Source organism: Bacteroides sp. AF25-38AC (genome assembly GCF_003602995.1).
Lineage (GTDB): Bacteria > Bacteroidota > Bacteroidia > Bacteroidales > Bacteroidaceae > Bacteroides > Bacteroides uniformis.
Genome location: NZ_QTMD01000015.1, coordinates 1 through 112412 on the forward strand (window position 1 = coordinate 1; position 112412 = coordinate 112412).

At 48.2% G+C, this 112412-nt stretch carries 127 protein-coding genes and 5 tRNA genes (1 of these 132 running past the window's edge); 18 read left to right on the forward strand and 114 right to left on the reverse strand.

All coding sequences use genetic code 11. The features are described 5' to 3' along the window. Positions 1 to 16: 16 nt before the first annotated feature. The 17 genes from DWY55_RS11530 to DWY55_RS11605 all read right to left on the reverse strand — a co-directional run bounded on the left by DWY55_RS11530 (position 17) and on the right by DWY55_RS11605 (position 19711). Positions 17 to 319, reverse strand: a complete 303-nt coding sequence (locus DWY55_RS11530; RefSeq protein ID WP_243633656.1) for a hypothetical protein — start codon at positions 317 to 319, stop codon at positions 17 to 19. Positions 320 to 548: 229 nt separating this feature from the next. Next, on the reverse strand, positions 549 to 5888 hold the full coding sequence (locus DWY55_RS11535) for a leucine-rich repeat domain-containing protein (RefSeq protein WP_243633657.1): 5340 nt from the start codon (positions 5886 to 5888) through the stop codon (positions 549 to 551). 3 nt (positions 5889 to 5891) lie between these two features. Beyond that, positions 5892 to 6113, reverse strand: coding sequence for a hypothetical protein (locus tag DWY55_RS11540; RefSeq protein WP_117681728.1), 222 nt, complete (start codon positions 6111 to 6113; stop codon positions 5892 to 5894). 1 nt (position 6114) lies between these two features. Then, positions 6115 to 6390 (reverse strand): hypothetical protein, encoded by a 276-nt coding sequence (locus DWY55_RS11545; protein ID WP_009036970.1) that lies wholly within the window; start codon positions 6388 to 6390, stop codon positions 6115 to 6117. Between the two features lie 35 nt (positions 6391 to 6425). Further along, complete coding sequence (locus DWY55_RS11550) at positions 6426 to 8918, reverse strand: hypothetical protein (RefSeq protein ID WP_243633658.1); 2493 nt, start codon at positions 8916 to 8918, stop codon at positions 6426 to 6428. A 1-nt stretch (position 8919) separates the two neighbouring features. Then, positions 8920 to 11187 carry a hypothetical protein gene (locus DWY55_RS11555; protein WP_120178092.1) on the reverse strand — a complete coding sequence of 756 codons (2268 nt, stop codon included), beginning with the start codon at positions 11185 to 11187 and terminating at the stop codon, positions 8920 to 8922. Between the two features lie 11 nt (positions 11188 to 11198). Continuing rightward, positions 11199 to 11678, reverse strand: coding sequence for a hypothetical protein (locus DWY55_RS11560; RefSeq protein ID WP_181986322.1), 480 nt, complete (start codon positions 11676 to 11678; stop codon positions 11199 to 11201). Positions 11679 to 11680: 2 nt separating this feature from the next. Beyond that, positions 11681 to 15088, reverse strand: a complete 3408-nt coding sequence (locus tag DWY55_RS11565; RefSeq protein ID WP_117878990.1) for a hypothetical protein — start codon at positions 15086 to 15088, stop codon at positions 11681 to 11683. Then, a complete protein-coding gene (locus tag DWY55_RS11570) occupies positions 15088 to 15300 on the reverse strand; it encodes a hypothetical protein (RefSeq protein ID WP_181986321.1) in 213 nt (70 codons plus the stop codon). The genes DWY55_RS11565 and DWY55_RS11570 overlap by 1 nt, the downstream gene beginning before the upstream one ends. A gap of 47 nt (positions 15301 to 15347) precedes the next feature. Beyond that, positions 15348 to 15824, reverse strand: coding sequence for a hypothetical protein (locus tag DWY55_RS11575; RefSeq protein WP_117878989.1), 477 nt, complete (start codon positions 15822 to 15824; stop codon positions 15348 to 15350). A gap of 1 nt (position 15825) precedes the next feature. After that, positions 15826 to 16323: a hypothetical protein gene (locus DWY55_RS11580; protein ID WP_117878988.1), complete on the reverse strand. Its 498-nt coding sequence runs from the start codon at positions 16321 to 16323 to the stop codon at positions 15826 to 15828. Between the two features lie 12 nt (positions 16324 to 16335). Then, on the reverse strand, positions 16336 to 16641 hold the full coding sequence (locus DWY55_RS11585) for a hypothetical protein (protein WP_243633659.1): 306 nt from the start codon (positions 16639 to 16641) through the stop codon (positions 16336 to 16338). Then, positions 16610 to 17092 (reverse strand): hypothetical protein, encoded by a 483-nt coding sequence (locus DWY55_RS11590; RefSeq protein ID WP_181986320.1) that lies wholly within the window; start codon positions 17090 to 17092, stop codon positions 16610 to 16612. Before DWY55_RS11590 ends, DWY55_RS11585 begins: the two co-directional genes overlap by 32 nt. Before the next feature lie 19 nt (positions 17093 to 17111). Then, the gene (locus DWY55_RS11595; RefSeq protein ID WP_117878987.1) at positions 17112 to 17507 is read right to left on the reverse strand and encodes a structural protein P5; all 396 of its coding nucleotides are present in this window, start codon (positions 17505 to 17507) and stop codon (positions 17112 to 17114) included. Further along, the gene (locus tag DWY55_RS11600) at positions 17507 to 18463 is read right to left on the reverse strand and encodes a hypothetical protein (RefSeq protein WP_117878986.1); all 957 of its coding nucleotides are present in this window, start codon (positions 18461 to 18463) and stop codon (positions 17507 to 17509) included. Before DWY55_RS11600 ends, DWY55_RS11595 begins: the two co-directional genes overlap by 1 nt. Before the next feature lie 48 nt (positions 18464 to 18511). Then, positions 18512 to 18643: a hypothetical protein gene (locus DWY55_RS22510; RefSeq protein WP_259301031.1), complete on the reverse strand. Its 132-nt coding sequence runs from the start codon at positions 18641 to 18643 to the stop codon at positions 18512 to 18514. A gap of 33 nt (positions 18644 to 18676) precedes the next feature. Continuing rightward, entirely contained in the window at positions 18677 to 19711 is a 1035-nt protein-coding gene (locus DWY55_RS11605) for a head maturation protease, ClpP-related (RefSeq protein ID WP_117878985.1), read from the reverse strand. A 220-nt stretch (positions 19712 to 19931) separates the two neighbouring features. On the opposite strand from DWY55_RS11605, the gene DWY55_RS11610 reads away from it, so the two are divergent. The 7 genes from DWY55_RS11610 to DWY55_RS11640 all read left to right on the forward strand — a co-directional run bounded on the left by DWY55_RS11610 (position 19932) and on the right by DWY55_RS11640 (position 26105). Continuing rightward, positions 19932 to 20375 (forward strand): helix-turn-helix domain-containing protein, encoded by a 444-nt coding sequence (locus DWY55_RS11610; protein ID WP_117878984.1) that lies wholly within the window; start codon positions 19932 to 19934, stop codon positions 20373 to 20375. A gap of 2 nt (positions 20376 to 20377) precedes the next feature. Beyond that, complete coding sequence (locus DWY55_RS11615; RefSeq protein WP_117878983.1) at positions 20378 to 21904, forward strand: hypothetical protein; 1527 nt, start codon at positions 20378 to 20380, stop codon at positions 21902 to 21904. A gap of 35 nt (positions 21905 to 21939) precedes the next feature. Then, entirely contained in the window at positions 21940 to 22365 is a 426-nt protein-coding gene (locus DWY55_RS11620) for a DUF1320 domain-containing protein (protein WP_117878982.1), read from the forward strand. Then, the gene (locus tag DWY55_RS11625; RefSeq protein WP_117878981.1) at positions 22362 to 23720 is read left to right on the forward strand and encodes a DUF935 family protein; all 1359 of its coding nucleotides are present in this window, start codon (positions 22362 to 22364) and stop codon (positions 23718 to 23720) included. The genes DWY55_RS11620 and DWY55_RS11625 overlap by 4 nt, the downstream gene beginning before the upstream one ends. Before the next feature lie 122 nt (positions 23721 to 23842). Further along, positions 23843 to 24949, forward strand: coding sequence for a phage minor head protein (locus DWY55_RS11630; RefSeq protein WP_117878980.1), 1107 nt, complete (start codon positions 23843 to 23845; stop codon positions 24947 to 24949). A gap of 87 nt (positions 24950 to 25036) precedes the next feature. Then, the gene (locus DWY55_RS11635; protein ID WP_117878978.1) at positions 25037 to 25609 is read left to right on the forward strand and encodes a hypothetical protein; all 573 of its coding nucleotides are present in this window, start codon (positions 25037 to 25039) and stop codon (positions 25607 to 25609) included. Between the two features lie 37 nt (positions 25610 to 25646). Further along, positions 25647 to 26105 carry a hypothetical protein gene (locus DWY55_RS11640; protein WP_117878976.1) on the forward strand — a complete coding sequence of 153 codons (459 nt, stop codon included), beginning with the start codon at positions 25647 to 25649 and terminating at the stop codon, positions 26103 to 26105. Here the strand turns inward: DWY55_RS11640 and DWY55_RS11645 are convergent. Beyond that, positions 26087 to 26326 (reverse strand): hypothetical protein, encoded by a 240-nt coding sequence (locus DWY55_RS11645; protein ID WP_117878974.1) that lies wholly within the window; start codon positions 26324 to 26326, stop codon positions 26087 to 26089. The two genes, DWY55_RS11640 and DWY55_RS11645, sit on opposite strands and share 19 nt — an antisense overlap. Positions 26327 to 26565: 239 nt before the next feature. On the opposite strand from DWY55_RS11645, the gene DWY55_RS11650 reads away from it, so the two are divergent. Further along, entirely contained in the window at positions 26566 to 27045 is a 480-nt protein-coding gene (locus DWY55_RS11650; RefSeq protein WP_117878972.1) for an HU family DNA-binding protein, read from the forward strand. Positions 27046 to 27193: 148 nt separating this feature from the next. Next, a complete protein-coding gene (locus tag DWY55_RS11655) occupies positions 27194 to 27403 on the forward strand; it encodes a DUF4248 domain-containing protein (protein WP_117878970.1) in 210 nt (69 codons plus the stop codon). 96 nt (positions 27404 to 27499) lie between these two features. Here the strand turns inward: DWY55_RS11655 and DWY55_RS11660 are convergent, their stop codons facing one another. From DWY55_RS11660 to DWY55_RS11745, 18 genes are all read right to left on the reverse strand, one after another. Next, positions 27500 to 27937 (reverse strand): DUF2335 domain-containing protein, encoded by a 438-nt coding sequence (locus DWY55_RS11660; RefSeq protein WP_057089687.1) that lies wholly within the window; start codon positions 27935 to 27937, stop codon positions 27500 to 27502. Between the two features lie 2 nt (positions 27938 to 27939). Then, positions 27940 to 28167: a hypothetical protein gene (locus DWY55_RS11665; RefSeq protein WP_240058005.1), complete on the reverse strand. Its 228-nt coding sequence runs from the start codon at positions 28165 to 28167 to the stop codon at positions 27940 to 27942. A gap of 234 nt (positions 28168 to 28401) precedes the next feature. Next, positions 28402 to 29208, reverse strand: a complete 807-nt coding sequence (locus DWY55_RS11670; RefSeq protein ID WP_117878968.1) for a DNA adenine methylase — start codon at positions 29206 to 29208, stop codon at positions 28402 to 28404. A gap of 19 nt (positions 29209 to 29227) precedes the next feature. Beyond that, positions 29228 to 29659 (reverse strand): hypothetical protein, encoded by a 432-nt coding sequence (locus DWY55_RS11675; RefSeq protein ID WP_117878966.1) that lies wholly within the window; start codon positions 29657 to 29659, stop codon positions 29228 to 29230. Positions 29660 to 30194: 535 nt separating this feature from the next. Next, positions 30195 to 30416: a hypothetical protein gene (locus tag DWY55_RS11680; RefSeq protein WP_117878964.1), complete on the reverse strand. Its 222-nt coding sequence runs from the start codon at positions 30414 to 30416 to the stop codon at positions 30195 to 30197. Positions 30417 to 30429: 13 nt separating this feature from the next. Then, a complete protein-coding gene (locus DWY55_RS11685; protein WP_240058003.1) occupies positions 30430 to 30729 on the reverse strand; it encodes a hypothetical protein in 300 nt (99 codons plus the stop codon). Beyond that, positions 30707 to 30934, reverse strand: coding sequence for a hypothetical protein (locus tag DWY55_RS11690; RefSeq protein WP_057089682.1), 228 nt, complete (start codon positions 30932 to 30934; stop codon positions 30707 to 30709). The genes DWY55_RS11685 and DWY55_RS11690 overlap by 23 nt, the downstream gene beginning before the upstream one ends. Further along, a complete protein-coding gene (locus DWY55_RS11695) occupies positions 30918 to 31442 on the reverse strand; it encodes a host-nuclease inhibitor Gam family protein (protein ID WP_117878962.1) in 525 nt (174 codons plus the stop codon). Before DWY55_RS11695 ends, DWY55_RS11690 begins: the two co-directional genes overlap by 17 nt. Positions 31443 to 31472: 30 nt before the next feature. Next, positions 31473 to 31757, reverse strand: a complete 285-nt coding sequence (locus DWY55_RS11700; RefSeq protein WP_133303484.1) for a hypothetical protein — start codon at positions 31755 to 31757, stop codon at positions 31473 to 31475. Positions 31758 to 31788: 31 nt separating this feature from the next. Beyond that, the gene (locus tag DWY55_RS11705; RefSeq protein WP_057089679.1) at positions 31789 to 32388 is read right to left on the reverse strand and encodes a helix-turn-helix domain-containing protein; all 600 of its coding nucleotides are present in this window, start codon (positions 32386 to 32388) and stop codon (positions 31789 to 31791) included. Positions 32389 to 32392: 4 nt separating this feature from the next. Beyond that, positions 32393 to 32860, reverse strand: a complete 468-nt coding sequence (locus DWY55_RS11710) for a hypothetical protein (protein WP_117878958.1) — start codon at positions 32858 to 32860, stop codon at positions 32393 to 32395. A 6-nt stretch (positions 32861 to 32866) separates the two neighbouring features. Further along, entirely contained in the window at positions 32867 to 33505 is a 639-nt protein-coding gene (locus tag DWY55_RS11715) for a hypothetical protein (RefSeq protein WP_117878956.1), read from the reverse strand. Next, on the reverse strand, positions 33505 to 34395 hold the full coding sequence (locus DWY55_RS11720) for an AAA family ATPase (protein ID WP_009037002.1): 891 nt from the start codon (positions 34393 to 34395) through the stop codon (positions 33505 to 33507). The genes DWY55_RS11715 and DWY55_RS11720 overlap by 1 nt, the downstream gene beginning before the upstream one ends. 35 nt (positions 34396 to 34430) lie before the next feature. After that, a complete protein-coding gene (locus DWY55_RS11725; protein WP_117878995.1) occupies positions 34431 to 36488 on the reverse strand; it encodes a hypothetical protein in 2058 nt (685 codons plus the stop codon). Positions 36489 to 36598: 110 nt separating this feature from the next. Further along, positions 36599 to 36754, reverse strand: coding sequence for a hypothetical protein (locus DWY55_RS11730; protein WP_229135108.1), 156 nt, complete (start codon positions 36752 to 36754; stop codon positions 36599 to 36601). Positions 36755 to 36807: 53 nt separating this feature from the next. After that, complete coding sequence (locus tag DWY55_RS11735; RefSeq protein WP_009037005.1) at positions 36808 to 36993, reverse strand: hypothetical protein; 186 nt, start codon at positions 36991 to 36993, stop codon at positions 36808 to 36810. Between the two features lie 21 nt (positions 36994 to 37014). Continuing rightward, the gene (locus DWY55_RS11740) at positions 37015 to 37371 is read right to left on the reverse strand and encodes a hypothetical protein (protein WP_117878954.1); all 357 of its coding nucleotides are present in this window, start codon (positions 37369 to 37371) and stop codon (positions 37015 to 37017) included. 10 nt (positions 37372 to 37381) lie between these two features. Then, positions 37382 to 37600, reverse strand: a complete 219-nt coding sequence (locus tag DWY55_RS11745) for a hypothetical protein (RefSeq protein ID WP_009037008.1) — start codon at positions 37598 to 37600, stop codon at positions 37382 to 37384. A 132-nt stretch (positions 37601 to 37732) separates the two neighbouring features. Here DWY55_RS11745 and DWY55_RS11750 point away from each other — a divergent pair, with 132 nt between their 5' ends. Continuing rightward, positions 37733 to 38542, forward strand: a complete 810-nt coding sequence (locus DWY55_RS11750) for a helix-turn-helix transcriptional regulator (protein WP_117878950.1) — start codon at positions 37733 to 37735, stop codon at positions 38540 to 38542. A gap of 34 nt (positions 38543 to 38576) precedes the next feature. Here the strand turns inward: DWY55_RS11750 and DWY55_RS11755 are convergent, their stop codons facing one another. Both DWY55_RS11755 and DWY55_RS11760 read right to left on the reverse strand, forming a co-directional pair. Next, positions 38577 to 38867 (reverse strand): hypothetical protein, encoded by a 291-nt coding sequence (locus DWY55_RS11755; RefSeq protein WP_133303485.1) that lies wholly within the window; start codon positions 38865 to 38867, stop codon positions 38577 to 38579. A 93-nt stretch (positions 38868 to 38960) separates the two neighbouring features. After that, positions 38961 to 39053 (reverse strand) — tRNA-OTHER (locus tag DWY55_RS11760). A 475-nt stretch (positions 39054 to 39528) separates the two neighbouring features. On the opposite strand from DWY55_RS11760, the gene DWY55_RS11765 reads away from it, so the two are divergent. Further along, a complete protein-coding gene (locus tag DWY55_RS11765; protein ID WP_117878946.1) occupies positions 39529 to 39738 on the forward strand; it encodes a hypothetical protein in 210 nt (69 codons plus the stop codon). Between the two features lie 232 nt (positions 39739 to 39970). Here DWY55_RS11765 and DWY55_RS11770 read toward each other — a convergent pair whose 3' ends face one another. The 5 genes from DWY55_RS11770 to DWY55_RS11795 all read right to left on the reverse strand — a co-directional run bounded on the left by DWY55_RS11770 (position 39971) and on the right by DWY55_RS11795 (position 47216). Next, positions 39971 to 40306: a hypothetical protein gene (locus DWY55_RS11770; protein ID WP_243633660.1), complete on the reverse strand. Its 336-nt coding sequence runs from the start codon at positions 40304 to 40306 to the stop codon at positions 39971 to 39973. Positions 40307 to 40550: 244 nt separating this feature from the next. Then, on the reverse strand, positions 40551 to 41270 hold the full coding sequence (locus tag DWY55_RS11780; RefSeq protein WP_008661817.1) for an SGNH/GDSL hydrolase family protein: 720 nt from the start codon (positions 41268 to 41270) through the stop codon (positions 40551 to 40553). Positions 41271 to 41456: 186 nt separating this feature from the next. After that, positions 41457 to 42857, reverse strand: coding sequence for a TolC family protein (locus tag DWY55_RS11785; RefSeq protein WP_117878944.1), 1401 nt, complete (start codon positions 42855 to 42857; stop codon positions 41457 to 41459). Positions 42858 to 42888: 31 nt separating this feature from the next. Further along, the gene (locus DWY55_RS11790; protein WP_005825618.1) at positions 42889 to 46080 is read right to left on the reverse strand and encodes an efflux RND transporter permease subunit; all 3192 of its coding nucleotides are present in this window, start codon (positions 46078 to 46080) and stop codon (positions 42889 to 42891) included. A 20-nt stretch (positions 46081 to 46100) separates the two neighbouring features. Continuing rightward, positions 46101 to 47216, reverse strand: a complete 1116-nt coding sequence (locus DWY55_RS11795; RefSeq protein ID WP_005825620.1) for an efflux RND transporter periplasmic adaptor subunit — start codon at positions 47214 to 47216, stop codon at positions 46101 to 46103. 190 nt (positions 47217 to 47406) lie between these two features. On the opposite strand from DWY55_RS11795, the gene DWY55_RS11805 reads away from it, so the two are divergent. Next, positions 47407 to 48243 (forward strand): helix-turn-helix domain-containing protein, encoded by an 837-nt coding sequence (locus DWY55_RS11805; protein WP_009037288.1) that lies wholly within the window; start codon positions 47407 to 47409, stop codon positions 48241 to 48243. A 90-nt stretch (positions 48244 to 48333) separates the two neighbouring features. Next, complete coding sequence (locus tag DWY55_RS11810) at positions 48334 to 50001, forward strand: beta-N-acetylhexosaminidase (RefSeq protein ID WP_117878942.1); 1668 nt, start codon at positions 48334 to 48336, stop codon at positions 49999 to 50001. On the opposite strand, the gene DWY55_RS11815 is transcribed toward DWY55_RS11810, so the two are convergent. The 15 genes from DWY55_RS11815 to DWY55_RS11880 all read right to left on the reverse strand — a co-directional run bounded on the left by DWY55_RS11815 (position 50002) and on the right by DWY55_RS11880 (position 68091). After that, positions 50002 to 51510: an MBOAT family O-acyltransferase gene (locus tag DWY55_RS11815; RefSeq protein WP_057098260.1), complete on the reverse strand. Its 1509-nt coding sequence runs from the start codon at positions 51508 to 51510 to the stop codon at positions 50002 to 50004. Next, positions 51497 to 52453 (reverse strand): SGNH/GDSL hydrolase family protein, encoded by a 957-nt coding sequence (locus DWY55_RS11820; RefSeq protein ID WP_057256345.1) that lies wholly within the window; start codon positions 52451 to 52453, stop codon positions 51497 to 51499. Before DWY55_RS11820 ends, DWY55_RS11815 begins: the two co-directional genes overlap by 14 nt. After that, positions 52416 to 53795, reverse strand: coding sequence for an SGNH/GDSL hydrolase family protein (locus tag DWY55_RS11825; protein ID WP_057256344.1), 1380 nt, complete (start codon positions 53793 to 53795; stop codon positions 52416 to 52418). The genes DWY55_RS11820 and DWY55_RS11825 overlap by 38 nt, the downstream gene beginning before the upstream one ends. Before the next feature lie 123 nt (positions 53796 to 53918). Next, the gene (locus tag DWY55_RS11830; protein WP_005825638.1) at positions 53919 to 54212 is read right to left on the reverse strand and encodes a PG0541 family transporter-associated protein; all 294 of its coding nucleotides are present in this window, start codon (positions 54210 to 54212) and stop codon (positions 53919 to 53921) included. A gap of 51 nt (positions 54213 to 54263) precedes the next feature. After that, positions 54264 to 57434, reverse strand: a complete 3171-nt coding sequence (locus tag DWY55_RS11835; protein ID WP_120178094.1) for an efflux RND transporter permease subunit — start codon at positions 57432 to 57434, stop codon at positions 54264 to 54266. A 94-nt stretch (positions 57435 to 57528) separates the two neighbouring features. Continuing rightward, a complete protein-coding gene (locus DWY55_RS11840; RefSeq protein WP_120178095.1) occupies positions 57529 to 58545 on the reverse strand; it encodes an efflux RND transporter periplasmic adaptor subunit in 1017 nt (338 codons plus the stop codon). 37 nt (positions 58546 to 58582) lie between these two features. Further along, on the reverse strand, positions 58583 to 59941 hold the full coding sequence (locus DWY55_RS11845; protein WP_118233165.1) for a TolC family protein: 1359 nt from the start codon (positions 59939 to 59941) through the stop codon (positions 58583 to 58585). Between the two features lie 27 nt (positions 59942 to 59968). Next, positions 59969 to 60631: a TetR/AcrR family transcriptional regulator gene (locus DWY55_RS11850; protein ID WP_008661836.1), complete on the reverse strand. Its 663-nt coding sequence runs from the start codon at positions 60629 to 60631 to the stop codon at positions 59969 to 59971. 155 nt (positions 60632 to 60786) lie between these two features. Continuing rightward, on the reverse strand, positions 60787 to 62283 hold the full coding sequence (hutH, locus tag DWY55_RS11855) for a histidine ammonia-lyase (protein WP_005825651.1): 1497 nt from the start codon (positions 62281 to 62283) through the stop codon (positions 60787 to 60789). After that, complete coding sequence (locus DWY55_RS11860) at positions 62280 to 62909, reverse strand: cyclodeaminase/cyclohydrolase family protein (protein WP_035450369.1); 630 nt, start codon at positions 62907 to 62909, stop codon at positions 62280 to 62282. The genes hutH and DWY55_RS11860 overlap by 4 nt, the downstream gene beginning before the upstream one ends. 48 nt (positions 62910 to 62957) lie before the next feature. Next, a complete protein-coding gene (gene hutI / locus DWY55_RS11865; RefSeq protein WP_057256341.1) occupies positions 62958 to 64211 on the reverse strand; it encodes an imidazolonepropionase in 1254 nt (417 codons plus the stop codon). A gap of 63 nt (positions 64212 to 64274) precedes the next feature. Next, complete coding sequence (ftcD, locus tag DWY55_RS11870; RefSeq protein ID WP_035450371.1) at positions 64275 to 65165, reverse strand: glutamate formimidoyltransferase; 891 nt, start codon at positions 65163 to 65165, stop codon at positions 64275 to 64277. 146 nt (positions 65166 to 65311) lie between these two features. After that, positions 65312 to 67294 (reverse strand): urocanate hydratase, encoded by a 1983-nt coding sequence (locus tag DWY55_RS11875; protein ID WP_035450372.1) that lies wholly within the window; start codon positions 67292 to 67294, stop codon positions 65312 to 65314. A 137-nt stretch (positions 67295 to 67431) separates the two neighbouring features. Next, positions 67432 to 67572 carry a hypothetical protein gene (locus tag DWY55_RS22620; RefSeq protein WP_229094625.1) on the reverse strand — a complete coding sequence of 47 codons (141 nt, stop codon included), beginning with the start codon at positions 67570 to 67572 and terminating at the stop codon, positions 67432 to 67434. Between the two features lie 42 nt (positions 67573 to 67614). Continuing rightward, positions 67615 to 68091, reverse strand: coding sequence for a lipocalin family protein (locus DWY55_RS11880; RefSeq protein ID WP_008661846.1), 477 nt, complete (start codon positions 68089 to 68091; stop codon positions 67615 to 67617). 432 nt (positions 68092 to 68523) lie between these two features. On the opposite strand from DWY55_RS11880, the gene DWY55_RS11890 reads away from it, so the two are divergent. After that, positions 68524 to 68802, forward strand: coding sequence for a LysO family transporter (locus DWY55_RS11890; RefSeq protein ID WP_005825664.1), 279 nt, complete (start codon positions 68524 to 68526; stop codon positions 68800 to 68802). Further along, positions 68799 to 69419: a lysine exporter LysO family protein gene (locus DWY55_RS11895; RefSeq protein ID WP_005825665.1), complete on the forward strand. Its 621-nt coding sequence runs from the start codon at positions 68799 to 68801 to the stop codon at positions 69417 to 69419. Before DWY55_RS11890 ends, DWY55_RS11895 begins: the two co-directional genes overlap by 4 nt. A 227-nt stretch (positions 69420 to 69646) precedes the next feature. Here DWY55_RS11895 and DWY55_RS11900 read toward each other — a convergent pair whose 3' ends face one another. Together DWY55_RS11900 and DWY55_RS11905 are read right to left on the reverse strand one after the other, a co-directional pair. Beyond that, positions 69647 to 70099, reverse strand: a complete 453-nt coding sequence (locus DWY55_RS11900; protein ID WP_022400671.1) for a DUF6078 family protein — start codon at positions 70097 to 70099, stop codon at positions 69647 to 69649. Between the two features lie 11 nt (positions 70100 to 70110). Then, positions 70111 to 70755 (reverse strand): DUF6563 family protein, encoded by a 645-nt coding sequence (locus tag DWY55_RS11905; protein WP_034532588.1) that lies wholly within the window; start codon positions 70753 to 70755, stop codon positions 70111 to 70113. Between the two features lie 126 nt (positions 70756 to 70881). Here DWY55_RS11905 and DWY55_RS11910 point away from each other — a divergent pair, with 126 nt between their 5' ends. Further along, complete coding sequence (locus DWY55_RS11910) at positions 70882 to 72780, forward strand: MutS family DNA mismatch repair protein (protein ID WP_117588578.1); 1899 nt, start codon at positions 70882 to 70884, stop codon at positions 72778 to 72780. A 40-nt stretch (positions 72781 to 72820) separates the two neighbouring features. On the opposite strand, the gene DWY55_RS11915 is transcribed toward DWY55_RS11910, so the two are convergent. The 52 genes from DWY55_RS11915 to rpsU form a co-directional block, all read right to left on the reverse strand. Next, on the reverse strand, positions 72821 to 73360 hold the full coding sequence (locus DWY55_RS11915; protein ID WP_005833536.1) for a hypothetical protein: 540 nt from the start codon (positions 73358 to 73360) through the stop codon (positions 72821 to 72823). Between the two features lie 109 nt (positions 73361 to 73469). Beyond that, on the reverse strand, positions 73470 to 73883 hold the full coding sequence (locus DWY55_RS11920) for a hypothetical protein (protein ID WP_005825677.1): 414 nt from the start codon (positions 73881 to 73883) through the stop codon (positions 73470 to 73472). A gap of 141 nt (positions 73884 to 74024) precedes the next feature. Next, on the reverse strand, positions 74025 to 74528 hold the full coding sequence (gene rplQ, locus DWY55_RS11925) for a 50S ribosomal protein L17 (protein WP_005825680.1): 504 nt from the start codon (positions 74526 to 74528) through the stop codon (positions 74025 to 74027). Positions 74529 to 74531: 3 nt separating this feature from the next. Beyond that, on the reverse strand, positions 74532 to 75524 hold the full coding sequence (locus DWY55_RS11930; RefSeq protein ID WP_005825683.1) for a DNA-directed RNA polymerase subunit alpha: 993 nt from the start codon (positions 75522 to 75524) through the stop codon (positions 74532 to 74534). 11 nt (positions 75525 to 75535) lie between these two features. Beyond that, complete coding sequence (gene rpsD, locus DWY55_RS11935) at positions 75536 to 76141, reverse strand: 30S ribosomal protein S4 (RefSeq protein WP_005825685.1); 606 nt, start codon at positions 76139 to 76141, stop codon at positions 75536 to 75538. A gap of 117 nt (positions 76142 to 76258) precedes the next feature. Beyond that, positions 76259 to 76648 (reverse strand): 30S ribosomal protein S11, encoded by a 390-nt coding sequence (gene rpsK / locus DWY55_RS11940; protein ID WP_002558049.1) that lies wholly within the window; start codon positions 76646 to 76648, stop codon positions 76259 to 76261. A gap of 11 nt (positions 76649 to 76659) precedes the next feature. Beyond that, a complete protein-coding gene (gene rpsM / locus DWY55_RS11945; RefSeq protein ID WP_004291218.1) occupies positions 76660 to 77040 on the reverse strand; it encodes a 30S ribosomal protein S13 in 381 nt (126 codons plus the stop codon). A gap of 34 nt (positions 77041 to 77074) precedes the next feature. After that, complete coding sequence (gene ykgO, locus DWY55_RS11950; RefSeq protein ID WP_002558051.1) at positions 77075 to 77191, reverse strand: type B 50S ribosomal protein L36; 117 nt, start codon at positions 77189 to 77191, stop codon at positions 77075 to 77077. Between the two features lie 9 nt (positions 77192 to 77200). Beyond that, positions 77201 to 77419 (reverse strand): translation initiation factor IF-1, encoded by a 219-nt coding sequence (gene infA / locus DWY55_RS11955; RefSeq protein WP_002558052.1) that lies wholly within the window; start codon positions 77417 to 77419, stop codon positions 77201 to 77203. Positions 77420 to 77428: 9 nt separating this feature from the next. Then, positions 77429 to 78229 (reverse strand): type I methionyl aminopeptidase, encoded by an 801-nt coding sequence (gene map, locus DWY55_RS11960; protein WP_005825687.1) that lies wholly within the window; start codon positions 78227 to 78229, stop codon positions 77429 to 77431. 13 nt (positions 78230 to 78242) lie between these two features. Further along, entirely contained in the window at positions 78243 to 79586 is a 1344-nt protein-coding gene (gene secY, locus DWY55_RS11965; RefSeq protein WP_005825690.1) for a preprotein translocase subunit SecY, read from the reverse strand. A 4-nt stretch (positions 79587 to 79590) separates the two neighbouring features. Next, the gene (gene rplO / locus DWY55_RS11970) at positions 79591 to 80037 is read right to left on the reverse strand and encodes a 50S ribosomal protein L15 (RefSeq protein ID WP_005825692.1); all 447 of its coding nucleotides are present in this window, start codon (positions 80035 to 80037) and stop codon (positions 79591 to 79593) included. 30 nt (positions 80038 to 80067) lie between these two features. Further along, positions 80068 to 80244 (reverse strand): 50S ribosomal protein L30, encoded by a 177-nt coding sequence (gene rpmD / locus DWY55_RS11975; RefSeq protein WP_004291222.1) that lies wholly within the window; start codon positions 80242 to 80244, stop codon positions 80068 to 80070. Positions 80245 to 80255: 11 nt separating this feature from the next. Next, a complete protein-coding gene (rpsE, locus tag DWY55_RS11980) occupies positions 80256 to 80774 on the reverse strand; it encodes a 30S ribosomal protein S5 (protein WP_005825693.1) in 519 nt (172 codons plus the stop codon). A 5-nt stretch (positions 80775 to 80779) separates the two neighbouring features. Beyond that, positions 80780 to 81124: a 50S ribosomal protein L18 gene (gene rplR, locus DWY55_RS11985; RefSeq protein ID WP_005656518.1), complete on the reverse strand. Its 345-nt coding sequence runs from the start codon at positions 81122 to 81124 to the stop codon at positions 80780 to 80782. 20 nt (positions 81125 to 81144) lie between these two features. Next, the gene (gene rplF / locus DWY55_RS11990; protein WP_005825696.1) at positions 81145 to 81714 is read right to left on the reverse strand and encodes a 50S ribosomal protein L6; all 570 of its coding nucleotides are present in this window, start codon (positions 81712 to 81714) and stop codon (positions 81145 to 81147) included. A gap of 15 nt (positions 81715 to 81729) precedes the next feature. Then, positions 81730 to 82125, reverse strand: coding sequence for a 30S ribosomal protein S8 (rpsH, locus tag DWY55_RS11995; RefSeq protein WP_004291226.1), 396 nt, complete (start codon positions 82123 to 82125; stop codon positions 81730 to 81732). 55 nt (positions 82126 to 82180) lie between these two features. Further along, positions 82181 to 82480, reverse strand: a complete 300-nt coding sequence (gene rpsN, locus DWY55_RS12000; RefSeq protein ID WP_005825697.1) for a 30S ribosomal protein S14 — start codon at positions 82478 to 82480, stop codon at positions 82181 to 82183. 4 nt (positions 82481 to 82484) lie between these two features. Further along, positions 82485 to 83042 (reverse strand): 50S ribosomal protein L5, encoded by a 558-nt coding sequence (gene rplE, locus DWY55_RS12005; protein WP_005825698.1) that lies wholly within the window; start codon positions 83040 to 83042, stop codon positions 82485 to 82487. After that, entirely contained in the window at positions 83042 to 83362 is a 321-nt protein-coding gene (gene rplX / locus DWY55_RS12010) for a 50S ribosomal protein L24 (protein WP_005825699.1), read from the reverse strand. Before rplX ends, rplE begins: the two co-directional genes overlap by 1 nt. 20 nt (positions 83363 to 83382) lie before the next feature. Then, the gene (rplN, locus tag DWY55_RS12015) at positions 83383 to 83748 is read right to left on the reverse strand and encodes a 50S ribosomal protein L14 (RefSeq protein WP_005825700.1); all 366 of its coding nucleotides are present in this window, start codon (positions 83746 to 83748) and stop codon (positions 83383 to 83385) included. A gap of 2 nt (positions 83749 to 83750) precedes the next feature. Next, positions 83751 to 84020, reverse strand: coding sequence for a 30S ribosomal protein S17 (gene rpsQ, locus DWY55_RS12020; RefSeq protein WP_005825701.1), 270 nt, complete (start codon positions 84018 to 84020; stop codon positions 83751 to 83753). Beyond that, complete coding sequence (gene rpmC / locus DWY55_RS12025) at positions 84017 to 84214, reverse strand: 50S ribosomal protein L29 (RefSeq protein WP_005825702.1); 198 nt, start codon at positions 84212 to 84214, stop codon at positions 84017 to 84019. The genes rpsQ and rpmC overlap by 4 nt, the downstream gene beginning before the upstream one ends. A 5-nt stretch (positions 84215 to 84219) precedes the next feature. Next, positions 84220 to 84654, reverse strand: coding sequence for a 50S ribosomal protein L16 (gene rplP / locus DWY55_RS12030; RefSeq protein ID WP_004291234.1), 435 nt, complete (start codon positions 84652 to 84654; stop codon positions 84220 to 84222). Positions 84655 to 84675: 21 nt separating this feature from the next. Next, on the reverse strand, positions 84676 to 85407 hold the full coding sequence (gene rpsC, locus DWY55_RS12035) for a 30S ribosomal protein S3 (protein ID WP_004291235.1): 732 nt from the start codon (positions 85405 to 85407) through the stop codon (positions 84676 to 84678). 5 nt (positions 85408 to 85412) lie between these two features. Further along, entirely contained in the window at positions 85413 to 85823 is a 411-nt protein-coding gene (gene rplV / locus DWY55_RS12040) for a 50S ribosomal protein L22 (protein WP_004291236.1), read from the reverse strand. Positions 85824 to 85859: 36 nt separating this feature from the next. Beyond that, entirely contained in the window at positions 85860 to 86129 is a 270-nt protein-coding gene (gene rpsS / locus DWY55_RS12045) for a 30S ribosomal protein S19 (protein ID WP_002558070.1), read from the reverse strand. Positions 86130 to 86149: 20 nt separating this feature from the next. Then, positions 86150 to 86974 carry a 50S ribosomal protein L2 gene (gene rplB, locus DWY55_RS12050; RefSeq protein WP_005825705.1) on the reverse strand — a complete coding sequence of 275 codons (825 nt, stop codon included), beginning with the start codon at positions 86972 to 86974 and terminating at the stop codon, positions 86150 to 86152. 5 nt (positions 86975 to 86979) lie between these two features. After that, positions 86980 to 87273, reverse strand: coding sequence for a 50S ribosomal protein L23 (gene rplW / locus DWY55_RS12055; protein WP_005825706.1), 294 nt, complete (start codon positions 87271 to 87273; stop codon positions 86980 to 86982). Positions 87274 to 87289: 16 nt separating this feature from the next. Next, positions 87290 to 87916 (reverse strand): 50S ribosomal protein L4, encoded by a 627-nt coding sequence (rplD, locus tag DWY55_RS12060; protein WP_005825707.1) that lies wholly within the window; start codon positions 87914 to 87916, stop codon positions 87290 to 87292. Next, entirely contained in the window at positions 87916 to 88533 is a 618-nt protein-coding gene (rplC, locus tag DWY55_RS12065) for a 50S ribosomal protein L3 (protein WP_005825708.1), read from the reverse strand. The genes rplD and rplC overlap by 1 nt, the downstream gene beginning before the upstream one ends. 19 nt (positions 88534 to 88552) lie before the next feature. Beyond that, positions 88553 to 88858, reverse strand: a complete 306-nt coding sequence (rpsJ, locus tag DWY55_RS12070) for a 30S ribosomal protein S10 (RefSeq protein WP_004291244.1) — start codon at positions 88856 to 88858, stop codon at positions 88553 to 88555. An 87-nt stretch (positions 88859 to 88945) separates the two neighbouring features. Continuing rightward, on the reverse strand, positions 88946 to 91063 hold the full coding sequence (gene fusA, locus DWY55_RS12075) for an elongation factor G (RefSeq protein ID WP_005825709.1): 2118 nt from the start codon (positions 91061 to 91063) through the stop codon (positions 88946 to 88948). Positions 91064 to 91121: 58 nt separating this feature from the next. Next, positions 91122 to 91598, reverse strand: a complete 477-nt coding sequence (rpsG, locus tag DWY55_RS12080; protein ID WP_005825710.1) for a 30S ribosomal protein S7 — start codon at positions 91596 to 91598, stop codon at positions 91122 to 91124. A 155-nt stretch (positions 91599 to 91753) separates the two neighbouring features. Next, positions 91754 to 92155, reverse strand: a complete 402-nt coding sequence (gene rpsL, locus DWY55_RS12085; RefSeq protein ID WP_005825712.1) for a 30S ribosomal protein S12 — start codon at positions 92153 to 92155, stop codon at positions 91754 to 91756. A 117-nt stretch (positions 92156 to 92272) separates the two neighbouring features. Then, a complete protein-coding gene (locus DWY55_RS12090; RefSeq protein WP_005825714.1) occupies positions 92273 to 92584 on the reverse strand; it encodes a DUF3467 domain-containing protein in 312 nt (103 codons plus the stop codon). A 268-nt stretch (positions 92585 to 92852) separates the two neighbouring features. After that, the gene (gene rpoC / locus DWY55_RS12095) at positions 92853 to 97148 is read right to left on the reverse strand and encodes a DNA-directed RNA polymerase subunit beta' (RefSeq protein WP_008661873.1); all 4296 of its coding nucleotides are present in this window, start codon (positions 97146 to 97148) and stop codon (positions 92853 to 92855) included. A gap of 108 nt (positions 97149 to 97256) precedes the next feature. Then, positions 97257 to 101069 (reverse strand): DNA-directed RNA polymerase subunit beta, encoded by a 3813-nt coding sequence (gene rpoB / locus DWY55_RS12100; protein ID WP_005825717.1) that lies wholly within the window; start codon positions 101067 to 101069, stop codon positions 97257 to 97259. A 105-nt stretch (positions 101070 to 101174) separates the two neighbouring features. Further along, positions 101175 to 101552 (reverse strand): 50S ribosomal protein L7/L12, encoded by a 378-nt coding sequence (gene rplL, locus DWY55_RS12105; RefSeq protein WP_004291279.1) that lies wholly within the window; start codon positions 101550 to 101552, stop codon positions 101175 to 101177. Positions 101553 to 101613: 61 nt separating this feature from the next. Further along, on the reverse strand, positions 101614 to 102135 hold the full coding sequence (gene rplJ / locus DWY55_RS12110) for a 50S ribosomal protein L10 (RefSeq protein WP_005825719.1): 522 nt from the start codon (positions 102133 to 102135) through the stop codon (positions 101614 to 101616). 15 nt (positions 102136 to 102150) lie between these two features. Then, positions 102151 to 102849, reverse strand: coding sequence for a 50S ribosomal protein L1 (gene rplA, locus DWY55_RS12115; protein WP_005825721.1), 699 nt, complete (start codon positions 102847 to 102849; stop codon positions 102151 to 102153). A gap of 15 nt (positions 102850 to 102864) precedes the next feature. Then, on the reverse strand, positions 102865 to 103308 hold the full coding sequence (rplK, locus tag DWY55_RS12120; RefSeq protein WP_005825722.1) for a 50S ribosomal protein L11: 444 nt from the start codon (positions 103306 to 103308) through the stop codon (positions 102865 to 102867). A 59-nt stretch (positions 103309 to 103367) separates the two neighbouring features. Continuing rightward, on the reverse strand, positions 103368 to 103910 hold the full coding sequence (nusG, locus tag DWY55_RS12125; RefSeq protein ID WP_005825724.1) for a transcription termination/antitermination protein NusG: 543 nt from the start codon (positions 103908 to 103910) through the stop codon (positions 103368 to 103370). A 12-nt stretch (positions 103911 to 103922) separates the two neighbouring features. Then, positions 103923 to 104111 (reverse strand): preprotein translocase subunit SecE, encoded by a 189-nt coding sequence (gene secE / locus DWY55_RS22625; protein ID WP_005825726.1) that lies wholly within the window; start codon positions 104109 to 104111, stop codon positions 103923 to 103925. Positions 104112 to 104125: 14 nt separating this feature from the next. Beyond that, positions 104126 to 104198 (reverse strand) — tRNA-Trp (locus DWY55_RS12135). 56 nt (positions 104199 to 104254) lie between these two features. Then, positions 104255 to 105439, reverse strand: coding sequence for an elongation factor Tu (gene tuf / locus DWY55_RS12140; protein WP_005825727.1), 1185 nt, complete (start codon positions 105437 to 105439; stop codon positions 104255 to 104257). Positions 105440 to 105489: 50 nt separating this feature from the next. After that, positions 105490 to 105561: transfer RNA gene (locus DWY55_RS12145), tRNA-Thr, on the reverse strand. Between the two features lie 17 nt (positions 105562 to 105578). Beyond that, positions 105579 to 105661, reverse strand: a tRNA-Tyr gene (locus tag DWY55_RS12150). A gap of 124 nt (positions 105662 to 105785) precedes the next feature. Continuing rightward, positions 105786 to 105859: transfer RNA gene (locus DWY55_RS12155), tRNA-Thr, on the reverse strand. Positions 105860 to 105952: 93 nt separating this feature from the next. Beyond that, positions 105953 to 106252: a ribosome hibernation-promoting factor, HPF/YfiA family gene (hpf, locus tag DWY55_RS12160; protein WP_005825731.1), complete on the reverse strand. Its 300-nt coding sequence runs from the start codon at positions 106250 to 106252 to the stop codon at positions 105953 to 105955. A gap of 18 nt (positions 106253 to 106270) precedes the next feature. Further along, positions 106271 to 107155: a tyrosine recombinase XerC gene (locus tag DWY55_RS12165; RefSeq protein ID WP_005825733.1), complete on the reverse strand. Its 885-nt coding sequence runs from the start codon at positions 107153 to 107155 to the stop codon at positions 106271 to 106273. 73 nt (positions 107156 to 107228) lie between these two features. Continuing rightward, the gene (gene rpsU, locus DWY55_RS12170) at positions 107229 to 107420 is read right to left on the reverse strand and encodes a 30S ribosomal protein S21 (protein ID WP_005825735.1); all 192 of its coding nucleotides are present in this window, start codon (positions 107418 to 107420) and stop codon (positions 107229 to 107231) included. Positions 107421 to 107699: 279 nt separating this feature from the next. Here rpsU and DWY55_RS12175 point away from each other — a divergent pair, with 279 nt between their 5' ends. Next, positions 107700 to 109493, forward strand: coding sequence for an aminopeptidase P family protein (locus tag DWY55_RS12175; protein WP_008661879.1), 1794 nt, complete (start codon positions 107700 to 107702; stop codon positions 109491 to 109493). Between the two features lie 4 nt (positions 109494 to 109497). Next, entirely contained in the window at positions 109498 to 110010 is a 513-nt protein-coding gene (locus DWY55_RS12180) for a gamma carbonic anhydrase family protein (protein ID WP_005825738.1), read from the forward strand. A gap of 92 nt (positions 110011 to 110102) precedes the next feature. Here the strand turns inward: DWY55_RS12180 and DWY55_RS12185 are convergent, their stop codons facing one another. Both DWY55_RS12185 and gltX read right to left on the reverse strand, forming a co-directional pair. After that, positions 110103 to 111323: a 3-deoxy-D-manno-octulosonic acid transferase gene (locus tag DWY55_RS12185; RefSeq protein WP_005825739.1), complete on the reverse strand. Its 1221-nt coding sequence runs from the start codon at positions 111321 to 111323 to the stop codon at positions 110103 to 110105. Between the two features lie 31 nt (positions 111324 to 111354). Next, positions 111355 to 112412, reverse strand: the 3' portion of a protein-coding gene (gene gltX, locus DWY55_RS12190) for a glutamate--tRNA ligase (RefSeq protein WP_005825740.1). The gene runs 469 nt beyond the window's last position; only the last 1058 of its 1527 coding nucleotides appear in the window; its start codon lies beyond the right edge, outside the window; its stop codon occupies positions 111355 to 111357.

Sequence of the window (112412 nt, forward strand, 5' to 3'; positions counted from 1 at the left end):
TCGGAATATAATAAGTTCACCCCTTGACATAGACCACTGAACGGCCGGCACCACGCTTGCGAATCACGCCGGAATCGATAAATGTCTGCAAATCCCTCGAAGCCCGGCGGGCGGTGACATGGACAAGGCGGGAATATTCTGCACGAGTAATACAGACATTAGCTTCCAGAAAGTCCATCATGCTTTTTTCACGGGCAACCATGTCGCCCATTGCTTTCGGTTTATCCGGGAAAAAGCGTTTATCCGCACGTTCCAACTCCATCTTACCTGCCACATAACGTTTGAATTCGATGCCGGGACGGAATTTCACCGTGGACATCTTATAAACCGCAAAACGCTTTGTGATACTTTCTCAAATCGTTTCGTGAGTATTTTGCAATTGTTAACACAAAATAAAATGCGTTTTTTTGTTATTTTCCGAAGCGGTTTAACCTTCTTTCAAATGATCTTTAAATGTTCCTCAAATCATTCGGAATGTCTATCTTTGTGTAAATCTTAGGCATGTGTACCTAAAAAAGTGATGCTTATATTCCTCTCTCCGCTGTCTACTAAATTTCGACTAACTCACTTATCGGCTTGATATAAGACGCCCACTTGCTCCATCCACTTGATGATTTGTAGGCATCAACGGAACTATCGGGTACATAGATATTGGGTATGTTTGAACCTCGGAATGTCCAGTAATCGGTGGTTGGCGGTATTGTCGCCCTTATGATTAGAGTCTCAAGCAGCGGACAGCCACCCATTCCCGTTACTGATATAACACTTTCTCCCCTTATCTCTACATAAGTTAAATTAGGATTATCCGCAAGCCCATCTATCTTTGTAACATTAGACGGATAAACGAATCTGGATATGCCAGCTCCTGAAAATGCGCCGTTATTAATTGTTGTTACAGATTCCGGAATTGATATTTCTCTCAGTTTAATACATCCGCTGAAAGCCGACTTAGAAATGGTAGTACATGCACTGCCTATTATACATCTTTCCAATGAGGTACATCCCATAAAGTTTTGATAGCCAATGTCAATCCGTTCAGGTAGTTCTATACTCCTCAATGCGGTACAGCCGTAAAAAAGGCTACTGGACGAGGTGGTGAAATTTAGCCACTTGAACTCATCGAATGTGGTAATCTTTGTATTCTTTGCAAATGTGCTGGCACTGATTATCCGTTGGACAGCCGCCTCCTCTTCCGTTATATAGCCGTCCTTGTCCTCATCCCATATACCAAGACATATTCGTCGGGTTTCAGTATCCCTGAAGTGGATAGCAGCTTCACCGATGAGTATCAGATTCAGTCTATTGAATATACTTCTCAACACATCCACAGAGTCCTGATAGTACTTGGAATGCACAGTAATGGTGCCCTCCAATACCGGTATGGGGTCTTCACCGGACAGTCCCTCGGCTGACAGTCCGGAATAGCTGCCGTCGGACAGCTGGGCGAGCATGTCGAGTGCGTCGGCAGTGTAATACTCTTCATTGAAGCCTATGGCGCGGATGTGTTTCAGCGCGTGGGCATCACCCTGGGACTGTTGTGCCTCAATGACATCAGACAGCAGCTTCATGGGGCTCAGCAGGGGGCAGTTCTCCACCCAGAAGTCCGTGATGTTTCCGGCACACTGGCCGATAATCAACCCTTCGGTCGACAGCAGCGGGAAGTTCTTGAATGAGATGTACTTGTTGTTTGCCGGATACTCGATGACTTCAAGACTGCCGCCTTCCGGAACCTTAATCTGGCTGAGATTGGTTCCGTCCGCATATATCTCACGGATATTCTGGCAGGCGCTCAAGTCAAGAGTACCCTGCAAGGTGGCAATGTTTGACAACAGGACTTTCTGTAGGCTGCCGCAGTCGGCAAGGGTAAGCCCGGTGATGGTGATGATGACGTTTTCGGTCTTGCTACCCAGGATGAGCTCCGTCAGGCGCCGGCCACGGACCACCATGGTGCCGCTGACGTTCTTCCGGTGCCAGTCGCCGATGGAGAGCAGCCAGCTCGCCGCCTGGATGGCGTTCTGCTGGTCGGCAGAGCCGCCGAGGTCGATGGTCATCCGGCACACTTCACCGGCCTTGGTCCTTGCGCCCTGCACGATGCTGGTACCGTTTGCAATGGCCGGGTACATGTCGAATGCCGGGGTTATCTCGTAATCTATCAGGTCGCCTGCTGCACGCACGATGATGGTGTCCGTTCCGCTGTTTGAAAACAGACCATAGCTGTATTTCGACATGATGTACATGATGCGCTTCTTCACCCAGGCGGTTTCGGCAGAGCAGAAGTCGCCATGCGATTGGGTGATAGGGTCGGTGTCGTTGGTATAAGAGCCGTTGTTGTAGGCTATCTTGGCTATCTCGTAGCGTTTGGCATCGGCGTTGACCAGCGTGGCCGGAAAATAGTTCTTGATGCCGAGATAATACTTCTTGTAGAAGGCATATACCTTGTCATAGGGAGTGCCCGAGGATTGTCCGCACAGGCTTTCCATGGCACTGAGCATCTTCCGCATGCCTGCCGCAATCTCGGCGCTGAATGCCAGTTCGAGCATGTTCCAGAATACGGATGTCTCGCCGTTCCAGATGGGCTGGCCGTTACTGTAAACATCGTGCATCTCGCAGTGGTAGGGCTTGCGGTCCTGACCCTGGTTGTCTATCGGGAAGATGGTGTCGGCATCGTCCAGGCGCCACCGCCACTTGCTGCCGGTAGTGCAGAAGTTATACGGATAGGTGTTCTTCGCCCGCTGGTCGGTTCCGGCCGTAAACTCCACGAAATTATGATGGAATACGGCGTCGCTGATGTCGAAGCAGTCGGGGATGGTAGCCCGGAAAAGCTGCTTCCTCGCATTGACGAACAGTTCATTCAGCTGGTCGGCCGTGAAGGCTGATAAATCACTGCTTAAATACTCTTTGAGCTGTGTCTTAAGGTTAATCTGCCCGGCCCCGATGTCCGAAGGGATGAATTTCCCTTCCGCCGCCTCATAGTAGTACAGATTGTAGAGGTCGGCATCGCCGGTCTTGGCAATCCAGTACTCATACCCCGTGCTCCGATATTCCGCAATAGAAGCATTCAGCTCCGCCAGCGTGCCGCCAAACGGACGGATGCGGTTGTTGCAGACATATACGGCGTTATAGGAATCTATCCACCTCTGCGCAGAGAGCGGTTCGGTCTCGTCGGCATTCAGCTCTCCGGCGTCGAAGTCCCAGCAATTGGTATCATTATATTGGAAGGCTTCCTCATCGGCATTGTACGCCCAGTATGACTTGCCGCGGTTCCAGGGCACACGGAACAGTGCCCCCAGCGGTGCGTTGTCCGAGCCCTCTACAGAGAGAAGTTCCGGGAAAGCCTCCGTATCATAACCGAAACAAAGGTCATCTCCCTTGTCCGGGCCGAACGTAAATTCTCCCATGCAAGTATATACATCCTGCCCTTCCTCGTTCACGGACTTCGAGAAGCCGATGAACGGTTCCTGATAGACGGCCACACGTATCTTCGGGTCGGCAGCCATCGCCTCGTTCTTCATGCCTGTCTCCTTGAAGAGGGCATCGTAGGCATCCACGCTGCCTGCCTTGTGGTCCTGCATGGAGCTCGCCCAGTTCTTCTTGGCGGTCAGGCGCCCGGACTTCGGAACGTTGTCGTACATCAGCACACAGTTCTTGTCCGTGGTACCGTCGGCATAGGTCGCGATGGAGGCTATCTTGTTTCCATCAGCGTCCTTCAGCCCTTTCATCTTAAATCTAATATTCCACTCCAGGTATTTTTTGGAAGATGTACCCTGGCCTTCCACCAGCAGATTGGTAAGCGTGAAGTTCCTCTCCGGCTTGTCCTTGAAGAAGACTTCCAGATTACCCGCCACGCCCGAAGGGTTCATCAGGTTCGGGAAAGGCTTGTCTACCACAAACACGTTGTACAGCAGCTTCGTGGCATTGAAGTCGATATTCACACCCTCACCGTCCAGCACGAGGTTGACGTTTTTCTCCGCAAGCTTCTCGTCGGTGGTCACCAGCTGGTTGATATAGTTCTTCTGTACGGCTTCCGAAGGCAATGCACTGTCGTAGACACGCAGCCCGTACAGGTAGAGGTTGGCATAATCGCTACCCAGCACAATCTTGCCGTCATTGCGGAAGTAGTCGTTGTTCTCGTAGGCATACTGCCGGTTCTTCTTGCCGTTGATGTAGATGGCCACAATGTTGAACCCTGCATTCCCGTAGGCATCGGGCATCACGACTACTGTCAGGCGGATACGCACACCGTTGTCTATAGGTACGTCCTGCGTCGAGCTCTCCTGCATGGACTGGGAGAAGAAGGATACGTTCTCGCCCGACACGCGCAGGCCTACGTTGTTCTCCGCAATGGTGATGATGTCCTTGCTGGCATCCGAGGGATTCTCCACCTTGAAGTCGATTTCGATGGTCTTGCCCCGGCGGGCGGCTTCCGTGGCGAAGGGGCGGTAGTCTATCACGGCCCTGCTGCGGGCGAATATCTTCAGTGCCTTCACTCCGTCGGCGTCAGCCGCCCATCCGTCGTTGCTCCAGTTCAGGTTGCTCCACTCTACCGGTACGGCCGTCTTGTCCACCTCGTTGATGACGCTCCTGTAATTCGTCTGCGAGTTGGCACGGGTCCGAGGATTGATATAGAGTGCGGCGCCTGCCGTAGCCGAATAGCCCAGCGAGTTGTTCACCGGCAGGACAATGGGTTCCGTCAAGGCATCCGCACTGTCCGTCACGCCGACTGTGACGCCGAAGTCGGCATCGTCATCCGTCTCCACCTCCATCGGGTAGGTGAAGGTGTTCCTTGCGTTCGCCACGATGGCGTCATTCTCGGAACTGTACACCTCCATGCCGCCTCTGGTGATGGAGAACCTTGCCTCGGTCAGTGCGGACGGACCGTCGTAGATGGCGTAGTCGAACACCGTGTTGTCCTGCCAGTTGGTGAGCTGTTCCGCCACGTTGTTCACGCACATAAGCTTCACGGCTTCGCTGGCCGTACGGATGCACATGATGTTGACCGATACGGATTTTGTCTGGATGGTATTGTCGGAGTTGGAAAGATAGAAACTCACGTTGTATACGCCCGTCGCTCCCGGATGCTCCAGCAAGTAGATATACGGAGTATCCAGATACACGGCTGTGCCTATCGCCTTGTCGTAGCTCTGGCTGTAGCCGTCGCCGGTGACGGTCAAGTGCAGCGTCTTGTTGATGTTGCCGTTGATTATCATCGGGATGTTGATGTTCCCGGAGAAGGCGGTCCACCAGGCGAAGTTCGGGGCGCTGATGCCCAATGACGTGAGTTGCACGTTGTACGTCACCGGTGCGGTGGTCTTGTCGGTATTCTCCCCCTTGATGGAAATCTTCACGCTGTTGCTTCCTGATGACAGCCATTCGGCTATGTCCTGCCTGATGGATACGCCCGAAGAGACTTCCATCTGCTTCACCACGGTGAAGTCGGCATACTTGGCGTTCTTCATCATGATGGTGCACAGGCCGAGTTCTCCGGTAGACTTGTAGGGTTCGTCCAGACTGTCCCGGTACTGCGAGACGAACGTAAAGTCAAGCACGCACTCCTCGCCGTACTGGGTGGCGAAGCCGAGCGAGGCCATGTTGTTCCGGACATATACGCTGTACATGGTTCCGGCACCTCCGGCCAGTTCGCGCACAGTCTGTTCAAGCGTCGCACCCGCCGCCCCGTCGAAGGCCGTACCCGGGTCGGTGCCGATGACAAGCTGCGCATTCCTCACTTCCTGCAGGGCGTTTTTCAAGCTCTGCATCGCCGCCTTGTTCGTCTCGAGGCTGTTGTCATTAACGCACTTGGCGAACTCGTTAATCTTTCCGACAAGCTCGTTCAGTTCCTCGGCCTTGAGGATGTTGCCACGAACGAAGTTTCTGTTTAATTTATCCATAACCTATCCTAATATATCGTTGTCATCAAGCCTGCTTGAGTCCAGTATGAAGTCTACAATCTCAATAACCTTGCCGCCACGCGCGGCAAGGGCGTGCATTATCAGGTTCGTCTCGAGCATGCCCGTGTCGGCCATGTCACTCTCGATACGGCTGATGACCGCATTCGTGGCACCTCCATCGTCACCGGTCACGCGCTTGCTCAAAACGAACCTGATGTAGCCCATGTCACTTGACGTTCAGTTGGTTGATAATTTCACGCTTCACTGCGGCTATGAGCCGGGAGTTCTTGACTACAAGCTCAAGGGCCTTGCTGTATCGTTCAGGAATCTCCACTGCATCCTTTGAATAGTAGATGCTTTTAGCTAAGTCCTCAAAGCCTATGTCCAGCAGGATACTGCCGTTGTACATCATTTCATTGCCGACGGTTTCCGCGGCGTCGAAGGTCTGTCTGCCGCCCTCGAATGAGGTCTGGGCCTCGATTTTTCTAAAGTTGATTTTCATGATACGTATACTATTAATTTATAATATCCTTTTAATTATCTGGCTGGATAAGATTTCTTGAGTATGCCATTTTCAAAAAACCTCAATCCATACATAGTGTCAAGCCAAACCTCGTCACTTTCGCCAACACCAGTTGAATTCATTATACTAATTCTGTTTGTAGAAATACTAAGAATGCTTAGAGTACTTCCATGACCACTAGTTATCGAAATATATGGGCTATTCTCATTACCATCCTTAAAACCGATATCAATAACTTTATCATTATTATTGTCATACACTCTTATGCTGCCATATGTTCCGTCAGTACCATATTCATTTTCCTCCTTTATAGTTACGCGGCTTCCTCCAGACATAGATGTACTAAATTCGCCTTTAAATACTCCGCTATTGGCTGTAACATTATTCAAGGTAATGTTATTCAAAGTCGCATCATTCCCGTTGATGTCACCCGATAATGTAAGGTTATTGGCGGTAATGTCATTCAGCGTCAAGTTTCCGTCCTTGTCCACCACGAACGTGTCGTTCGCCACGATATGCCCGTTGAACCGGATGAGGTCGGCGCTCACCAGCGCATTGCTCTGGAACCTCCCGTCGGGCAGCTCGGTAACGAAAGCGGCTATATACGATTTCTTTACATAACCATCCGAAGCGGTTTTCTCTGCAAACATCTGCACAAGGTTTGATTCGGTGATGAGCCCCGACTTGTCGATGTTCGTGATATGCCCCGCCGCATCAAAACTCACTTTCTTCGACAGCAGCGAGTTGAAGTCCCCGGTCGTCACAAGTCCGGAGGTGCTGATATTCGTAATGTTTCCGGAGCCGTCGAAGTGGATGCCCTCCACCAGTGAGGCAATGGCATCCTTTGTCACCTGGATGGCCGCTGTATTCTCATCCGCCGTACTCTGCGCTCCCCGTGCGGCATAATAGGCATCGTAGGCATCGCTTATCCCTTGATTCGCGAGCCTCGTAGCCTCGGCAATGCCATTTTCCGAATCCGTCACCGCAACCGTGATACGGTCCCCCAGGTTCTCGATATAGGCTGTCGTGGCGGTGGAGGAAGGCCGCCAGTGGGATATACTGAAGTTTTCCCCGGCTTTCTTTGCTGTGATAGCTACAAGCGAATCATTCTTATATGACACGCCTCCCGAAGAGAACGTCGCGTTCACCCACATGTCCCCCATGTCGTAGTCATCGGCCGCGGTGGGCTGCGACACGAATACACGCCGCTTGCCGTCGGCCGTATCCTGCGCTTTTTTAGCATCTTCCAGCGCCTTCAGCGTCAGGTGGTCGGTGATTTCTTCCCAGGCACCCGACTCGAACCGGTAGCCCTGCCCGGTAGCGGTGTTGTAGAACAGGTCCTGGTCGTGCATGGCCTTCAGCTCCGCAGTCGTCCATTCCGAAGCGGGAATGTTACTCAATGTAGGCTCATAGTCATAGAACCACATCGTGTACTCCTTGTCCGTCTGCTGCTTGATAATGTCGAGATTCACCTGCATGTCGTCAAGTGTCTTGTCCATATCCTTACCGGTGGCCTGGTTGATGAACTTGGCGGTAATCTCGCTGAGCACCGTATTGAAGTCAATCAACGGTTCGGGCATCGTGTACGAGTTTATCCCATTGTATATGCGCACGTAAGGCCCTCCGGCGGTAACGCTGTCCCATACAATGGCACCTTGTCGGCCCGTGTCCGTCCGGTTGCCGAGCTGCACGATGCTGTCTCCGGCAAGCGGGATGTCGCTGCCCGATGCACAGTCGTCCTTGGAGAGGTCTATGTAGTCGTCTCCCGTACCCGTCACGAGCCGCCAGTAGTAGTGGTTGCCCGATTTCAGGTTGAACGTCTCGCAGATGGCCTGGTCATCCTCCTGGAAGGTGTTGTACACGGTACGCCCCTCCGAATCAGTGGTCTTGAAATAGCAGCGCCAGTATGTGCCCTTGTCCTCCACGCGGTTGCAGATGATGCCGCCGCCGGTATTGTACTGCCTGCCCCCGACATAGGTGGACTGCTGCACCTGGATGTCCTCCACGCTCAGCTTCTTCCGGATGTCCACAAAGTCGATGTCGAGATGGTAGTTGCCGTCCGCGTCCCGGTAGATGCCGAAACCTGAGCCTCCGGCTGAGAAGTTCTCCGACACGAGGTCTTTCAGCAGCATGATTTCGTTCAGTGTTGCCGTGCCCTTCACGTTGATGCCCTCGATGAAGGTCATCAGTTTCTCGATGGTCTCGGCGATGTCCTTACGCACGTAGCGGTCGTCGTTGTCGTTCTTGCTGCCTATAGGGTCAAGCTTGAAGTGCCTCTTCCCGTCGGTCTCCGGTATGCTGTCGTCCTTCGACAGCTTGTAGACGGCCCCCCCGTTCTCAAGGGTCGACACGAGCTGTCCCGCATAGGGGAAATAGGCTTCGGCGTCGGTGTTCCTCGCGTATACGCGTGCGTCCTCTATGGTATCGAATACAGACGAGCTGTCGATAGGCCGGTACGTTGTCCTCTTGTATTGCAGCGCGAAGCTGCTTCCGTTTATCTTTACCATGTCAACTCGTTTTGAATGTGAATGTATCGGCATCGTTCGTGCCGTCGGTCCGTATCACCCACATGCGGTAGTCCGTTGCCTGGCTTCCGTTAGCGCCTTCCACAGGGATGGAAGTGGGGCCGCTGCACACTCCGGTGTCTTCGATAAAATTACCGGGATATGCGGTCAGGGTGAGCTCGCTCACGGTTCCCTCAGGTATGCAGATTACGATTGTCTTCCACCGGCCGGCACTGAACTTGTAGCTGCCGGCCCCGGTGTACATCCCGCTGCTGCCGAGTGACCGTACCTGGGCCGATGTGGCAGGCACAGAGTCCACAACCCCGGCAAACCACTTGCGGCGCACGTTTACGCTGATGGTGTCGTTCAATGTCTTTTCCGGCAGCTGCCCGTCGGCCGATGCGGCATAAGTGACGGCGGCCTTGTAGGTCTCCCTCTCGATATAGGTGCCGGACAGCCGTCTGACAGCAGTCTGTACACCGGAATTCTCTTCCGAAAAATGCAGTATATTATCCTTCTTGTCATCATAGTAGGCTTCCTTCATGGCACCCTGTCCGTTGCGTGTGGCCGTGTAGGTGATATATCCTTTCGGAGTGCCATATTCCACATCATTTGATGTCGATATGCTGCTCCGGAGTTCCGCTCCTACCGGTCTGTAAAGCATATTGCGAAAAATCTTTTCCCATGTCTCTCCGGAAGCAACCACATCTCCCTTCTTTATATATCCTACATCGCTGGAATTGACAAGGATATCCTTCTTCAGTTTGTCAGACACCTCTGTGATGGAAGAAGAGCCACTGCCTCCGGAAGAGGAACTCCCCCCCATTGACACCACATACTGCAACTGCGAGAGGCTTGCTTCCACTGTCCTCTTCCATCCCTTGCCGACCTTGTTGGTGCACTCAATATTGGCGATTCCCAGGTTGTCCAGCTTCCGCACCACCTTCGTCATCCGGGTATCGAAATATCCGGAAGAGAAATACTTGTCACTGAGCAACCGCACACGTTGACCGAGCTGTAATGGTATGTTTTGCTTGTCCACCCATATATAGTCTGTGTCGCCACCATAGATGGATATGTCATCGCTGTATTTCTCCAAGAAACTGTCCACGGCAGCCTTGTAGTCCTGCTCAGCCTGAGCTTCGTATGATTCTGGCATGCGAATATTCCAGGGAATATACGTGTCTCCCGGCTGGGGTACAAGGTTTCCGCCCGGTATCTGAATGTCATCGGAAGGATAGGTGTTGATGATTTCCCATTCCAGCGTATCCGAATTATAGTTGGCGTCAAACCAGTAATTCCCGTTATCAGAATTTCCCTGACCGGCAAGGTCACCGGTCTGGAAGGAGAGGCGCTTCACCAAGCCGGCTATCTCGTTCTTGTTCGGGTCGAACATCATATTCTCGTCGTTGAAATAAAAGACAGTGAACTTCTTGCCTTCGTCGTCTGTCTTCTCTTCAGACCGCACTACGGACACCGTACCGGTGTAATGTGGGAAGATTTCAGCGAAAGCAGCCTCTTCCACATGCTCGTATAATCCATACTGCGTATTGCGGTCCACATACTTCGCCTTGTCCGGCAGCTGCAGGCGGGTATATCCGTAGCGGCTGCGGTCTATATTCCTTGTTGATCCCAGCGGAATCAGACGGGTGAAGAACTGTACATCCTCGCTGTTCTCTGCCTGGGTAAGTGATATCAGCCCTTTCATGTAGCCCAACGAAACGCGTTCTCCGCGCTCGCAGCGGGTCAGGTTCATCTTGAAGCCGTCCGCCCACCATTCCAGCTCGAAAGCATCCGATATCCTGGTTAGCGCATCCCAGCAGGTGGTATTGTCGTAGTCTATCGTCTGCCACGAAGCCTCCGCCACATCTCCCACGGCCCACACCTCGCGGCCGTAGATGCGGTTCATATTCTCCACCCACTTCTGCAGGTGAGCCTTCGGGCTGCCGTTGAGCGAGAACTGCGGTTCGTAAGCCCCGTCCGTCAGGTTCAGATACATCACCTGCTCGGCGTCGTGTATCGGCGCGTAGAACTTCACAGAGTAGCTGTACGTCTGCATGTTCTTCTGCTTCGGCTTGTACTCTTTCTTGATACTATATTTCACGCCCTCGAGCAGCACGTAGTCGTTCACCTCGAGCAGCACGAAAAAAGGATGTGTGAAGCTGGCGGAGATGGCATCTTCGGTCATCAGCTCCTGATTGAGCGTGGATGACGGAGACGTGCCGGCAGTCAGCTTAAGTTCGCCGGATTGGTTATAGATATTCAGCTTCATTTGAACAGCGTTTAATCGTTATTTAAAGGGTCAATCGTTGTATAAGGATTCGGCTCCCGGAATTTCATTTTCATCTTTCCGTAAAACTTGTCTCCGATTTTGAAAGGGGTCATCATCTGCTGGTTCGTGCAACTCTTGAAATACATCCGGTAGGTAGTTCCCAGTTCCGGCAGAGACAATACCAGCCAGCCACTTCCAAGAAAAGTCTGGAAGGCTACAAATTTCCGGTACCACTCCTCCTTCGTGCCGGTAAGTATGCCGAACTGCAACGTTACGTCGCGAGCCTCGTAATGCGGTTCCGGCAGCACATCCGGCAAACGCTCCCCGTTCTCTTCACGAAACGACACAGTTGTATATGCTTTCATGGCAGGAACCTTCAGCAGTTCATCATAGTTAGAATGGCCGGCAGCACTATCTTCTGCCAGGAAAGCGTTATACTCTTTATATATATCCACACCATTGATAGTGAGTAATCCTTCCAATATCTTCATAATTATCTCATTTTTACTCCGTCCCGTTCCATTCTCTCCATCCCATCGGCAATGCCTTCCAGATACTTGCAGAAAGCCGTATTCTCCGCAATCGTGTTAAGAATGCCGATAGCCTCATACGCATATTGCGATATATCCGTCATCTTGTCATCCATACTGATAACGTGTATCTGTATGGACGTGGCGATACCCTCTATCTTGCCGGCTGTCTCTTCTGTAATGGTAGTCACTGCGCCTGCACGTCCTGACTGGGAAGAGGAACTGCTGCCGTCATCCGCACTCCAACCGAAGGCTGCCGCCATCTTGTCCCGCTCTGCCAGCATGGCATCGGTCAGTTGGCTTTGCATGTTTCTTAAGTCTTCTATCTCCTGCTGTGTATAAGTTCCGTCTTCACCGGCCTTCGCCCAACTGTCGTACAAGGCTTGTATCCGGGTGGAATAATTCTTTGCCAGCATCGAGCGAAGAATGGATTCCTGTAACTTCTTTTCAAAGTCCTTGGCAAAATCCGCATTCTTCAGGCTCATGTCAGACAGCATATTCAGATATGAGTCTTCAAAACTGTCAAAGGAAATACCGGTTACCTGCTCTTTTACCGATTCGAGGATTTCCTTTTCGGCCTCGCCGTATTCAATGATGTTGTCCAGATATCCACGGAAGTCACCGTCCATGGCAGACCACAGTCCGGTATAATTCGTTTTTATCCATTCCAGCTGCTCACCGGTCATGTTCAGCATGTCACTCATGCCGTCAAATTTCACACCGTCCAGCTGTTTGGATATATCTCCGGCTACATCCCGCCAGTTCTTTCCCTCATATTTATAAGAGCCCTTCCACATCCGGTACTGCAACGAGTGCGACCCGGCAGAGGAACCGGAACCCAGCCGGGAATTCGCCAAACGCTTTGTTACTTCCCGTTCCGCATTCAGCAGGTTCAGGGCTTCCGCACCGGCTTGTGTCGCCTCTGCCCCGTAACTCTCTTTGATGTAGGCTTTCTTCTTGTTCAGCAAGGCATCCCATACATCCAGAAGCACGTCATACTTGGCAACCATCTCGTTGTAGTCCGAATAATCGGCACTATTGAACAGGCTGATGGTACCGCCCAGGGAGACTATTGACTTCACAGCCCCCTTTATGGTCTGCAGTCCGCCGGTCAGAACCGTCATCGGTTTGGTCAGGTCCATCTGTGCAAGACCGTTCATAATCTCATTCATGCCCTCCATATAGCCGTCCAGCCATTCAGGTGTCTCTATGCCCAGTTCGTTGATGATGCCCAACACGCCTTCGGCCACTTCCGCATATTCACGGGCTTTGTCCACACCGGCATGCAGGGAGTCGGTAGCTTCTGCCCGGGCTTTGCGCCTGGCCGCTTCGGTACTGTCCAGTTTGGCTGCGGCATCCTTCTTTTCCTGCTCTGTACCTTCTGCCAGCACCTTGTTATATTCCCTACGGGCTTCCGCCGCTTCCTTGTTGGCTTTGGTCAGAACGGCGAAGGAGTCGCTTATCGCTTGGAAAGGAGAACGCTGTTTCTCTTCCTGCTCGATGCTGTTGATGGCTTGAACGATTTCTTTGATATTCTCGGGAGAAAGGTTCTTCTGTTCCTTGATGAAGTCATGAAGCTGCTTCTTCAATCTGCCAAGGGCATCGGTAGACACTTTATCCAAATTGCCGAAGACAGAAGTCCAGTCTATTCCTTTTTTCAGGTTATCCAGATCGAGTTCTTTCAATACCTTGTCCTGTTCCTTTTTGAGGGATGCTTTTTCACCACCGGTCCTGGCTTTGGCTATCTTGTTTTCGTAATCCTTGACGATGGCGATGCGCTTTTCCTGGTAAGTGCCGTATTCCTTATTATAGTCAATCCACGATTGTTCTTCCTCTTCCTTCAGTTTCTTGTCCTTATCGGCATATTCTTTCGATATGTCATAATAATCCTTCATGTATCGCTCTCCGGCCAGGTTCCGTTGCCGGGTTGCCTGGTCCTTCACGGTAGCCACTTGTCCGGGCGTTACTGCCATTCCGTTCTTCTGCGCTGCCTGCAAAGCCTTCAGACGGTCGCGCTCTTCCCGGTCGATGCGCGCCAGCTCTTCATCAAACTGCTTTAGTGCCAGTTCTTTTTTCTTTTCCTCGCCCTCTTTCATCAGGGCAATGATCATGTCGTTTATCTTCTGGCGTGCTTTGAGTTCGGCTTCAGCAAATTCATCAGCCTTGCCCTGCTTGTCATTATCCTTTTTCTTCTTTTCGGCGCGTTCCTCATAATCGAGGATAACCGCATCCTGCATCGTTTTATTATAATTGTCCCATGCTTTTTGAGAATTCTCGCGAGCAGCTTCCAGTTGTTCTCTGGTGGCATCACCCTTCATAAACTTAGCATTGGCTTCATCGAAAGCTATATCTGCCATGGCAAGAGCTGTTTTAGCAGCTTCTTTCCGAAGTTCAATCAGCTCTTTCTTCGACTTTCCGGCCGCTTCGGCAATGCGGGTTTCAAAGTCCACATCATTGGATATTTGTTGAATAGCGGTTCCGGTCTTCTCGATTTCAGCATTTAGCTTCTTTTGAGCTTCCGCTGTTCTATCACTGTATTTATTCCAAAGATAAATCAAGGCCGTGATTGCCGCCGAAAGCCCCAACGTAAGTGTCGCCATCAGCGCCTTGGCTGCCACATTGGAGATGCCCAACGAAACCGCCAACCGGGTGTTCGCCGCCGTCAGCATATTCTTGGCACCTGCCAGCAGCACATGCGTGAAGTAACTGTCCTTGTTCAGCGTATTGGCAACCTGCTGCACACCCATGGTAATCGCCATCACAGCCTGCAGCCGGGTCTGTATCTCTGCCAGCTTCTCCTGCTCCACGCCAAAGAGGGAAGCCACACCTACACCTGCCGTCATCACTCCGGTAAGCCCGGACACCGCATCCATCGTGGCCCTGATATTCTTGTTGTCGTCCGAGAATATTCTTCCTTGAGTATTGATATCCCCCATGCGGTCCTGCATCTCGCCCAGTTGCTGCATGGCGGCAGCATATTCTTGTGTCCCTTCCGTCATCCCCGCCATCTGTTCCTTCAGATTGCGGATTTCCGTGCGCAGCATAATGTGCTTCTGCGAAGACTGCTCCACCTGCTTTTCCAAGGAAGCCAGTTCGCCCTTCTCTTCGGCAAGAACTTTCTTTGCAGCTTCCAAGTCGGCAACCACCGCCATTTTGGCTTTACCGGGAGCTGCTTTCTTCAATTGTTTCTCCAAAGACTTGATATCGGCTTCCACCTGCTTCACCACCTCGCTCTGTTCCTTCATGCGCGCCTTGAAGTCGGCCGTCACCTGCTCTACGGTCTTGCCCACCTTGGTGGTATCGCGTGCAATCTCGTCCAATCCTTCCTTGGTCTTGTTGCGGGTGATTATGGTAAGTTCTACGGGTTCCATCAGTCTGCTGATATGTGGGTTTGGAAGAAGGTCACCGGGTCTTTGCCTACAGCGCTTTCTTTCTGCATTTTCTTCATCAATTCCTTATATTGCCGTTTCTTCTGTTCTTCTACCGAAACGTATCGAGGGGCATCCTTCGCCATGAGTAACAGCATCGGATAGGGCACTTTCCAAAGAATGTAGTCTATACTCCAGCCGGTAGCTGTGGCCACCTGCCAGACTAACCCGAACGGGCTATGGGGGGATTCTGTGTACCCCTTTAACTCCCGCTGCCGGAATGGCTCAAGTTCGGCTTCATCGGATTGATCATTTCCACCGAGTTGATAGTAGTCTGAAAAGACTTCGGGTCGAGCATGGTGAGGAACTGGAACATGGCTTCCTGCAGGAACATGGGATGGACGCGCCAACGGAGCCACCAGGCTACGGGGCGGTTCAGCAACCTTCCCCAGAACTTGCTCCGCACCAATGTATAGGCCACCATGCGGCTGACCGTAATCCCATGCTCGGCTATAAACTTCATGTTCTGCTCGAAAGTATATTCCTGCATTTCGGCATAGGTGATGCCCATCTGCAGATGCAAGTTCGAAATCCTCATCAGATTGCCAAGCCCCGACGTCCGCATAACTACGCTGCGGGGTTTCTTTTTCCGGTATAGAAACTTGAATGGGCGGACGGGAATCGCCACGCCCATATCAAGCATCAATGCGGAAGCTTTCAACTGTTCCGTCTGTTCCATATCATCCTTCCTGGGTCTGCGGAGGGACAATGCGGTAACGGGTCACGCCGGTCTCCAAAGGTTTCAGACATTTCACCGTGCAGTCATAACTCAACACACCGTTCATGTTGATGGAATCGGCCAGTTCGCCACTCATCTTCGCGCGGGGAATTTCAATTTTATGGCCGCTGACACATTCCACTTCGAACGGTCCTTCCAAATCTTTGAAGTCCGTAGGTGGCTCATAAGCGCCGTCGGCCGTCGCAATCGTACCGCCAAACAAGTCTTTACACATCTCAGGTTTCAACTGGATGAGCTTGAAGCCGAAAGCAGTAGTGCCGGGGCTGCTGGTTATCTCATCCACCGGACCATCCTGCACCTGGGCGGCATAGATAGGAGTAGTCTGCTTGGCCTCACCCTTCGGCGACAAGCCTTCCTGGCTAATCCATCCGATTTCCTTGTTGTTGAACTTCAATTTACCGATGCCGTAAATCAGTCCGTTATTATCTTTCACTGCCATATTCTTTGCTATTTAATTGGGTTTTAATCGCCGTTTAATCAGTATCAGAAGAAGGACGGCAACGGCCAGCCGCCCTATCCATATCTGGAACCATTGGAAACCCGTAGGTGCATGTACCACTTCAGGCGGAGGGTCTTCTTCCTTTTCCAGAAGTTCATTGCGTATGCGGATGTTTTCTTCCGTCAGGATAATCACCTCGCGGGCCAGGCTGTCGCACGTGGCGGTCACTTCGATGCTGTCGCCCGATATCCGGTTTACGTTCACCGCTGCCTGCCCGCTGCGGGCACTAAACCCGGTACCGATAGGTATTCGGTTCAATATCGCAGTCGGAAAGGCCGTCTTCGCCAGACTTGGCGGTATCGGCTGTTGTATCAGAGCGAATCGTTTTACGCCGCGCAGGCTGTCGAGGGAAGTGGTTTTCTCCAACCTTATCGGGCTTTTGCAGCTCGCTGCGCACAGGGCAGTCAGTAGCAAAACGGCAAGTATTCGACTTCTCCACGGCCCTGCGGAGTTTCCCGAGTTCTTTTCTAATCGCATTGATTTCTTGTTTTAAGGGTTCTACTATTTGGTCCATCAGGATTTGCATCGCTTTCTGTACGTTGTCCAGCTCGCTGCCGCGGGTGTTCACCTGCGCAGCCTGCACATCGGCCTTCAGTTTCTCCACTTCCTGGATGTACTTCCTTCTGTCTATATACATCTTGAATCCTCCGGCGCCTATGACAGCCGTAAGGATACCACAGACAAGCCTCATGTATTCAAGTGTATCCATTCATCGTTCCTCCTATATTTTAGAGTAAGTCCCAACCGGCATGTACGTCCGCCATGACAGCGGGTACTCCGTTTTCCACCAGCGAAATCGCGGCTGCGAAAGCACACATCGTCGCTTTGTCATTCACATCGGGCACATAGCTGTCCGGCACCTGCATTTCGGTGCACACCCTCCGGATATAGCCCGATGTGTTGTTTTCGGAAGGCGGTGCCCAGCGGTTGATGAAGTCCGCTACCGTGCGGCAGCTGTTGTTACGGCGGTAATTCTGCAGCAGCTTGATAAGCGCACGGTATCCGTATGCCATCGAACGGAATTGGCAGAACGACTTGTCTTGCGAAGGCCTCACCTCCCCCTGCCACAAGGTGCGTGACAAGCGGATGTTCCCGGGGTTGTTATTGCGTAGTCCGCGGCTCATTACCCTTCTGCTGGTTTAAATGCACCATCGGCACGCCAGTCCAGCGCGATGAACTCCTCGCCGAAACCAATCTGCGTATCCGCCTTCATCAGCATCTTGAAGAAATAGAGTTCGCTGGCGTTGGCCCACTTGTCAATCTGGATTACATTCTCGTCGTCCTGCAGGTTGACGGCCGCGAAAAGGTTGCCGTTCATCCCGCTGTCGCAGATGGTGGCTACTATCAGTCCTTCGGGCCATTGGGTCAGCACCTCGAACGGGATGCCTTTGTAGCGTTCCTGGTTGATGTCCGTAGGAGCCGTGCCTTTGTTGGTAAGCTGCGTCAGTTCGTCGTCGTAGGTGTCGAAGTCCGTCACGCTCATGAGGATGCGCAGGTTGGGGTTGTTACGCATGGTTACGGGAATCACTGTGCGCAGTTCCTTCAGGCGTGCCAGCATGGTGGTGCCCACAGTCTTCACTTTTACCACGTCCTCATCCTTGGCGGCCTGCGTCAGTATGCCGTCCATCAGCAGCATATCGTCCGAGCCGTCCTCGTACTTGCCGTTGATGTACTGGTAGCCCAGTTCGTGTCCCACTTGTTTCAGCAGCTCGCTCAGCAGGAGGCTTTGGATATTAGCCGGAAGCTGACGGAACACAAGGTCGCCCGTCGGCTGGAAAGGTCGCCAGATGTGCTCGAAGGCACGCGGGTTGAAGAGCGTAAACGCCATCATGTCCTTGGGCGTCAGTTTCCGTTCGCTGTAGGTGAAGTCGCCTTTGCTGTCCGATTTTGTCGGGTCTTCCTTGCGTTTCTGAAGCATTCTGCCCGTCTTCACACGCGGAATGCTGATAGCGCTGTTCACACCCGGAATCACCATGATAAGCCCTTTATTCACCAGTTCGTTGCCGGTAGTGGCAAGGGTGAGCACGTGTTCCAGTACTTCGCCACCGTAGTTGGTGGTATTCAATCCTTGAATTGCCATTGTCTTTTAATTCTTTAATTGTTAATTATTAATTTGCGCCTCGGCGCACTACATTTTCACTTTCTGCCGTCCGCGTATCTGCGGAGCACTGCCTGCACTGCGCACGCTGCTGCCTACGTTCTTTCCGAAGTAGGACGAACCGCCCAGTTTGGCGTTTTTGGGATTCTTAATCGGTACCATGTCAATGAAGAATTAAGAATGAATATTGAAGAATTACGGGCGGCGGTTGGCTTCGCGTATTTCTCGTTGTCTTTTCTCCCAGGGACTTTCAGCAGTGCCGTCACCGGCAGGCGCTTCCAGTCTGTCCTTCAGCAGCTTCTTCGGCTTCAGAGCCTTCAAGGCACTCATGCCGTTCTTGAAGTCGGCTTTCAGGATGTTCTTGTAGGTGTCCTTCTGGTCGGCACCTATGCGGCCGTCGGTCACGGCATCCGTCACGGCGGTTTCAATGCGCTCTTCCTCCTGCTTTTGCAGCTGCTCTTTCAGTTCGCCGTTCTCTTTCTCCAGGTCGTCGGCCTTGTCCGCGCGCCGGGCAATCTCGCCGAGCATGGCCATCACCGCCGTTTCGTCGGCGCAGTTGGCAAAGTGGGGAATTTTCTTAAAGTCTTCCAATTTCATTTTATCAGGGTTTTGTGGCTGTTGCTCCAGCTCCAGCCGGTTAGTAAATATGCGGTATATATCGTCCGTGGTACTTTCGTCGGGCACAGCTTCCACGTCGTAGATGGCATCTATCAATCCCAGCTGCAGGGCTTCGTCGGCTTTCAGCCAATGGTCGGTGCCGTCGAAATAGGCATTCTTTATCTCTTCCTTATCCTTGCCGCAGCGCTCGCCGATGATGTCGGCAATGGTGTCTTCCAGGCTCTCGATGGTCTGTATCATGTCCGCCAAATCCTTCTTGTTGCCGTAGCAGCCACCGGAGACGTTGTGCAGCATCATCCGGGCATAACGGCTCATCTCAACACGCTTGCCGCAAAGGGCGATGACACCGGCGATGCTGGCGGCAATGCCGTCTATATAGATGGTGACATTGCTCTTGCATTGGCGGATGGCATTGAAGATGGCGATGCCGGGATAAACATCGCCGCCGATGGAGTTGATTCGCACGTTCAGGTTGGCATAGCTGCTGTCCAGGTACATCAGTTCGTTCACGATGTCCCGGCTGGCTATCCTGCCGTCGCCGCCTTCGTCGCTGATTTCTCCGTAGAGCAGCAGGCAGGCGGTTTGTTCGTTGAGTATGGATTTGAAAAGCATTGCTATTACGATTTGACGATTTACTATGTACGATTGGAGACTGTCCGCTCGCTGTTATCTGCGGCAAACTTACGGCGGCAGCGATAACCGCACAAAAAAGTGTGTAACCCTTGCGAACAAGTTTGCAGGCGGTGCGGCATAGCTGGCAACCGCTCCACGTTTTTTTCCGGTTCACAACTCGGATAATGACCTTTGCGTAAAATCGTAAAACATAATTCGTATGGCCGAACTTACCGCACAACAGAAAAAAGACTACGCTCGCATGCTCTACCTGAAGGACAATCTCACCCAACAAGAGATAGCGGAAAAGGTAGGGGTATCACGCCAGTCCGTGATTCGATGGATGAAGGCAGAAAAATGGGAGGAGATGAAAGTGGGTGTCACCCTGAGCCGTGAACAACAGATTTCCAACCTGCACCGCCAGGTGATGGAACTGAATAACGTCATACTATCGCGCCCGGAAGGAGAACGCTATGCCACCGCTCCGGAAGCCGACACACTGGGCAAACTGGCAGCAGCCATCAAAAAGATGGAAACGGATGTAGGCATTGCCGACCTTGTAAGCGTGGGCATACGGTTCATCGAATGGATTCGCCCGATAGACCTGGACAAAGCGAAAGAGGTAACCATACTCTGGGACAAATTCATAAAAGACCAGCTGTAGCCATGAAGCAGGAAGAAAGAAACGCGCTCGGCAACTGGGAAGAATATAAGGCGGACATCAGCAACTCCACCCCGGTGGATGTGAACATGAGCCGGGCCGAACGGGAAAAGCACCGCCTCTATCTAGAGGCACACCCGGTGGAATGGATTCAATACTTTTTTCCGGAGTATGCCAAATATCCGTTTGCGCCTTTCCATAAGAAAGCCATCAGACGCATATTGGGGAACGATGAGTGGTATGAGGTACTGTCATGGAGCCGCGAGCTGGCCAAGAGTACGGTAGTGATGTTCTGCGTCATGTACCTGGCACTGACCGGAAAGAAAAAGAACGTGATGCTGGCAAGTGCCACCCAAGACAGTGCCAAGCGTCTGCTCGACCCTTATCGTGCCAACTTCGAGGCGAACGGCCGCATCAAGGCCTACTATGGCGAGCAGGTAAACCTCGGCTCATGGACGGATACGGAGTTCATCGCCAAGTGCGGCTGTGCCTTCCGTGCCATCGGTGCGGGTAATGCTCCGCGCGGCAGCCGTAACGAGGCCGTGCGTCCGGATGTGCTGTTGGTAGACGACTACGATACGGACGAGGACTGCCGCAACCCGGACATCATACAGAAAAAGTGGGACTGGTACGAACAGGCATTCTACGCGACGCGCTCCATCAGCGAGCCGACCCTGATTGTATGGTGCGGGAATATCATTGCCCGCGACTGCTGCGTGGCGCGTGCCGCCACCCTGGCCGACCATCACGACATCGTGAACATACGCGACAAGGATGGGCACAGCACATGGCCCGAGAAGAATACGGAAGAGCACATCGACACCGTGCTGCGCAAAATCAGTGCCGCCAGTGCGCAGAAGGAGTACTACAACAATCCGGTCACCGAGGGCGAGGTCTTCAAGGAAATCACTTACGGACGGGTGCCCGACTTGAAGAAGTTCCCCTTCCTCGTCATCTACGGAGACCCTGCACCGGGCGAGAACAAAAGCAAGAACAGCAGTACCAAGAGCTGCATCCTCATGGGGCAGCTCAAGGATAAGGTATACGTCATCAATGCCCGTCTGGACCGCGGGCTTAATGCCGGGTTCATCGAATGGTACGTGCAGCTGCTCGAGTACGTAGGCGGCAAGACGTCCGTATATTGCTATATGGAGAACAACAAGCTCCAGGACCCTTTTTTCCAGCAGGTATTCAAGCCCCTCGTGGCCAAGGTGCGAAAGGAACAGCCGGGCATACAGCTGTATATCCATCCCGATGAAGACCGCAAGACTGACAAGGCGACCCGCATCGAGGCCAATCTGGAACCGCTGAACCGCGAAGGCAACCTCGTATTCAATGAAATGGAAAAGGACAACCCGCACATGAAGCGTCTGGAAGACCAGTTCAAACTCTTCACCCTGCGCCTGAAGTTCCCCGCCGACGGGCCCGACTGCGTGGAGGGCGGCTTGCGCATCCTCAAGAAGAAGGTACAGCAGCTGAAGCCCATTACCGTGGTACGCCACAATCCCCGCAGCAACCCCAAACGACTGTGACAAGCATATTAATAATTAATAATGAAAGAATTAAAATGAGCCAGTTTATCCAACCCGAAGACTACGACGCCAGCATCCACAGTGAGATACTGGGCAGGCTGACCCGCGACGACGCCGCCGTGGTGGAAATCTGCGAAGACCGTGCCATCGCCGAGATGCGCGGCTACCTCAGTGCACGCTACGACGTGGATGCCATCTTCTCGGCCGAAGGCAGCGCACGCAACCAGCTTGTCCTGATGATGACAATCGATATCGCCGTATACCACTTGTTCAGCATACACAACCCGCAGAAGATGTCGCCGATACGGAAAGACCGCTACGAACGGGCAATAGAATGGCTGAAGCAGGTGGCGGCATTCAAAATCACCGTAGACGGTGCACCCGGACTGCCCGATGAAGAAAGGAAGCAGGACAGCCCCTGGATGTTCAGTAGTAATCCCAAACGAACGACCCATTTATGAAAAGAATCAATTTCCCGAAGTTCTGGAACAAGGCGCCCCACAGCAAGCAGCGCATCACCGAAGGCAGCAACGTCACCCGCCCGGGTGCCACCATCATACTGACACAGCCCCAGCGTTTCGGCATCGGGCTGGACGACTACATGCAAGGCATCCGCAGCTTTGAGAACGTGGACTTCACACAGCGCGTGCGCATCTACGATATCTACTCCGAGAGCCTGATGGACCCGCACCTCTTCTCCGTCATCCAGAAACGCAAGAGCGGCGTGCTGGGCCGCAAGATAGAGTTCCGGCGCAACGGAATGCCCGACGACAAGGTGAACGAGCAGATATCCTCCCCCTGGTTCCTGCGCTTCCTCGAAGATGCGCTCGACGCCCAGTACTGGGGCTTCACGCTGGTACAGTTCTACATCAACGACAAGGGCTGGATAGACTACTATCTGGTGCCGCGCAAGCACGTAGACCCCGTGCTGCGCATCATCAAGACCCGCCAGAACGATATTACCGGCGAGAGTTTCGACGAATACCCCGACCTGCTGATGATACGAGGTAAGGAACCGCTGGGCGTACTGGCGCGCTGTGCTCCCTACGTCATCTACAAGCGGGGCACCGTGGGCGACTGGGCACAGTTCTCCGAGCTTTTTGGCATGCCCATACGCAAATACACCTACGATGCCGCCGACCCTGATGCACTTACTGCTGCCATGGATGCCGCCAGAAGCCAGGGTGGCGCTGCCACCTATTTCCAGCCCGAAGGCTCCAATCTGGAATTCGTGGAGACGGGCAATACCACCGGCAGCAGTGAGCTGTACAGTAGTTTCGTGGACCGCTGCAACGCCGAAATGAGCAAGGCCGTGCTGGGCAATACCCTCACCACCGAAGCCAGCGAGACGGGTACGCAAGCCCTTGGAACCGTGCACAACAAGGTGGAGCAGGAACTTGTGGAGCAGGACGCCCTCGCCATCCTCAACCTGCTGAACTACGACATGACCGACCAGTTTGCCGCTCTGGGAGTGAACACCGCGGGCGGAGAATTCGTCTATGTGGAGGAGGCCGACCTGGAGCAGGTGAAGACAAAGGCCGAACTGCTTGAAAAGGCTGTCAGTGTGTTCAACCTCCCCATGTCCGACGACTATCTGTACGAGCAGCTGAATATCGAACGTCCCGATAACTACGAGCAGCTGAAAGCGGAAATGGAAGAAAAGAAGAAAGCCGCCAACTTCTTCGGACTATCTTCATTCTCTTCCTCCGAGGAGCAGGGGGAGGTGGCAGCGAAACACCTGGCCGACAAATCTCCCCAAAACCGCACAACCTCTTTTTTCGCGGACGCCCCGCACGGCAACGGGGCTTTAGACTAGTAGTCGACGAGCTTTATCGCAATGCAGCCGATGACGATGACGACGTTAGCACCGCCTTCGTCTTCGACGACCGCGCCCTGCGACGCTCCCTCAAGCGCGTATACGAAAAGAACTTCCACCCCATGACGGAGATAGAAGAAACTCTTTTCAACGAGACCTTCCGCATCATGACCGATGCCACCAACAAAGGTCTCAGCAAGTCCGGTGCGGAAGTCACCCCGGGCTTCAGGCAAAAGCTGGAGCAAGGCAACGCCGTCTTCTCCGCCTTCAAGGTGCACCGCATGCAGAACGATATTGCCGCACAGCTCTACGATTCAAACGGTGTTTTAAAACCGTTTGAACAGTGGAAAAACGATGTTCACCCCATGCTCGACCACCACATAGGACACTGGCTGCGCACGGAATACAACACCGCCGTCATCCGTGCCCGCCAGGCTGCCGACTGGCAACGCTTCGAGCAGTATGCCGACATCCTGCCGAACCTGGAGTGGATGCCCAGCACCAGCGCCAATCCGGGAGCCGACCATAAAGTGTTCTGGGGTACCATCCTGCCCATCAGCCACCCCTTCTGGAACATGCACCGTCCCGGCGACCGCTGGAACTGCAAGTGCTCACTGTCCGCTACCGACGAGCCGCCTACTGGAGCGCCGCGCAGCAACGACCCGAAAGACCGGCCTGCACCGGGGCTGGACAACAATCCGGGTGTGGACGGGAAGCTGTTCAGCGACACGCATCCGTACATCGCCAATGCATACGAAGGTGCAAAGGATGCGGTGATGACATTCCTGAAAAACTATTTCCCCGATTATGCCAAGGTGAAGGTGGAGCCGCAGCATGACCAGGACGGAAAGTACTCGGAACGTACCAAGGAAATCAAGAAGGAAGCCAGGGCGGAACTTCAGGGAACCACCCTTGTACATCCCGAATTCAAAGGGGAAATTGCCATATCCCGCCGCAGTATTGACGAATGGACCAACCAGCCGCATGTGCACTACGCCCACAAGAACGAACTTATCTTTCAGATAGGCAGCGTACTGAAGAAAGCAAAATACCTGGGATATGGAAAGGATGCAAGCCCGAAACCGGGTTCCAAGTGGGTGCATCTGTTTGAGATTAAAATACTGGGAGACAAGAGTTGGATTGTCGTAAAGGAATATGAGGACGGAAGCAAGATTCTGTACAGTATTTCGGATAGCCCGAATATCCTGAACCAGCTGAAAGAGAAATAGCCTCTAAATCACGGCCGGAAATACAATCCGGCATAGACTTAAAAGCTATTTCCATGCACAAATATACATCTATTTATTTAATAAACAATGAATATTCAAGAATTTAACCGCCGCATCCTGCAATACCGCAAGCAGGTGGACGACCTGGCACGCCGACGCATGCCCGTACTGGCCGGGAACATTGCCAAACGACACATCGAGGAAGACTTCCGGCGCGGCGGTTTCACCCACAATGGCTTCCACAAATGGCCGGATACCAAACGGCAGAGGAGCGGTGGAAACAGTGCCGGTGCGCAATACGGCCCACTGCTCTCCGGCAGGAACCATCTTTCGGGCAGCATCGGGTACACACCGGGCGACGGCCAAGTCACCGTCTACACCCGTGTACCTTACGCTGCTGTTCATAACCGGGGTGGCACCACGCACCCCACCGTCACTCCGAAGATGCGCCGCTATGCCTGGGCGCAGCATTACCGCGAAGCCGGTGGCGACAAGAAGAAGGATACCTTCTGGAAGCGCCTGGCACTGACCAAGAAGACAAAGCTCACCGTCCGCATCCCCCAGCGCCGGTTCATGCCATCCAAGCCCGGACCGGAACTGGAACAGAAGATAAACGATAAATTGGATACAGAAATCCGCAAAATCATAGCAGCCGATTAGTACAATGGCACATTATTCACATTAGCACATTTATATCATGGAACAACTATTCAATGACCTCCAGCAACAGATTGCAAAGGAAATGGGCAGCACCGTCTCCCTCATCGACGAAGACTACGGCCAGCTCGAAGCCCTTGCGGGCGGTGAGGACCAGTACCCCGTAACCTTCCCCTGCGTCCTTATCGGCATTCCCGAAACCCTCTGGGAAAACCTGAAGGGCAACCTCCAGCACGGCAAGACCACCGTCACCGTCCGGCTTGCCTTCGACTGTTACGACGACACGCACTACGGCAGCGCACAGGAACAGCATGTGGCCGAACGCATGGCGCTTGCCCGGCGACTGAACAGCTGCCTGCACGGCTGGCGGTTCGAAGGGTGTGCCACCGCCCTGGTGCGCCGTGCCAACCGGCAGTTCTCGCTACCCGGATGCATCAAAGTCTATGAGATGGAGTATACCACTACCGTGGCCGAAGAAATTCAGAACAGCGAAAGCTGACGCTCCAGTTCCTCCTGCTGGCGCAGCACGCGCGGGTCGGCACTGGCGTTGATGATGTTATAGAATGTCTTTTCACAGATGGGATAGAGCGGCCAGATGTAGCGGCGAAGAATCTCGCGGTTACTCAGGCCGCTGCGGCTGTGCTCGTCGTAGATGCGGAGAATTTCTTTCACCCGGTGCGCATAGCTCCGGCCAACAATGGAACGATGATATTTCTTCATACCCTAAAAACTGATTTGTGATTACCCTGAAACTGTCTGAAAACCCTATGCAAAAATAATTATAAACACCCATTAATGCAACTAATGTCGCCAGAAAGCACATACTACAACACGGAATAGCCCGTTTCGCCCACCTTTGCACCGTCTTCTTCGCGAAACAAGACAGAGTGAACGCAATTTGTGCACGCCCGTACAGCGCAGCCAAATTGTAAATCGTACATTGTAAAATCGTAAATGAAATGGTAAACTATTCCCTTGCTCTGATGAGCACAAAACCGGGCGATGAAACCGCCCCCAAGAAATATTACGCCAAGGCGCAGGCCAGCGGCGAAGTGAACATGGACGAAATGGCCGAAGACATCTCCTACGCCACCTCCCTGACGGACGGTGACGTGCTGAACGCCATCCGCGCCCTCATCAAGCAGGTGAACCGGCACCTGTCGGCAGGCAAGATTGTACGTCTGGAGAACTTCGGCAGCTTCCAGCTGCAGCTGTGCAGCACCGGCGCCGAAACCGAGAAGAAGTTCACCAGCGCCAACATCACCGAAGCCACCGTCCAGTTCCGCCCCGGCAAGCCCGTGAAGGCTGCCACCCGTGCGGGCGACGGCGGGCTTACCTTCAAGCGTGTGGCCAAGAAGGGTGAAGCGCCCCTGCCCGATGACGGCGGAAATACCGGGGGAGGCAGCGACGGCAACCAGGGGGAGAACCCGCTGGGCTGAGAACCGCCCGGTAGCAGTGCAATGACTACGCAGTAGTAAACGAACAATTACCCGTAAGTAGCCGACCAACTACTTACGGGTAGTTTTTTGCCCTGCTGCAGCGCAGCCTTTCATTCTTTCATTATTAATTCTTAACTTGCAAAGCACTATGAAAGCAATCTACATGAGTGACCTGGCACAAGCCTATTTCCCGAACTCCACACCCCGCAGCGCCTCGGCACAGCTGCACCGATGGATAAAGCTGAACACCGAACTGCAGGAACGGCTGGAACAGCTGCACTACAAACCCCGACAGCGCGCATTGACGCCGCTGCAGCACGAGGCGATAACGGAGTGCCTGGGGGAACCGGGAGAGTGAGGCTCTTGGACAGAAGAACAAAAAGACAAAAAGAAAGCCGCTGACGGGAGGACCGCAGCGGCTTTTGCCTTATTACTGGTTGAGAGAAAGCAACCATCATTTCTTTTTTGCTGAATTCTCTTCCGAATTACCCTTGACGAATATTGAGACAATTGAAATCAACACAGCACCTCCCATTATACCGGCAAACCAAGGCTTATCCAAATACAAAGCGTAACCTGTAACTGTCGAAAAGACAAGTATACAAAGAAAAGCAAAGAACATTCCCCACCAATTCATTCTTCCAATACGTCCTTCCGTTTTTTTTATAATTTGAAGTTTCTGCTTATCCATTGCATGACGATGCGTTTGCTCTTTGACTGAAGCATCTATTAAATAATCCACTATTCGAGGGTCAATATTTTTATAAGCCTGTAATTCACCTGGTGAGGGCAAACAATTATCATCCACCGTAAAAGTTTGTTCCAATTGCTTTCCTATGCCTCCATTGGTAGAAACTTGTGTCTCCTTCTGTTTGATTTCTTGTTTTCCCATTATTATCCTACAACCAAATTAGTCAATGATTTACGTACATCGCCTTCTACGGATCTGCGGTCACGTAACAGATTAGCCTTGTCATCGGAGCGCTTTTCTTCTTTGCCAAACATCTCCTTTTTCAGTTCATCAATAGCCTCTGATTCTTCGTAATATCGTCCTTGGGAAGCTTCACGAAACGTATCTGCCCCTTTCTTCAAGAACCGACCAATTTCTTTTATTACACACATATTTGCCTCCATTCTATATTGATTATATCTTATAAAACACTTGCTTACCCAAAAGGTTCATGTATCGGAATCATTCATACTTCCATTTTGAACACGCTACAAATAACGGCATTTTCCGCGAGTTTGCCAACTTTTCAATCACGAAATGTGCAAAACAGCCACAAGAACATACCTTGTTCCCGGATAGGCGGTCAAACCACACCGGGATAAGATTGATTCATTTCCGATTTGTTTTTAGCCAAACAACATCGGGTTTAGCTCATAGTTACTTATTAAAATCTCTGTCTTACGTTTCGCCTTAGTGAGATTGGCGACTTTGAGAGGCATATCTATCTTTTCAACGTGCCATTTATTCACAGCAACAAAGTACCGTAATGTCTGACACCAAAAGTTAGATAAGATGAATTTTCCTTTTATTCCCTGCAGGACGGTGAGCATCTGGAACAATTCTTCGTGGGTATATCCACGGTAATGACCTTGAGTACATCCTGGATATGGTGGGTCAAGGTAGAAAAACGTATCGGATGTATCTCTTTGTTTTATTACATCCAGCGCATCCCGACAAGAAATTTGCACATCCTGCAGGCGATTCTTCAATACGGAATTAAACTCTCTACGCTTGTTTCGCATGAATACACCGGTATGGCTTCCTGCCGAACCATTACACCATTTCCAACCACCGTGCATACTTCCGGAAAAAGAACCGTTTGTTATTATGAATACAGCCCAGGCTATATCAGTGTCTCCGGCCGGAACTCTTCCGTTATAGTAATCTTTAGCCAGATAGTAGTCAGATTCGGAACAAAGACTATTGTCAATCTTTTCAGCCAGTTGCTCAAAATTAGTCGCAACCTGCCGATAGAACGTAATAAGTTTATCGTTCTTATCATTAATCACCTCAAGATAGCTTTTGGGCTTTTGAAAAAAAACAGCACCTCCACCAAAAAAAGGTTCACAATAAATTTTGTGAGCCGGCATCATAGAAATAATTTTGGCTGCCAGCTGCTGCTTACCTCCGTAGTATGTTATTGGTGTTCTCATTTGATTCCTTTCTGATTTGTTATACGCCAATTATCTTATCATTGATACGAAATATGTTATCACTCACAAAATCGTATATCTTATACATAAGTTCCGGCTCTTCCTCTTTCGGAGAATAAACCATTACCTTTTTACCTGCACCTTTCATCCATCCAGCTTCCGTATTAGCCGACCGACCACAAGGAAGAACCATAACACAGACATCCGCCCACTTCATGCCATTAAAATCTGAATCAAATCCTTTTTGTGCAATCGGATGATTAAGAGCTTCACGATATTGCTCTGTTGTCCAGTTCTGCCAATCAGGATCTATATCAGACCATTGGAAACCACCATTACCATGAAAAGGATTCTTAAAATCGTAAACCTCATGTCCTAAATCACGGAGAATAGCTACAATGTCCTGTTGAAATACATTTTTCCAACTACTTGTTACATAAATCTTTGCCATAATATTTTTTTTTATAATTTCACTTTTGTATTTTTGTTACAGCATTTGCGACTATGGAAGAAAACGTCTAACAAACGTTTTGTGGGTTCAAATCCCTGCCAAATGTTAGGCAATATTGCCGTATAACAAATTAATTTTTATTATGAAAAAATTAATTTGTTAGATTGGGCGTAAAAAATCCCAATCTAACATAAAATTGATTGGAAAGTTTATGCTTGAAACTTTATGTTTCCTCGTTGCTATTATTGGTCTCATTGGAGTTATTCATTCCATCATCACAGGAGGCTTTATAATAACTGGATGGTAGGCACTATAGTTGATAACAGAAATCTATGGTATCAAATAGTACTTAAAAGCATAAATCGCCCTAATGAGGCAAGTCTTACAGACTTGCCTCATTTTTATTTTGTTAAGAGTTAAACAACTTATAAAAATACACCAATACCGCTATGCATATTATTGTAGCGCATACAATGCTAGTGCATTGTACGGGTGTGGATAACTGAGTAAATTGTTCCATGATATCTTTCCTTTTTTAATCCACCTGATACAGCCTGCACCCCGTCTTCTCCTTTGCCCTGTACAGAAAACTTGCCGCCTCGTCGCTGTCCACCACCAGACGGATGGCGGTGAGTCCTTCCGTCTTGGGCTTCTGCAGGAGCAGGGAGCACGGCTGTTCGTAGTAGTTCCTGTAGAAGATGAAATCCGCCACATGGAAATTGTCTATCTGGACAATGTATTTTACGGGAATACGCATAGGACTTCAGTGGTTAAATGTCGTTTGAATTCCCTTTGAGGCAGGGTTTCACTTCCCCGTCCGGTACCCAGTCCACCGTAACGATGCCTTTCACTTTGCCGGTGCCGCCACACTTGGGGCACGGGACCAGCTCCGTGTCCTTTACCGTGATGTCCCCCTGGAAATAGCCGTTGCCCTGACAATAGCCGCAGGAATACCCCGGGAATTCTCCGACGGTCTCCCGTCCCGTTCCGAAGAGGGGCGCCGTTACCAGCACCCCGTTCTGTTTCTTGCTCATGGTTTGTTCTGTATTAAGTTCTTTTTCTCCTTTCATAATTCCAGCCGTTCAGTCTGTACACCTCGCGCCGTGCCTCTTCCCTGGTCGGATATTCATTCACCTTGGTGCCAAGAGTGGATATCTCCGGAGGGAAGCTGTCACCCTGACGGTAGGTGATATCGAGATACACCGCCCAGCACCGACCGCGGGGACGGTACCGGTAACAACGATGTATCTCCCTCATCTCACTGCTCAACCGCATCACTCTCCTTTTTAGGCTCCACATAGAAGGTCTCTTCCTGCACCACCTGCACACCGATCTTCGGGAAATAGGATACCACGTCAGGATTCTCACGGTCAGCCAGCAGTCTGTCCTTGGCAAGCTCCTCACTGGTGCGGATATACTGCGGCAAAAGCTCCTTGCATAAATTCGTCACTGCCGCCCAGGTGAACCCCTTCAGGTTCTTCAGCTTCGGTGTGCCGGTACGGAAACCGAATACGCCATGGGTGCTTTCCAGGCTTTTCTTCCTGGAGAACAGTTCTTCCTTGTTTTCTACGGCGTATGCCTGCATGATGTCGAAGTTCTTTTCCTTTGTGGCAGACAGTTCTGCCAGCTGGTCCGCATACTTCTCGCGGATACGGGTCATCTCAAGGTCCATTTTTGAGGTGAGGTTCTGTACTTTGGCATCGGCCGCCGCAAAATCTGCGAAGGCCTGCTCTGCCTGCTCGCGGCTGATGCCGCTGACTACTGTTTTCTTTGTTCTTGCCATAATTCTTGCTCTTTTGATAGGGTTAATAATTTAATAGTTGATTTTATTTTTCTGCAGCTTGCTGGCATTGCGGTGATAAGACCTGTACTCTTCTGTTTTCGTAGGGTCCTCCAATTGCCGGAGTTCCCGGTCGATGTTGTCGTAACGCACCAGCTCCGCGCGGTATTCGTCCAGCAGGCGGTCGTACTCGATAGGTCTCAAGGCGGTAATACCCGCCATCAACCGGTCCTGCAGGTCACAGATACGGTCTGCACAGACTTCGAGACGGGATGCCAGCCGTTCACGGCGTTTGTTCCTGTCTACGATATGAACCATTGGGATATATTGATTATCATTATCTACCATCTCATCTCCTCCCCTTCTTTATTGTGATAAAATTCTGCACAACCGGAGCGGCGGCAAGCTCACTCCGGCTGTAATAGACCAGTCCGGCTTTGCGGTATCCGGTAATGTAACCCTTACGCTGCCAGGCATTCAGCGTCTCACGGCTACATCCTATAAGCTCTGTAGCATCTTTCTGGCCGATATAGTCCGCACGGTTCGTATCCGGCAATTTCTGGTATTCGGCACGTTGGCGGCGTTCTTTCAACAAATCCTCCACAAAGCCTTCCAACTGCGCGACCTTACGCTTCAGAGCCTCAAATTCCCGTACACTGACTGACTGGCGCTCTTTGGGCTCAGGTCTGTCAACCGTCACCGGATATCTGTCCGCATCGGGTATCAGCTCTTCCAGCGATAATCGCCCTGCGGCAAAACGGGCGGCGTCACGGCAGGCATAAAACACGGTCTCGTCCTTGTCTTCCTCCGGAACAGAAGCCACGTAGGTGGCAAACACCTGACTCTCATTATGCCCGTTTTCCAGCACCTCGGCCTGGAGCAGACTGATTTTATCCCCTTTCATGCGGAGAATGGCAATTCCTTTCTTTATTTCCTGTTTCTTTCTCATTGTATCAATCCTTTTTAAGTTTCCTTTCCTCACGGCGCATCCACGCCTCCAGCTGTTTCTTGGTGGCCTGGAGTTCCCAAAGCCTCATGCTTGTAACGTCCTTGCGCGCTTTGCTGTACTTACGTGCCCAGATGTTCAGCTTCGCCACGTTCATGCGGTATTCCTCCTCACTGTCGCTGGTGAACCCCTGGTTCAGCTGGGGAATCTGGAACGAAAGACGGTAGATGTCCCGGAATACATTCCTGGCTTCTGCCATCTGCATGGCCCGTGCCTTGTCGTCCGTCGGGTTCAACCGCTCCAGCAGCTGCCGCGCCTCCTGCATTGTCAGCTCCCGGCTGCTTTCCGTACGGCCGGAAGTGAACTCGTAGATGCAGCCGTGGCGGGCCTCGTCATCCATGCCGATACGGTGGAAGGTGGCGTGCAGGGCTTTAAACTGCTGGGCGCTGATAGGTTTGTCGGCAGTCGTTCTCATGGCTCATTACATATTACATTCTCCCCAATATCTTGCCGCCTCTTCCGGCCAGATGTCATAGTAGCCTTTCGGACCGATGAAGCGTCCCTTGCTGAAAGCCCGGTAGCCCTCGACGTAGATTTTCAATGACGCGTCAAACATCACGCTCTTGCCACTGCGTCCGGTAGGCAGCCTGCCACTGGCATGGCTGATAAAAATCATCAGCTTGTTACGGTGGCGTTCCTTGAATTCAATATACTGCCGATAGGTCATCTGTGTGTATTGGAAACTGTCTATCACCACAAAATCTGGTGATTTCTGACGTTTCAGACGCAGGCTGAGCTGCTCGATGCTTTCATTGTCGATAAGCAGAAAGCGACGGTTGACCTCCATCATGCCAAAGCGGCGGAGTGTGTCCTGCATGGTGAGGCAGGCACCTTCTTCCATACTGTTATAGGCCACACGGCCGAAACGGCAGAGATACTTGCAGAGCTGCATCACAAATGAAGTCTTTCCGTTACCGGAGTTCCCCCACACAAACCAGACACCCCGACGCTCGGGTGTGCCGAAAGCGTCATGCCACACCCCCTCAAAGTCCAGTGTGTCAAACTTCATGGAAAGCATCTCACGTACCCCCTTGGCATTACGTTCAAAAGTCTCACTCATTACTCTGCCCCTCCTTTCTGCTGCTCGGCACGGCGCTTCTGCGCATGTATCACCCGCTTCACACGGCGCAGGTCATTGTCACTGGTTTCAGCATCTTTCAGCACACGTCTTATCTCGGCTTCACCGGTCAGCCCGTTGGCCTGACAGATGGCATACACGTCGTTGCGGCTGGTGGCGTTCAGGTCGAAGAACTTGCGTCCGATGCGGCTGTTGATTTCCTTGTAGCCTTTCTTGTTGTATCTCAGCCCGTTGTCCACACGCCGCTTGATATAGTCGGTACTCATGAACACGATACCCGCGCGTCCTTCCAGGCGGTTGTAGATGCTGATGAAGTAATTCAATACACAGTCCGTCAGCTTGTCCCCCTCATCGAAGATGAGCAGCGGGTTCTGGAGAAAACCGATCATACCGAGCGCATAGTCCAGCATGTCACGCAGGTTGCTGGTGCTGTCGGTAGGCGCGCCCACCTGCTTGGCTATCTCGCGCACAAAATCGCTGCGTTTCATATCTTCCGAGCAAAGGATATAGAACACGTTGCGGTGTGTGCGACGGAACTCTATGGCGGCAGTGGTCTTGCCGCATCCGGCATCGCCCACCATCCAGGTGACATTCTTGTACATCTGGGCGTCGGCCAGCACGTAGGTGGCGAGACGGAAGTTCTCACTCTCGCAGATGGTCCAATGCTCGAAGCTGAAACCTATCTGCGCCGCTATGCGGCTGAACATGTCATCGCTGATGCTTTCATACTTGGTGTTCAGAATCTGGCTCACCACAGCCGCACTGACACCCTGCAGGCTCTCGCTGGCGCGGTTGCGGCTGGGAAAGTTCTCACAGTAGGCCATCAGTGCGTCGCGGATGGCATCCTTGTCTTGTTTGGTTAGTCCTTTCATTCTTGAATGGTATTTAATTGGTTATTGATTGCCGTTTAAAATCTGTCCAGTGCCAGCTCGTCCAACGTCATGTTGGAGAGTGCCTTGGTATATTCCCCCATAGTGGAGTAATCGGTTTCCGTGTCCGCTTCGGCCTCCTCCCGCTTCTGTTTTTCCGGCAGGGAGAGAGGAATATGGAGCTCGCCACGGTCATGCCTTTCACGGTATCCGTCCATCTTATTCTTGCTGAGGTTCTTAGGTTTGGGAGTGGAAAGACCGAAGAGCTCGGCTGCAATACGTTCGTCAAGGTCGAAACGCTCGCCTTCCAGCTGGATGGCGGCCATGGTCTCCTTGTTCCGGTCGATGGTTTTCCGCATGAAGCTGCTCTCTTCCGGTGTGCGCTCCTGCGTGGCGCGGCTGACAGTGACCTTAGGAGTGGCGGTGGCGCTGTACTTGGCACCGGTGGCGGTATTCCGCCACAGCTCCACGCGGGTCATGTCCATAGGATCATACATCACGGTGAACTCGCGTCCGGTATTGCGAAGCGCCCATACCTCGTCACGCAGGCCGTCGGCGGCATATACGTCATAGTGGTATTTCCGTTTGTCTATTTCAAACTGAAGTCCGTAGTTGGTATAGGTCACGGCTTTGGGATGGCACAGCCAGAACATACGCATCATGTCAACCTCCGTAACGGGTTGGGCCTCGGGATTCCCGCTCATGCGGTACATCTCCATGTGTGGAATACCGGTGGCGAAGTGCTTTTCCTCATTGTTCCATCTGTCACGGCATTCCTTGTAGATTGTTTTCAGCTCCTCGAGCGTGGGAAGTGCGTAGGCGTTCTCTTCTATGAATTCCAGGTTGGGCTTGCTGTTCAGCTTCTTGGCGTTCACGTTCTGTCCCGTGAAATGCCAGATGGCATGAAGGACTTGTGCCTGAAAACGGTAGAAGGCATTCTCTATGGTCTTGGACTGTCCGTTATAGGGCATCGTGGGACGGTGGAGCACCGTAAGGCGTTGGAAGAATCCCGCGGCGTTGCCTTTCTTGTGTCCTCCCTGGTTGTCGGTCACTATCTCGTAGGGACGGCTGCCGGAAACTTCCACGGCCATGCGGTAAGCACGGTACTGGCAGTCGAAATTCTCGTTCGGGGCGATGTCATATCCAAGCAGGGTCTCGCTATAGGCATCCATCACTTCATATACGCCGGTGGTACACATCTTGCCCTGTTCGTTCCTGTAGTAGAGGTTCAACTTGGTACCGTCGCCATACCACAAGGCATCGCGCATCTGCGGGAGGCTGGTCTTCATCAGGCTGGTGTACTTGGCTTTCCATTTCTGCATGCCATGTACCGCCGCATACCACATAGGCATCACGGCAGGGTCGTTGAGATAGTTCTTCACGGTGGTGGGCGACTTGATGATGTTCAGGCCGCGCTCCACCGCCTGACGGTTGTATTCGTCGAAAATCTGCGCCTCCGTATAACGGGGGACAATGCTGCGGCGGAGCTTCAGCAACAGCCGCGCCACTTCGGGAACCACCACACGTGCCGCCTGGTTGCCTGTGTTCTTGTTGACAAGGGCGGCATAGCCGATTTTTTTATAAGCGTTGAATTTTTCGCGGAGACGGGTCTTGGGCAGTGTGTGTCCATAGTGTTCACGAAGCTTCTCACATGTACCTTGCACCGTTTCCCACACGATGGACTTGCGGCTGTAACCGCACTTGCTATGCAAGGCTCCGGTCTCTTTCTCCACACGGACCAGCTCGTTCATCACCTCGGCATTCAGCACATATTCGGCCTGGCGTTCCAGAGAAATGGCGGGTTGGTAGGTTCTATAGAATTCCACAGCCCTGCTGTCACTGCGGATAATATTACTCATTAATTGTTCTTTCATTTCTTCCAAAGCATTGGGATAAAGTCTGTCGTATGCCTCGCGAATAAGGGCGGGAAGACTGGTGTAGTCTATGAGAGCGTAGGAACCGGCCCCCTTACCGGGACGGACAACCCGGATCTTGCCCTCACGTACTTTCTTATCATAATTAGGTTTACTCAATATCCTTCCTTGCGAGACCAGCTCAGGAAAAGTGACACACCTTATTTTACCGTACATTTCCATAATCAGAAACTTTATACTTTTCAACATTGTGCAAGCCCCGGCATCGAACCGGGGAGCCGACCACTTCCGCATGGCAAGGAAAGTTCCGGACTTGCAGCCTGTTCCGGACTTTACAGTTTATGGCCGTTATAGTCATATTGTACAACCTTGCCCTCAACATCTATCGACCGCAGATGAAAGCCCTGCGGGGTTGCCTCACGGGCAAAGTCTTCAATGGTATCGTAATTCATCTCGGCAGGTACGTCAGCCTCTGAGCATCTTGACATGTTTCTGAGATCCAGAACAAACGGGTTATTGCTTACCCATGTCACCTTTACTTTCATGCCATTTCCTCCTTTCCGCTGTCCGGCATACAAAGCGATATCGCCACAATAGCCGATAATACGATGATTACAAACGCATTGCGGCTGTCCGCATCCGTTGCGTCAACATTGGTTCCCAGCCACATGCCATAGGTCATGCCCACAGCTACGGCAATCTTCTGAATTGTTCTCCAGGTTTTCATATAATTCAAGTTTAATATCTGTCAATCAATAGTTTTATCAATCGCCTTTAAGGCTTTATACTTGCGGTCTACCAGTCTACCTTCATCGTCAATAGTGAGTGTCCATGCGGGATGATACCCACGTAACCTTTTGTCCTCTGTTCTTTTGTCAGTACTATAGGCTAATACAAAAGAAAATCCCACAGCCGTACACCCGTCGGACAACGGTTCATCAAAATGTACACCCCAATAGGAATTCCTGCCACTACGGGTACCTACCGCCTTCGTCACTTGACGGACGGCAAACACGGGTACTCCACGCTCGTCGTAGCTATCCACAACGACAATCTCAGCACGCTCCGTGGCAAGAACCCTGCATTCTTCTTTCCAGTAAATCATAAAGATTTGTTTATAAGGTTTTTACTTTCTCGTACGGGTTATCTATCAATGTAACTTCATACATTTTACATCCGTGATTCAGTGCATAAGCACGAAGAGTTTTCGCAAATGGTGAGTTCGTCTCAAAATTCAATGCCGAACGCACAGTACGTGTAGTGGTAAAAAACTGTTTAGCGATGGCTTCTTGTTGTGAAGCGTCTGCTTTGATGAATCTTTCCTTTTCTGCCATTGTATTTCTATTTATAAAGTTAATTCTGTATATTTGGAGCGTTTTCCATTTGGATGACGATGCAAATATCGAAACTTCTTTCGATAGAAGCAAATAATTATCGAACTATTTCACGATTTATATATTAAAATCATGCAGAAAGACGAAACAATTCACGAGAGGATAACTCAATTAGTTAATAAGTACGGGAATGGGAAAAACACCGTATTTGCCTCTTTAATAGGAAGTAATGAAGCAAATGTCCGTGGCTACAGAACGTCAACGATGCCTAAATTTGATTTTTTAGAGAAAATCGCAAGAAATATCGATATAAATTTAGATTGGCTCTTGACCGGTCGCGGTTCTATGGAAAAACAGCCACCAAAATCTTCTTTTGCGTTATCTCAAATAAACAATGATTTTGTTTCAATCCCACTGGTAGACATCTCTGTTGCAGCAGGCTGCTGTGGCTACGATAATCCCGATTATTTGGAAGTAGTAGATACCATAAAAATGCCTTCATCCATGGTGCGTAATAGTGAGAAATACTTCTGCGTCCGCATCAAAGGAGAAAGTATGTCACCTACATTATTGGATAGCTCCTACGTTATCGTGAGATTACTCGACTGTTCTGAATGGCAGGACATGCCCGACCAACATATCTACGTCATTAGTGACACTGATGGGCGTTCATATATCAAACGCATCAAGAACCGATTCCGTCAACATGGATTCCTCGTCTGCATGTCAGATAATGTAGATAAGATCAATTACCCCAATTTTAATTTGGAAGCTCAGGAGATAAACACCATACTTCATGCTGAATGGTATTTCAGTGCTAAAATGCCGAATCTGAATGAAACATATTATGATAAAGTTAATCAACTGGAAGATGATATGGATGTAATGAAAGGGCAGATGGTGCAGATACAGCAATTGTTGCGTGCTATCAATGTAAAGTAAGAATAGAAATAAGAAAATAGCCAATTTGATAAGTTTACTTGCTGGTATTATTGGCACTTGGAAGGCCTGCTCTTAGCTCCTTGACTTTTTCCAATATTTTAGCGTATAGCTCTCGATATCCTGCATCTTCGATGTCACTTATATATCCATCAATAGGTTCATATCCGTTTACTGCACAAAACAAGATTTCGAGTGCACGCTGATACCGTGGAAGTTCCTTGTGCGAATAGAGAACCTCGCGGATGATATTTCTTTTTATAATGGGAATATCTATTTTCATACTAAATAATGCTCCCGGCACAATCACCGGGAGCATTTCCATCAAACAACTAATTAATTACCTTAATCTCCGCGCGCTTTATCCCTCAGTCGGAGCCCTGAATGCCGGGAGCGTTCTTCACACCTTCAAAAACCATTGCGGCAGCAACAAGAGTCGAACTTGTGACAAAAGACCTGCATACGTGTTCACCACGTATGTACACCTTCGCTCTACCAGCTGAGCTATACTGCCAATTATTTGCGACGCGCGCACGTTTATTACGCTAAAATAGCACTTATTCCATAAATACCTATTATGAATCAACAGTTTATATGATTAGTACAATTATACTACCCGCTAAAAACACTATACTATCCCCCTATAAATATTTATTTAAACGCCTAAAAACATAACCTAAAAGGAAACATCATATAAAATACACCCTTTTCTAATTGTTAAAAAAGTATGCCTAAACTACATTACACAAGCTTATTGCCTATGAAAAAAGTATGTCTTATCGGTATGCCTTATGGTATGCCTAAACTTATTTTTAACATTTCACTCTATAACTATTCATCAATACCATCTATTCATTTGAGCATATAAAAGAACTTATGAAGTCATATCCTCTAAACACCCTAAATAGTATATATTTTATTCGGAAATACTTCTATATATTTATTATTTAGAATATATTTGTAGAAAGAAACTTCTAAATAATGAATTTATGACTAAGATAATTCACGTACATCTCATTTTCGAGAAAAAGGACTATTATTTCGGCAGTATCAGTGCCATTTATACCGTCCTAAATGACGCTCAAATAGGTATTAAAAAGAGCTCGCTACTTCATGCCGGTCTCACTGATGGTGGCGTTAAGACAACCCGTAGAGCCATTATCAAGCAGTCTCACCTCATTCGTTGTACCCAAGAATGACCTAAGCACTCCACACGAAAAAAGGGCTGAATCGCGCCTCAAAAAGCGTCAATTCAGCCCTCATCTTATATCCATTGTAACATTTGACCGTTTAAAGTGTTTTCATACCTTATTCAAATGTAATATCTGTGTCGCACAATGTAACAATTCGATTTGTTTCAGCGCACACAACTCAAATAGCCTCAAACCTTCTATTCATCGGCATTTCAGCATCATTTAACTCCCACATGCTTTACATACAAAGTGATTTACCCCCCTTAATCTTGACCGACTCCGCACGTACTTCTTTCTTATTCATCACCGGATGGGTACACTTCAGCGTGGTGCTGAAGAAGCCAAGTCCCTCTATCTCCACCGTATAGCCCTTTGCCAGCCAGTCTCCAAGCGTAGTGGTGATGGCTTGCACAATACCCACAACCATGGCGTGGGGCATATGTTCTTCACGAAAAACCCGTTCCATGAACTCTTTACCAGAAATGGTTCCCTTGGAACAGACACGGGCATGCAGCGACTTCGGTTCCTCGCCTTCGGGGACAGGCGTTTCATAAAGGTCATAATAAGCACTCATAAAATAATTTAAATTAATGGTTTATAGAGAATTGAGGGAAACTTGCAGCAAACTTGGGGAAGAAATGTTCTCGAAATCGGCAGAAGCTGGCAGTAAAGGTACTAATTATTTTTCTTGCCACAAGGATTTTACTTTCTTTCCACTGCCGTATTCTTTTCTTTCCACAGCTGTGGAAAGAAAAGAATACGGCAGTGGAAAGATTAGCATTTAGGATAGAAAAGGATAACTCCCAATGAGTCTGTCCTTAGTTCTTGGCAGGCAAAGAAACAGAAGCCTCCAATATCGGGGAGACAGACTCCCAAACCTGAGCATCGATACTCTGCATTCCTTGCACAGAAGGATGCCCCCATTGTTTATCAATGTCGTGCAAACGAATATTCTCGATGCCATAGTGCCGGCAAATTTCATCCATGGAATCAGTTACCTCTTCGGATAATTCAGAATTGGTAATATTATAAATCCTGGCCGCAGGATAGAGCTGCTTGAGAGATGCAAGCAGATAGCAAAAGGCAGGACGGAAGCTATACAAATCGGCTTTCGTCCAGCCATCATATTGGTATACGCCAATGGGAGCACCTGCCCAACTGTCATTGGTACCGCCAAAAACAAGGATTATGTCGGGGGTGCCGAGGTTGTGAATACGGGTGATAAAAGAACGGTCGGAGTAATCGGCTTTCTCGTAACCGGTATGACAGACGGTGGAGCCGGAATAGGAATTGTTGCGTTCCAACTGAAAGCCGTGCTCATGGATGAAACGGTACCACCAGGTTTCCTCCACCTTTGTCACATCATTCTCTTTCTTTTCGCCGGGAACTCCATACCAGCAGAGATTGGCGGCAGGAGAGACATGACCGTAAAAAGTGGAATAGGAATCGCCAAGAATAGAAACTTTCTTTTGAGCAAACACCCCTGATATAAGGGTCAGGGAAAAAACAACCAGAAAAAACAAGGATTTGCAGTTCATAATAGATAGATTTTTATGTCGTATGCCGCAAAGTTATAAAGTTTGTCCCGGTTTGACGGCAAGAAACCGTAGTTTTTTTGCCATAGCCCGCTTATATGAAAGCCCCTCTACCATCGGATTCCCACAAAAAAAGGAAATGCCGGATTGATAGAGGGGCGAGAGAATGAAGATGAGAAAGAGTATATTTTACTCCCGCCCTCCACCGAGGGCTTGATAGAGGTTGATGATACCTTGTATTTCATCAAAGCGGTCGGCTACCTGTGTCAGTTGGGCAGAGAGTAGCCCCTGCTGGGCAGTGAGCACTTCCAAATAGGTGGAAGTGCCGTGTTGCATCAGTAACCGGGTGCTGCGGACGGTAGTTTCCAGTGAAGTTATCTGCCTTGCGCGGAGCTCCGTCTTTCCACGGGCTACCTGCACTTGGGTCAGAGCATTGTTCACTTCGCTACCGGCATTGAGCAAAGCTTGCTGAAAAGCGAGCCTGGCTTCTTCCTGCTGTGCTTTGGCTATCTTGAGCTGTGCCACGTTCAGCCCTTTGTTGAACAAGGGTTGTGTCAGCGAACCGATGGCGGAGAAGAGTAGTTTTCCTGGATTGACAATCATGCTTCCTGCCGAGTTGGTCCAGCCAGCTGTACCGCTCAAGGTGATGGAGGGGTAGAAAGCAGAACGGGCGGCATTGGTGCTGTAGAAAGCGGATGCCAGCGAGAGTTCGGCACTTTTCACATCGGGACGGCGGGAAAGCAATTGCAGAGGTACGCCCACCGCAAGTTCCTGCGGGAACTCCTGCCCCGCCAACCGGCCACGCTCAATGGTGCCCGGAACATCGCCCAACAGAATGGAGAGACTGTTCTCCACTTCCTTTACCTGCTGCCGGAGGTCGAGCAGCGAAGCTTCCACCTGACGACAGTTGGCTTTGGATTGCGAGACACTCGCCTCGTTCGTCATGCCTGCAGCCATCATGGCTCGCATGGTGCGTACACTTTCGCGCCAACTGGCGGCTGTTTCTTCGGAAATGCGGTATTGCTCGTCGAGCATCAGCAAGGTGTAGTACAGATTGGCCACATTAGCTATCAGCGAAGTGCTGACGGCTTGTTCGTACTCCAAGCTTTGAAGGTAGAGCGCTTTGGAACGGCGTTTGGCATTGGTCAACTTACCAAAAATATCGACTTCCCAACTTGCCGAGGTAATGCCGGAATAGGTCCACGAGCCTTTGGAATTGTCGAAACTGCTGACGCCACCCTGCGGAGTGAGCATAAACGAAGGCAGGTACGAAAGTTTGGCCGACATCAGCGTGGCTTCTGCCTCCTTGATACGTTGTTGGGCGGAAAGCAGGTCAGTGTTGCCTTGCAAGGCTTGTTCGATGAGCGACTGTAATTGCGGGTCCGTAAAAAGCTCGCGCCAGGAAAGGGAAGCGATGGAGGTAGTGTCCGATGCCGCAAACAGACTCAGGCTATCCAGACTTTGCCCGTCCAAATCGTGTCCATAAAGTCCATCGGTCGTGATGTCCTCCGGGCGCTGGTATTTGGTATAGATGCCGCAACTGGTCAGTACCAAGCCGGCGACAGCTAATAATATGAATTGTTTCTTCATTATTTTTTTATGTTAGTTACGCGATAATGTACTAATGTGATTCTTCTATCTCCTTCCGGCTTACTTTCATCTCTTCCTCAATCTGCCAGTCGCTCGTCGGGACGGATTGGGCAGGACGAAGCCGCTCCTGCAACCACTGGAAACTGATGAACAAGACAGGAACAATGAACAGCAGCGCCAATGTGCCGATGAACATACCACCGACAACACCCGTACCCAATGAACGGTTACCGTTGGCTCCGACACCCGTGGCAACCACCAAGGGGAAAAGGCCGAAAATCATCGTCAGTACCGTCATCAGGATGGGACGGAAACGCGCCTTTGCCGCACTGACGGCAGAAGCAATCAGCCCCATTCCCGCTTTACGGCGCTCGGCGGCATACTCCGTCAACAGAATAGCGGTCTTTGCCAACAGACCTATCAGCATGATAAGTCCCGTCTGTAAATAGATATTATTCTCCAACCCGGCTATCCTGGCAAAAAGGAACGACCCCATCAGGCCCGCAGGAACGGCCAGGATAACGGCAAACGGAATCAGAAAGCTCTCGTAAAGCGCACTCAGAATCAAGTAAATCATCAAGATACAGATACCGAAGATGATGACTGTAGTACCACTCTGCTGGCTTTCCTCGCGGGTGATGCCACCAAAGTCATAGCCATATCCCTTCGGCAAGGCTATCTCCGCCGTTTCTTGTACGGCACGGATGGCGTCACCGGTACTGTATCCCTCAGCAGGCATGGCATTCACGGCAATGGAGTTGAACATGTTGAAGCGGCTCAAGGACTCGGCACCGTAGGAACGGGTCAGCGTAACGAACTGGCTCAACGGAGCCATCTCACCGTTGGACATGCGCACAAAGGCATTGTTCAGTGAAGCCTCATCCAAACGGAACTTCGGGTCGGCCTGAATCATTACCTTGTAAACTTTGGAGAAACGGTTGAAGTTGGAGACATATTGCCCGCCATAATAGCCCGACAGTGTGGACAACACCTGGTCGGGAGTAATCCCGGCACGTTTGCACTTGGAAGCATCCACCTCGACGGTCCACTGCGGATAGCGTACATCGAACGTGGAGTATGCCATCGAAATTTCCGGACGCTGGTTCAGTGCCGCCAGATACTGCTGGGTGGTCTGGAAGAAGGTGTTCATATCCCCTCCCTGCTTGTCCTGCACATTCAAGTCCAGCGCATTACCCATACCATAGCCCGGAATCATACCCGGAGCAATGGCAAAGACTGTAGCATCCTTAATATCCGCCGTGCGAGCGTATATCTGGTTGACGACTGCCTGCACCTGGTCTTCCTTTGCCGTACGCTCGTCCCAAGGTTTCAGCTTCACGATAATCATACCGAAAGAATTTCCCTGCCCGGACAGCAGACCATAACCGGCAACTTTCTGCAAGTGCAATTTCTGAGGAAGGTCTTCCAGACGCTTCTCCACGCGGTCTATAATGTCATTTGTCGTCTTGAGCGAGCTACCCGGAGCGGTGCTAACGTTGACAAACAACGTTCCTTGGTCCTCGTCGGGCACCAGTCCGGTCTTGGTGGTATTCATCAGGAATACCAGCAGCACTACCGAAAGTGCCAGCAACGACCAACCCAGCCAGCGGCGCTTGATGAACAGCAGCACTATCTTCTTATACTTCTCGACCACCGCCTCGAAAGCCGTGTTGAATGCCTTGCGGAAGCGCGAAGCAAAATTATTCTTCTCCGTTCCGTCCTCATTGATATAAGGCTTCAGCAGCAAGGCACAAAGTGCGGGACTGAGTGTCAACGCATTAATCGCCGAAATGCCAACGGCCACCGCCATCGTCAGCCCAAACTGGGTATAGAACGTACCGGAAGTCCCTCCCATGAACGATACCGGAATAAACACCGCCATAAACACCAGTGAAGAAGTGATAACCGCGTTGCTGATGCCCTTCATCGCATCGATACTTGCCATGTAGGAGGACTTATAGCCCACATCAAACCGTGCCTGCACCGCCTCCACCACGACAATGGCGTCATCCACCACCGTACCAATCACCAATACCAGCGCAAACAGCGTAATCAGATTGATACTGAATCCGGCAACGGACATGAAAGCAAACGTACCAATCAGTGAAACAACGATACCTACCAGCGGAATCAGCGTAGAGCGGATGTCTTGCAAAAAGACATAAACCACCAGGATAACCAGGATAATAGCCTCAATCAGCGTTTTCACCACTTCGTGGATAGAGGCGAAGAGGAAATCGTTGCTGGACATCATCTGGGTAAGCTCCACGCCTTTCGGCAAGTCCTTGCGTGCTTCTTCAAGGAGCCGGTCAATCTGCCGGTTCACTTCCGTGGCATTGGAGCCCGCGGTCTGGAACACCATGCAGGAGATACCGGGATGTCCATCCATGGTACCTTTGTAGGCATAACTGTCCTTACCCAGCTCTATATCGGCGATGTCCTTCAGTTTCAGCACCTCGCCGTCTTCGGTAGAACGGATGACGATGTCGCCGAACTCCTCAGGAGTAATGAGGCGTCCCGTATATTTCATGGTATATTGATACGTCTCATCCGAGTTCTCACCAAACGACCCGGTGGCCGATTCGATATTCTGCTCTGCCAGCACAGCCGTCACATCCGAAGGTATCAGCTTGTACTGCGCCATGACATCCGGTTTCATCCAGATACGCATGCTGTAGTCACCACCCATAATCATCATATCGCCCACACCGGAGATACGGAGAATCTGCGGCTTCAGATTGATACTGATATAGTTGGCAAGAAAGTTCTCGTCATAGCTGTCATCAGGGCTATATAAAGAGAACATCTGTAAGATACTGGTCTGCCGCTTGCTGGTGGTGACACCCACCTGGGTTACTTCGGCAGGAAGCTGCCCCGTAGCTTTGGACACACGGTTCTGCACATTGACCGCCGCCATGTCCGGGTCTGTACCCTGCTTGAAGTAAACAGTAATGGAAACCGACCCTGCATTGCTGGCGGTAGAAGTCATGTAAGTCATGTCCTCCACACCGTTGATGGCCTCTTCCAACGGAGCGATAACACTTTTCTGAAGGGTTTCCGCACTGGCACCATAGTAAGTGGTGCTCACCATGATGGTGGGCGGCGCAATGTCGGGATATTGCTCAACGGGCAAGGTGAACAATCCGATGATGCCCAGAATGACAATCGTAATGGAGATGACTGCCGAAAAAACGGGGCGTTCTATAAAAGTTCTGAGGTTCATATTCTATCGGTTAAAAATTATCATTCATTCGTTTTGGGTTGGACGGAGGTACCTTCACGCAGCAAACCCACGCCTTCGGCCACAATTGTGTCCCCCACTTTCAAGCCACTCTCTACGATATATTCCTGACCTCCATTCACACGGGTCACTTGCACGGGAACTGATTGCGCCTTGCCGTCAACTACCTTATATACATAGACCTTGTCCTGTACTTCGTAAGTGGCACTCTGGGGAACAACGATGCAGTTCTCTTTCCGTACCGGGATGATGACGTTGCCCGAACCGCCACTGGTCAGCAATCCCTCTTTATTGGGGAACACGGCACGCAGACTGACTGTACCCGTAGAGGTATCAATTACACCACTGATAGTTTCTATCTTACCTTCTTGCGGATAGACAGAACGGTCATTGAGCTGTAATTCGATAGAGTCCATCTCTGCCAGCGCCTTATCCTTGGAGCCGTAGCGGCGGGTGAGGTCAAGCAACTGATTCTCTGTCATGGAGAAATAGACATACATATTAGAATTATCGGATACGGTCGTCAGTGGTTTGGGCAAACTGGCGCTGACCAACGTCCCCACCCTATAAGGGAGCGTACCTACCATTCCATCTGCCGGACTCTTCACTTCTGTATAAGAGAGGTTATTGGCGGCATTCACCTGCTGCGCCTCGGCTTGGGCCAACTGGGCTTTCGCTGTCAGCAGGCTGTTGTAGGAAGTCTTTAAGTCAAACTCGGAAATCACCTTCTGGGCATAAAGCTCCTTCTTGCTGTCATATGTCAGTTGCGAAGTGGCCACGCCGGCACGGGCAGCTTCCACATTGGCTTCTGCTGTGCGCAAGGCTGCCAGATAGGGCACCTGGTCGATAATAAACAAGACTTGCCCCCGACGCACGGTCTGTCCTTCCTCCACACAAAGTTTGGTGAGTGTACCGGACACCTGCGGATAGATGTCAATGTCCTGCCGTCCGCGGATGGCTGCGGAATAAATTGTCTGCAGTTCTTTGTCGGTAGTCGAAATAGTCATCACCTGATATTCCGACTGGGGTTGCACGACAGGCGCGCTGCCGCAGGCTGCCAGTGTTGCACTACAGATGACGGTCATCATCTGTTTCATCATACTCTTTTTTGTTATCATACTTTTTATCTTAAAAAAATAATACGTCGGCTTTCTCTTTCATTTTTTAAGCCGGCAGCAAAGGTATGCCGTTTTTGAACAACCATTTGTTTCATTGAAGGTACACGACTGTTCATTTTCGGAACATGCCATTTAACAATCCAAAAAGAACTCGTACCTTTGTAACCGCAAATCATAAGCAATCTAACATATGAACCCATTACTGACTACCAAACAAGAAACGTTCAGAGCCGGAACAGACAAGCTGGAATTCTTCCGGGAACGTCTTCTGAAAATGAACAATGGAGCACTGATGTTCTGCACCCGTGGAGAAGCAAATATCACAATAGATTTAAGAAAATATCATATTGTACCCAATACGCACATTACGCTGCTTCCAAGTTCCATTATTTCACTGACAAGTGCGAGTAAAGATTTCCTGGTGGACTTCTTTGCCTATTCCGAGACAATGTTCAAGACGGCATGCTTCCGTTTAGAGCCGCCCTTCATACATTTTATAAAGGAGAATGCATGCTATACGCATACCGAAGACGAACCGGTTCGTGCTATCACAGGACTCATCACGGCAAGCAATGCCATCTACCGCGATTCTGAAAATCTGTATCGCGAAGCCATTGCACAAAACCTGCTGCAAATTTTCTTTCTCGACACCTACGACAAGGTTCAACGTTACTTTACGGAAGAGCAAATCAATGGCAGTAACCGGAAAGAAGAATTGTTCAAAAAGTTCATAAATCTGGTACATACGTACTGTACTACCCAGCGGGATGTCGCTTTTTATGCTGACCAACTCTGCATTTCGACCCGCTACCTATCTGCCATCACCAAACAAGTGGCAGAAGATTCTGCCAAAGAAATCATTGACGAAAACCTGATATTGGAACTGAAAATGGCACTGCAATCCACCGGCATGTCACTGAAAGAGATTGCCGACAAATATCATTTTCCCGACCAGTCTTTCTTCGGACGATATTTCAAGAAACACACGGGAATGTCACCCAAGGAGTACAGAGCAAAGAAGAACTGAGGTATGAGCATGCATTTATCCCCTTCTCCTCTGCCTCTTTAGTATTTTTTTAGTATATTTGTCAGACACTAATTTAATCAGTTCAATACCATGAGAAAACTTACACACATGCTCCTTGCAGGCACTCTCATCCTGGCCTGCTCTTCATGCGGAGTAGAAACAACAGCCAACTATCAAGTCATTCCCCTGCCCCAGGAGGTTGCCTTGAGTCAGGAATCCCCCTTCAACCTGAATGACGGTACCATCATCGCCTACCCCGAACACAATGAACTTTTGAAACGCAATGCCGAGTTTTTGGCCGAATACATCAGCCAGTCCACCGGCCACACCCTCCAGACAGAAGCCCTTGCCCCGGGGAGCGAAGCGCCCAAAGGCGCCATCACATTGGGACTGGATCCGGCCATCGGCAACCGGGAAGGCTATGTGCTGACCGTCAAAGCCGACCGGGTGACCCTAAACGGACAGACCGAGAACGGGGTGTTCTACGGTATACAAACCCTGCGTAAATCAATCCCCGCCGAAACCAAAGCCACCTCTATCCTATTGCCTGCCGGCAGCATCCAGGATGAACCCCGCTTCAGCTACCGGGGCATGCACCTCGATGTGGGCCGCCACTTCTTTCCCATTGAGTTCGTAAAAAAATACATAGACTTGCTGGCACTTCACAATATGAATACCTTCCACTGGCACCTCACCGAAGACCAAGGCTGGAGAATAGAAATAAAGAAGTATCCCAAGCTGACGGAAATTGGCGCCTGGCGCGACCGTACCGTTATCGGCCGGAACACCGAAGAGTATGACAACACCCGGTATGGCGGTTTCTATACGCAGGAGCAAGCCAAAGAAATCGTAAAATATGCCGGGGAGCGCTATATCACGGTCATCCCCGAAGTAGACCTGCCCGGACACATGCTTGCCGCACTGGCCGCCTATCCCGAAATGGGATGTACCGGTGGACCGTATGAAGTGTGCCCACATTGGGGCGTATTCGAAGATGTGCTGTGCATCGGCAACGAAAAGTCCATGCAGTTCCTCGAAGATGTCATGGCCGAAATCATTGACATATTCCCTTCCAAATACATCCACATCGGCGGTGACGAAGCTCCCCGCACCCGTTGGGAAAAGTGTCCCAAATGCCAGGCACGTATCAGAACCGAAAAATTGAAAGCCGACAAGAACCATACTGCCGAAGACCGTCTGCAGAGCTATTGTATGACACGTATCGAAAAGCTCCTCAATAGTAAAGGACGCCAGATTATCGGCTGGGATGAGATTCTGGAAGGCGACGTCGCCCCCAACGCAACTGTTATGTCATGGCGTGGCTCGGCAGGAGGAATCAAGGCGGCCCAACTGGGACACGACGTGATAATGACACCCAATGACTATTGCTACTTTGATTATTACCAAAGTGAGGATACCCGGCACGAACCATTTGCCATCGGAGGCTTTGTCCCATTGGAGAAAGTATACAGTCTGAATCCTACCGCCTCACTGACCGAAGAACAAGCTAAGCACATACTCGGCACACAAGCCAACCTTTGGACAGAATACATCCCGACCAGCGAACAGGTAGAGTATATGGTTCTCCCCCGTATGGCCGCCCTTGCCGAAGTACAATGGACACAACTGGAAAAGAAAGATTATACAAACTTCACTACCCGACTGGCCGGACTCATCGGCCTCTACCGGAGAGACGGGCTCAACTACCGGGAACCCTTCCGACAGCAGGCAGACTCCACAGCGACCGAGAAGAAGTAATCAGAACTGGAAATAGATAAACGGCTGTATCTCCGAACTTTTCATCTGAATGACCAGATAGATTACAGCAAGCATCAGTACCGCCTTTCCCAACAAGGGGAGGCGGATTACTGTTTTTGTGCAAGCACGTTCCCAACTGTCGGGCACAAAATGCAGCAGATAGCCCAATGCCATCAGTGCAAACACTTCCCAATAACCCTCTACCAGCTGCGGGAAGAGTTGCGGACGGAAAGTAGTGAATATCTGCTTCAGCATATCCATTGATGTGGAGAACTCCGCATTACGGAAGAATATCCAGCAGAAACAAACAAAATGGAAAGTGACAAGCACTCCGAAGAAGCGGTGGATGCCATGGCTCTCCGTCCCCTTCTTACGCCCGGTAAGCGTCATCCAGAACTTATGGGCTGCAAGCGCAACGCCATGCATCATTCCCCAAAGTACAAAATTCCACGAAGCGCCATGCCACAAGCCGCCCAGGAACATGGTAATGATGAGATTGGCATATTGGCGGATTTTCCCCTTCCGGTTGCCTCCCAAAGAAATATAAAGGTAATCGCGCAACCAGCTGGAAAGCGAAATATGCCACCGCCTCCAAAATTCCGTAATGGAAGCGGACTTATAAGGGGAATCGAAATTGATATTGAAATGGAAGCCCAGCAACAAGGCAATGCCGATAGCCATATCACTGTAACCGGAGAAGTCGCAATAAATCTGCAAGGCATAGCCATAAACACCCATCAGATTCTCCACCCCCGAATAAAGAGTAGGATTATCAAAAATACGCTCTACAAAGTTAACGCTGATATAGTCCGATATAACCGCTTTCTTGAAGAGCCCACTCACGATGAGGAAGATTCCACGTCCGAACATCTCATTGGAGACAAACAGCGGGCGGCGGATTTGCGGAATGAAATCACGGGCACGTACAATAGGACCCGCCACCAACTGGGGAAAGAAAGAAACATAAAAAGCATAATCCAACAAACTGGTCAGAGGCGTTATCTGGCGACGGTACACATCTATCGTATAGCTCAACGACTGAAAAGTGAAAAAAGAGATGCCCACCGGAAGGAAAATATCCATTGTCGTGAACGTGCCTCCCGTCAGCGAGGCAAAAGTTTCGCCCAGAAAATTGGTGTACTTGAAGTAACACAACAATCCCAAATTGATGAACAGACTCAACACAACCCATGCCTTACGTAGCCAGGGAATAGCCTCGCGTGCCATCAAGCGTGCAATGAAAAAGTCACAGACCGTCACCAGTCCAAGCAGGAAGAAATAAGTGCCACTACTTTTATAATAGAAGTAATAGGAAAACAAGGTGACAAACAGCAAACGCGCCGTCGTCCGGCGTTGCAACAACAGATAAACCAATATAAAAGCGACAAACAGCCAGAGGAAAATACCACTGCTGAATATCATCGGGGCTTGCGGGTCATAAGTGAAGACATCGCGCAAACGGTCCAAGTCTATATTCAATCCGGATAAAAATTCGTCAATATTCCACATAATCGTTATAAGCTTTTAACAAGGCCTGGTAGAACAGCTCGCCTTGCAGGCGGTAACCGTCCGGCAAATAGTGTACATGGTCCGGACGCATCAATCCGGCTTCCTGCCAGTTGAGGCAGGCACGGTGGGTACCGCCAAGTATTTCGTACATGTCCCATACCGCCAATCCGTTTTCATCGGCATAGCGGCGGATGGTCTGCACGGCAACGGCAGTACGCGGATTAATCTTATAGGTCCGACGACGGCGACGCTGCCGGAAACTCTCGTAAGAGCCCGGAGGAGTGGTCATCAACATCGGTACATTCGGCAGTTTCTCGCGAAGCATGCGTACAAGGTCGTCCATCTGGCGATAGTGCAGCATTGTATTGTAACGGCGGTTATGGCTTTCGTTCGTCCCGAAGGAAAGAATAAGCAGGTCGGGATGCAGAGCCGCAATATCAGCAATACGGTCCAGACGGGTGAAAGTAGTACAAAATGCACCGTTGATACCTACATCGGTATAAGAGACTGCCCCGAAAGTGTCCTGCATCAACGCACCGGTGGTACGGGGGAAGATATGGCCGCGTATATGGCTGTCGCCCACATGTACGATGCGAAGCGTATCAGCGGAAGCGCCCAGCCGAGACAGACGCAACTTCTCCCAGAAAGGATTAAGAATACCCAGACTGTCGGTAAGTACATTCTCCTTCATTTGCCGGAATGCGGCGGGAAAAGTTATCAAAGGGACAGACACCGTATCCGTACGTTGGGAATAGAGGCAGAGAGTATCACAATCCGCTCCACCGGCATGACACGAAAGGCTGCCTGGCAGTATGTCCTGTGCATGGAGCGGCCGTATCGCCGCAATCAGCACCAGCACCGCGCAGCAAATCGTACATCGTAAATCGTACAATCGTGAATCCTCCTTATGGCTCCTCTTCATAGTAGGCCCTCCTTCTGTCATACTGTTCCTTGCCATAAATCAAAGACTCATAAAGTAATCCCGCAAGATGCTTTCCACCACGGAAGTTGATGTGCGTATAATCATAATTGGCCAATGACGGCTTGGCATGCACCATGTCTGCCATACTGCCTTCCCCACCCATGGCCTCGAACATGTTCCAAAAAGCGACAGCCTCATCCGCCGCCAGATTCTGCTGATAACGAACCAGGTTCCTGATGCCGGGCATGGTACGCAATTCGCCTTCTTCGGTCTTATAGTCACGGTCGCCCACGCTGACTATGAGGATGGCAGCTTGCGGAAAGGCTTCCTTGAGATGCTGCACCGTTGTCTGCATGCCCGCAATGTACTTGTCGTAATTCCGCCCACGCTCCGTAGCCACATTCAGTCCGTACTGCAGGATTATCAAATCGTAAGGGCGCTGTTCGTTGAACTCACGCATCATCCACACGGGAACAGAACGGAGGGAGAGGCCGGAGCTGCCACGCAATGAGAAGTTGTCGAGCACGATGCCCGAAGTGCCGTCCATGGCAAGACCATAGAACAAGGTGGAATCTGCACTCTCCACCGTCCAACGGACGGAACCGATATTTCCCTCTACCGTCATTTCCTGCAAATCGCCAACCGGCTCAAAAGTCTCGGTAGTCGCTTCGCCGCGATTGACGCGGACAGAAAGGGTGGTCGTGCCGCGGTTATAGAAAAAGATACTGGCACGCCGGCAAGTATCCAGACGGGAAGCATAGTTCTTCTGCCCCCGCAGTTCCACATAAGCACCGGTATTCGGAATAAAGTAATGTCCGGAGACTCCCTGCTTGCTACGGTCGAAGAACACGGAGTCCATGACAGAATGGCTCTGCCATCCGCTGAAGGAGTGACGCACCGTAGGGCGGAAACCGCTGGTCATGGAGGTGATGGTGACAAAACCTACTCCGCAACCGCCATATCTTTTCTGGAGCATCTCACGCAAATCGGCTGTCAGAATATCCGCTTCGATAAAGGAGTCGCCGAAGTAGGCGATACGAACCGGACGGGGTGCTTTGGCAAGCTCGTCGAGCGCCTGATAGAACCGCGTCATGCCACGCATGGTAGAATCGCTGTAATCTTCAATGCACGTCATGCCCGCACGGCAGGTGTCCACAAAGGCGGGCTTCACCTTCGGGGGCGGAGGCAGCAGGCTGTCCGGCTCACTCACCGGCTTGGAAGGACGACGCACGTCCCCCAAGATATCCACACGCCTCAGCACACGGCCACCCATCGTAATACTTGGCAACAGATGCATCAGCAACAATGCACCCCATACGATAAACGCCAACAGACCCGTATATTTCAATGAATTCTTTTCCATACCTAATGTGGCCGCAAAGATATAGATATAGGTTGAAAAAATCTCTCCGGACAAAAAAGAATTATCCCCAAAGAAACAAGATTTTTTCTCCGGGGATAACGGTTATAGACAGAGCAGACCCGATTAAATGGTCTGTTCGATATTCCAAACAAAAGCACGGAGTCCGAGTTGCTCGGTCTCCTTGTCCATCCGGTGGAGCGCTTCGAGCAACGGAGCCACCTTAGCCTCATCTATGATAGTGATGATGGCGGAACACATACTGGGCCAGGCATGGCTGCCATAGTGCGGTTCCCCCGTCTTACTGCCACGCCCCTGTACTTGCTGCCAATAGCTGAAGCCGCGGCAGTTGTGGCGGTCAAGCAATGCCATGATACGTTCAAAGAACGCTTGGTCGAATGTTATAAATACTGATTTCACGCTATATAATGTTTAGTGATTAATGTTTAATGATTAACGGATAATGATTAATCATTGTTTACGTGGTTTCGTCATCTTCTCCTTATGCAACTGGTAATAATCATTCAGCTCACGGTCTTTCTTAATCTTCTTACGCGTGCGGCGGATACCAACACCTGCAAACGAGCAATAGAGTACGGGGACAAGAATCAATGTCAGAATGGTAGATACCGTCAGACCGCCAATTACGGCAACACCCAACGGACGCCACATCTCGGCACCTTCACCCTGCCCTACAGCCATCGGCACCATACCGAGGATAGTGGTCAGTGTAGTCATTAATACCGGACGCAAACGGCTGCGGCCTGCCGTGACTACAGAGTGAAGCACCGCTTGACCACGTTCGCGGCAAAGCGTGATGTAGTCGATGAGTACGATACCGTTCTTCACCACAATACCAATCAACATGATTCCACCCAAAAGCGACATCACATTCAAATTGGTTCCCGTAAAGAATAATGCCATCAACACACCGCTGAATGCAAATGGAATGGAAAACATGATGATGAACGGATAGCTCAAAGACTCAAACTGAGCTGCCATCACAATGAATACGAGAATAACAATCAATACAGCCAGCGTTCCCAAGTCGGAGAATGAATCCTGTTGGTCCTCATACGAACCCGAAATCTGGATAGAAGCACCACTTGGTAAGTCCATCTTATCAATTATAGCATTACCATCGGCCACCACATCGCCCAAAGGTGCTCCCGAAATAACCGCAGATACAGTAACAATACGCTCACGGTCTTTACGTTCGATGGTAGGAGGAGCAGAACGCTCGACTACTTTGCCGAGGTCTTTCACGCGGATACCCTCACCGGAAGGCGTATAAATAAGGATGTTCTCCAAATCTTCAATCTTTGTACGGAATTCGGGAGCGTAACGCACACGGATGTCGTACTCGTCACCATCTTCGCGATAATAAGATGCCAAAGCACCATTTACACGATTACGCAGATAGTTGGAGGCAGTAGAAAGATTCAAGCCATGCAATGCCAGCTTCTCACGGTCAAAGTCCACCTGATATTCGGGCTGATAATCCTGACGGCTGATGTTCACTTCACTCACACCTTTCACCTGCAACAATTTCTCTTTCAGTTCGGCTGACACTTTGTCCGTAGCGGTGAAGTCGTAACCATAAACCTCAAAGTCGGCACTTGCCTGGGCGCTCATGCCGCCTGTGCTACCGCCCAGAATAACCTGCGCCTTGTCCAATTCGGGATACCCCTTCAAGTCCTCACGCATTTCGTCGCAAACGGTTTCCAGTGTCACGTCACGGTCTCCCGGACTCACCAGACTGATATTGAAACTAATGATATGACTACCGTTGTCCTGCATGGAAGCAAACGTATTGTCAGAGTCCGCCTGCCCCACAGTGTAGTTGCAAACTTTCATCATATCTCCGTAGCGCGTCATCCACTTGTTTGTCAGTTCCGAAGCCAACGCTTCCGCACGCTCCACACGGGCCCCGATGGGCAACTGAAGGTTGATACCGATGCGGCTATTGTCTGCTGCCGGGAAGAACTCGGTACCGATATACTTGGCACAGAACAGACTTGCCACAAAGAATGCGGCACAGCCTGCCATAACCGTCAGACGATGGCGCACAGCCCAGTTCAACCGGTTCTGATACCACACGTCAAGACCATCCAGCGCACGCTGAATCGGCGTATAGAGCGTAACGAACATCTTACTCTGCTTTTTCTGCAAACGCAGAAGCTGCGCACACATCATCGGGGTGAATGACAAGGCTGAAACTGTGGAAACCGTCATAATCACACACATCATCCATCCCAACTGACGGAATAACACACCGGACATACCACTTACCATCGTCAATGGGAAGAATACCGCAATCATAGTCAGCGTAGATGCAATTACGGAGATGGCCACCTCATTCGTGGCATGTATCGCTGCCTGCTTCGGTTCGGAACCCCGTTCAATATGGGTCGTTACATTCTCGAGTACCACAATGGCGTCGTCCACCACGTTACCAATAGCAATAGAGAGACAAGAGAGCGAGATGATATTCAGTGAACCGCCGTCGATGATACCCAGATAGATGAACGAGGCAACCAGTGACATCGGTATGGTGATACAGATGATGACCGTGGCACGCCAACGCCCCAAAAAAACGAACACCACCAAGATAACGAACAGCATAGCGTACATAATGGTTTCCTCCAAGCTGTCTATCGTATTCAAGATGTTATCGGAAGTATTGACAATGATCCCCAGCTTCACATCGCTCGGCAGTGACTTCTGCAACTGTGGCAACATATCAATTACCTTCTGCGAAATGGCTACAGAATTGGCACCCGATTGTTTCTGCACCACAATCATAGCGCCCTGCACACCGTTGCTATACGTCTTCTGTGCACGTTCCTCCACAGAGTCCACAACTTTTGCCACATCGCGCAGATAGACGGAAGCACCGTTGTGCGTACCTACCACGATGTTCTCCATCTCTTTGGGATCCTTGAACTCACCTTCCACACGCAGCGAATAGGTATTGCTACCTACATCAAACGTACCGCCCGGCGTATTCCGGTTTTCGGCACTGATAATAGAGCTGATAGTTTCTACAGAAAGGTTGTAGGCATCCAGTTTATTGGGGTCGCAATATACATTGACCTCACGCTTGGGGGCACCCGAAATGGACACCGTACCGACACCGGGCACACGCGCCAAGGGATTCGCCACGTTGTCATCCAATATTTTGTAAAGAGCCGGCTGGCTCTCCTCCGCCTGCACGGAGAGCAGCAGGATAGGAATCATGTCCGTACTGAACTTGAAGATGATGGGAGTTTCGACCTCATCGGGCAGCATGGAGCTCACCATGTCCAGTTTATCACGCACGTCGTTCGTCAGCACGTCTATGTCATACCCATACTCAAACTCCAGCGTAATCACGGAAATATTCTCCGACGAACGGGAAGTGATATGCTTCAAGTTGCTGACCGAATTCAGCACGTTTTCCAACGGACGGGTCACGTTATTCTCGATGTCCGAGGCACTGGCACCCTGATAGGTCGTCATCACCATAATGGTGTTGGTCTCGATGTCCGGATAAAGGTCTACCGGCAATTTCGACAGAGAGAACAGACCAAATATAGCCACTGCCAGGAAGCAGAGCGAGGTCATAATCGGTTTCTTAACCGCTCCTTCGTATAAACTCATAAGATTAATTCTTTAATTTGCCAATGTGCTAATATGCTAATTGGCTGCGCAATGTAGCTACATCGGCACATTAGCATATTATCACATTACCATATTATTTTTCTACTTCGACTTCCACACCATCGGCTAATTTAGACTGTCCGGCAATAACAACTTGAGAGTTGTTGTCTACACCGGAAATCAACTCATACTCCGTATCCATACGACGGCCAAGCTCCACCTTATTATAAGACACCTTGCCGTCCTTGTAGACATAGACATAGCGGTCGCCCGAACCGGCACGCTTCACAATGGCCAGGTCGGGAACAACCACGTGGTCCTGTGTCCCGAAGTTCAGCGTGGCGCGGGCAAACATTCCCGGACGTACGCGCTGGTCACGGTTGACAAGCTGTATCTCTACCGGGAAAGTACGGGTAGCCGGGTCGATGGTAGGATAAACAAGGCTGATTTTGCCTTCGAACTCCTCGTCACCATAGACATCCACTTTCACGGATACGGGAGCGCCCTTCTTCACTTTGGTAAAGTAGCCTTCGGATACGTTGATGTATAGTTTTACCGGAGTGATTTGCTCCACTACCAGTACCGGTTCTCCACCGCTATACATATCTCCGTTATCGTAATTGCGTGCCGTCACCACCCCGTTAATGGGACTGAGCAACGAGGTGTTCTCCAAGAGATTCTTATAGGAAGTCTCACGGATGTCGAGATTCATCTTGGCGGCATCCCACTCCGATTTGGAGGCACCGCCTACCTTATACAACTCGTCAATACGCTTGAACTCTATCTGCTGGTTGTCCAGCTGATATTTTATCTGCTTCAGATTGGCAGCATCCATGCTGACCAGCTTCTGGCCTTTCGACACGCGGTCGCCCACCTCCACAAAGATGCGGTCTATACGCACCGGAGAAGAGGGAGCAATATTGTTTTTTACTTCGGCTTCCACCGTAGCGGTGTATTCCTGAATCTGTTCCACGGGACGGGACGACACCTCGGCCAGTTTCACCCTCGGCTTTTCGTCCACCTTCTCAGCAGCAGCTTTATCACTACCTCCGCTACATGCCCCCAGCATGGCAGCAACCAGCAGGGCCATCCATTGAAAACCTTTTTTCATATCGTTGTTCTTATTTCTATTCTTCATTCTTAGTTCTTCATTCTTCGTTCTCTGCAATATAATCCTTTCCCAGCACTTGGTCAAGGTCAGCCTTCGCTACCAGATAATCATAGATGGACTGATTGTAAGTCAGTTCAGCCTCCGTAAGCTGCACTTGCGATGTGTTCAGCTCCAACACCGTACCTTTGCCTACCTCATAGCGTTTACCGGCAATCTGCACAGCTTTCTGTGCCTGCATCACATTCTCGCGGTTGCTGACAACCTGCTCAGAACTGGCAGCCATGTTGTTCTGATAGCTGGTAATCTGCATGTTCAGCTTTCGCTCTGTGTCCAGACGGTTCTGCTCCAACTGACGTATCTGAATACGGTTGGACTTGAGCTTGGTGAAATTGCTTGCCTTATACAAAGGAATACTCAGCGTAAACATCAGTGCGGAACTTCCGCTCCAATTATAATCGAGGATGTTCCAATCCTCGTTGTAGAGTGACTGGTACTGGTAAGAATAGTTCATACCCAAAGTAGGCATGAAGTTGGCACGGAGTGACTTGATGTTCTGATTGAGCATCTTCCGGTTCAAGTCCAACTGCTTCATCGTCGTATTATTGTTCAGATTGGCAGCGGGCTGATTCAGTTCATTGGCAAACAGCTCCGTCTCATAGTTGCCGAGATTGTCGGCAATCTCTATATCCACATCGGCCGTTACCCCCATCAGTACCTTCAACTGCAACTTGGACAACGTCACGGCATTACCCGCTGAAATCACATTCGGCTTAATGCTGCGCATCTGCACCTCGGCACTGATTTTATCGAACTCGCTGACGGTACCCTGCTGATACTTGGCATTGACAATGTTGTAGTTGTCTTCTGCCAGCTTATAGCTCTTCTGCAACACATCGTAGGAGTCTTGCGTCAGCATCAGCTGATAGTAACCCTTAGTTACCTGGTTCACCAAGTCCAGCTTAGAAGCCCGTGACTTTTCCACAGCCAGTTCAATGTCTGTCTTCGTCATCGACATGGCCTTATATACGCTAGGGGCGAATATGGGCAAACTGATATTCAGCACCCCGCTTACCGTATTCGAATTGTCCATACCCATCTTGAACGACTGTCCACCAAGATTCATCTGTGCCGCACTGATGGTATGATTCCACGTACCGTCAATGCTTGCCTGCGGAAGCAAGTTCTGCCAGGTCTCCTTGTGAGTCACTTTCTTCAAAGCAATATCTTCCTCCGCCACCTTTATGGTAGGATTGTCGCTTAAAGCAATCTCCAAGGCACGGTCAAGGGTCAGGGTCAGGGTATCCTTTGCCTCTTGTGCGCGCACATAGCCGCCGGCATACAGCACAGCAACTGCCAACAGTAGTGCTCTGCCTACCCAAAATCTCTGCATCTTCATAAATCAAAAATAGATTATTTATTAAAACTACTCCTTCGTTTCATCCGGCTTTACCTGATTCTTGCGATATTCGCAGATAAAGTCCTCCAGAACACGGGCACCCTTCTCCGTAGAGATACCGCGCAAGAAAGTGAACATGATAGATTCGTACACTTCAAGGAAAGAATACTCATTGCAGATGTCCGAATTCATCAGCAAATCGAGCTGGTCGCGCACGAGCAGATTGATAATGGCGAAATTCACATCATCACGAAAAATGCCTTGCTTCACGCCCTCTTTGAAGAAGTTCACTGTATCTTCCGAGCTCCGGTTCCGGTTGTTCTTCATCAGCTGATAAGCCTTGGGATATTTCTTGATATCCTCAAAAAACTTCTTGTTCGTGGCATGAAAACGCTCTATGCTCCACTGATAACATCTCAACAAAACTTCCAATACGTTACCGGAAGTCTCTATTACTCCTTTCACAAAAATATCACCATCCTTCTGGGACTTCAGGATACATTCTTCCAACAAGGTTTCCTTGTCCGGAAAAACTTCGTAGAGAGTGCGCTTAGAGATACCCAAAGATGCGGCAATCTCATCCATCGTGATACTTTTTATTCCATTTGTTGTAAATAATTCTACGGCGGCCAGAATGATACGTTCCCTCAGTTCCACCCGTGATGTTGAATGCTTCGTGTGTTCGCCCATTTTTCTTCCCTTTCTAAACTAAAACTATTTTTATTCATTATCGGAATAAAACGGGACAAATATAGAAAGAAAACTCAATTCGCCAATTAAGTTTCCTTTCTTATTGTTAACAGATTAATAATTATTATGTTTCTGGCAGATTTATTGGGAAGTTCCTAATAATCAAACTTTGTCCGGTTGAGGAAAGCGACTGTCTTATGGATTTCCTTATACATCACGATGTCTTCCTTCACAAAGGGGACTTCCTTGCGATATTCGTGCAGGAAACGCTCCAGAACGGGAGAAGTCTTTGCCGGACGGCGGAAGTCGATGCCCTGAGCGGCATTCATCAGTTCGATGGCAAGGATATGCTCCAGATTGTCCATAATGCGATAAAGCTTAGTAGCTGCATTGGCACCCATGCTGACATGGTCTTCCTGCCCGTTGGAGGAAACGATGGAGTCGCTGCTGGCGGCATAGCAGTACATCTTATTCTGGCTTACCATAGACGCGGCAGCATATTGCGGAATCATGAAACCAGAGTTCAGACCGGGATTGGCCACAAGGAATTCCGGAAGTCCACGCAGCCCCATGATAAGCTGGGCGATACGCCGCTCGGATATATTGCCCAGCTCTGCCAGGGCAATGCCGAGAAAGTCGTAGGAAATGGCAAGCGGCTGGCCGTGGAAGTTACCGCCCGAGATGATACGGTCCTCATCGGGGAAGATGGTGGGATTGTCCGTCACAGAATTGATTTCCGTCAGCAGGACGGAAGCCACGTAACGGATGGCGTCTTTCGTGGCCCCATGCACCTGAGGGATGCAACGGAACGAATAAGGGTCTTGTACATGCTGCTTGGGACGGGCTATCAGCTCGCTGCCTTCCAATAGTTTACGGAAGTTGGCACCCGTTTCTATCTGGCCCTTGTGTGGACGAATCTGCTGGATACAGTCCATAAACGGATCTATACGCCCGTCGAAAGCTTCCAGGGAGAGGGCGGCAATCAAGTCGGCTTTCTTGGAGAGACGGAAGGCTTTGAGAAGAGCAAAGACACCGTTGGCACTCATAAACTGGGTGCCGTTGAGTAATGCCAATCCCTCTTTACTCATCAGCTTCACCGGTTCCCAACCGAACTCGTCGAGCACACTGATAGCCTCGCGCTTCTTTCCTTTATAATAGACATCGCCCACACCGATAAGCGGCAGGAAGAGGTTGGCCAGAGGAGCCAGGTCGCCGGAGGCGCCCAGTGAGCCACGGTCATAAACGATAGGCATCACGTCGTTATTGAAGAAATCGAGGATGCGCTGCACGGTGATGACCTGCACACCGCTATGCCCCAAAGAGAGGGCATGCGCCTTGAGCAACATCATCAGTTTGATGATGACCGGGCGTATCTCCTCGCCCACACTGCAAGCATGGCTCTTGATGAGATTTTCCTGCAAGGTGCCCAGCTCGTCCGACGAAATGCTCTTACTGCACAACGAGCCGAAACCGGTGGTAATGCCATACAAGGGTTCTTCCGACTCCGCAATCTTCTTGTCCAGATAATCGCGGCACTTCTGTATCCGCAGCTTGGCTTCCGGAGCCAGCTCCAGTTTCAGATTTTCATTGATGATACGTTCGATGAGATCGAAGGTCAACTCACCGGAACCTACATAATAGACATTGTTCATACTTTCAGCTCTTGATTGATTTCGTCCAACAATTCCTTTTCTTTCGCACAAGCCAAGTGTTCCAATTCGTCGGCTTCACTTTGGAGCTTGGACACAAACTCCTTGTCCTTCAGCGAACCCAGGTTGATGCGTACATTCATCAGTGCGCCCAGCACAGCCGAACGGGCAGACATCATGGCCACACAAGCATCCGTAACGGCATTGCGGTTGCCCAGGCGAGCTACATCCATGATAACCGTCATCAGCTCATACGCATTGCGTGCCACCTGCATGGGAACAAGGGCGGCAAACTTGGTAGCCTCCTGGATGGCAGTACTGCGCGCCGCCTTTTCCTCATCCGTAGCTTTCGACATCTTGAAGCAGGCAAACACCTTGTCGTAGGCTTCAGAGTCGCGGTCTATATCTTCTACAAAAGCCCCCTTTTGCTGCAAGGCAACTCCGGAGATATGGCGCATCAGCTCTTCGTGAAGTTCATAACCTTTCTTACCGATGGTGAGGTTAGCAACCATAGCGGCAAGAGCAGAAGCAATAGCACCGTTCAAAGCGGCAATACTACCGCCACCGGGGACGGGATCGCTACCCGCCACTTTATTCAAAAATTCCTTTACTGTCAAATCAACTAACATGATATTAAATATTAAAGATTAAGGATTAAGAGGGGATATCAGCACTTCTTAAAGTACAGGATAAAGCACTCCCCCCTTTATGGTGGTATTGACACAATTCATACCTACATAATAAGGTAAAAAGTGATAATTATCCGTATTGAGCACTACGAAGTCTCCTTTCTTGCCCACCTCGATACTACCAATGCTGTCCGCACGGTTCAGAGCGGCCGCACCGTTCAAGGTCAGAGCAGTGATGGCCTCTTCAATACTCATTTTCATATAAATGCACGCCAAGGCAAATGTCAGGGGGATGGAACCGGAGAAACAACTGCCCGGATTGAGGTCGGTGGCAAGGGCCACGGCACAACCAGCATCAATCATTTCGCGCCCACGAGCATAGGGTTCCTTCAAAGCAAAGGCTGTCAGCGGAAGAAGGGTCGCCACAACTCCCTTGTCGGCCATGGCGCGGATGTCCGCATCCGAAGCATGCAGCAGATGGTCGGCAGAGACGGCAGAAAGTTCAGCAGCCAGTCCGGCACCCCCTAATGGTACAATCTCGTCGGCATGGAGTTTCAAAGCAAGTCCCATTTCCTTGGCTGCCAGCAAAAGGCGACGGGACTGCTCGATGGAGAAAACGCCCTGCTCACAGAAGACATCGCAGAACTCTGCCAAATTATTATGAACCACTACGGGCATCACTTCGCGGATAATGTAGTCCACGTACTCGTCCGTCTGTCCGTTGTATTCTGCAGGCACAGCATGTGCACCGAGAAAAGTGGAGACAACGTCTACACGCTTGTGCTCGTCATTATTAAGGCTACGCATCACCCGAAGCTGCAGGAGCTCGGTTTCCTTGTCCAGACCGTAGCCGCTCTTTCCCTCTACGGTAGTCACTCCCATAGCACTCATCTGCTTCAGAAAGCCCTCCGCCTTGCTGCGCAGCTGGATGAAATTACATGCACGGGTAGCTTTCACCGTACTCACGATGCCTCCTCCACGTTCCATGATGGACATGTAACTCTCTCCCTTCAAACGCCAGGAGAACTCCTCGGCACGCTCGCCACCAAACACAAAATGTGTGTGTGAGTCCACAAAGCCGGGTAGCAGACACTTGCCGCGGGCATTGTAATGCCAGTAGTGCTGATAATAGCCGTCACGCTCCTCTCCACGGTTAGGTCCGACGTAGGTGATGATGCCATCGGTCACTTCCACCGTAGCATTGTCGATGATGCTCAGTTGCTCCATCTCCTTGCCGCAACGGGCAGAAAAGCCGAGGGGGGTCACTACACGGGTATTGAATATAATAAGGTTTTCTGTCATAAAGCCTCTCTCCTAACCCCTCCCCCGTAGGGAGGGGAATTAAGTTAGTACTATTTAATTCGGTTACATTCGTGCTTCTAAGACTTGCTCCATGGAGAAGTTCTCCAATCCCAGATAGTAGGACGCTGTATCTATCAAGGCCTCCATCGGCACCAGACCGATAATCTCACTGCCCACAATGCTGACGCCGTAGCGGCGGGCTTCCACACGCACCAGCTCGAAGGCACGGTAGAGGGCGGTGCGGGTATAGTCCGTCATGTTGATGGATACCTGCGTGATGCCGCGGTCCTTCAACTCCACTCCCATTGCCTTGCAATAACGCAGTCCTCCGCCGATGAAACGGATTTTCTTAGCGATGTCATGGGCTATCTCCAGACTGGGGGTATTGAGGTTGATGTTATAAGCCACCAAAGGCATGCGGGCACCGATAGCCACTGTGCCTGCGGTGGGATGACGTTCGGCCGGTCCGAAGTCGGGATGCCATTCCGGTTGCTTTATCTTCTCGGCCATACCTTCGAACTCCCCTTTACGGACAGCAGCCAAATTCTCCCGATGAGGGGCAGAAGCAGACTTTTCATATAAGAAGACGGGAAGATTGTAACGTTTTGCAACCTCCTTGCCCACTTCTTTGGAGAGGGCAACGGCTTCTTCCATCGTCACATTCCGGATGGGGATAAAAGGTACTACATCTACAGCACCCATACGAGGATGCTGTCCCTGATGGTGATTGAGGTCTATCAGCTCTACCGCCACGCCGATAGCTTCGAGCACAGCATCACGAAGCGGTTCCGGCTCGCCCACTACGGTCACCACAAGGCGGTTGTGGTCTTCATCGTTACTGTAATCCAACAGTTTCACACCTTGTTTGCCCCGAAAAGGAGCTACTATCTTATCTATCTTCTGCAAATCGCGCCCTTCGCTGAAATTGGGGACGCATTCCATAATCTTATTCATAATGCTCTTTAAAAAAAATATATATACTCTGATTTTTCAGACGCAGATGACGCGGATTCTTTTTATCGGAATACAGAGACGTCGGGATTCTTTTGAAAGAAAAAATCCGCGTTATCCGCGTCTAAAAAATGAAATCATCACTTTACTTACTCCTTCACCACTTTCTGCACCAACTTCTCATCAGCCACATACGGCATCGTGATATGATAGCCGTCTGCATGCGTGCGGTTAAACTCCTCACTCGTCTCCATGGCATGAGGGTTACGCGCCCACGAACGGCGTGCCACACCACCCATCACATCCCACAACATAGCGGAACGCAGGATTTCGTCTACCCGCTCACTGCCGTCACACACCATGCCGAAACCGCCGTTGATGGCTTTTCCGATACCTACGCCGCCGCCATTGTGCAGGGCAACCAGGCTCATGCCGCGCGCGCAGTTTCCGGCAAAACACTGCACTGCCATATCTGCCATGACATTGCTGCCGTCCTTGATATTGGACGTTTCACGGAACGGAGAGTCCGTACCGCTGACATCGTGATGGTCGCGTCCCAACATGATGGGGCCGACTTCTCCGTTGCGTACCATCTCATTGAAGCGCAAGGCTATATTCATGCGTCCCACGGCATCCTGATAAAGGATACGCGCCTGCGTGCCGACTACCAGATTGTTCTTCTCCGCATCGCGAATCCAATTGTAGTTATCCAAATCCTGCCCGCGACGTGTGGGGTCGATACATTCCATCGCCGCACGGTCGGTCTTCACCAAGTCTTCATGTTTTCCACTGAGGCACACCCAGCGGAACGGACCATAACCATAATCAAACAGTTCCGGTCCCATTATGTCTTCCACATAGCTGGGAAAGATGAAGCCGTTCTTATCATCTCCGTCCCGAGCAATTTCGCTCACGCCGGCATCGTAGACGGCTTTCATGAAGGAGTTACCATAATCGAAGAAGTACGTGCCGTGTTCCACCAGCCTTTTTATAGCCTTGAAATGACGCTCCAAGGAAGCATCCACCAGACACCGGAACTTCGACGGATTCTCGTGCAGCATATGGGTACGCTGCTCAAACGTCAGTCCGACGGGACAGTAACCGCCCTCATAGGTGGCATGGCAGGAAGTCTGGTCGGAAAGTAAATCTATGTGCAACTGCTTCTGCACCGCATATTCCAGCAAATCGACGACATTGCCGTGATAGGCCACAGAAACCGGGCGACACTCGTCCATAGCTTGTCGAGCCAGCGAGAAGGCTTCTTCCAGAGAATCTGTAACGTGTCCCACCCAGCCCTGGGTATGGCGGGTTTCGATGCGGGAAGCATCCACCTCGGCAATGATTGCCGCCGCCCCTGCCATCTCGGCAGCTTTGGGCTGCGCACCGCTCATGCCTCCCAGACCGGAAGAAACAAACAAGCGTCCGCGCAAATCGCCGTCCTGCGGAATGCCCAGTTTCAGACGGCCTGCATTCAGCAACGTGTTGAACGTGCCGTGCACGATGCCCTGCGGACCGATGTACATCCAGCCGCCGGCAGTCATCTGCCCGTAGTTGGCAACGCCCATCTGCATAGCGGTGTGCCAGTCCTTCTGATTATCATAGAGCCCCACCATCAACGCATTGGTAATGATGACACGGGGCGCCTCGGGCTTGGACTTGAAAAGCCCCAACGGATGCCCGCTTTCGATGACCAGTGTCTGTTCGCGTGTCAACACTTCGAGGTACTGCTTGATGAGCCGGTATTGCATCCAGTTCTGACAGACCTGTCCCGTCTCACCATAGGTAACTAATTCATACGGATAAAGGGCGATGTCGAAACAAAGATTATTGTCAATCATCACCTGGAATGCCTTGCCTTCAATACAGTTCCCCTTGTATTCGTCGATGGGTTTCGCTTTGAGGTCGCCCTGCGGGCGGTAGCGGTAGCCGTAGATACGTCCGCGTGTACGCAGCTCTTCCATGAACTCCGGAGCAAGGGTTTCGTGCAGCTCTTTGGGGATGTAACGCAAAGCGTTCTTCAATGCCGTAGCCGTCTGCGCAGGGGTAAGGGTGTAGCCACGGTCGGGTGCCCGCCGGATACCCTCGACAAAGGAAGGATAGGCAGGCAATGTTTTACTTAAGGTTATCTCCATGACATATAAAGATTAAGGATTTACAAAGTGTCAGCCCACAAAGGTTATATTTGCCGCAATATAGAAATAAATCCCGACATTCACAATGGAATGCCGGGATTATTTATCTTTTAGTCAGAAACCGACAAAGAGGAATTCTATTTTAAAGCCATTTTATTGATTTTCATTATCTGATAGACACCTTCATAATCGGCGGCAAATCCGTCATCGGCTTTGCCCATATCGACTACTTCCAACTCTACGTATACCGGTTTTCCGTTTTTAATTCCTTTCGTCATATCATCATATTTCTGCATGAGTTCTCCGGTCTCATCCACAATCTAATAATCGGCAGAATCTCCTTCGGCTTTGAAGGAACGCACCTCATGGCCGATGACCAGCTCGCCTTTTACCGACAAAAGTTTCTTGGCAGGGGTAAGCACCGCGGCAGGTATTGTTTCTTGATTCAGTGCTTCATTGTTCCTGGCATATTTCAAGAGCAACTCTCCTCTTTTGAGAATCAGGCTGTCCTGCGTCAGTTTTTCTATTGTCAGCGTATCCGTGAAGGAAATATTCTGGTGATTGCCGATGCTGGTACCTGAAAGCAACAACCGGTTTCCTACTTTTTTCCATGCCTCATATTTCAAGGTGGCCATGTTAATGGAAGAAGCGCTTCCGTCCCCATCAAGAACGAAACCTTGCTGCATGCCGGGCATTCCCGGAACCGGCTCCACCCAGGAGCCTTCAATGGAGGCGTTGTTGCAAGCAGTTAAAGCAACCATGCCAAGAACAGCAGTTAAATCTCTCAATCTTTTCATGTCTCTTTTCTTTCTAAAACTATATTTCTAAACAAAGGAACTCTTGTATTTCCTCTATGTTCCTGCAAAATAATGTTTTTACGGGAGCTTCCATATATTGAAGAGTCTTTTCACAAAACAAATTGTGAATATTTATTTGGAAATTATTCAAGCTAGCATTACCTTTGTACCGAAATTCAAAAAACGATATGAACCAGTCTTTAACTACAACATACAATACGCGCAATGCTGCATGGGGCAACAAGACCTTATGCGGCCATTTCATAGTGCACGTACATTGGTTCAGCGGATTCATTTAACTACCCTGCAATTTACATTTTACTATTTTGCACTTCCCTTACAGAGAAAAGGAGGGAGAAATGCCGTGTATGGGGTTTCCATTCGGAAAAACCGGACTAACCTATGTATTCACCAAAAAGAAGAAGAAAACTTATGTTTACAATTATATCTATCATGTTTATAGGAATCGGTATCGGATACCTGATGCGTAACGTACAAATGTTGCAAAAAGTGGAGAAAAGCGCCTCGCTCACCATCTTACTGCTGCTCTTTGTACTCGGTGTATCCATCGGCTCCAACCGTCTGATTGTTGACAATCTGGGAAGATTCGGGTGGCAGGCTGCCGTACTGGCCTCACTGAGCATTACAGGCAGCATGTTGGCCTCACTGATGGTGTTTCACCTATTTTTCAAGAAAGGAGAGAAGAGATGAAGGGAAGTTTGACGGTTGTTGCATTTTTCTGTGCCGGCTGCCTGATGGGAGTAGCCAATGATTTTCAGTTCGACCTGCACGACTTATCCATGTATGTGCTCTATGCATTGATGTTCCAGGTGGGCATCGGCATCGGGAGCAACAAGAAACTGAAGGAGCTGGTCAAGAGCCTGCGGCCCAAAATGCTTTTGGTGCCGATGGCCACCATTGTGGGAACGCTGTTGTTCTCTGCCTTCGCCAGTCTGCTGTTGAGCCAATGGAGTGTGTTCGACTGCATGGCGGTGGGTAGCGGATTTGCTTATTATTCGCTTTCCTCCATTCTGATTACGCAATTCAAGGAACCTTCCATAGGCCTGCAACTCGCCACGGAGCTGGGCACCATCGCCCTGCTTGCCAATATCTTCCGTGAAATGATGGCTTTGCTGGGTGCACCGCTCATCCGGAAATATTTCGGCAAATTGGCACCTATATCGGCGGCAGGGGTCAATTCGATGGATGTACTTCTACCCTCCATCACCCAATATTCCGGAAAGGACGTGATTCCTATCGCTATATTCCACGGAATATTAATTGATATGAGTGTACCGGTATTCGTATCCTTCTTCTGCAATCTGTAAACAGCGGGCCGAAAAAGGGGATAAGGCCTCATTGTATTCATACTGTAACAACGTGAACAACAACGACTTCTCACTGCAAAGTGAGTGCATGCTTTTTGCAGTGCCACTGCATACCGTTTGCAGCGTCACTGCATACCTATTTGCAGTGATACTGCAACTGCTTTGCAGCGCGACTGCAACGGGTTTGCAGTGACGCTGCAAAAGGTGTGCAGTGACTTTGCAGCCGGTCACCAAGCTACCGCATACTCGTAGCGGTCGAACTTAGGCTTGGTGCTTATGCCTACTGCCTTGAATACCCGGGCTATCCGTTGCTGTTCTTCGGGAGAGATAGGGCGCTCGCCCTTGCGGCAATGATAGTAATAGCGTTCACAAGAGAAGCATCCCATCACGCGATGGCGCACGGTGAAAAGCAGCTTGGTGGGTACTTCGTCGAAAAGGTGCGTCATACCGCGGGCATAGTGCAGCTGCTCGCTGGAGCGGTAACGGGCACAAGTGGAGGACCCGGACAAGCTGCCGACATAAAAAGGATTCACCGCACGAACGGACTGTGGCTGGGGGGCTTCACTCTCGGACAACAGTTGTGCCGCTATCGCCCGCAAACAGGAAGAGGCTTTGGGGCACTTCCCGTTACCCGCAAAGCAGTATTCGTACCCATCGGGCACGTCTTGCAATAATATCATCTTATTAATGATTAATGGTTAGTGATTAATGGACGGAGTGCACGCAGATACTTGCCGATGACCTCTGCCGACTCGCTTGTTTCTTTCTCGAATTCGGCGTGCAGTGTCGGGTATCCGGCAAGCAATTGCATCATTCGCTCACGCCCCACGAACTCGGACTTTCCGGTTTCGGGATTCAGTTCGTAATAGACGCGGGCATGCACCAGTCCCGAAGCATTGATGGCATCTCCCACTTCACCGCCCAATCGTGTGGCATCATCGGGAGTCATGGTACTGGTGGCTGCTTGTCCCACGGGCTGTGCACAGAAGTAAACCTTTCCACCGAGCCACATGGCAGGTGCATACCACTGCCCGAAGCGATAACGCTTATAGCGCATCTTACGGCAATTGACATAAAGCGAGGTATCTACCCGTACAGCATAACAACGGGACTTCAAATAACGGCAAAGACCGGGATTGTCGTCTACCGTAATACGATAATCGGCACCGCCCATGAGGTAAATCTGGTTCTTTGTACGCTTCTCAATCTTCAGTGTGGTAACCGTATCGCCACGGTTCTCCACCAACTCTTTCAGATTGGAATACATTACCTGTTGCGCCCCCACCGGCAAAACCGCCAGCAACATCAGAACGCCTAACAACCAACTCTTCTTCATATCCCAACCTCCTCTTTTCTGAAACTTTGTTTTAGTGAGCGAAAGGTACATTTTTTATCGGAAGTAGACAAAAAATCGCGGAAAAAACAATTGGAAATGTATATCTTTGCCTTAAACTTAACATGTATGGAGCAAATAAATACGATAGATAAAATCAGCGCCGTCTACCGCAACACGGCAGAAGAGGCAAGACAAGAACTGAATAAAGTACAACAGAAGATTTACCGCATCGGCAGCCTGCGCCTGCTGCTATTTGTGGCAGGAGTAGTAGGAATTATCTATTTCTGGAGCGAGAGCTGGGGTATACTGGCCTGCATTGCCCTCATCACCCTACTGCCGTTCCTATTTTTAATGAAATACCACAACCGGCTGTTCCATCGCAAGGACTATCTGGAAAAGAAGATGGAAATCAACGAGCAGGAACTCGCCGCTCTGGATTACGATACGTCTTCTTTCGATGACGGCGAAGCATACATAGACCCCACCCATCTCTACACCTATGATTTGGATGTTTTCGGTCCGCATTCCCTTTTCCAGTACATCAACCGTACCTGCACACAGCCCGGGAAACACCGCCTCGCCCACTGGCTGGGGAAACATCTCGAGAGAAAGGAAGAAATCATCCGCCGACAAGAAGCCGTCAGTGAACTGGCTCCGGAACTGAAATTCCGTCAGCGCTTCCGTATCCTCGGCCTGCTGTACAAAGGAAAAGCCGCCGATGAAACAGAACTGTGCCAATGGGCGGAAAGTCCGAGCATCTTCCGGAGCCGGAAATTACTGCGCCTCCTGCCGGTACTGGTGACGGGAGCCAACCTCATCTGCCTCGCACTCGTCATGGCAGGAATTCTGTCCGCAAGTATCTACGGCATCATCTGGACCTGCTTCGTCATCGCCGGCTTCGGCTTCACTGGCAAAGTCACCAAGATGCAGGCTATCTATGGCAAAAAACTGCAAATCCTCTCCACCTACGCCGCCCTGCTCCACCTCATGGAAAAGCAGCCTGCACAAGCCACCCTGCTCAAAGAGATAAAACAACAGATTGACGGAGAAAAACGGAAAGCCTCCCACTCCATCAGCAGGCTGAACAAGCTCATGGATGAACTCGACCAACGCAACAATGTCTTTATGTACGTCATTCTGAACGGCCTCTTCTTCTGGGAACTGCGTCAAATCATGCGCATTGAAGCCTGGAAAGAGCAATATGCCGCTGAACTGCCCGGGTGGCTCGATGCCATCGGACAAATGGATGCGCTCAACTCACTGGCAACATTTGCCTATAATCATCCGGACTATATTTACCCAAAGATAGTTCAAGCGGAAAGAAAGGGGAAAGGAAACCTAAATAAAGAAGAAGAAAGCAATTCTGAAACGGAAGCACCCATCAATGCCCCTTCCTCCTTCCGTCTCCGTGCCGAAGCCCTGGGCCATCCGCTGATGAACCGTGACCGCTGTGTCCGCAATGACATCGACATGGTGAAACGACCGTTTTTCATCATCGTCACCGGCGCCAACATGGCAGGGAAAAGCACCTATCTGCGTACGGTGGGCATCAATTACCTCCTTGCCTGCATCGGCGCCCCCGTCTGTGCCCGCCAAATGGAAATATGCCCGGCCCGGCTCATCACTAGCCTGCGTACCTCGGATTCACTGAACGACAACGAGTCCTACTTCTTTGCCGAACTCAAACGTCTGAAACTCATCATAGACAAGCTGCAGGCTGGTGAGGAGCTTTTCATCATCCTCGACGAAATTCTGAAAGGTACCAACTCCATGGACAAGCAGAAAGGCTCCTTTTCCCTTATCAAGCAATTCATGACTTTGCAGGCCAATGGCATCATTGCCACCCACGACCTGCTGCTGGGAACACTCATCGACCTCTTCCCCGATGACATCCGCAACTATCGCTTCGAAGCAGACATTACAGACAATGAACTGACCTTCTCCTACCGCTTACGCCCAGGTATCGCCCAGAATATGAACGCCTGCTTCCTGATGAAAAAAATGGGGATTGCCGTTGCCGACTAATCCCCACCACAGTTAAAGTCAAGTCTAACTCTTTGACTGATTATGCTGTTTTACATTTCTCCAGGAAAGTAGACACTGCAACCGCATCGCTACCCGTATAGTAGCGTACGGAAGTTACCGGAGTATACGTGTAAGGCACAAACTGATACAACTGTACAGCCGCAAATTTATTGTCCTGCGAAATCATGACATCCATGCGCACATTTCCACTGCCGCTACTTTTTATTTCAGTCTCGCCATTCAGCTGTTCATTCTCAATCATATCTGTAAGTTTGCCCAAATATTTCAAATCGAAGAAAACACTGCGTTCCTTGGTCACACTGCCCGTCGGCAAATAGACCACTTCCTTCGATTTCCAAAACAGACGGAACACGCCAAGCAAGACGAATGCCGTACCCAGCACCATCAAAGCCATGCTGAGAGTGGAAGATTTATCACTCATCTCAAAAATGGATGCAAAAATAAAAACACCGACCAGCAGCATAGCTACTGAAAAGATAAGTCCTGAAACACTGGTACGCTTTACAATATCGGGATGTGAAGACGCAAAAAGAGTTGCGTCAATAGTTTGAGTTGCCATAATTATAATATGTTTTAATGAATTTATTAGAAATAGAAAATACAGTATTCCCCTGCAAAAACACATAGTCTGACCATACACAAGGGAAAAAGGAAGATTCAATAAAACACTAAATGAGAATACGCCTTAGTGTGAAAATGTAATATTCGCACACCGGCTGGCAACGATAATAGGCAGTGGCATCATAGAGTTTCTCACGATGCAGAGACAAAACAGCCGCTCGCTGGGCCAGTTTGTCAATCCAGTCCTTTAAAGAAAATATATATTCCGTGGTAGAAATGCGCTGTATACGGGAGTACGTCAGCGAATGTAATTGTCCACCCATGCCCGCCAGCTCTGCATCCGGCAGATAAGGCAATTGAGGCATCGCAATATAGGCATCAGTCTGCTCATGTACGGCAATAGTATTCTCACTCACAACATTCCCACCACTCGCCGCTTTATTGGCAAATGTATCGCTTACAGTCTGCCATAAAGCCAATGCAAGCACCATGAATCCTATGAATCTTAAGAATTTAGCCATATCTATGTGCAAATATAACAGTTTCTTTCAGGAATTTGTTTAATGCACACATCTTTTAATGTTTCTTGGATGATTTATAGGAAATAAAAAGCCGCTCCAAACAAATTGGAACGGCTTCTATATATAAAAAGAATAGTTGAATTATTCAGCTTTAGCTTCCTCAGCAGCAGGAGCTTCTGCAACTGGTGCAGCAGTTTCTGCAGCAGGAGTAGCTTCAGTAGCAGCAGCTTTCTTTGAACGGCGGGTACGAGTAGCCTTCTTGGCAACCTTTTCCTTAGCCATGTTTTCGTTGTAGTCAACGAGTTCAATGAAGCACATTTCAGCATTGTCACCCAAACGGTTACCAGTCTTGATAATACGAGTGTAACCACCCGGACGATCAGCAATCTTCACAGAGATTTCTTTAAACAATTCAGTTACAGCATACTTGTCTTGCAAATTGCTAAATACAACACGACGGGAATTAGTCGTATCGTCTTTAGCCTTTGTAATCAAAGGCTCAACAAACTTCTTCAAAGCTTTAGCCTTTGCAACGGTCGTAGTGATTCTTTTGTGCTTAATCAAAGAACACGCCATATTAGCCAACATAGCGTTTCTATGAGAGGCAGTACGACCCAAATGGTTGAATTTCTTATTATGTCTCATTTTTTATTCTTTATCTAATTTATATTTAGAAATATCAGTTCCAAACGACAGATTCAGACTTTCCAGCAAATCATCAAGCTCGGTAAGCGATTTCTTTCCGAAGTTTCTGAATTTCAGCAAATCCGTCTTGTTGAATTGTACCAAGTCACCAAGAGTCTCTACATCTGCAGCCTTCAGACAGTTGAGGGCACGTACAGAGAGATCCATATCAACGAGCTTGGTCTTCAGCAACTGACGCATGTGCAATACTTCTTCATCAAACTCTTCATTGCCGTCAACATCATTTGTTTCCAGCGTGATCTTCTCGTCAGAGAAAAGCATGAAGTGATAAATCAGAATCTTTGCAGCTTCTTTCAGGGCTTCTTTCGGATGAATGGAACCGTCGGTAGTAATCTCAAGTACCAGTTTCTCGTAGTCGGTCTTCTGCTCTACACGGAAGTTCTCTACCTGATACTTCACATTACGTATCGGAGTATAAATAGAATCGATAGGAATTACGTTCACATCGGTGCAATATTCGCGGTTTTCGTCAGCAGGAACATAACCACGACCTTTGTTGATCGTAATATCTATCTGCATAGTCGACTTTGAATCTAAATGACAAATAACTAATTCAGGATTTAACACTTCAAATCCAGTCAAATACTTACCTATGTCACCTGCTTTAAATTCACTTGAATTCTCGACTGTAATACTTACTTTCTCACTCTCGAATTCTTCAACTACTTGCTTGAATCTCACTTGTTTCAGATTCAAGATAATGTTAGTAACATCCTCTTTTGCCCCCGGAACACTGGAAAATTCATGCTCAACACCGTCTATCTTGATAGTAGTGATAGCAAAACCTTCCAATGAAGAAAGCAGGATGCGGCGCAGTGCATTACCCACGGTAATACCGAAACCGGGCTCCAACGGACGAAATTCGAATTTTCCGAATCTAGAGTCCGCTTCCAACATTAATACTTTATCAGGTTTTTGAAATGCTAATATCGCCATGAAATTAATTATTATTTAGAATACAATTCTACGATCAAATGCTCTTTAATGTTTTCAGGAATGTCTGCTCTTTCAGGTACATGCAGCAATTTGCCTACCTTAGAGTTATCATCCCATTCCAACCAAGGATATTTGCTATGGTTAAAGCCAGCCAGTGAATTAGCGATAACTTCCAATGATTTGGATCTTTCACGAACACCGATCACCTGACCCGGTTTCACTGCATAAGAAGGAATATTCACAACCTCACCGTCTACAGTAATGTGCTTGTGGCTCACCAACTGACGAGCAGCTGCGCGAGTAGGAGCAATACCCAAACGGAATACGATATTGTCAAGGCGACCCTCCAACAATTGGAGAAGGATTTCACCAGTAATACCTTTAGCAGTCTCAGCCTTCTCAAACAAGTTGCGGAATTGTTTTTCCAAAACGCCATAAGTATATTTGGCTTTCTGTTTCTCACGAAGTTGAACACCGTATTCAGAAGTCTTTCTCTTTCTGGAATTACCGTGCTGTCCGGGAGGATAGTTCTTCTTTGACAATACTTTATCTGCTCCAAAGATACCTTCACCGAATTTACGGGCTATTCTTGATTTTGGTCCAGTATATCTAGCCATTTCTTTTAAATATTTAATTGTTTATTCATGAACTTGGGTTTGTTGCAGCCGCGATTGCAGAGAGAAAGTTTACAATCCAATAACAAAATCAAGTCTCACTTCTATTAAAGGTAAATTTTAAACTCTACGTCTTTTCGGAGGACGACAACCGTTGTGCGGAAGCGGAGTTACGTCAATGATTTCAGTAACCTCGATACCTGCACCGTGGATAGTTCTAATAGCAGACTCACGTCCGTTACCCGGGCCCTTCACATATGCTTTTACCTTTCTCAAGCCAAGATCGTATGCTATCTTAGCACAATCTTGAGCAGCCATCTGTGCTGCGTAGGGAGTGTTCTTCTTTGAACCTCTAAAACCCATCTTTCCGGCAGAAGACCAAGAAATGATCTGACCTTCGCTATTTGCCAGAGAAACAATAATGTTGTTAAAAGATGAATGAACATGCAACTGTCCATTAGCATCAACCTTCACATTTCTCTTTTTTGCTGCAACTGTTTTTTTTGCCATATCAACAATTATTATTTAGTAGCTTTTTTCTTATTAGCAACGGTTTTCTTTCTACCCTTACGAGTACGGGCATTGTTCTTTGTGCTCTGACCTCTTACTGGAAGACCAATACGATGACGAACACCACGATAGCAACCGATATCCATTAAACGCTTAATGTTCAATTGAACTTCAGAACGAAGATCACCTTCAACCTTATACTCTGCACCAATGATCTCACGAATCTTGGCAGCCTGATCATCCGTCCAGTCTTTTACTTTCAGGTCTCTGTCAACACCTGCTTTATCCAAAATTTTTGCTGAACTACTACGACCTATACCATATACATAGGTCAACGCAACTTCACCTCTCTTGTTTTGAGGCAAATCGACACCAACTATTCTTATAGCCATATACTAAATTATTTTTTTTGCAAAAATAATAATATTATCCTTGACGTTGTTTATACTTAGGATTTTTCTTGTTAATAACATACAAACGGCCATTACGTCTAACGATCTTACACTCTGGCGTACGTTTCTTTAAGGATGCTCTTACTTTCATATCTTAATTTTATTTATATCTAAATACAATTCTTCCTTTCGATAAATCGTAAGGAGACATTTCGACTCTTACTTTATCCCCTGGCAGGATTTTGATGTAATGCATCCGCATCTTACCGGAAATATGTGCAGTAATCTCATGTCCGTTTTCTAATTCAACACGAAACATTGCATTAGACAATGCTTCAACTATAACTCCATCTTGTTCTATTGCAGATTGCTTTGCCATATTAATTTCTTAAATTGCTTTATCTCCTAATACTTCTTCAATGAACTCGAATGATGACAATATATCAGCTTCACCAGTGCCGACTGCTATCGTATGTTCAAAATGAGCTGCACACTTGCGGTCTTTTGTCCTCACCGTCCAGCCATCACGCTCCATGAGTATTTGTCGGTTACCTAAAGTTATCATCGGTTCAATGGCAATGCACAAGCCTTTCTTCAGCATTGTCCCATAACCACGCTTTCCGTAATTGGGAACCTGAGGATCTTCATGCATTTCCTTGCCTATTCCGTGACCCACAAACTCACGCACCACACCATAAGAATTAGATTCGCAGTGCTGCTGTATCGCATAACCGATATCACCCAACCGCTTGCCGTGAACGGCATTCTGTATCCCTATGTACAATGCTTCTTTAGTAACCTTCAGTAATTTGCGGACTTCTTCGTCAACTTCACCTACACAAAACGTATAGGCTGAGTCGCCACAAAAGCCATTCATGTAAGTACCACAATCAACAGACACGATATCACCATCTTTCAGTACCACATCATCTCCCGGAATACCATGTACCACCTGGTCATTTACAGATGTGCAAATAGAAGCTGGAAACGGATCGCCATATTGATTAGGAAAACCTTTAAAGGTTGGAACAGCACCATTGTCTCTGATGAACTCTTCCGCCACCCTATCCAGCTCTTTTGTTGTCACTCCGGGCTTTATAACCTTAGCTATCTCAGCCAACGTCTTTCCAACAAGCAAATTACTCTTGCGGAGCAGCTCTATTTCATCTTCTGTTTTAAGAAATATCATTCTTCAAAAAAGATTAATATGCAGCTACATTACCACTGCGGCCTTTAATACGTCCGGATTTCAGCAAACCGTCATAGTGTCTCATCAACAAATGACTTTCTACCTGCTGGAGAGTATCAAGCACCACACCCACAAGGATTAACAAAGATGTACCGCCAAAGAATTGAGCAAACTCAGCTTTCACACCGAATATACCGGCAAACGCAGGCATAATGGCAACCAAGGCCAAGAAGAAAGAACCAGGCAAAGTAATACGCGACATAATCACGTCAATATACTCAGCAGTTTGCTTTCCTGGCTTGATACCCGGAATAAAACCATTGTTTCTCTTCATATCTTCAGCCATCTGAGTCGGGTTAATAGTAATTGCAGTATAGAAATACGTAAACAATATAATCAACACTGCAAAAATCAAATTATACCAAAAGCTTGTATGATCAGTCAATGCACGTACGAAACCACTTGCATCATTTACATTTGAGAACCCAACAAGAGTGATAGGAATAAACATGATAGCCTGAGCAAAAATGATAGGCATCACGTTAGCAGCATTCACCTTCAAAGGAATATACTGTCTAGCACCGCCATATTGCTTGTTACCCACGATCTTCTTCGCATATTGTACAGGAATCTTTCTAGTTCCCTGCACCAAAAGAATAGCGAATGCAATAACAACCAGCAGAACAACAAGCTCAATCAAGAACATTACCAGACCACCAGTCTTGTCCGTCATACGGGAAATCAATTCCTGGAATAAGGACTGTGGCAGACGGGCGATGATACCAATCATGATAATCAGCGAAATACCATTACCGATACCCTTATCCGTAATTCTCTCACCAAGCCACAAAATAAACATACTTCCAGCCGCTAAAATAATGGTAGAAGTAAACATAAACAGAGTCCAATCTAATGAAGCATTTAAAGAAGGACCAGCCTGCATCTTAAGATTGAGCAAATAAGAAGGAGCCTGAACCAAAAGAATAAGAATCGTCAGATAACGAGTATATTGATTCATTTTTCTTCTACCACTCTCACCTTCGCGCTGCAATTTCTGGAAATACGGAACCGCAATACCCAGCAACTGAATCACAATGGAGGCAGAGATGTACGGCATGATACCCAATGCAAAAATAGAGGCATTGGAAAATGCTCCTCCGGAAAACATATTTAACAAGGCTAAAAGACCTTCGCTTGTCTGTTGATGCAATTGTGTCAGCATTGACGGATTGATACCCGGCAAAACGACATACGAACCAAAACGGTAGATTGCCACAAACAATATGGTAATGAGGATCCGTTGTCTCAGATCCTCAATTTTCCATATATTCTTTAATGTTTCAATAGCTTTTCTCATTGAATTAGAGTTTTACTACTTGTCCACCAGCAGCTTCGATGGCAGCAACAGCAGTCTTAGAAAATGCATGTGCTTGTACATCCAACTTAGCAGTCAAAGTTCCGTTACCTAATACTTTTACCAACTGGCTTGCAGAAATGAAACCAGCAGCAATGAAGTCACTGATACCTACAGTCTGCAAGTTCTTTGCTTCAGCCAATTTCTGAATTGTATCCAAGTTGATAGCCTTATACTCTACACGATTGATATTTTTAAAGCCAAACTTAGGTACACGACGTTGAAGAGGCATCTGACCACCTTCAAAACCGATTTTCTTAGAGTATCCAGATCTTGATTTAGCTCCTTTATGACCTCTAGTAGAAGTACCTCCCAAGCCAGAACCCGGACCACGTCCAATTCTCTTTCTTGTTTTAGTAGATCCCTCTGCAGGTTTTAAATTACTTAAGTTCATATTGTAATTCGTTTTATATTCAACAAATAATTACTTAACAATGGTAACCAAGTGTTTAACCTTATCCACCATTCCAAGAATTGAAGGAGTGCATTCGTGTTCAACCACACGATTCAACTTATGAAGTCCCAGTGCATCGAGAGTTCTCTTCTGATCAGCAGGAGCACCAATTCTACTTTTAACTTGTTTAATCTTTATAGTCGACATATTCTTCCTCCTTATCCTCTAAATACTTTTTCCATACTAACTCCTCTGTTCTGGGCAACCATACGAGCATCGCGCATTTCACTCAATGCCAAGATAGTAGCCTTTACCAAGTTGTGCGGGTTGGAAGAACCTTTTGACTTAGCCAAAACGTCTGTTACACCAACACTTTCCAATACGGCACGCATTGCACCGCCAGCAACAACACCAGTACCGTGAGAAGCCGGTTTAATAAATACTTCAGCGCCACCGAACTTTGCAGACTGTTCGTGAGGAACTGTACCTTTCAGTACAGGCACTCTTGTCAGGTTTTTCTTTGCAGATTCAACACCTTTGGCAATAGCAGCGGTTACTTCACCAGCTTTACCAAGGCCCCAACCGATGATGCCTTCTTCGTTTCCTACTACCACAATAGCAGAGAAACTAAAAGTTCTACCACCTTTGGTTACTTTGGTTACACGATTAATAGCAACCAATCTGTCTTTCAGCTCTATATCGTTTGTAATCTTAACTCTATTATTAAGTCCTGCCATAATGATTAAAATTTAAGTCCACCGTTACGGGCAGCATCAGCCACCTCTTTTACTCTCCCATGATACAAGTAACCATTACGGTCGAAAACAACAGTAGTAATACCTGCTTCCTGAGCTTTTTTCGCAATCAGTTCACCTACTTTAGCAGCTTGTTCCTTCTTAGGCATTTTTTCAGTCATACCCAACGAAGAAGCGGCAGCCAATGTCTTACCGGACAAGTCATCGATAATCTGAACATAGATTTGCTTGTTACTTCTAAATACACTCATACGCGGGCATTCAGTAGTACCTGAAATTTTGTTGCGTACTCTATATTTGATCTTAATTCGTCTTTCTATTTTTGTTGTCATAATAATATCAATTTAAATGATTATTTAGCACCAGCTGATTTACCAGACTTTCTACGAATTTCTTCGCCAACAAACTTAATACCCTTACCCTTATACGGTTCAGGCTTACGGAAAGAACGTATTTTAGAGCAAACTTGACCAAGTAACTGCTTGTCGCAAGATTCCAATATAATCAAAGGATTCTTGTTTCTTTCAGACTTAGTCTCAACTTTAACTTCAGGAGGCAACTGTATAAAGATACTGTGAGTATAACCTAAAGCCAGTTCAATGATATTTCCCTGGTTAGAGGCACGGTAACCTACACCGACAAGTTCCAATTCTTTCTTATATCCTTCTGATACACCAACAACCATGTTGTGCACCAATGAACGGTATAATCCATGGAATGCATGCTTTTGCTTGGGGTTATCCAGCATTGCATTTTCATTCTCAGCCAAAACAACATGACCGTCTTCGATGGTAACATTGATAGCAGGATTTACATATTGGCTCATTTCGCCTTTGGGTCCCTTAACGGTAACCACGTCATCTTTCAGAGTAACTGTTACTCCAGCGGGAATACTAATGGGTAATTTTCCTATTCTTGACATTGCTAATTCCTCCTATTAATATACATAACACAAAACTTCACCACCAATCTTCAGTTCAGCGGCTTCTTTGTTGGTCATTACACCCTTGGAAGTAGATATTATAGCAATACCCAAACCATTAATAACACGCGGCATGTCTTTATAACCGGTATATTGACGCAAACCCGGAGAAGAGATTCTCTCCAGCTTCTTGATTGCGTTAACCTTGTTTACCGGATCATACTTCAAGGCAACTTTGATTGTACCTTGAGGACCATCTTCTACAAACTTATAATTAAGAATGTAGCCCTTTTCAAAAAGAATCTTAGTGATTTCTTTTTTCAAATTAGAAGCCGGAACTTCCACAACTCTGTGCTTCGCTTGAATAGCGTTCCGCAACCTCGTCAAATAATCTGCTATTGGATCAGTCATATAAAAAATAAATTAAATTAATCAGGCCTACCCTGACAATATTTAAAAACAATAATTACCAGCTTGCTTTCTTTACACCGGGAATAAGACCGTTAGAAGCCATCTCACGGAACTGGATTCTGGAGATGCCAAACTGACGGATATATCCTTTGGGACGACCTGTCAGCTTGCAACGGTTGTGCATGCGAATCGGGTTAGAATTTTTAGGCAAATCCTGCAATTTCTGTGCAGCTTCAAAAGCTTCAGCAGGATCACCGGTTCTAACGATTTGCTTCAACGCAGCTCTTTTCTCGGCATATCTGGCTACTAATTTAGCACGCTTTACTTCGCGTGCTTTCATTGATTCCTTTGCCATATTATCAATCTTTTTTAGCGTTTTTAAACGGTAAACCGAATTCTTTCAACAAGGCATACCCTTCTTCATCTGTTTGCGCAGAGGTTACAAAGGTAATATTCATTCCGAGAATTCTAGTAATACTATCGATATTAATTTCAGGGAAAATGATTTGTTCCTGAATACCAAGGGTATAGTTACCCTTACCATCGAACTTACTTTCAATACCCTTGAAGTCGCGGATACGAGGCAGAGCTACACGAACCAACTTTTCAAGGAATTCGTACATTCTCTCACGACGCAGAGTTACCATAACGCCAATCGGCATTTTCTTACGCAACTTAAAGTTTGCAATATCCTTACGAGAAATGGTTGCCACGGCTTTCTGGCCAGTGATAGTAGTCATTTCATTAATTGCCACTTCAATAATCTTCTTGTCGGCAACAGCCATACCCAGACCCTGATTGATAACAATCTTCTTAAGTACGGGTATCTGCATAGAAGAAGAATACTGGAACTGTGATTTCAATGCAGGCGCAATACGCTCTGCATATTCTTTCTTAAGGCTAGCAGTATTACTCATTACTTAATCTCCTCTCCTGATTTTTTAGAATAACGCACTAAAGTGCCTTCAGCACTTACTTTTCTACCAACACGCGTTGCTTTGCCAGTCTTTGGATCAACGGGGTTCAAGTTTGACAAGTGGATAGAAGCTTCTTGCTTCACAATACCACCTTGCGGGTTCTTAGCATTCGGTTTTGTGCTCTTAGACACCATGTTGATACCTTCAACGATTGCGCGGTTTTTATCAACAAGAACCTTCAATACACGACCAGTCTTACCCTTGTCTTCACCGGAGTTTACATAAACTGTATCGCCTTTTTTAATATGTAATTTACTCATTACTCAAATCTTTTACAATATTAAAGTACTTCAGGAGCGAGTGACACAACTTTCATGTTAGTAGCACGAAGTTCACGAGCTACCGGACCGAAAATACGACTACCTCTAATTTCACCTGCATTGTTCAACAACACGCAAGCATTATCATCAAAACGTATGTAAGAGCCATCAGCACGACGGATTTCTTTCTTAGTACGTACGATCAAAGCTTTAGACACTGCACCTTTTTTAATATCACTTGAAGGGATAACGCTCTTAACAGAAACGACAATCACGTCCCCTACTGAAGCATAGCGACGACCTGTACCACCCAAAACGCGGATACAGAGAGCCTCTTTTGCCCCACTATTATCACATACTGTAAGTCTGGATTCTACTTGTATCATAATTACTTAGCTCTTTCAATTATTTCTACCAATCTCCATCTCTTAGTCTTGCTCAAAGGACGAGTTTCCATGATGTGTACAGTATCGCCGATATTGCACTCATTCTTTTCATCATGAGCATGGTACTTCTTCGTCTTGCTAACGAACTTACCATATATGGGGTGTTTCTCCTTAAACTTAGCTGCTACTGTAATGGTCTTATCCATCTTGTTGCTCAGCACAACCCCAGTTCTTTCTTTTCTTAAATTTCTTGCTTCCATCAAGCTCATCATTTATTGTTAAGTTCTCTTTGGCGTAATTCAGTCTTCATACGCGCAATAGTCCTGCGTAATTGTTTGATCTGAGCAGGATTATCCAAAGGAGAAATAGAATGATTTAAAATCACTTGGTTGTAATTAGCTACTTCTGCTTCAACTCTTTCTACCAAGTCACTGGTAGGCATCTCTTTAATTTCTGCTGTTTTCATACTTCTTACGCATTTTGATTTTGAATATCATAATCACGTCTAACCACAAACTTAGTTGTGATAGGAAGCTTCTGTGCAGCCAAGCGCAAAGCTTCTTTAGCGATTTCATAAGATACTCCTTCGGCTTCGATAATAATTCTACCCGGTGTAACAGGCGCTACGAATCCTTCCGGCGCACCCTTACCCTTACCCATACGCACATCAGCAGGCTTTCTGGTGATAGGTTTGTCGGGGAAAATACGAATCCAAATCTGTCCTTGACGTTGCATATATCTTGTCACTGCAATACGCGCAGCTTCAATCTGACGGCCTGTAATCCATTTCGTTTCCAAGGCCTTAATACCAAAAGATCCGAAAGCCAACTGGTTTCCTCTTTGGGCATTACCCTTTTGACGGCCTTTTTGTTGTCTTCTGAATTTTGTTTTTTTCGGTTGTAACATAATTCCTAAAAATCAAATTCGTTAGCGATTATTTTTCTTTCTTTTGAAGTTCTTTCCGCCATTGTTTCCGCTATTGCTTCCACGACCACTTTCCTTGCTTTGCGTAAAGTTCGGAGCCAACTCCTTCTTACCATAAACTTCACCTCTACAAATCCAAACTTTAATGCCGAGAAGACCAACCTTAGTCAATGCTTCTGCATGACAATAGTCGATATCTGCTCTGAAAGTGTGCAACGGAGTTCTTCCTTCCTTATACATTTCAGAACGGGCCATTTCTGCACCATTCAAACGTCCTGAAATCTGAATCTTGATACCTTCCGCACCCATACGCATTGTATTGGCAATAGCCATCTTGATGGCACGACGGTAGGCTATTTTGCCTTCAACCTGACGGGCAATGTTGTTAGCCACGATAACAGCATCCAACTCTGGTCTCTTAACTTCGAAGATATTAATCTGAATATCCTTATCAGTAACCTTCTTCAACTCCTCTTTCAACTTGTCAACTTCTTGGCCACCTTTGCCGATAATGATACCCGGACGTGCAGTACAAACGGTAATAGTCACGAGTTTCAGTGTACGTTCAATTACAATTCTTGACACACTAGCCTTTGCCAGACGAGCGTTCAAATATTTACGAATCTTGCTATCTTCCAGCAGAGAATCGCCGTAATTCTTTCCACCATACCAATTGGAATCCCATCCTCTGATAATTCCTAAACGGTTGCTTATTGGATTAACTTTTTGTCCCATTTACCTTAATTTTGATCTTCGTTATTACTTTTAGAACCAACGAACAACGTTACGTGGTTTGAACGTTTACGAATTCTGTAACCTCTACCCTGCGGAGCCGGTCTCATTCTTTTGAGTGTAGCACCACCATCAACAAAAATCTTGGTTACGAACAGCTCGCCACTTTCAGCTTTACGTTCGTTTTTCTGCTCCCAGTTAGCAATTGCAGAGCGCAGCAACTTTTCCACTCTTGCGGCAGCCTCTTTTGAAGAGAACTTCAAAACGCCGAGTGCTCTGTTCACCTCCATCCCGCGAATCATGTCAGCCACGAGACGCATTTTACGGGGGGAAGTAGGAACATTTTGCAATTTCGCAAAATACATGGTCTTAAGGGCTTCTTTTCTTTTTTCAGCCGATATTTTTTTTCTTGCTCCCATTATATTATTACTTTATTATTTCAGATAAATCCTGTTTTATTTTTTCTTGTTACCAGCGTGTCCTCTGAAAGTACGAGTTGGAGCAAATTCGCCCAACTTGTGTCCTACCATATTTTCGGTAACATAAACAGGAATAAATTTATTTCCGTTGTGAACTGCAACAGTATGGCCTACGAAATCAGGCGAAATCATTGAAGCTCTGGCCCAGGTCTTAACTACCACTTTCTTGCCCGATTCATTCATGGCAAGCACTTTCTTCTCAAGCTTAACGTTAATATACGGACCTTTTTTTAATGAACGACTCATAATTTACTCAATTAATCAGATTACTTCTTTCTTCTCTCAATAATATACTTAGACGATTGTTTCTTCGGAGCTCTTGTCTTAAGACCCTTAGCGTACAATCCCTTACGAGATCTCGGGTGTCCTCCTGAAGCACGTCCTTCACCACCACCCATCGGGTGATCAACCGGGTTCATAACAACACCACGGTTACGCGGACGACGTCCTAACCAACGAGAACGTCCAGCTTTACCTGAACTTTCCAATCCATGATCTGAGTTACCTACACTACCAATAGTAGCCTTACAAGTACTGAGGATCTGACGAACCTCACCTGAAGGCAACTTGATAACGCAGTACTTACCTTCTCTAGAAGTCAACTGAGCGAAGTTACCAGCCGAGCGAACCAAGGCAGCGCCTTGTCCCGGACGTAATTCGATGTTGTGAATTACAGTACCGACCGGAATATTCTGAAGCGGAAGTGCGTTTCCGATTTCCGGAGCGGCAGTCTCACCTGACATCAAAGTCGTACCAACTTGCAATCCATTGGGAGCAATAATATATCTTTTTTCTCCATCTGCATAAAACAACAAAGCGATACGAGCCGAACGATTCGGATCGTATTCAATTGTTTTAACCACTGCAGGCACACCGTCTTTATTTCTCTTGAAATCTACGATACGAATAATCTTCTTACTACCGCCACCGATGTAGCGCATAGTCATCTTACCTTCGTTGTTACGACCACCTGAAGATTTCTTACCAAATACAAGAGACTTTTCTGGTACCCGTGCAGTAATCTCTTCGTAAGTACCAATAATTTTATGTCTTTGCCCCGGTGTTGTGGGCTTAAATTTACGTACTGCCATTTTTATTAAATATTGCTATAAAAATCAATAGTATCTCCTTCTTTCAACGTAACGATAGCCTTCTTGAACGCATTCGTACGTCCGTTGATGATACCGGCACGAGTATAGCGGCTCTTGTTTTTGCCGGCATACTTCATTGTATTCACATCAACTACTGTAACGTTGTAAAGGGCTTCAACTTCCTTCTTAATTTCCAGTTTATTAGCTTCAGGACGCACGATAAAGCCGAAACGATTATTCGTCTTATCAGTAATTGCAGTCATCTTCTCTGTCACTAACGGTTTAATAATAATTCCCATTATTTAAGCCTCCTTTTTACATTAAGATATTGTCGATAGCAGAAAGTGCACTTTCAGCAAACACAACGACCCCAGCGTCCAATACTCTGTAAGTATTTAACCCTGAGATAGTCTGCACATTAGCACCCTTCACATTACGAGCCGACAAATATACGTTTTTATTTGCTTCTGGTAAAATCACAAGCAGCTTTTTGTCAGAAACTTTAAGATTTTTTGTCATTGCAACAAAATCTTTAGTCTTCGGAGCTTCAAAAGAGAAGTCTTCTACTACTACAACTGCGTTGTTCTGAGCCTTGTATGACAAAGCTGACTTACGAGCCAGAGCCTTTACTTTTTTGTTTAATTTGAAGTAGTAATCTCTCGGTTTCGGACCGAATACGCGTCCACCACCAACAAGTACCGGTGAGTTCATGTCACCACGACGTGCACCACCACCACCTTTCTGGCGACCGATTTTACGAGTAGAACCACTGATTTCGCTTCTTTCCTTTGACTTGTGTGTACCCTGACGCTGGTTAGCCATAAACTGTTTAACATCCAAGTAGATAGCGTGGTCGTTGGGCTCAATTCCGAAGATAGACTCGTTTAACGTAATCTTTCTCCCAGTGTCTTCACCTTTAATGTTATATACGTTAACTTCCATTATTTCTCAATTATTACGATTGAACCTTTGCAACCAGGAACAGATCCCTTAATCAAAAGAAGATTGTGCTCCGCGATTACCTTTAATACCTGCAGGTTTTGAACAGTTACTCTGTCGCCACCAAGCTGTCCGCCCATGCGCATTCCTTTGAATACTTTTGCAGGGTAAGAACAAGCACCGATAGAACCCGGCTTACGAGCGCGGTTGTGCTGACCGTGAGTAGTCTGGCCTACACCACCAAAACCATGGCGTTTTACTACACCCTGGAAACCTTTACCCTTAGAAGTACCTACAACGTCAACAAAAGTTGCGTCATTGAACAGTTCTACGGTAACAGTGTCACCCAGATTCAACTCTGTTTCAAATTCTTTGAACTCAGCCAAGTGTTTCTTGGGAGTTACTCCAGCTTTCTTAAAGTGCCCCATCAAAGGCTTTGTAGTGTGCTTCTCCTTCTTGTCCTGGAAGCCCAGCTGAACAGCTTCATAACCGTCCTTTTCTACAGTTTTCACTTGAGTAACAACACAAGGACCTGCTTCGATAACAGTGCATGGTACATTCTTACCCTCGGCACTGAAAACGGATGTCATTCCGATTTTTTTTCCTAATAATCCTGGCATTTCACTTAATTTTTAATACTTACACTTTGATTTCTACTTCCACACCACTCGGCAACTCCAACTTCATCAGAGCATCTACTGTCTTAGCTGTTGAGCTATAGATGTCAATCAGTCTCTTGTAAGAAGAGAGTTCGAATTGTTCACGCGACTTCTTGTTAACGAAAGTCGAACGGTTCACGGTAAAGATACGCTTGTGCGTAGGAAGAGGAATCGGACCGCTAACGATGGCGCCCGTTGTCTTCACCGTTCTTACAATCTTCTCAGCTGACTTGTCAACCAAGTTGTGGTCGTAAGATTTCAGTTTGATTCTAATTTTTTGACTCATTACTGTCTTTAATTATTAAATAGTTATATAAGATGAAGTTCCGCAGGCTAAGAGTCATTCGCTAGCCTACGGGACTTCAAGTTTTTTTTAGATTAAGTCAGTACGACCTTTTACTTCCTCCAATACTGCCTTGGCAATAGAGTTGGAAACCTGGGCGTGGTGAGAGTATACCATTGAAGAGGTTGCACGACCAGAAGTGATGGTACGCAATGCTGTTACGTAACCGAACATTTCTGCCAGCGGAACCATTGCCTTCACGATACGTGCACCGGAACGGCTGGATTCCATACCTTCCACCTGGCCACGACGCTTGTTCAAGTCACCGATAACGTCACCCATGTTCTCTTCCGGAGTAACAACTTCCAGCTTCATGATAGGCTCCATCAGCACCGGACCTGCCTTAGCACAAGCATTCTTATATGCCTGGATAGCACAGATTTCGAATGACAACTGGTCAGAGTCAACCGGGTGGAAAGAACCGTCAATCAAGGTTACTTTCAGTGAATCCAACGGATAACCTGCCAACACACCATTCTTCATGGCAGTAGTGAAGCCCTTCTGTACAGACGGGATAAATTCCTTAGGAATGTTACCACCCTTCACTTCGTCGACGAATTGCAATCCGCCTTCCTTGAAGTCTTCATCAACCGGGCCGATGTTCACGATAATATCAGCGAACTTACCACGACCACCGGACTGCTTCTTGTAAACTTCACGCAAGTTGACTGTCTTAGTGATAGCTTCCTTATAGTTAACCTGAGGCTTACCCTGGTTACATTCAACCTTGAACTCACGTTTCAGACGGTCGATAATAATATCCAAGTGAAGCTCGCCCATACCAGAGATAACTGTCTGACCAGTCTGTTCGTCAGTCTTAACTGTGAACGTCGGGTCTTCTTCAGCCAGCTTAGCCAGACCATTTGACAGTTTATCCATATCCTTCTGAGTCTTAGGCTCAACTGCGATACCGATAACCGGTTCCGGAAAGTCCATAGATTCCAATACAATCGGTGCAGTTTCGTCACACAATGTATCACCAGTATGTATATCCTTGAAACCTACGCCAGCACCAATATCACCAGCACCGATAACTTCTACCGGATTCTGCTTGTTAGAATGCATCTGGAACAAACGGGACACACGCTCCTTCTTCCTTGAACGGGAATTATAAATATAAGAACCCGCTTCAATTTTTCCTGAATAAACACGGAAGAAAGTCAGACGACCGACATACGGGTCAGTAGCAATCTTAAATGCCAAAGCAGATGTTTTTTCATCATCATCCGGCTTACGATCTTCCTCCAAACCAGTATCAGGATTAGTTCCTATGATATTCGGAGTATCCAACGGAGAAGGCAAGAATGCACAAACATAGTCAAGCAAAGTCTGTACACCTTTGTTCTTGAATGAAGATCCACACAGCATCGGAACAACAGCCATCTGTACTGTTGCGTTACGAAGAGCTCTCAAAACCTCTTCTTCTGTAATAGTAGAAGGATCATCGAAATATTTCTCCATCAAGGCATCGTCAAACTCAGCTACTTTTTCGAGCATCTTATCTCTCCATTCATTGGCTTCGTCTACTAAATTGGCAGGAATTTCCTCCACCGTATAGTCAGCCCCCATTGTCTCATCATGCCAATAGATAGCTTTCATTTTAATAAGGTCAACCAACCCCTTGAAAGTTTCTTCAGCGCCAATAGGGATAACGATAGGACATGGATTAGCACCCAAAACGTCCTTCATTTGGCGAACTACTTCGAAGAAGTCTGCACCGGAACGGTCCATTTTATTAACATAACCGATACGTGGCACATTGTACTTGTCTGCTTGACGCCAAACTGTTTCAGATTGCGGTTCAACGCCACCAACTGCACAATAAGCAGCGACAGCACCGTCCAACACACGTAAAGAGCGTTCTACCTCAGCAGTAAAGTCCACGTGTCCCGGAGTATCAATCAAATTGATTTTATAAGTATTACCGGCATATTTCCAACGAGTGGTAGTAGCAGCAGAAGTGATAGTGATACCACGTTCTTGTTCTTGCTCCATCCAGTCCATTGTAGCGGCACCATCGTGTACCTCACCGATTTTGTGGGTCAAACCCGTGTAAAACAAAATACGTTCAGAAGTCGTTGTCTTTCCGGCATCGATGTGGGCCATGATACCGATATTACGTGTCAAATGTAAATCATGCTTTGCCATTTTCTAATTCCCTTACTTTAAGTTTTTTAATCTTCTAATTGGTTAGTCTCTTATAGTATTAGAATCTGAAATGAGCAAATGCACGGTTAGCTTCTGCCATTCTATGCATATCTTCTTTACGTTTGTAAGCACCGCCCTGTTCATTGAAAGCATCCATGATTTCGGCAGCCAGCTTATCAGCCATTGATTTACCGCCACGCTTACGTGCAAAGATAATCAAGTTCTTCATGGAAATTGATTCCTTACGGTCAGCACGGATTTCTGTAGGAACCTGGAAAGTAGCACCACCCACACGGCGAGACTTAACTTCCACTTGAGGAGTCACATTATCCAGAGCTTTTTTCCAGATTTCAAGAGCGGATTTCTCTTCGTTCTGCATTTTGTTCTTCACTGTTTCCAACGCAGCATAGAAGATTTCATAAGAAGTGTTCTTCTTTCCATCGTACATCAAGTGATTCACGAACTTGGAAACTTTTACATCATTGAACACGGGATCCGGAAGGATAACGCGTTTTTTTGGTTTTGCTTTTCTCATTTGTCTGAAAGAATAATGTTTTTCGTTCTTGGTTGTTTACTTCTGTCTTCTTCAACTCTCCCTCCGGAGAATTTACTCAACCTTTAGCATTTCCAACAAACTAAAACGTAAGTTATTACTTTAAATTTTCCTATTTTGGGAATCAGGCCACCAGATTATTTCTTCTTAGCAGGAGCTGCTTGACCCGGTTTCGGACGTTTTGCGCCGTATTTGGAACGTCTTTGTGTACGACCTGCAACACCTGCAGTATCCAAAGTACCACGTACGATGTGATAACGCACACCCGGAAGGTCTTTTACACGACCACCACGTACCAACACGATAGAGTGTTCCTGCAAGTTGTGACCTTCTCCCGGAATATAAGAGTTCACCTCTTTACCATTGGTCAAACGTACACGAGCTACTTTACGCATAGCTGAATTCGGCTTCTTCGGAGTGGTTGTATACACTCTCACGCAAACGCCACGTCTTTGAGGACAAGAGTCCAAGGCTGGAGACTTTGATTTCTCCACCAGCACTTCGCGTCCTTTTCTTACTAATTGCTGAATTGTAGGCATTTTAATTGTTTTTAGTTATATATTATTGTTTATATTAATTCAAAACTATACACTTTTGGGCTGCAAAGATACTAATAAGTTTTGAATAATCAATGCACTACAAGTTTTTTTTTGATTTTACGCTTCACCCTTGATGTTGGGAAGAGGCGGAAATGTTTGTTCGTCCGGCATGCGAATCAGTCCGAAAGCGCGTTCATATTTCCCAATATTCTCTTCGAGTGCACGCAGCAAACGCTTGGCATGTTCGGGTGCCAAAACTATGCGCGATTGCACGCCAGCCTTTGGCATTCCAGGCATCACGCGGATAAAGTCGAGAATAAATTCCGAACTGGAATGAGTTATAATAGCCAAATTGGCATATGTACCTTGCGCCACTTCTTCCTTCAATTCTATCTGGAGTTGACCGTTGTTGTTTTCTTGATTTTCCATGTTGCACAATTGTTTTTAAAATGTTCTTAAAAGATAGACCAAAAGTACTCTTTTTTTTCGGATGATATACATTTAAATTCAAAAAGACACATAATAATCCGTTCTGAAAAAGGAGCAAGCCACTGCAACCGTTTTGCAGTAGCACTGTAACAAACATACAGAAGCATTGCAGTACAGAAGGAAGAGGCAAAGATAAAACAGAGAGGGAATACTCCTTCTTATAGGATATTCCCTCTCTATTTAATAGAATTATATTGACGTTGTAAGGCTATCCCTCTACTTTCTCGTCTACAGCATAATCAAGTACCGTCTTCTTGTTGGCAAGCATACGGTCGTACTCTTCTTTGGAGCCAACGATAATCTTCTCGAACTCGCGTTGTCCGGTACCGGCAGGAATCAGGTGACCGCAAATTACGTTCTCCTTCATACCTTCCAGACGGTCCACCTTTCCGTTGATGGCAGCCTCGTTCAGTACCTTCGTCGTTTCCTGGAAGGAAGCAGCCGACATGAAGCTTGAAGTCTGCAATGCAGCACGGGTGATACCTTGAAGAATCTGAGTAGAAGTCGCAGGTACAGCGTCGCGCACTTCCACGGGTTTCAAGTCGCGGCGTTTCAACATGGAGTTCTCGTCACGCAGCTTGCGGGCCGTCACAATCTGGCCAGCCTGCAGACTCTGGGAATCTCCAGCATCCACTACCACCTTCTTTCCCCAGATACGGTCGTTCTCTTCCATGAATTCCATCTTGTCAACAACTTGCTGTTCCAGGAAGCGGGTATCACCTGGCTCGTCGATTTCCACCTTGCGCATCATCTGACGAACGATGATTTCAAAGTGCTTATCATTAATCTTCACACCCTGCAGACGGTAAACGTCCTGAACCTCGTTCACAATATATTCCTGCACGGCCGTAGGACCTTTGATAGCCAGGATGTCCGCAGGTGTGATAGCACCGTCAGACAACGGAGTACCGGCACGTACATAGTCGTTCTCCTGAACCAGAATCTGCTTGGACAACGGTACGAGGTACTTCTTCACTTCACCGGTCTTGGAAGTAACGATGATTTCGCGATTACCGCGTTTCACCTTACCCATGGTAACCTCACCGTCGATTTCTGAAACCACAGCGGGATTAGACGGGTTACGTGCCTCGAACAACTCAGTGACACGGGGAAGACCACCCGTGATATCACCCGCTTTACCTACGGCACGCGGAATCTTCACGATAACTTCACCGGCCTTTACCTTCTGACCGTCTTCAACCACTACGTGGCCACCTACTGGCAAGTTGTATGTACGGATCAGTTCGCCGTCTTCTGTCATGATGTGTGCGGTAGGCACCTTCGTCTTATCCTTAGACTCAATGATGATGATTTCGCGCAAACCGGTAGATTCATCAGACTCTACCTTATAAGTCACGTTTTCAATAACGCCTTCAAATTCAATCTTACCGGTAGCTTCGGTAATGATAACCGCGTTGAACGGGTCCCAACGGGCAATCATCTTGCCTTTCTCTACCATTTCACCATCGGCTGCATAGAGCGTAGAACCGTAGGGTACATTATGAGTGGAAAGCACAATACCTGTGTTGACATCCACGAAACGCACTTCGGCCAAACGGCCTACCACTACCTTTGCCGGTTCGCCTGCTTCGTCGATAACGTCTACCGTACGGAGTTCTTCGAATTCCAGACGGGCAGGATTCTTGGCCACGATGCTTGCGTTGGCAGCAATATTGGCTGCCGTACCACCGGCATGGAATGTACGCAGTGTCAACTGTGTACCCGGCTCACCGATAGACTGTGCAGCGATTACGCCGACTGCCTCGCCCTTCTGAACCATACGGCTGGAAGCCAGGTTACGTCCGTAACACTTGGCACAAACACCTTTCTTGGATTCGCAGGTCAATACAGAACGGATTTCAACGCTCTCGATTGGAGAGTCTTCAATGCGTTGTGCAATGTCCTCGGTAATTTCCTCACCGCCGGCCACAATCAGTTCGCCAGTTGTAGGATGAACAATATCATGTACGGATACACGACCCAGGATACGTTCATACAGAGTGGCAATGGTTTCATCATTGTTCTTCAGTGCCGTACAAACCAATCCGCGGAGCGTGCCGCAGTCTTCTTCATTAATAATCACATCATGCGATACGTCAACCAGACGACGGGTCAGGTATCCGGCATCGGCCGTCTTCAAAGCGGTATCGGCAAGACCCTTACGGGCACCGTGGGTAGAGATAAAGTACTCCAACACGGACAGACCTTCCTTAAAGTTAGAAAGAATCGGGTTTTCGATAATCTGACCGCCTTCGGCACCTGCTTTCTGGGGCTTCGCCATCAAACCACGCATACCGGAGAGCTGACGAATCTGTTCCTTAGAACCACGGGCACCGGAATCCAGCATCATGTATACAGAGTTGAAACCCTGGTCGTCGCTTGAAATGGTTTTCATCAGGATGTTGGACAACTCAGAGTTCACGTGCGTCCAGATATCGATTACCTGGTTGTAACGCTCGTTGTTCGTGATGAAACCCATGTTATAGTTATTGATTACCTGCTCTACTTCATCATAACCTTTCTGTACTAATGCTTCCTTCTCTTCCGGGATAATGATATCGCCCAAGTTGAACGACAAACCACCCTTGAAGGCCATGTAATAACCGAGGTTCTTGATTCCGTCGAGGAAGTCGGCTGCCTTGGCAACACCACACACCTTGATTACGTGACTGATGATGTCTCGGAGTGACTTCTTGGAGATAATCGTATTGATATATCCTGCTTCTGCCGGAACAATTTCGTTGACAATGACACGGCCCACGGAGGTATCGTGCATCATCTTGTCCACAATGTTACCATTCTCGTCAACGTCTTTCACTATTACGCTTACCGGAGCATGGATGTCGCACTTACCTTCATTGTAGGCAATCAGCGCTTCCTCAGGACCGTAGAATGTCAGGCCTTCACCCTTGGCACCCTTGCGCAGCTTCGTAATATAGTACAGACCAAGTACCATATCCTGAGCAGGCACAGTGATAGGAGCACCGTTGGCAGGGTTCAATATATTGTGTGACTGGAGCATTAGCATCTGTGCTTCCAGAATCGCTTCGTTGCTCAACGGCAAGTGCACGGCCATCTGGTCACCGTCGAAGTCGGCATTGAACGCCGTACATGCCAACGGGTGCAGCTGGATTGCCTTACCTTCAATCATTTTAGGCTGGAATGCCTGGATACCCAGACGGTGAAGTGTCGGGGCACGGTTCAACAGCACCGGATGCCCCTTCATCACGTGTTCCAAAATGTCCCAGATAACGGGTTCCTTGCGGTCTACAATCTTCTTGGCGCTCTTTACCGTCTTCACGATACCACGCTCAATGAGCTTACGAATGATGAACGGCTTGTAAAGCTCGGCTGCCATCAGTTTAGGGATACCGCATTCGCCCATCTTCAGCTCCGGACCTACAACGATTACAGAACGTGCGGAATAGTCGACACGCTTACCCAACAAGTTCTGACGGAAACGTCCTTGCTTACCCTTCAAACTGTCGGAAAGTGACTTCAACGGACGGTTAGCGTCGGTCTTCACTGCACTCGATTTACGGGAGTTATCAAACAGAGAGTCGACAGCTTCCTGCAACATACGTTTTTCATTACGCAAAATCACTTCAGGAGCTTTGATTTCAATCAATCTCTTCAGACGGTTGTTACGGATGATGACACGACGGTAAAGGTCATTCAAGTCAGAAGTTGCGAAACGGCCGCCATCCAATGGGACCAACGGACGAAGTTCGGGTGGAATAACCGGTACAATGCGTACAATCATCCACTCGGGCTTGTTGCGTCCGCGTGATGCACGGAACGACTCAACTACCTGAAGACGTTTCAGAGCTTCGGTCTTGCGTTGCTGTGAAGCATCGCTTCCGGCACGGTTACGCAGTTCGTAAGACAAAGAGTCAAGGTCGAGGCGTGACAGCAAATCGTAGATAGCTTCCGCGCCCATCTTGGCAATGAACTTATTGGGATCTGAATCTTCGAGGAACTGGTTGTCTTTCGGCAACTTTTCCAGCAAGTCCAGGTATTCTCCTTCTTCAAGCAAGTCATACTGTGCCACTTCATCGGACAGTACACCCGGCTGAATGACAACATAACGCTCGTAATAGATAATGGCATCCAGCTTCTTGGTGGGCAAGCCCAACAAGTAACCGATTTTGTTGGGAAGTGAACGGAAGTACCAGATGTGAGCCACGGGCACAACGAGCTGGATGTGTCCCATACGCTCACGGCGCACTTTCTTTTCAGTCACTTCCACACCACAACGGTCGCAGACGATGCCTTTGTAACGGATACGCTTGTACTTACCGCAATGGCACTCGTAATCCTTGATAGGACCAAAGATGCGCTCGCAGAACAATCCGTCGCGTTCGGGCTTATACGTACGATAGTTGATGGTTTCAGGCTTTAAAACTTCACCACTCGAATTCTCAAGGATTTCCTCAGGAGAAGCCAAACCGATAGAGATTTTCGAGAAATTACTCTTTATCTTGTTATCTTTTCTAAAAGCCATAAATTTATTTAATTGATAATTGACAATGGAAAATTGAAATTGAAAAACTGAAAACCGATAATTGAGAATGGTAACTTGCATTATCCACTCTCAATTATCAATTATCCATTATTCTAAGTTGATGCTCAAGCCCAAACCTCTCAACTCGTGCAGCAATACGTTCAGTGACTCGGGGATACCCGGAGCAGGCATCGGTTCACCCTTCACGATTGCTTCATAAGCCTTGGAACGTCCTACAACGTCATCAGACTTGATAGTCAGGATTTCCTGCAGAATGTGTGCGGCACCGAACGCTTCGAGTGCCCAAACTTCCATTTCTCCAAAACGCTGACCACCGAACTGTGCCTTACCACCCAACGGCTGTTGCGTAATGAGTGAGTACGGACCGATGGAACGTGCGTGCATCTTGTCTTCAACCATGTGACCGAGCTTCAGCATGTAAGTCACACCTACCGTAGCCTGCTGCTCGAATGCTTCACCGGTACCACCATCATACAGCGTTGTCTTGCCGTAGCGAGGCAAGCCGGCCTTATCGGTCCATTCGTTCAAATCGTCCAAAGATGCACCGTCAAAGATAGGAGTGGCAAACTTCACGCCCAGGTTTTTTCCGGCACGCCCGAGAACGGCCTCGAATATCTGACCGATGTTCATACGTGAAGGCACACCCAACGGATTCAGCACGATGTCTACCGGAGTACCGTCAGCAAGGAACGGCATGTCTTCCTGGCGTACCACACGGGAAACAATACCCTTGTTACCGTGACGACCGGCCATCTTGTCACCGACACCAATCTTACGTTTCTTGGCAATGTATACCTTGGCCATCTGAATGATACCTGCGGGCAACTCGTCACCGATAGTGATGGCGAACTTCTTGCGTTTCAGCTCGGCATCGAGTTCCTTGTACTTCTTGATGAAGTTCATCACCAATGCACGAATCAGTCCGTTGGTATGTTCATCCTTCGTCCAGTTGCTCAACTGAACAGCGGTGAAGTCCAAATCGCTGAAGTCGGAAGCAGAGAATCTGGCGCCTTTGGAAATAATGTCGGCACCCATGTAATCCTTCACACCTTCCGATGTATAATTTTCTGTAAGCTTCAACAGCTTGTTTATCAACACTTTCTTGAGGTCACCAATCTTAGCGTCGAACTCATCGTCAATCTTCGGTAACAGAGCCTTGTCGGCCAGCTTGGAGCTGCGGGTCTTGACAACACGGGAGAACAGACGCTTACCGATAACAACACCCTTCAAAGAAGGAGAGGCTTTCAAAGAAGCATCCTTCACATCACCGGCCTTGTCACCGAAGATGGCACGGAGCAGTTTCTCTTCCGGAGAAGGATCCGATTCACCCTTCGGAGTAATCTTACCGATAAGGATATCACCCGGTTCGATGCGGGCACCCACACGAACAATACCGTTTTCGTCAAGGTCTTTAGTCGCTTCCTCACTTACGTTAGGAATGTCAGAGGTCAACTCTTCCATACCACGCTTCGTTTCGCGAACTTCCAAAGAATATTCTTCTACGTGTACAGAGGTCAAAAGGTCCTCACGAACCACACGTTCATTCAGTACGATAGCATCCTCATAGTTATAGCCCTTCCACGGCATGTAAGCAACCAGCAGGTTCTTACCCAGTGCAAGTTCTCCGTCTTCGGTTGAATAACCTTCCGTCAGGATTTGACCTGCAGTCACGCGCTGACCCTTCTCGCAAATCGGACGGAGGTCAATCGTCATATTCTGGTTGGTACGGCGCCACTTCGGGATATTATATTCTTTCAATGCAGGCTCGAAGCTTACGAACTCTTCCTCCTCCGTACGGTCGTACAGAATACGGATAGTCGTTGCATCCACGAATTCAACCACACCGTCACCCTCGGCAGTAATCTGCGTACGAGAATCGCGTGCCAGCTGGCGTTCGATACCGGTACCTACAATCGGAGCTTCGCTCTTCAATAAAGGAACAGCCTGGCGCATCATGTTTGATCCCATCAATGCACGGTTGGCGTCATCATGCTCCAAGAACGGAATCAAAGAAGCCGCAATAGAAGCAATCTGCTGGGGAGATACGTCCATCAATTCCACCTCGGAAGGAGGAACCACCGGATAGTCGGCATCCTGACGGGATTTTACTTTATCACGTACAAAAGTACCGTCATCGTTCAAAGGAGCATTACCCTGAGCAATAATCTTGGCTTCCTCTTCTTCTGCGGTGAGGTAAACCAAACCTTCGTCAGAAAGATCAACCTTACCCTCTGCCACCTTGCGGTACGGAGTTTCAATGAAGCCAAGCTCGTTGATTTTCGCGAACACACAGAGTGAAGAAATCAAACCGATGTTCGGACCTTCAGGAGTCTCGATAGGACAAAGACGTCCGTAGTGAGTATAGTGTACGTCACGAACCTCGAAGCCTGCACGCTCGCGTGACAGACCGCCGGGACCCAGGGCAGACATACGGCGTTTGTGAGTAATCTCGGCCAGCGGGTTGGTCTGGTCCATGAACTGTGACAAAGCATTCGTTCCAAAGAATGAATTGATAACGGAAGAGATTGTCTTGGCGTTAATCAGGTCAATCGGAGTAAAGACTTCATTGTCACGGACGTTCATACGCTCGCGGATAGTACGCGACATACGTGCCAGACCGATGGCAAACTGATTGGACAACTGTTCGCCCACTGTACGCACACGACGGTTGCTCAAGTGGTCGATATCGTCCACATCCGCTTTCGAGTTAATCAACTCGATGAGATATTTGATAATTTCGATAATATCTTCCTTGGTAAGGACACGCACGTCCATATCGGTCGTCAAGTTCAACTTTCTGTTGATACGATAACGGCCTACATCACCCAGGTCATATCTCTTCTCTGAGAAGAACAGGTTATTGATAACCTCGCGTGCACTGGCATCATCGGCAGGGTCTGCATTACGCAACTGGCGGTAGATGTAGAGTACAGCTTCTTTTTCCGAGTTACTCGGATCCTTCTGCAGAGTATTATATATGATAGAATAGTCAGACTGGTTCGGTTCTTCCTTGTGTACGAGGATATTCTGAACGCCCGACTCTAATATAATGTCAACATGTTCCGGCTCGATTACAGTTTCACGGTCAATAACGACTTCGTTACGCTCGATGGAAACAACTTCACCGGTATCTTCGTCTACAAAATCCTCAATCCATGTTTTCAACACACGTGCGGCCAACTTACGTCCCACCATCTTCTTGAGGTTCGTCTTGTTCACCTTCACGTCTTCCGCCAAATTAAAAATCTCGAGAATGTCCTTGTCATTCTCAAATCCGATGGCTCTCAGCAAAGTGGTAACTGGCAATTTCTTCTTACGGTCAATGTACGCATACATGACGTTGTTGATGTCGGTGGCAAACTCAATCCACGAACCCTTGAACGGGATGATACGGGCTGAGTACAACTTGGTACCGTTGGCATGTACGCTCTGTCCGAAGAATACGCCCGGTGAACGGTGAAGCTGGGATACAACCACACGTTCCGCACCGTTGATGACGAATGTTGCCTTATCCGTCATGTAAGGAATAGGACCGAGGAACACGTCCTGAATGACCGTGTCAAAATCTTCGTGGTCGGGGTCGGTACAATATAATTTCAATTTTGCCTTCAAAGGCACGCTATATGTAAGCCCTCGCTCTATACATTCATCAATGGTATAGCGCGGCGGATCAATATAGTAGTCCAAAAACTCAAGAACAAAATTATTTCTTGTATCGGCAATGGGGAAGTTTTCAGCAAATACTTTATACAGTCCCTCGTTCTTACGTTTCTCGGGTGGGGTGTCCAGTTGTAGAAAGTCTTTGAATGACTTCAATTGTACTTCCAGAAAATCCGGATATTCAAGCGGATTCTTAGTCGAAGCAAAATTAACTCTTTGATTTACAGTATTTGAAGACATCTGTTAATGGATTTGTAGAACTTAATTTTAAATATATACACAAAAAGGTTAAGAACCCTTTTCACGAAGGGTTCCTAACCGAATTACCTGATTTACAGGCTAATGTTATTTAAGTTCAACTTCAGCTCCAGCTTCTTCCAATGTTTTCTTCAATGATTCTGCTTCGTCCTTAGCCAAACCTTCTTTTACTACGCTAGGAGCACCGTCTACCATGTCCTTAGCTTCCTTCAAGCCAAGACCGCAAGCTTCCTTAACGGCTTTAACTACCTGAAGTTTAGCTGAGCCAGCGCTCTTCAATACTACGTCGAAAGAAGTCTTTTCTTCTGCGGCAGCAGCACCACCGGCTGCAGGACCAGCAGCAACAGCTACAGCTGCAGCAGCAGGTTCAATACCATATTCTTCTTTCAGGATTGTTGCAAGTTCATTAACTTCTTTTACTGTCAAGTTAACTAATTGTTCTGCAAAAGCTTTCAAATCTGCCATTTTTGTATGATTTTTAATTGTTTAAATACTAAATAAATTGATATAATTCTTTTTCCGAAATTTACGCTTCGGGACGTTCACCAAGAGTCTTGAGAACTCCGTGGAGGGTGTTACCACCTGATTGCAGAGCAGAAATAACATTCTTGGCCGGTGACTGCAGCAATGCAACGATATCGGCAATAACTTCATTCTTACTCTTGATACTTACGAGAGCATCCAACTGGTCAGCACCAACATAGAAGCTTTCTTCTGCATATGCAGCCTTCAGTCCGGGAATACCGTTCTTAGCCTTATCTTTAATCAACTTGGCCGGAGCGTTAGCAACGTTGCTGAACATTACGGCAGTTGTACCTTTCAGAGAACCATAAAGCGGAGAAAAGTCTTCTTCCAGGCTCTCCAATGCCTTGTGAAGCAATGTATTCTTAACTACCATCAATTTGATGTCAGCCTTGAAACATTCTCTTCTCAACATGCTGGTTGTAGCAGCATTCATGGCAGTGGTATCCACCAAATAGAAGTGACCGTATTCCTTCACTGTAGCAGCAATCTGCTCAATAATCGTACTTTTATCTTCCTTTCTCATTATTACTCCGTTTTATTAGATTTCTTCTACTGTTTTCGGGTCAATCTTGATGCCCGCACTCATCGTGCTAGAAAGATAAATACTCTTAATATATGTACCCTTGGCTGCAGTCGGTTTCAATTTATTCAAAGTAGAGATGAATTCTTTCGCATTGTCGCGAATTTGCTCAGCGCTAAATGAAACTTTACCGATAGAAGTATGAACAATACCGCTCTTGTCAACCTTAAAGTCGATTTTGCCTTGTTTTACTTCTCTTACAGCTTTAGCAACATCCATAGTTACAGTGCCACTCTTGGGGTTAGGCATCAATCCACGAGGACCGAGCACACGACCGAGTGCACCAATCTTACCCATGATGGACGGCATAGTGATAATCACATCAATATCAGTCCATCCACCTTTGATCTTTTCAATATATTCGTCAAGACCAACATAGTCAGCTCCGGCTTCTTTTGCAGCAGCTTCAGCATCTGGTGTACAAAGCACCAAAACGCGTACAACCTTACCAGTACCGTGAGGAAGTGATACAACACCTCTCACCATCTGGTTGGCCTTACGCGGGTCAACGCCCAAACGTACGTCGATATCCAGAGAAGCGTCAAACTTGGTATAAGTGATTTCCTTTACCAACTGAGCAGCTTCCTTGAGAGAGTATGCTTTCCCTGCTTCAATTTTTTCTGCAGCCAACTTTTGATTTTTTGTCAGTTTACCCATTCTAATTGAAGTTTATTAATTATTAACCGGGAACTCCCCTTTTACAGCGATACCCATACTTCTAGCTGTACCGGCAACCATTTTCATGGCAGCTTCTACAGTGAAACAGTTCAAGTCAACCATTTTGTCCTGAGCAATCGTACGAACCTGTTCCCAAGTAATCTCGGCAACTTTCTTACGGTTAGGCTCAGCAGAACCACTCTTTTGCTTCGTCACTTCCAACAACTGGATAGCCACGGGAGGAGTCTTGATTACAAAATCGAAAGACTTGTCTGCGTAGTAAGTGATAATCACAGGAAGAATCTTTCCTGCTTTGTCTTGGGTTCTGGCGTTGAATTGCTTGCAAAACTCCATGATATTGATACCCTTGGAACCCAATGCAGGTCCTACTGGGGGTGATGGATTTGCCGCGCCTCCTTTAATCTGTAATTTGATTAGTCCAGCAACTTCTTTAGCCATTTTCTAATTGATTTATATATATAAACATTAATGAAGAATACTACAGCGTAACACCTGCACTATTCTTTTTCAACTTGCATAAAGCCCAATTCGAGCGGAGTCTTCCGTCCGAATATCTTGACCATGACCTTCAGTTTCTTCTTCTCGGTGTTCACTTCTTCAATGATTCCACTGAATCCACTGAACGGACCGTAATTCACCTTTACAGTCTCGCCGACTACATACGGGATACTCAAGTCTTCACCTGATTCCTGCAATTCGTCGACCGTACCAAGTATACGATTCACTTCCGACTGTCTCAGAGGTACGGGTTTTTCCGAACCACCCAAGAACCCTATCACATTAGGAGTATTTCTCAGATGATGAGCAACCTCACCCACCAGAGCAGCCTCCACCAAAACGTAACCAGGGAGATAACTTCTCTCTTTCACAATTTTCTTACCATTGCGAACCTGATATACCTTTTCGGTAGGAATCAATACCTGAGATACGTAATCACCAAGGTCGCTGTTTTTAATATCAGCTTCAAGGTATTCCTTTACCTTAGCTTCTTTTCCGCTAATAGCACGCAAAACGTACCATTTCTTTTCAATCTCAGACATTTCTCCTTACTTTTAATGTGGATAAACAAATTCCATCAGATGCTGGAAACAGAAGTCCATCGCAAATACTACCACTGCAATTAGTAGGGAAGCATATAAAACAACTACTGCACTGTTAGTAAGTTCAGAATACGTAGGCCACGACACTTTATGAACAAGTTCGTCGTAAGTTTCTTTAAAATAAGCTACAATCTTCTTCATTTCAAAAATATTAGCACGGGAGGAGAGGCTCGAACTCCCGACACCCGGTTTTGGAGACCGGTGCTCTACCAACTGAGCTACTCCCGTTTGTACATAATCAGTTCCCGATGTATACCGGGAACTGATTAAGATTATATTGGTTATTAGTCAAGAATTTCAGTAATCTGACCAGAACCTACTGTACGACCACCTTCACGGATAGCGAAACGCAAACCTACGTTCAATGCTACCGGGTAGATCAGTTCTACAGTGATTTCTACGTTATCACCAGGCATTACCATTTCAGTTCCTTCCGGAAGAGTGATTTCACCTGTACAGTCCATAGTACGCAGATAGAACTGAGGACGGTATTTGTTGTGGAACGGAGTGTGACGACCACCTTCTTCTTTCTTCAAAACGTAGATAGAAGCTTTGAACTTAGAGTGAGGTTTAATCTGACCGGGCTTACAAAGAACCATACCACGTTTGATTTCGTTCTTGTCGATACCACGGAGCAACAGACCTACGTTGTCACCAGCTTCACCTTGATCCAGCAACTTGCGGAACATTTCAACACCAGTTACAACAGACTTCTTGTCTTCACCCAAACCGAGGATTTCAACTTCGTCACCTACATGGATAACACCAGCTTCGATACGACCAGTAGCTACAGTACCACGACCAGTGATTGAGAATACGTCTTCAACCGGCATCAAGAACGGTTTGTCAATATCACGCGGAGGCAGAGGAATCCAAGTGTCGCAAGCATCCATCAGCTCCATAACCTTCTCTTCCCACTTTTCAACGCCATTCAACGCACCAAGAGCAGAACCCTGAATGAACGGAGTGTTGTCGCCGTCGAATTCGTAGGCTGAAAGCAGTTCACGCATTTCCATTTCAACGAGTTCCAACATTTCAGCGTCGTCTACCATGTCACACTTGTTCATGAATACAACCAGTCTCGGTACGTTTACCTGACGAGCCAGCAAGATATGCTCACGAGTCTGAGGCATCGGACCATCAGTAGCAGCAACTACGATGATAGCACCGTCCATCTGAGCAGCACCAGTTACCATGTTCTTTACGTAGTCGGCGTGACCCGGGCAGTCTACGTGAGCGTAGTGACGGTTAGCTGTTTCATACTCTACGTGAGAAGTGTTGATAGTGATACCTCTTTCCTTTTCTTCAGGAGCGTTATCGATAGAATCGAAAGAACGCAATTCAGAAAGACCTTTCTTTGCCAACACTGTAGTGATAGCAGCTGTCAACGTGGTTTTACCGTGGTCAACGTGACCAATTGTACCAATGTTTACGTGCGGTTTGGTACGTTCGAATTTCTCTTTAGCCATAGCTTTACTTGTTATTTATTTGATTAATAATCAGCTTTTACATCTTTGTGAGCTGTTACCGGGACTTGAACCCGGGACCTCTTCCTTACCAAGGAAGTGCTCTACCGCTGAGCTATAACAGCAAGGAGAATAAGAGTTGTGGGCAAAGATGGATTCGAACCACCGAAGGCGTAAGCCAGCAGATTTACAGTCTGCCCCATTTGGCCACTCTGGTATTTGCCCCTACATTACAAAAAGAACTCTTTTCCTTACTAAATCATCGCAGAGTGAACTTTACCCGGACGATTTCCGTTCTCATATCATCTCCACCTCGTGAAGAAAGACTCATTCCACTCATCCTTGAGCGAGCCTCTTGTCGGATTCGAACCAACGACCCCGAGATTACAAATCACGTGCTCTGGCCAACTGAGCTAAAGAGGCAAGCTAAAAAATGCAACCGTAACGTTCATAGTGTGAGCGAAACGGCTGCAAATTTAGGCATTTATTTTTTACCCGCAAAATTTTAGCGGAAAATTATTTGCTCCGTTGCTTTTCCTTGTACTTAACCAGCTGTTTTTCCAAAGCTTCCAGGCATAAATCCACTGCTTCTTCAAACGTATCACAAACCTTGTTTGCATAAAACTCGCCATTGGGAACCAATACTTTCACTCCGGCTTCTTTATTTTCGGCTGTTTCTGGTTTTACTACCTTTAATGACACCTCTACTTTCTTTATATCGTCGTAAAATTTCTCCAACTTAGCAACTTTCTTTTGAACGAAAGACTGCAATTGCTCTGACGCATCAAAGTGAATCGATTGAATTCTTACTTCCATACTTACCTCCTTTTTACTTTAGGCTCGGGGATGAGCCTGATTATACACTTTTTTAAGCTCTTCAAAAGTAGTATGCGTATAAACTTCCGTTGTCGCCAGACTCTCGTGTCCGAGGAGTTCTTTTATCGAGCCTAAATCAGCACCATTGTTCAGCATAGCCGTTGCAAAGGTGTGCCTCAGCACGTGGGGACTTCTTTTTTTTACAGTCACTACCTTCGAAAGGTTTCGTTTCACAAGGCATGCTACGATACCGCGGTAAAGCCTCTTTCCATTCTTCCGGACAAAAAAAGCATCCGAGCGAACCGGGACAGCTTCATTCCGCACATTGACATATTCTCGCATCGAGCGTCCCAGCTCCTCATCGAAAGGTATAAGACGTTGTTTATTCCGTTTTCCCGTCACTTTAACGAGAGAAGCCGAAAAATCGACATCCTTATCATCCAACCCTATCAATTCTGAAAGTCGCATGCCGGTAGCATAAAACATTTCAATAATCATATGGTCGCGACACCCTTCAAAACCTTCACCAAAGTCCATATCATCCAGTAACCTATTCATCTCACCCTCTCTCAGAAATACCGGAAGCGGTTTTTTCTTCTTGGGCCCCGTCACTTTCCGCAACGGATCTACCGCGACCTTGCCTCTCCTCAAAAGGAATTTATAGTATGTCCGGACAGAACTCAGCTTTCGGTTTATCGTATTAGAAGCAAGTCCTTTGTCCATCAAGGAAGCAATCCATTCACGAACAAGTTCCGCATCTACATCCAATGGAGTCAAGTCTCCCAACATTTCTTCTCCAAACCTCTGCAGTTCAAGAATATCTGCCCGATAGTACTCAACCGTACCTTTGGAATAGTTCCGCTCGTGCAGAAGATAGTCAAGAAAAGAATCTGTCAACAACATATCGCTACATATCTAAAATCATGCAACGAATGTATGAAAAAGAATTCAATAATTCAAAGGAATTTACGAATTATTAATCTTCTACTTGCTGAAGTTGTTGAACGTAAACAGCACGTTCTTTCTTAAGTCTTTTAGTCACAGACGGTTTATCAAATTGTTGTCTGCGTCTCAATTCCTTAACTGTGCCAGTTTTTTCAAACTTTCTTTTGAATTTCTTCAGCGCTTTTTCAATGTTTTCGCCTTCTTTTACAGGTACTACAATCATTTTCTTTTAATTAAATGTTAATGGTTTAAAAATCTCACGATTAAATTGAGCGGCAAAATTACACATACTTTCTTTATTCACAAAACTTTCTGCAAAAAAATTACCCATGATTCCTAATTATCAAACGAATGAGCAAAGGGAAAGATGTTTTTATTGAGCCAATCCGCTAAAATCCGTGAAGCATAGCACATTTTTAAAAGAGAATGTGTAACTTTGAAAGCAGAGAATGGAGAGATTATAAACTCATTTACACGCCTACTTAATTACATTTATAAAAATATGGCTCAGACAATCAATCAACGTATAGATGCTCTACGGGCATTGTTAAAAAGAGAAGGCATAGACGCTTTCATTATCCCCAGTACCGACCCGCACCTAAGCGAGTACGTAGCACCGTACTGGAAATCAAGAGAATGGATATCAGGCTTCACCGGTTCGGCAGGCACGGCGGTGATCACCAGCGACAAGGCGGGACTGTGGACAGATTCCCGCTATTTTCTCCAAGCCGAGCAGCAGCTGGAAGGCAGCGGCATCGACTTATACAAGGAAATGCTACCCGAAACGCCCAGCATCCTCGATTTCCTGCGGGAGAACCTTACAGCAAATTCAGTTGTAGGTATAGACGGAAAGGTATTTTCCACCACACAAGCCATAGCCCTGCAAGAGGATCTGGCAAAAAACGACATCACCGTAAAGAGCATTGCCGACCCGATGAATGAGATATGGACAGACCGCCCTCCCATGCCCGAAGCACCCGCCTTTATCCACGAGATGAAATACGCCGGGAAAAGCTGTCCGGACAAACTGGCTGCTATCCGCCGGGAGATGAAAAAGAGTGAAGCGGACGTATTATTGGTGTCGGCATTGGACGAGATAGCATGGACACTCAATATACGCGGCAACGATGTGCATTGCAACCCCGTAGTAGTAAGCTACCTGATAATCAACGAACAAGAAACACACTTTTTCATCCAGCCCGAGAAAGTAACGGAAGAGCTTTCAGCCTATCTGGAAGAAGCCGGCGTCACCATCCATGCTTATGGGGACACCGAATCCTTTGTGACAAGAATACCGGACGGCAGCATCATGCTCGACATGGGAAAGACGAATTATGCCGTTTATTCCGCCCTCCCCCCTTCCTGCCGGGTACTTGACGAGCGCTCACCGATAGCCTTGCTGAAAGCGGTCCGCAATGACCGGGAAATAGCCGGCATCCACGCAGCCATGCAACGCGACGGAGTGGCACTGGTGAAGTTCCTGAAATGGCTGGAGGAGGCCGTTCCCGCAGGCAACGAGACAGAAATCAGCGTAGACAAGAAACTGCACGAATTCCGTGCCGCACAGCCACTCTACATGGGAGAAAGCTTCGACACCATTGCCGGGTACAAGGAACATGGAGCCATCGTACACTACGAAGCCACTCCGGCAACGGACGTGCCACTGAAACCCGAGGGATTCCTGCTGCTGGACTCGGGTGCGCAATACCTGGACGGCACTACCGACATCACCCGCACCATCGCACTGGGGAAACTGACCGAAGAAGAGAAGACGGACTACACCCTGATACTGAAAGGACATATCGACCTCGCCATGGCTGTCTTCCCGGAAGGTACGCGAGGAGCGCAACTGGATGTACTGGCCCGCATGCCGATATGGCAATACCACATGAACTTCCTGCATGGTACCGGGCACGGCGTAGGCCATTTCCTCAATGTGCACGAAGGTCCGCAAAGCATCCGCATGAATGAGAATCCGGTAACCCTACGGCCGGGAATGGTCACTTCCAACGAACCGGGCGTTTATAAAGCCGGAAGCCATGGAATACGCACGGAAAACCTGGTGCTGACCGTGAAGGACGGTGAAGGCATGTTCGGAAATTACCTGAAGTTCGAAACCATTACCCTCTGCCCCATCTGCAAGAAAGGTATCATCAAAGAGATGCTGACGGCAGAGGAAACGGCATGGCTGGACAACTATCACCAGCATGTATACGAGGCACTTTCGCCAAGCCTGAACGAAGGAGAACGGGAATGGCTGAAGGAAGCATGCAGTAACCTAACCACTAATCACTAAAAAAATGGCATTAATAAAATCAGTAAGAGGATTCACTCCCGAAATCGGGGAGAATTGTTTTTTGGCGGACAATGCGGTTGTCATTGGCGACGTCAAGACGGGACGGGATTGCAGCATCTGGTTCAGCACCGTGCTGCGGGGTGACGTAAACTCAATCCGCATAGGGAACGGAGTAAACATCCAGGATGGAAGCGTGCTCCACACCTTGTACGAGAAATCGACCATAGAGATAGGAGACCACGTATCCGTGGGGCACAACGTGACCATCCACGGAGCCACTATCAAGGACTATGCTTTGGTAGGGATGGGTTCCACCATCCTTGACCACGCAGTAGTGGGCGAAGGGGCTATTGTCGCCGCTGGTTCCCTGGTATTGAGCAATACGGTCATCGAGCCGGGAAGCATCTGGGGAGGAGTCCCCGCCAAGTTCATCAAGAAAGTAGATCCGGAGCAGGCCAAGGAGCTGAACCAGAAGATTGCACACAACTATCTGATGTATTCCGACTGGTACAAATAAAGGGAGACAAGGCGCCCCAAAAAGGCAGGGCGATAAAGGGATGCCATTCCATCACCTTTACCGCCCTATCGCTTTTATCACTCTTTACTTTTCTAAAAGTTTATCATACTCATTATCTTATCCGTTGCACCGGCGTTGCCGGTCACATAATTGCTTGCATTCATGCCTGATTCGCGCAAAAAGACTTCATCTGTCAGCATACGGTCGAGCAAAGTTTTCAGTTCCTCATAATCCTTCACCGAGAAAGCGCCTTTTGCCTCCAGCAACTGGATGGCCTCCTGGAATTTCTGATACTTCGGTCCGAAAATCACCGGAATGCCATAAACTGCAGCCTCAAGGGTATTGTGGATTCCCACCCCGAAACCACCTCCGATATAGGCAATCTCGCCATAGCGGTAGATGGAAGAGAGCAACCCGAAGCAGTCGATAATCAGGCAGTCGGCCTTACGGACATTCTTCTCGTCGGCACGGGTATAGCGCACGTAGGGGCGTTTCAGTTTACGGATAATCTCTACCAGATGGTTTTCGTCGATAACGTGCGGAGCGATAACCAACTTCACCTCTGGATGCTGGTTAAAGTATTCAATAAACAAATCCTCGTCCGGCTGCCAGGAGCTTCCTGCCACGAAAGTCATCGTGTTGTTCTTGAAAAGCTCCACCAAAGGCAGATGTTTGGCCTCCTCACGAATCTGCAGCACACGGTCAAAACGGGTATCCCCCACCACCGTGACACGGCTGATACCTATCTTCGCCAGATAGCGTTTGGAGCGTTCATTCTGCACAAACAAATGGTCGAAGTCGCGCAGCACATGTCTGTACGTACCGCCATACCACTTGAAGAATACTTGTCCGCGGCGGAAAATGGAAGAAATGCTGTACACCGGAATACGGCGCTTGTGCAGTTCGTCCAGATAGTTCTTCCAGAACTCGTACTTGATGAAGAATGCCATGCAGGGATTCACGATATCCAGGAACTTCTTCACATTGCGGGACTTGTCGAAAGGCAAGTAACAGACAACGTCTGCCCCCCTATAATTCTTGCGGACCTCATAGCCCGACGGCGAGAAGAAAGTCAGCAGAATACCGTAATCCGGATATTTGGCACGAATTTTCTCAATCAACGGCCGTCCCTGCTCGAACTCCCCCAAAGAAGCGGCATGGAACCATATATAGCGCACGTCCTTCTCCAACTGCTGCCGGAGAAGTTCATAGACCACCCAGTGTCCCTTCATCATTTTTCGGGGCTTACGGCTAAATGGAGCAGCCAGATGCACCAGAATATCGTAGATGGCTATTGCCAAGTCATATAGCATACTATATGGATTAAGGATGAAGAAGATTTATTCACTTTAAAGCATCAACAGCACGCTGTATACGGGCCAACGTCTCTTCCTTGCCAATCAGCTCGGCAATGTCGAACATGTGCGGGCCTTTACACTCGCCCACCACTGACAAGCGGAAGGCATTCATCACATTTCCCATGTGATAGCCACGCTCAGTAATCCAACCAATCACAATATCTTCGGAAGGCTTGGAGGAGAAATCCCCGATGCCGCGCAACACATCCATCAATTCGGTCATGATGCGGGGAGTATCTTCCGACCAACGCTTCTTCACATCCTTTGCCGCATATTCCGTGGGGGCTACGAAGAAAAAACGGGTCTGGTCCCACAGTTCCTTTACGAAGTTGACGCGTCCCTTCACCAGTGAAACCACTTTCGTAAGGAACTCGTCGCTATAGTTGGAGGCGTCTATGCCGTTGGACTCCAGCACCGGTCTGAAAAGACAAGCTATCTCCGCATCCGGTTTCATCATGATGTACTCATGGTTGAACCAGATACCTTTCTTATAGTCGAATTTGGCACCCGACTTGCTGCAATGGCTCAAATCAAACAATTTCACCAATTCATCCATAGACATCAGTTCCTGGTCATTGCCCGGATTCCAGCCCAACAGAGCCAGGAAATTAATGACCGCTTCGGGCAGATAACCAGATTCCCGGTAGCCTGAAGAAACATCTCCCGACTTGGGGTCATGCCACTCCAACGGGAAAACCGGGAAGCCCAGACGGTCGCCGTCACGCTTACTCAATTTGCCGTTACCCTCGGGCTTCAGCAACAAGGGCAAATGCGCAAAGGCAGGCATGGTATCCTCCCACCCAAAGGCACGGTAGAGCAATACATGCAACGGCGCGGAAGGCAACCATTCCTCACCGCGTATCACATGGGACACTTCCATCAAATGGTCGTCCACAATATTGGCCAGATGGTAAGTAGGAAGTTCATCTGCCGATTTATAAAGAACCTTGTCATCAAGAATGGAAGAGTTTATCACTACTTCCCCACGAATCAGGTCGTTCACATGCACATCTTCGTTCGGCTCTATCTTGAAACGCACCACGT

Excerpts from the sequence above, each read along its gene's own strand:
- DWY55_RS11530 (WP_243633656.1), bottom strand. The coding sequence starts at position 319 with ATGTCCACGGTGAAATTCCGTCCCGGCATCGAATTCAAACGTTATGTG.
- DWY55_RS11535 (WP_243633657.1), bottom strand. The coding sequence starts at position 5,888 with ATGGATAAATTAAACAGAAACTTCGTTCGTGGCAACATCCTCAAGGCC.
- DWY55_RS11540 (WP_117681728.1), bottom strand. The coding sequence starts at position 6,113 with ATGGGCTACATCAGGTTCGTTTTGAGCAAGCGCGTGACCGGTGACGAT.
- DWY55_RS11545 (WP_009036970.1), bottom strand. The coding sequence starts at position 6,390 with ATGAAAATCAACTTTAGAAAAATCGAGGCCCAGACCTCATTCGAGGGC.
- DWY55_RS11550 (WP_243633658.1), bottom strand. The coding sequence starts at position 8,918 with ATGGTAAAGATAAACGGAAGCAGCTTCGCGCTGCAATACAAGAGGACA.
- DWY55_RS11555 (WP_120178092.1), bottom strand. The coding sequence starts at position 11,187 with ATGAAGCTGAATATCTATAACCAATCCGGCGAACTTAAGCTGACTGCC.
- DWY55_RS11560 (WP_181986322.1), bottom strand. The coding sequence starts at position 11,678 with ATGAAGATATTGGAAGGATTACTCACTATCAATGGTGTGGATATATAT.
- DWY55_RS11565 (WP_117878990.1), bottom strand. The coding sequence starts at position 15,088 with ATGGAACCCGTAGAACTTACCATAATCACCCGCAACAAGACCAAGGAA.
- DWY55_RS11575 (WP_117878989.1), bottom strand. The coding sequence starts at position 15,824 with ATGGAACAGACGGAACAGTTGAAAGCTTCCGCATTGATGCTTGATATG.
- DWY55_RS11580 (WP_117878988.1), bottom strand. The coding sequence starts at position 16,323 with ATGGCAGTGAAAGATAATAACGGACTGATTTACGGCATCGGTAAATTG.
- DWY55_RS11590 (WP_181986320.1), bottom strand. The coding sequence starts at position 17,092 with ATGGATACACTTGAATACATGAGGCTTGTCTGTGGTATCCTTACGGCT.
- DWY55_RS11595 (WP_117878987.1), bottom strand. The coding sequence starts at position 17,507 with ATGAGCCGCGGACTACGCAATAACAACCCCGGGAACATCCGCTTGTCA.
- DWY55_RS11600 (WP_117878986.1), bottom strand. The coding sequence starts at position 18,463 with ATGGCAATTCAAGGATTGAATACCACCAACTACGGTGGCGAAGTACTG.
- DWY55_RS22510 (WP_259301031.1), bottom strand. The coding sequence starts at position 18,643 with ATGGTACCGATTAAGAATCCCAAAAACGCCAAACTGGGCGGTTCGTCC.
- DWY55_RS11605 (WP_117878985.1), bottom strand. The coding sequence starts at position 19,711 with ATGCTTTTCAAATCCATACTCAACGAACAAACCGCCTGCCTGCTGCTC.
- DWY55_RS11610 (WP_117878984.1), top strand. The coding sequence starts at position 19,932 with ATGGCCGAACTTACCGCACAACAGAAAAAAGACTACGCTCGCATGCTC.
- DWY55_RS11615 (WP_117878983.1), top strand. The coding sequence starts at position 20,378 with ATGAAGCAGGAAGAAAGAAACGCGCTCGGCAACTGGGAAGAATATAAG.
- DWY55_RS11620 (WP_117878982.1), top strand. The coding sequence starts at position 21,940 with ATGAGCCAGTTTATCCAACCCGAAGACTACGACGCCAGCATCCACAGT.
- DWY55_RS11625 (WP_117878981.1), top strand. The coding sequence starts at position 22,362 with ATGAAAAGAATCAATTTCCCGAAGTTCTGGAACAAGGCGCCCCACAGC.
- DWY55_RS11630 (WP_117878980.1), top strand. The coding sequence starts at position 23,843 with ATGACGGAGATAGAAGAAACTCTTTTCAACGAGACCTTCCGCATCATG.
- DWY55_RS11635 (WP_117878978.1), top strand. The coding sequence starts at position 25,037 with ATGAATATTCAAGAATTTAACCGCCGCATCCTGCAATACCGCAAGCAG.
- DWY55_RS11640 (WP_117878976.1), top strand. The coding sequence starts at position 25,647 with ATGGAACAACTATTCAATGACCTCCAGCAACAGATTGCAAAGGAAATG.
- DWY55_RS11645 (WP_117878974.1), bottom strand. The coding sequence starts at position 26,326 with ATGAAGAAATATCATCGTTCCATTGTTGGCCGGAGCTATGCGCACCGG.
- DWY55_RS11650 (WP_117878972.1), top strand. The coding sequence starts at position 26,566 with ATGGTAAACTATTCCCTTGCTCTGATGAGCACAAAACCGGGCGATGAA.
- DWY55_RS11655 (WP_117878970.1), top strand. The coding sequence starts at position 27,194 with ATGAAAGCAATCTACATGAGTGACCTGGCACAAGCCTATTTCCCGAAC.
- DWY55_RS11660 (WP_057089687.1), bottom strand. The coding sequence starts at position 27,937 with ATGGGAAAACAAGAAATCAAACAGAAGGAGACACAAGTTTCTACCAAT.
- DWY55_RS11665 (WP_240058005.1), bottom strand. The coding sequence starts at position 28,167 with ATGTGTGTAATAAAAGAAATTGGTCGGTTCTTGAAGAAAGGGGCAGAT.
- DWY55_RS11670 (WP_117878968.1), bottom strand. The coding sequence starts at position 29,208 with ATGAGAACACCAATAACATACTACGGAGGTAAGCAGCAGCTGGCAGCC.
- DWY55_RS11675 (WP_117878966.1), bottom strand. The coding sequence starts at position 29,659 with ATGGCAAAGATTTATGTAACAAGTAGTTGGAAAAATGTATTTCAACAG.
- DWY55_RS11680 (WP_117878964.1), bottom strand. The coding sequence starts at position 30,416 with ATGCGTATTCCCGTAAAATACATTGTCCAGATAGACAATTTCCATGTG.
- DWY55_RS11685 (WP_240058003.1), bottom strand. The coding sequence starts at position 30,729 with ATGAAAGGAGAAAAAGAACTTAATACAGAACAAACCATGAGCAAGAAA.
- DWY55_RS11690 (WP_057089682.1), bottom strand. The coding sequence starts at position 30,934 with ATGCGGTTGAGCAGTGAGATGAGGGAGATACATCGTTGTTACCGGTAC.
- DWY55_RS11695 (WP_117878962.1), bottom strand. The coding sequence starts at position 31,442 with ATGGCAAGAACAAAGAAAACAGTAGTCAGCGGCATCAGCCGCGAGCAG.
- DWY55_RS11700 (WP_133303484.1), bottom strand. The coding sequence starts at position 31,757 with ATGGTTCATATCGTAGACAGGAACAAACGCCGTGAACGGCTGGCATCC.
- DWY55_RS11705 (WP_057089679.1), bottom strand. The coding sequence starts at position 32,388 with ATGAGAAAGAAACAGGAAATAAAGAAAGGAATTGCCATTCTCCGCATG.
- DWY55_RS11710 (WP_117878958.1), bottom strand. The coding sequence starts at position 32,860 with ATGAGAACGACTGCCGACAAACCTATCAGCGCCCAGCAGTTTAAAGCC.
- DWY55_RS11715 (WP_117878956.1), bottom strand. The coding sequence starts at position 33,505 with ATGAGTGAGACTTTTGAACGTAATGCCAAGGGGGTACGTGAGATGCTT.
- DWY55_RS11720 (WP_009037002.1), bottom strand. The coding sequence starts at position 34,395 with ATGAAAGGACTAACCAAACAAGACAAGGATGCCATCCGCGACGCACTG.
- DWY55_RS11725 (WP_117878995.1), bottom strand. The coding sequence starts at position 36,488 with ATGGAAATGTACGGTAAAATAAGGTGTGTCACTTTTCCTGAGCTGGTC.
- DWY55_RS11730 (WP_229135108.1), bottom strand. The coding sequence starts at position 36,754 with ATGTCAAGATGCTCAGAGGCTGACGTACCTGCCGAGATGAATTACGAT.
- DWY55_RS11735 (WP_009037005.1), bottom strand. The coding sequence starts at position 36,993 with ATGAAAACCTGGAGAACAATTCAGAAGATTGCCGTAGCTGTGGGCATG.
- DWY55_RS11740 (WP_117878954.1), bottom strand. The coding sequence starts at position 37,371 with ATGATTTACTGGAAAGAAGAATGCAGGGTTCTTGCCACGGAGCGTGCT.
- DWY55_RS11745 (WP_009037008.1), bottom strand. The coding sequence starts at position 37,600 with ATGGCAGAAAAGGAAAGATTCATCAAAGCAGACGCTTCACAACAAGAA.
- DWY55_RS11750 (WP_117878950.1), top strand. The coding sequence starts at position 37,733 with ATGCAGAAAGACGAAACAATTCACGAGAGGATAACTCAATTAGTTAAT.
- DWY55_RS11765 (WP_117878946.1), top strand. The coding sequence starts at position 39,529 with ATGACTAAGATAATTCACGTACATCTCATTTTCGAGAAAAAGGACTAT.
- DWY55_RS11770 (WP_243633660.1), bottom strand. The coding sequence starts at position 40,306 with ATGAGTGCTTATTATGACCTTTATGAAACGCCTGTCCCCGAAGGCGAG.
- DWY55_RS11780 (WP_008661817.1), bottom strand. The coding sequence starts at position 41,270 with ATGAACTGCAAATCCTTGTTTTTTCTGGTTGTTTTTTCCCTGACCCTT.
- DWY55_RS11785 (WP_117878944.1), bottom strand. The coding sequence starts at position 42,857 with ATGAAGAAACAATTCATATTATTAGCTGTCGCCGGCTTGGTACTGACC.
- DWY55_RS11790 (WP_005825618.1), bottom strand. The coding sequence starts at position 46,080 with ATGAACCTCAGAACTTTTATAGAACGCCCCGTTTTTTCGGCAGTCATC.
- DWY55_RS11795 (WP_005825620.1), bottom strand. The coding sequence starts at position 47,216 with ATGATAACAAAAAAGAGTATGATGAAACAGATGATGACCGTCATCTGT.
- DWY55_RS11805 (WP_009037288.1), top strand. The coding sequence starts at position 47,407 with ATGAACCCATTACTGACTACCAAACAAGAAACGTTCAGAGCCGGAACA.
- DWY55_RS11810 (WP_117878942.1), top strand. The coding sequence starts at position 48,334 with ATGAGAAAACTTACACACATGCTCCTTGCAGGCACTCTCATCCTGGCC.
- DWY55_RS11815 (WP_057098260.1), bottom strand. The coding sequence starts at position 51,510 with ATGTGGAATATTGACGAATTTTTATCCGGATTGAATATAGACTTGGAC.
- DWY55_RS11820 (WP_057256345.1), bottom strand. The coding sequence starts at position 52,453 with ATGACAGAAGGAGGGCCTACTATGAAGAGGAGCCATAAGGAGGATTCA.
- DWY55_RS11825 (WP_057256344.1), bottom strand. The coding sequence starts at position 53,795 with ATGGAAAAGAATTCATTGAAATATACGGGTCTGTTGGCGTTTATCGTA.
- DWY55_RS11835 (WP_120178094.1), bottom strand. The coding sequence starts at position 57,434 with ATGAGTTTATACGAAGGAGCGGTTAAGAAACCGATTATGACCTCGCTC.
- DWY55_RS11840 (WP_120178095.1), bottom strand. The coding sequence starts at position 58,545 with ATGAAAAAAGGTTTTCAATGGATGGCCCTGCTGGTTGCTGCCATGCTG.
- DWY55_RS11845 (WP_118233165.1), bottom strand. The coding sequence starts at position 59,941 with ATGAAGATGCAGAGATTTTGGGTAGGCAGAGCACTACTGTTGGCAGTT.
- DWY55_RS11850 (WP_008661836.1), bottom strand. The coding sequence starts at position 60,631 with ATGGGCGAACACACGAAGCATTCAACATCACGGGTGGAACTGAGGGAA.
- hutH (WP_005825651.1), bottom strand. The coding sequence starts at position 62,283 with ATGAACAATGTCTATTATGTAGGTTCCGGTGAGTTGACCTTCGATCTC.
- DWY55_RS11860 (WP_035450369.1), bottom strand. The coding sequence starts at position 62,909 with ATGTTAGTTGATTTGACAGTAAAGGAATTTTTGAATAAAGTGGCGGGT.
- hutI (WP_057256341.1), bottom strand. The coding sequence starts at position 64,211 with ATGACAGAAAACCTTATTATATTCAATACCCGTGTAGTGACCCCCCTC.
- ftcD (WP_035450371.1), bottom strand. The coding sequence starts at position 65,165 with ATGAATAAGATTATGGAATGCGTCCCCAATTTCAGCGAAGGGCGCGAT.
- DWY55_RS11875 (WP_035450372.1), bottom strand. The coding sequence starts at position 67,294 with ATGGAGATAACCTTAAGTAAAACATTGCCTGCCTATCCTTCCTTTGTC.
- DWY55_RS22620 (WP_229094625.1), bottom strand. The coding sequence starts at position 67,572 with ATGACGAAAGGAATTAAAAACGGAAAACCGGTATACGTAGAGTTGGAA.
- DWY55_RS11880 (WP_008661846.1), bottom strand. The coding sequence starts at position 68,091 with ATGAAAAGATTGAGAGATTTAACTGCTGTTCTTGGCATGGTTGCTTTA.
- DWY55_RS11890 (WP_005825664.1), top strand. The coding sequence starts at position 68,524 with ATGTTTACAATTATATCTATCATGTTTATAGGAATCGGTATCGGATAC.
- DWY55_RS11895 (WP_005825665.1), top strand. The coding sequence starts at position 68,799 with ATGAAGGGAAGTTTGACGGTTGTTGCATTTTTCTGTGCCGGCTGCCTG.
- DWY55_RS11900 (WP_022400671.1), bottom strand. The coding sequence starts at position 70,099 with ATGATATTATTGCAAGACGTGCCCGATGGGTACGAATACTGCTTTGCG.
- DWY55_RS11905 (WP_034532588.1), bottom strand. The coding sequence starts at position 70,755 with ATGAAGAAGAGTTGGTTGTTAGGCGTTCTGATGTTGCTGGCGGTTTTG.
- DWY55_RS11910 (WP_117588578.1), top strand. The coding sequence starts at position 70,882 with ATGGAGCAAATAAATACGATAGATAAAATCAGCGCCGTCTACCGCAAC.
- DWY55_RS11915 (WP_005833536.1), bottom strand. The coding sequence starts at position 73,360 with ATGGCAACTCAAACTATTGACGCAACTCTTTTTGCGTCTTCACATCCC.
- DWY55_RS11920 (WP_005825677.1), bottom strand. The coding sequence starts at position 73,883 with ATGGCTAAATTCTTAAGATTCATAGGATTCATGGTGCTTGCATTGGCT.
- rplQ (WP_005825680.1), bottom strand. The coding sequence starts at position 74,528 with ATGAGACATAATAAGAAATTCAACCATTTGGGTCGTACTGCCTCTCAT.
- DWY55_RS11930 (WP_005825683.1), bottom strand. The coding sequence starts at position 75,524 with ATGGCGATATTAGCATTTCAAAAACCTGATAAAGTATTAATGTTGGAA.
- rpsD (WP_005825685.1), bottom strand. The coding sequence starts at position 76,141 with ATGGCTAGATATACTGGACCAAAATCAAGAATAGCCCGTAAATTCGGT.
- rpsK (WP_002558049.1), bottom strand. The coding sequence starts at position 76,648 with ATGGCAAAAAAAACAGTTGCAGCAAAAAAGAGAAATGTGAAGGTTGAT.
- rpsM (WP_004291218.1), bottom strand. The coding sequence starts at position 77,040 with ATGGCTATAAGAATAGTTGGTGTCGATTTGCCTCAAAACAAGAGAGGT.
- ykgO (WP_002558051.1), bottom strand. The coding sequence starts at position 77,191 with ATGAAAGTAAGAGCATCCTTAAAGAAACGTACGCCAGAGTGTAAGATC.
- infA (WP_002558052.1), bottom strand. The coding sequence starts at position 77,419 with ATGGCAAAGCAATCTGCAATAGAACAAGATGGAGTTATAGTTGAAGCA.
- map (WP_005825687.1), bottom strand. The coding sequence starts at position 78,229 with ATGATATTTCTTAAAACAGAAGATGAAATAGAGCTGCTCCGCAAGAGT.
- secY (WP_005825690.1), bottom strand. The coding sequence starts at position 79,586 with ATGAGAAAAGCTATTGAAACATTAAAGAATATATGGAAAATTGAGGAT.
- rplO (WP_005825692.1), bottom strand. The coding sequence starts at position 80,037 with ATGAACTTAAGTAATTTAAAACCTGCAGAGGGATCTACTAAAACAAGA.
- rpmD (WP_004291222.1), bottom strand. The coding sequence starts at position 80,244 with ATGTCGACTATAAAGATTAAACAAGTTAAAAGTAGAATTGGTGCTCCT.
- rpsE (WP_005825693.1), bottom strand. The coding sequence starts at position 80,774 with ATGGCAGGACTTAATAATAGAGTTAAGATTACAAACGATATAGAGCTG.
- rplR (WP_005656518.1), bottom strand. The coding sequence starts at position 81,124 with ATGACAACAAAAATAGAAAGACGAATTAAGATCAAATATAGAGTACGC.
- rplF (WP_005825696.1), bottom strand. The coding sequence starts at position 81,714 with ATGTCAAGAATAGGAAAATTACCCATTAGTATTCCCGCTGGAGTAACA.
- rpsH (WP_004291226.1), bottom strand. The coding sequence starts at position 82,125 with ATGACTGATCCAATAGCAGATTATTTGACGAGGTTGCGGAACGCTATT.
- rpsN (WP_005825697.1), bottom strand. The coding sequence starts at position 82,480 with ATGGCAAAGGAATCAATGAAAGCACGCGAAGTAAAGCGTGCTAAATTA.
- rplE (WP_005825698.1), bottom strand. The coding sequence starts at position 83,042 with ATGAGTAATACTGCTAGCCTTAAGAAAGAATATGCAGAGCGTATTGCG.
- rplX (WP_005825699.1), bottom strand. The coding sequence starts at position 83,362 with ATGAGTAAATTACATATTAAAAAAGGCGATACAGTTTATGTAAACTCC.
- rplN (WP_005825700.1), bottom strand. The coding sequence starts at position 83,748 with ATGATACAAGTAGAATCCAGACTTACAGTATGTGATAATAGTGGGGCA.
- rpsQ (WP_005825701.1), bottom strand. The coding sequence starts at position 84,020 with ATGATGAGCTTGATGGAAGCAAGAAATTTAAGAAAAGAAAGAACTGGG.
- rpmC (WP_005825702.1), bottom strand. The coding sequence starts at position 84,214 with ATGAAAACAGCAGAAATTAAAGAGATGCCTACCAGTGACTTGGTAGAA.
- rplP (WP_004291234.1), bottom strand. The coding sequence starts at position 84,654 with ATGTTACAACCGAAAAAAACAAAATTCAGAAGACAACAAAAAGGCCGT.
- rpsC (WP_004291235.1), bottom strand. The coding sequence starts at position 85,407 with ATGGGACAAAAAGTTAATCCAATAAGCAACCGTTTAGGAATTATCAGA.
- rplV (WP_004291236.1), bottom strand. The coding sequence starts at position 85,823 with ATGGGAGCAAGAAAAAAAATATCGGCTGAAAAAAGAAAAGAAGCCCTT.
- rpsS (WP_002558070.1), bottom strand. The coding sequence starts at position 86,129 with ATGAGTCGTTCATTAAAAAAAGGTCCGTATATTAACGTTAAGCTTGAG.
- rplB (WP_005825705.1), bottom strand. The coding sequence starts at position 86,974 with ATGGCAGTACGTAAATTTAAGCCCACAACACCGGGGCAAAGACATAAA.
- rplW (WP_005825706.1), bottom strand. The coding sequence starts at position 87,273 with ATGGGAATTATTATTAAACCGTTAGTGACAGAGAAGATGACTGCAATT.
- rplD (WP_005825707.1), bottom strand. The coding sequence starts at position 87,916 with ATGGAAGTTAACGTATATAACATTAAAGGTGAAGACACTGGGAGAAAG.
- rplC (WP_005825708.1), bottom strand. The coding sequence starts at position 88,533 with ATGCCAGGATTATTAGGAAAAAAAATCGGAATGACATCCGTTTTCAGT.
- rpsJ (WP_004291244.1), bottom strand. The coding sequence starts at position 88,858 with ATGAGTCAAAAAATTAGAATCAAACTGAAATCTTACGACCACAACTTG.
- fusA (WP_005825709.1), bottom strand. The coding sequence starts at position 91,063 with ATGGCAAAGCATGATTTACATTTGACACGTAATATCGGTATCATGGCC.
- rpsG (WP_005825710.1), bottom strand. The coding sequence starts at position 91,598 with ATGAGAAAAGCAAAACCAAAAAAACGCGTTATCCTTCCGGATCCCGTG.
- rpsL (WP_005825712.1), bottom strand. The coding sequence starts at position 92,155 with ATGCCTACAATTCAGCAATTAGTAAGAAAAGGACGCGAAGTGCTGGTG.
- DWY55_RS12090 (WP_005825714.1), bottom strand. The coding sequence starts at position 92,584 with ATGGAAAATCAAGAAAACAACAACGGTCAACTCCAGATAGAATTGAAG.
- rpoC (WP_008661873.1), bottom strand. The coding sequence starts at position 97,148 with ATGGCTTTTAGAAAAGATAACAAGATAAAGAGTAATTTCTCGAAAATC.
- rpoB (WP_005825717.1), bottom strand. The coding sequence starts at position 101,069 with ATGTCTTCAAATACTGTAAATCAAAGAGTTAATTTTGCTTCGACTAAG.
- rplL (WP_004291279.1), bottom strand. The coding sequence starts at position 101,552 with ATGGCAGATTTGAAAGCTTTTGCAGAACAATTAGTTAACTTGACAGTA.
- rplJ (WP_005825719.1), bottom strand. The coding sequence starts at position 102,135 with ATGAGAAAGGAAGATAAAAGTACGATTATTGAGCAGATTGCTGCTACA.
- rplA (WP_005825721.1), bottom strand. The coding sequence starts at position 102,849 with ATGGGTAAACTGACAAAAAATCAAAAGTTGGCTGCAGAAAAAATTGAA.
- rplK (WP_005825722.1), bottom strand. The coding sequence starts at position 103,308 with ATGGCTAAAGAAGTTGCTGGACTAATCAAATTACAGATTAAAGGAGGC.
- nusG (WP_005825724.1), bottom strand. The coding sequence starts at position 103,910 with ATGTCTGAGATTGAAAAGAAATGGTACGTTTTGCGTGCTATTAGCGGA.
- secE (WP_005825726.1), bottom strand. The coding sequence starts at position 104,111 with ATGAAGAAGATTGTAGCTTATTTTAAAGAAACTTACGACGAACTTGTT.
- tuf (WP_005825727.1), bottom strand. The coding sequence starts at position 105,439 with ATGGCTAAAGAGAAATTCGAACGTACCAAACCGCACGTAAACATTGGT.
- hpf (WP_005825731.1), bottom strand. The coding sequence starts at position 106,252 with ATGGAAGTAAGAATTCAATCGATTCACTTTGATGCGTCAGAGCAATTG.
- DWY55_RS12165 (WP_005825733.1), bottom strand. The coding sequence starts at position 107,155 with ATGTTGTTGACAGATTCTTTTCTTGACTATCTTCTGCACGAGCGGAAC.
- rpsU (WP_005825735.1), bottom strand. The coding sequence starts at position 107,420 with ATGATTGTAGTACCTGTAAAAGAAGGCGAAAACATTGAAAAAGCGCTG.
- DWY55_RS12175 (WP_008661879.1), top strand. The coding sequence starts at position 107,700 with ATGGCTCAGACAATCAATCAACGTATAGATGCTCTACGGGCATTGTTA.
- DWY55_RS12180 (WP_005825738.1), top strand. The coding sequence starts at position 109,498 with ATGGCATTAATAAAATCAGTAAGAGGATTCACTCCCGAAATCGGGGAG.
- DWY55_RS12185 (WP_005825739.1), bottom strand. The coding sequence starts at position 111,323 with ATGCTATATGACTTGGCAATAGCCATCTACGATATTCTGGTGCATCTG.